Here is a 115,343-nt window from a genome sequence, read left to right as displayed (position 1 = left end):
GGCGATGATGGCCAAGTCGGTGGCCGCCATGTACCAGCTGTCGGCCTTGCCGCTGGAGGACGCCGGTCTGGTGGAGTTGGCGGTGGCTGAAATTGGCAACAATGTGGTGGAGCACGCCTATGGCAACCGCCCCGGCGGCAGTCTCGAGATTCGGTACCGGCAGTGGGCCGACGGCATTGAGATTGTGCTGGTGGACGAGGGCATCGCCATGCCGGAGGCTCAGCGCCAGCGGGTGACCGAGCCACAACTGCTGGAGCTGAACCCGGATGATCCCAGTACCTGGCTGACCAGCGGTCGGGGTCTGGGCATTGTCGGTCAGGTGATGGACAGCCAGAGCTACTCGCGGGAAGACCAACGTAACTATTTTCGCATGACCAAACAGGCATAAGGACGGCCGTTATGGGTTTTTATTTCGAAGGCTTCGAGGATCGAAAGCCGCCACCGCCGCTGCCCCACAGCCCGGCACGGGAACTGTTGTTTCAGCTGCTGGCGACCATCAACCTGACCCTTGGTGCCTGGTACATCTGGTGGCGCTGGACCGATTCCCTGAACTACGATGCGCTGTGGTTTGCCATTCCCCTGGTGGTGGCCGAAACCTGTGCCTACATCGGCCTGGTACTGTTCAGCATCAATCTGTGGCAGACCCGGGATTACCCGCGACGGCCGCCGCCAGAAACCATCAACGACTGCCTGGCGCAGCCGTTGGAGGAGGACAGGCCGCTGCACGTGGATCTGTTTTTCCCCTCCTACGATGAGGAGCCGGAACTGGTGCGGTTGTCGATACGCGATGCCAAGGCGGTGAGCTACCCCCATGGCATCGACATTCGCATCGCCATCCTCGATGACGGCAAGCGGCCGGCCATGGCCGCGATGGCGCAGGAGGAGGGGGTGGGGTACATCACCCGCGAAGACAATGTCGGCTTTAAGGCCGGCAATTTGCGCAACGCCATGGAGCAGACCAGTGGCGATTTCATCGTTATCTGTGATGCCGATACCCGCCCGTTTTCCACCATACTGGAACACACGCTGGGCTATTTCCGTGACCCCGATGTGGCCTGGGTACAGACGCCGCAATGGTTTTTTGATCTGCCCGAGGGCAAGCGGTTGCCGCAGTGGCTGCAGGCTCGATTGGGCACGCCGGGCCACTGGCTGGGGCGGCTGGCGGAACGGGTATACGGACCGGTGACCATAGGTCAGGATCCCTTCGTCAATGACCCGCAGATGTTCTACGACGTGATTCAGCGGCGGCGAAACTGGGCCAACGCCTCGTTTTGCTGCGGTGCCGGTTCCATCCACCGCCGCGAAGCGGTGATGGAGGCGGCTCTGAAATCGTACTCTGAGAACATCGACAAGCAGCGACGCCAGCAGGATCAGAAGATCAAGGCCCTGACCGGAGAACAGGAGTTGAATCCGCAGCTGCAGCAGATGATGGATACTCAGACCATTCTGGATACTGAGTTTACCCCCTATAAGTTTCATGTCTCTGAAGACATATACACCTCGGTGGTACTGCATTCTGACCCGGATCGAAATTGGAAGTCGGTGATGCATCCTCAGGTGGAATCCAAGATGCTGTCGCCCCAGGACCTGCAGACCTGGATGATTCAGCGGTTTAAGTACGCCGGCGGCACCCTGGACATTGCCAAAAACGACAACCCGCTGTTTCGCCCCGGTATGACCTTCAGGCAGCGGTTGATGTACGCCACCACGGTGTGGAGTTATCTCGGCGCGCTGTGGAACGTGGTGTTCCTGCTGTCACCCATCGTCTACCTGCTCACCGGTATTGCGCCAGTGTCGGCCTATTCTCAGTCGTTTTACCTGCATTTCATCCCGTTTATCGTGATGAATGAGCTGGCGACCATGGCGGCCACCTGGGGGCTGGCGGGCTTTAAGGGTAAAGCCAATTATCTGGCGTTTTTCCCGGTGAACCTGCGGGCGATCTGGACCGTGCTGCGCGGGCGGCAGATCAAGTTTCCCACCACCCCCAAGGAGCGGCAGGAGGGCAACTTTTTCCACCTGGTGTTGCCCCAGGCCGGGGTGATGGCACTGACCCTGCTGGCGTTGGTGCTGGGATGGCTGAATATGGAGTTTCAGTGGTACGGCGATCACTCCCTCAGCGGCATGATCGTCAATACCTTCTGGGGATTGAATAACGTGGTTGCCATGTCCGGCCTGGTGTTTGCCGCCTTCTGGCGACCGGATGTGGCGCCTGCGGAGGCGTCAGCGCCTTGAGGCCCTGAGGGGTGCTGGGATTGTTGCTAATGGATAATCGATAGGAGAAAGCAGGGATGGCTTTCAAACAAAATGTGCTTAATGCCCGCCACCACCTGGTGTTCCTGCTGGGATTGGGGTTGGCGTTTACTCTGGTCATGAGCCTGGAGCAGCAGGAGTTCAATAATGATCTGGTGGATAAACTGCACTTCTCCGCCACCATTCCTGATCCTCAGCCCCGGCCGCTTACCGTTCAGGAACGGCAGTGGGCCGAAACCGCCTGGCAGTACTTTGAAGCCAATACCCAGGCCGGTACCGGACTGGCTAACTCGGTGGACGGTTACCCCTCCACCACCATGTGGGACACCGCCTCCTACCTGATGGCCATCATCGCAGCCGAGCGGTTGCAGCTGATCTCCCGCCATCAGTTCAGTGGTCGTCTCAGCAAGCTCTTGTCCAGCCTGGGCAAGATGCCGCTGTTTGATGATGTGCTGCCCAATAAGGTGTACGACACCCGCTCACTGGCGATGGTGAACTATGACAACACTCCCAACCCCAGAGGCATTGGCTGGTCGGCCATCGACATCGGCCGGTTGCTGGTGCCGTTCAACATTTTGGTGTGGCAATACCCGGAATTTACCCCTCAAGTGCAGCAAGTACTCGGCCGCTGGAATCTGCAGCCGATGTTGCGGGACGGGGTGATGTTCGGCGCTCGGGTCACCAATGAGCTGACGGAGTTTGTTCAGGAGGGGCGCATCGGCTACGAGGAGTATGCCTCCAAGTCGCTGTCGTTGATGGGGCAGGATCTGTCTCAGGCCCTGAGGTACACCGACTTTCTGCAGATGGTGGAGATTGACGGGGTTCAGGTTCCTACCGATAAGCGCGACCCCCGTCGCTACAAGGCCCACAACTACGTGGTCAGCGAATCCTACATTTTAGATGGGTTGGAGTTTGGTTGGGACCGCATCTCCCATGAGTTTGCCTGGCGGGTCTATCAGGCCCAGAAGGCCCGTTTCGAGCGCACCGGCATCCTGACCGCCGTCAGCGAAGACAACATCGACCGTCCACCGTATTTTGTCTACAACACGGTGTTCTCCAGTGGCCAGCCCTGGCATGCCACCACCGATACCGGAGAGGATGCGTCTGAGTTTCGCAGCCTGTCCACCAAGGCCGCCTTTGGCTGGTATGCCCTGTATCAGGACGACTACAGCCAGCAGTTACTGAGCCAGGCCGCGCCGCTGACCAGCCCGGATCGGGGTTTCTACTCAGGGTGGTACGAACAGCTTCAGGAAACCAATACCGCCCTGACTGCCAACACCAATGGCATCGTGCTGGAGTCGTTGTTGTATATCCGTGAGGGCAAGCTGTTGAATGTGGGCCGGCAACAGGCGCTGGTGCAACTGGCGGTGCAGGAGGAATAGCATGCGAAATTGGCTGGTGGGAAGTGTGGTGGTGCTGTCGGCGTGCGCGAACCCCTTGTTGGAGGCGCCGAACGAGGCCATGGTGGCCACCGAGCCCGGTGACGGCATCGGCGTGGCACGCCCGGCGCCAGAGCCGCCGGAGGTGGCGGTGCCCGGACCTCGTCGTGGTCCGCTGACCGAACGGGAGATGGCCATGGCTCGAGTGGCCTGGCGCTATTTTGAAAACAATTATCAACCGTCTACCGGCCTAGTGAATGCGGTGGATGGCTACCCGTCAACCACTCTGTGGGATACCGCCTCCTACCTGGGGGGCATGGTGGTGGCCCGGGAGCTGGGGCTGATCGGGAAGCGCGAGTTTGATGACCGGATGGTGCGGATGGTTAAGACCCTCAACACCCTGGACCTCTATCGGGGGGAGGTGCCGAACAAGGCCTACAACACCCTGACTGCCGCCAAGGTGGATTACGGCAACAACCCGGGCGAGATTGGCTATTCGGCTCTGGACCTGGGGCGGTTTCTGATCTGGATGTGGATCATCAAGGAGCGCTACCCGGAACACGCTCCGGGCATCGATGCGGCCATATTGAGATGGAATTTCTGCAACGTCGTGGATGAGCACGGCACCATGTTCGGTGCCCTGGGTTCCGATGGTCAGCCGACCCAGTACCTGCAGGAGGGGCGACTGGGGTATGAGGAGTACGCCGCCAAGGGGTTTCAGCTGTGGGGGTTCTATACCGAGCGGGCCTCCAAACCCGAGCCTTACGATCTGATCAACGTCTATGGCATCGATATCCCCTATGACTCACGGGATCCCCGAGAGTTGTCGGCGCACAGCTATGTGGTGACCGAAAGTTACGCCCTGGATGGCATTGAATTCTCCTGGGATCACCCCTGGGATAAACAGACCGACAGCGAAGACTTCAGTCACCTGTGGATGGCCGATTTCGCCCAGAGGGTGTACGCGGTTCAGGAAGCCCGCTACCTGGATACCGGCATCATTACCGCCCGTACTGAGCACCAGCTGGATAAGGCGCCCTATTTTGTCTATGACACCGTCTACACCGACGGCTACAGCTGGAACACCATCTCTGAGAAGGGCGAATACATGCCCCAGTATGCGGCGGTGTCCATCAAGGGGGCCATTGGTCTGTGGGTGTTGTGGGATACCCCCTACACCGACGTTCTGTTTGAGCACATTGCCGATTTGTACAATCCGGAGAAGGGGTTTTATGAGGGAATCTATGAGAATGGCACCGGCCTTATTAACACCTATACCTCCAACAACAACGGTATTCTGCTGGAAGCCCTGGGCTACAAAGCCTTTGGCAAGCTGGCGGAGCCTCATCCTTGGCACCCACCCAGCCGTTGGGATGCCGAGCTGAATGATGAGTTTAGCCTGCATCTGGGCCAATGTTTGCCGTCTCGCCACAGCTGCAAGAGCTGCCGCCATTGCCCTGATTGCGGCTAGCCTGATTGGTGGCTGCGGGGTGGTGGTGCGGGGTGTGCAGGACTCCTACAATGGCCTGGCTAACTCCGACTGGTTCTGGCATGGTCGCCACGGTGATCTGACCGAGGAACAGCGTCAGTGGCTGGCTACGGCCTGGCGCTATGTGGCCAACAATACTCACCCGACCACCGGGTTGGTGGGGGCCATCGACGGCTATCCGGTGTTTACCATGGCCAACGTCGCCGAGTACCTGGCGGCACTGCATACGGCCAAGCAGTTTGAGCTGGTGGGCGCCAAAGAGTTCGATGAGCGGCTGTCACTGTTGCTGGATTTTCTTAACACCATGGCGTTGGTCGACGGCGTGCTGCCCAACCGCAGTTATCACACCGAGTCCGGACAGATGGTGGATGCGGCGGCTCAGCCAGGCATCGTTGGTTGGTCGGCCATCGATCTTGGTCGGCTGCTGATCTGGCTGAACTTGTATCGCCGTCACTACCCCAGTTTTGCCGAGTACATCGATAAGGTGGTACTGAGGTGGGATTTCTGCCGCTTGCTTGATGGCCGCGGCCAGCTGACCCGGGGCGAGTTCCGGGACGGAGGCTGGCTGCCGGTGCAGGAAGGGCGGCTGGGGTACGAGGAATACGCGGCCTACGGGTATTACCTGTGGGGCCAGATGCCGACCCTGGCCGACCGCTTTGAGCCCTATGAACGGCGCCAGTTCTACCAGGTGCCCCTGCTGGTTGATGGTCGTGATCCCAGGGTGGATCGGGTGATCGATCCGCTGTTACCGACCCCTTATTGGTACGCCGGCATGGAGTTTAACTGGGATCGTTGGGACCAGCTCGACGACGATGACGATACCGATTACGGTCGGCTGGACTTGGCCCGGCAGGCCCACAGCCTGTATCTGGTGCAGGAGCGGCGCTGGCGTCGCGATGCACTGTACACCGCTCGGGCCGAGCACATCCTCAGTGAGGCGCCCCATTTTGTTTATGACGCGGTCTTCGGCCTTGGCAGCCCGTTCCCAACCCTGGATGCCCAGGGACAGTTTCATAACGAGGCGGCGCTGGTGTCCACCAAGGCGGCGTTTATGATGTGGGTGCTGTGGGACACCGAGTACACCGATGCCCTGATGGGGGTAATGCGCCACCTGTACGACCCCGAGCGGGGCTGGTACGAGGGCCGCAAGGAGCGTACCGCGGGCTATGATCAGTCGCTGACCCTGGCCACCAATGCGGCGGTGCTGCAGTCGATGCTGTACAAGCAGCAGGGCAAGCTGTTTCGGGCGCCGCCACCGATGTCGAGACTGCAGCGGGTGCTGGGGGATGAGTTTATTCACCCTGGCCGTTGTCAGCCGGTGTTAGAATTTTCCTCTCGCTAACGGGTTCTTAATACCAGCCGTAGTTCAGCAGGGTGCCGGACAGCGGGGTGGCGGTGCGATTGGAGAGCATCAGCTGAGGGGTTGCCACCGGGCGTTGGTGATGCAGGAAGCCGGAGTCGGGCTGGTATTTACGCCAGGGATAAGACAGCTCCGTAAGCGGGATGTAAGCCCGGAACCGGTGCTGTTCGGCATCGGCATAGCCAAGCAGCCGCGCGCTGCGTTCAAAACCGTGAGCATCCACCAGGCCTATGAACAGGCCATCGTCCAGCGGTGTGGTCAACGCCAACTCCAGCCACAGTCCGCTGGCATTCGGCTGTCGCCGCAGCGGCAGTCGTTGTTGCTGCCATTGACTCAGGTCTATGGGGTGAGGGCCGCGATTATGGGTGAGCGGCACGGCCCCCTCGGGCAGGGTTAGGGTCAGCAGCGGCTGGCCGCCGTTGCGCTCGGTCAGGGTGGCCGGGCCGTGGAGGCCGGCAATGGGCAACGACAGGTGCAGGCGATCGCCGGCGCCGCTGAGGATCTGGCCCCGGTTGGTGGTCAGTTGCCAGTGCAGCCAGCGATTAAAGTTGAGGCTGAGGTGCTTTGGGCTCTGCCGCTGTGCCACGATGCGGGCGTCGTCCTGGCGCTGCGGCGCCATGGCCGCCAGGGTGGCGGCGGCGGATTTTGGTTTAAGTTCCCGGGTAAACAGGCCGAAATGGGGTTCGGATTCGGCAAACCAGCCCTGTTGTCCCGGGTCGTCTACGGCGGAAAACCAGTTGATGGAGAACAGGTTTTGTTGGCGAAGTGCGGGCAGAATCCGCGCCAGCTTTTCCAGTTCAACCTGTTGCCGCTGTTGCCAGCCAGGCTCCGAGGGCAGGGCGCTGTAGGCCAGCATAAAGGGTTTGTCGTGATCCTGCTTAAGCCGCTGGCTCAGGCGCAGGGTGCGCACCCAGGGGGACCAGTCCGGAGATTGATGGCTCAACTCGGTGTGGGGGGAGACCATCAGCATGGCGGCGGTAAAATCCCCCATGGCCAGCACCTGCTGCAGTTGCGGCGACGGTGGCTGTGCCACCGGATCCCAGTCGCCGAGAACCAGGGCCACCTGAATCTGCGGCGCCCGCTGGCGGATCAGGGCAAACGCCTCCTGCATTAATTGTGGCCAGCCGGGCCACTGTTCGATGCCGTTTTTGTTGAACTCTGGTTCCAGTAGCAGGTAGGCCTGCGGCAACTGCTGCAGCAAGGGGATAAGCCGGTTGCTGAGGGTCTCCAGGTAATCCTGACGGTGTTGCTCCACAAACTCAGGGCTTATTTCGTCACCGAAATACCAGAACGCGATGCTGGGGGTGTAGCCGGCGCGACTGGCGGCCCTGAGCAGATCCGGTTGCAGCCAGCTCCAGTCACTGTGGCGGCTGATCCACAGGGTCAATTGCTGCAGCGGTAACTGGCTCTTGGGCAGGTGATACCACAGTGGCCGGTAGTCCTGGCCAGAGCCAACCGGGTGGTCCAGACTGAGGCGGGCGCCGGCGCCCCAGATTACGCCGGTGTCGTCGAGGGCTGGAGCGGCGGCAGCGGCAGGCGACACCAATGCCAGTGCCGCGGCCAGCCGTTGCTGCCAGACCCTGTGCAGCAGTGAGTCACCGGGCAGCGTTCGCGGCAGTTGTTGCAGGGTTCGGGTTAACTGTTGCCGGGCCAATGCGGGTTGCTGCAGGTACAGCTGACAGATGGCGTAGCCCAGCCCCGCTTCCAGGGCGGTTTCGCTGTCCGGGTATCGGCGCATCAGCGCTTGGTAATGCTCTGCCGCCCGTTGTGGCTGATTGTGCCATTCCAGTTGCACCAGCGCTTGCTGCAGGGCCAGCCTCGGAGTGAGTGCCGAGTCGGGAAATTGGCTGAGGAAGACCTGACTGCGGCGCTGAAAGTGCTGAGGTTGCCCCTGTTCCAGCAGTCGCTGCAGCCGCAGGTATTGTCCCAGCGTTGGCTCGTGGCGATAGCGGCGAATCAGACCGTGGTAGTGACGGGCCTCGATGCGATGCACCGAGTCATGCTCCTGACTGAGATAGGCCGCAAACTGATCCAGGGCCTGTGACCAGTTGCCATCGGCGCTGCTTAACCTCGCCTGCAGATAGAGCCAGTCGCCGTGCAGTGGTCCCTGCTGTCTGAGCAGTTGAGCGGCGGTGGTGTCATCCCCCTGGTACAGCGCCATCAGCGCCCGGTGCTGGGCCGGTAAGGCTGAGGTGGCCGGAATCAGCATCAGGCTAAGGGACAGCAGAATCCACTTCATCACTGTTTTTTTGCTCCAGGGTCTCGAACCAGTTCAGGTTTATGCGGATGGCCTGCAGTTGCTGCTGCAGTCGCTGTCGATCCGCCTCGCCGGCGGCCTCACTGGCGGCTTCCAGTGCTTCCAGGTTGGTTTTAATGCCCCAGACCATCACCTGAAGTTTGCTGACGGCCTGGTTGATCTCGTCGGCCACCTCCTTGAGTTCATCGTCCTGGCGCAGGGAGAGTTGGGCCTGAAGATCGCCGTTGCCCACCCGCTGCAGGTGCGAGCGGATGGCCAGGGTGGGGCCGGCGATACGGCGACTGAGCCACAGGGCCGCCAGGCCGGCAAACAGGGTGTTGACCAGCAACAGTGGCACAGTCCAGACGGCGAGGGCCCAATGCAGGTTGGGCAGTTGCCGGCTGATTTCGGCTAGCTCATGGGGCAGCAGCTGAAACGCCAGCAGTTGTGCCAGCTCATTGAGGATGTGGTCGTAAAACAGGTAGAACTGCAGGGCGCTGATGAGGCAGAACAGCAGACACAGGACACCGATACGAACCGTGATGGTCCAGGGCAGCGGGCCAGCCAGACGAGAGTAGAGATTTCGTATCTGTCGTTTCATGTTGTTTCCTTTGACTATACTGATCGCGGGGAATCAAGGAGGAAGCCCACGATGCTAAAAATGCCCATTGTCGCTGTTTGCCTGGCCGCGCTGCTGTGTGGCTGCCAGTCGTTGCCGTTTTCCCATTCCGCCGGGGGGCAGCCCCAGGCCTCGACTACCGAGCGTCAGGCGTTGTGGCAGCGACTCCGGCATCAGCAGGCCGATTCCCTTGCCACCCAGCCTCGTTCGGCGGGTTGCAGCCACCATCGCTGCAATCACAGTCTGGACTGTCAGTGACTCGCAGCGGTGTCTGCCGGGTGTGGGCCGGGGCCATGCAGCAGTTGCCCGATCAGGCCAATGGCGGCGGCGTTGTAGTCGATGGCAAACTCGTTGACCGAATAGTCCCGGGCGTCGTCGACGTAACTGAGCATGCCCTGTCCTTTGGGAGCGATGCTGGCCTGACTGTCCTCATTGGGCCCTCCCACCATCATGCCCGGTGGTGAAACCTTAGCGGCCCTGGCCCAGATGTGATGCAGGTTACGCACCGGCCGGGCCCCAAGCCCGGTAACGAAACTCTGATTGAAAGGGTTAAGGCCCATCAGGTAATGCCATTGATGCCAGGCCAGCTGCCGGTAACGGCGATCGCCACTGAGGCTGGCGCACTGGGCCAGCAGGATTCCCTGTTCGGCCACCATCTTATTTGAGCCCCAGATGAAGCGCTGATTAGCAATACGAAACTCGCTGGCCTCGGCCTGGGTTTTCAGTTGCCGGCAGCGTTGCAGCAGGCGCTCACTGAGCAGGGCATGCAGGGGGGCGGCGCGGCTGCTGGCCAGCAGGTGGATCACCCCCATGACGCTGGGATCCTTCCACTCAAACAGGTCGATGGTGGTTGGCAGATGTTGACTGGCGTACTCCAGGTAGTCGGCCTGGCCGGTGGTCAGGAACAGTTCGGCGGCGGCCCAGAAACGATCGTCGCGATCGTGCTGCAACGACGGCTGTTGATCCCACTGGTTGTAGATATAGGGACCGGAACCGCCATCGTCCCCCGGGTGCCAGTCGATGCGTTGTTGTGGCTGGCTTTGCAGCCAGCGCCAGCCGGACTCGGCGGCGGCCAGGTAACGCTGTCCGAGCTCAGGCTGCGCCGGCATCAACTGGCGGGCCGCCTGAGCCAGTACCGCCGAGGCTTTGGCGCTGTCAGGAGTGGATACGCCATAGATGTATCTGGGCTGGCGATCCTGATGAGGCGGCACCAATTCAGGCCAGCTGGCGCCGCCTACCTTACGGTAGAAGGCGCCATCGATTCGTTGCATCTTCAGGAGCCAGTCCAGACCAATCTGCGCTTCTTGAATCAACGCCTGGGCCAGAAGGGGATCCCTCGATTCGGCTTGCTGACCGGCGTCCAGCAACCGTGCTGCGGTGATGGTGGTGGTGGCGAGGTATTTGCCGTAGTCACCGGCGTCGTACCAGCCACCGCTGGCGTCCAGGTAGTGCCCCTGTGGATGCAGATCGTCGTCATGGGCCAGGCGGCCATCCTGAAGATGGGCGGCTGGCCGGCGCAGGCCGGTGGCCGGATCCAGCAAGGGTTGGCCGGCGTGTTGATAGTGGAACGCCCGCAGCAGCAACATCAGGCTTTGCTTCTGACTGTCGAGGCCAATGGGAAACACCTCGGAGCGATGCTGTTCGTTCTCCAGCAGGTACCAGCCGGGCCCCAGGCCGATGGGCAATGACAACCAACCGTCGGCGGGCGGGGATAGGGTGGCGATGATGCCATCGCTGCTGGCGCTTTTCAGCAGCAGAGTCTGCCCGGGCGGGGCCTTGATCTGGCCCGGTTCAGCGGCCAGGTAGCCGCTTTGGTTCACCAGGATCTGGGCCGGCAGTTTCAGACTCAGCAGAGCCAGCAACATCAGTAGGGGTTTCATGGTTGTACCTCAAAAGTGAACTGACTGCTGGCCAGGTGGCGGCCGTGATCGTCATGCAGGGTCGCGCGGGCCAGGTAGCGGCCCGGTGTCAGCGGGCGGTTGGGAAATGGCGCCAGCGCCAACACGCTGTCTGGCTGGATATGCAGCTGCTGCTGGCGGTGGTCGACGACGACGTCGCCCTGGTGCAGCGTCAGGGTCAATTGGCTGCCGGGCAGGGTATACAGGTGGTCGTTGATGATCACCACCGGCAACGGCACCGGCTCATGACGGCTGAAACGATCGCGGTGGTGCATGATGCTGGGCAGCAGCGGCTGGTAGGCCTGCTTCAGCGCCTGGTATCCGGGCTTGGGGTTACGGCGATAGTCGACGATGCCCCAGTTCATGGAGGGCCAATGCTCCACAAACATAAACTGGAAAATGGCCCCCACCGGCTGGTATTTCTGGCGGCGGTAACTTTCGGCAGCAAAGCGGGTCAGGGTCTGTTGGTAGCGCTGGGTGTTGTCTATCAGGCTCAGGACGTTTGGCCCGGGGTCGATGCCCGCCAGCTCAAAGGTCTCATGGGGCTGGAAGTTGTGGTATTGCCACTGGCTCCAGTCATCGGGCAGTGCCGGCCAGTCGGCCGGTGCCTTCAGCAGTTGGTACAACACCGGCGCATCGGGCAGCGCCTGAGCGCCAAATTCGGTGATCAGCTTCTCCTTGGCCGGGGCGCCGTAATCGGTCCAGTGGCCGCTGTACCAGCCATACCAGGGGTGCTCTGCGGTGCGTGACAGGGCGAAGCTGGGCCGGTGCGGATCCAGTCGTCGCAGGCTTTGGTACAGGGCCAGGTCCAGCTGTTCATTCTGTTTGGGGTGGTAGTCCTGATAGCGGTAGCGCATCCAGTCGGCGTCCCAGGGCGGCTCATTGTGCGCCGACCAGGTGATGATGCTGGGATGGTGATGAAACTGGTTGACCATCTCGGCCAGCTGCCTCTGGGCATCGCGGTGGAAGGCGTCGCTGTCCTGGTAGCCCCATTGCAGGGGAAAGTCCTGCCACACCAGCATGCCCATGCGATTGGCCAGATCGTAGAACCGTTGTGGCAGCAGGTGGGCGTGGACCCGGACCACGTTGATGTGGGCCTGCTGCATCAGTTGCAGATCCTGCAGCAGCAGCGACTCATTGGCCTGAGACAGGAACTGATGGGCGATGTAGTTGGTGCCGCGCAGAAACAGCGGTTGGCCATTAACGCTCCAGCGTCCCAGTTGGCCGTCGTAGTCGATGCTGCGAAAGCCGACGGTCTGTTGGCTGTGAAGCAGGGTCTGGCCGTCGCTGATAAATCGAGCCTGCAATCGGTACAGATTCGGTGCGCCCCGTTCCCTAGGCCACCACAGTGGCCGCTTGGCCTCGGGGATCAACAGGGTTACCTGGCCGTCGCCAGCGGGCAGTTGCCCCGGTTGGCGCCAGGTTTCTGCCTGGCCTTGAAAGTTAACCGGAGTCAGGCTCAGTTGCCATTCGCCCAGATGCTGCTGCTCACTGACGTAGCTCAATTGCCACTGGCCCCGGCTGAGGTCGGCGTCGATCTGGCTGTGCCAACGCTGGCTGTTGAGACGCACCTCCCCCTGGGGCTGCAGCCATACCCGACCCCAGATGCCACCGGTGTTGCGCTCCTGACCGCGATCGCTCCAGGCGCCTCCGGCGCGGGTGTCATGGTGGCCCAATACGCCTTTGATCAGAGTCTTATGCAGCGACCAGGAGTCGCCCTGCTGGGATTCCAGCGGACTGTCTACCCGCACCGCCAGCAGATTGGCGCCGGGTTTCAGCTCAGTGTCGACGTCAAAGTAGAAGGCCCCGAAGTAGCCGCGGTGTTGCCCCAGATACTGGCCGTTGAGCCAGATCTCGGCCTGGTAGTCTACGCCCTCAAACCAGAGCCGCTGACCGGCCGATTGGGATTGAGGCTGCCATTGAAAACGGGTTCGGTACCAGTGCGCCCCCTGGGTATCGAAGCCCTGGCTACTCCAGTTGCCTGGCACCCGAATCTCGGGCCAGTGGCTGTCATCGAATTCCGGCTGTGCCGGCGCGGCATCGACGGCGACCTGGGGTTGAAACCGCCAGTGGCCGTTGAGGCTCTGGGATTCGGCCGGAAGGCGGGGTGACGATTGGCACCCCAGCAGCAGGGCCGCCATCCATAGCAGGCAGAGTGTTGCGTAGGGCATTCCTTTCCCATTGGCTGTCTGGTTTGAAAAACACAGGGCTTTTCAAAAGCCTAGTTCAGGGATTGGTGGCTGGCAAACCGGAAGGTGGTGCTGGGGCAAAACAAAAGGGACCCGAAGGTCCCTTGTGGATATTGCTGAATTACTCGGTGGCTGTCGGACGCCACCACCAGTGGTAGAAGCGCTTCAGTACCCGTTTGAAATCATCCAGTATCAGGTACAGGCAGGGCACCAGGATCAGGGTAACGGTGGTGGAGAACAGAATGCCGAAGGCCAGAGAGGTGGCCATGGGAATGACGATCTGGGCCTGCAGGCTCTTCTCGAAGAACACGATGGGCGCCAGTCCCAGGAAGGTGGTCAGCGAAGTCAGGGTGATGGCCCTGAATCGCTGGGTGCCCGCCTGGATCACCGCATCCCGCACTCGTATGCCGGCCTTTCTGGCCTGGTTGACGAAGTCCACCATGATCAATGAGTCATTCACCACCACCCCGGCCAGGGCGATGATGCCGCACAGGCTCAGGACGTTCAGGCTCAGACCCAGCACGTAGTGGCCGATGGCAGCACCGATCATGCCAAAGGGGATCACCGACATGATGATCAGTGGTTGGCTGTAGGAGCGCAGTGGAATCGCCATCAGGGCGAAGATCACAAACAGGGCCAGTACCGCCCCTTGCCCCAGACTCACCAGGGCATCGCTCTCTTCGGCGCTGGCCCCGTCCAGTTCGGTATCGACGCCGGGGTAGCGTTTCAGCAGCTCCGGCATGAACTGGTCGCTGACCTCCTGGGTGACCTTGCCGGGCTCGACAATGGCTTTGTCGGCACGGGCGGTCACGGTAATGGCGCGGCGGCCGTCGGTGCGGGTAATGGCACTGTAGCTTTCCGCCAGTTCGACCCGAGCAACGGCGGAGAACGGCACTTCGACGCCGGCCGGGGTGCGAATGCGCATGTTCTCCAGGTGGCCGAGGCTACGGCGTTCGCTCTCCGGATAGCGCACCATCACCTTGACCTCCTCCTTTTCCCGCAGCATGCGCTGGGCTTCGTAGCCATAGAAGCCGTAGCGTACTTGGCGGGCCAGGTCGGACAGGGTCAGCCCCAGGGATTCGGCCTCGGGCTTAATGGCCAGCCTCAGCTCCTGACTGCCGGAGGAGTAGTTATCGTTGATGTCGCTCAGGCCCTCGTAACTGCCCAGGTGCCGTTTCAGCTCGGCGGCGGCGGCGGCCATCTGTTCCATGTCTTTGCCTTCCAGGCGGAAGGCGATGTCGGCGCCGGCGCCGCCGGTGGATCCTTCGATGTCGATGGACTTGACCCCTGGCAGGTCACCGATGGCGTCGCGCCACTGGTTGCTGATCTGCACCGTATCCAGTACCCGGTCTTCGCCCTTGGTCAACTCGATGAAGAAGGAGCCGGAACTGCGGCTGTCCAGATCCGCCAGCACGTGTTTGACCATGGTCTGGCCGTACTCCTGCTCCCACTGCGCTTCCAGGTTCGACAGTTGCTGCTCCATGTGCTGCAGGGTAATCAAGGTGCTGTTTTCCGAAGTGCCCTGCTCCATGGTCAGGTTAACCTGAATGAAGTCGGAGGGGATGTCCGGGAAGAACACGAATCGAATGTGGCCGGCGGCCATCATGGCGATCACCAGAATCAGGCCGCTGACAAAGCCGGTGAACACGGTGTAACGGCGGTTGAGGCAACGCTCCAGCATCGGCTTGTAGCTGTGTTCGATGTGATGACGAATCCACAGGTTAAAGGCGTGCTGGCGTTTGCCCAGCCAGCCCAGTTGCTGTTTTTTCTTCAGCTTGGTGTGCACCAGGTGCGCCGGCAGGATCCACTTGGACTCCACCAACGAGAAGGCCAGACACAGGATCACCACCCAACCGATGGTTTTCCAGATCACCCCAAAGGGGCCGGGCACCAGCAGCATGGGCACGAAGGCGGCGATGGTGGTCAGTACCCCGAAGGTGGCGGGCATGGCGACCCGCTTGGCCCCGGCAATGACGTTGTCGGTGGTGTGGCCGTGACGTTCAATTTCGCTGTAGGCGGACTCGCCAATGACGATGGCGTCGTCGACCACGATCCCCAGCACCAGGATGAAGGCAAACAGGCTCAGCAGGTTGATGCTCATCCCCAGGGGCGGCATCAGGAACAGGGCGCCGAGGAAGCACACCGGCAGGCCCATCATCACCCAGAACGCCACTTTCAGTTCCAGGAACAGTGCCAGGATGATGAACACCAGCAGGGCGCCCATGGCCATGTTTTCCAGCATCATGTTGAGGCGCCCTTCCAGGTAGAAGGTGACGTCGCCCCAGTGCTCGATCTCGATGCTGGCGGGCAGTTCCTGCTTGAGCTCGTCGACCTTGTCCCGCACCTGCTCGGAGATGGTCAGGGCGTTTTGATCGCCGACACTCTTGATGGAAACGAACACCGAAGGTTTGCCGTTGAAGCGGGTGTAGCGCAGGCCTTCGACAAACTCATCCTTGATGTAGGCTACGTCCGACAGCATCACCCGAGTGCCGTCGCTGCGGGTTAGCACCAGAGTCTGGGCGAAGTCTTCGTCGGTGTAGGCCTGGCCTTTGGTGCGCAGCAGAATGTCGCCGTCCTGAGCGCGAATGGCGCCACCGGGAAGGTCGATGGAGCTGCGCTGTACCGCCTGAGCCACCTGCTCAAAGGTGAGGCCGTACTCCCTGAGTTTGTTTTCCGAGACTTCGATGCTGATCTCATAGTCGGGGGCACCGACGATGTCGGCGCGGCTGACCGAGGGCAGGTTGGTCATCTCATCGCGTATGGTCTTGGCCAGTTCTTTGAGCTCGGTCAGAGGGGCGTCGCCGTAGATGGACAACCAGATGACATCCTGCTCCGGGCGGATGCGATACACCTCCGGCTTTTCGATACTTTCGGGGAAGGTGGAGATGGTGTCGATGCGCAGCTTGACCTCATCCAACACCTCGGCGGGATCCGCTTCGTCTTCCACCTCAATGGTGACGCTGCCGGAGGAGTCGGAGGCGACCGAGGTGACTTTCTTGATCCCCTGAACGTCCTTGATCGCTTCCTCGATCTTAATGGTGATGCCCTCTTCAATCTCCTGCGGAGCACCGCCGGGGTAGCCGACCGAGACCCTGAGCAGGTTGAGCTCAAAGCGAGGGAACACCTCTTTGTTGATGGTGAAAGTGGCGATGATGCCGCCGATCAACAGGCCAAACATCAACAGGTTCGCCGCAACACTGTTGCGGGCGAACCAGGCGATGATGCCGTTGCGAGTATCGATATCACTCATTGGCATTGGCCTCCGCACTCAGGCTGCCGCCGACGTTGGAGGCGGGCTCCGGTTCACCGAGAATCTTCACTTCGCTGCCGTCCTGGAACGAGTTGAGGGCGGTCAGAGAGATGCGCTCGCCTTTTTTGAGGCTGTCGCGAATGTAGACGGAGTTGAGATCGGTATGGACCACATCCACCGGGCGACGCTCCAGCAGATTGTTGTCGTCGATCACCATCACCGCACCGTTGCGGACGCTGTGGCGAGGCAGACGGACGATGTTGTCCAGGGTGCGGCCTTCGATCTCGGCGTTGACGAAGCTGCCGAACTTCAGCGGCCCGGCAGCCAGTCGGCCCTCTTTGTTGTAGGGGTCGCGCAACTCGGCCACCAGGTAGATCATGCGGCTCTGCTCATCGATCACCTGCTCGGAACGCACCAGGTGAGCCTGCCACTGCACCGGGCCGGTGGCACTGGCCTGGGTCAGGGTGACCGGGCTGTCCGGGTTGTCAGGGTGGTTAATGAACTGCAGCTGATCGGCGGCCAGGGGCAGACGCACTTCGGCGACGTCGGTGCCCAGCACTTCGCCCATCATCACGCCCAGGCTGACGTACTGCCCGAGATCGACGTTACGGCTTTTGATCAGTCCATCCAGAGGCGCTCGAATCACGGTGCGCTCCAGGTTGCGCTGGGCGCGGGCCAGGGCGGCTTCGGCGGAGCGCAGCTTGGCCTGTTCCTGAGCCAGTTGCGGTTTACGCAATCCCAGCTCCGGTGGAATGCCGGTGGTGACGCCCTTCCACTCCTGCTCGGCCACTTTTCCGCGGGCAATTTCCTCTTCGAGAACCGCTTTGGCCTGGGCCAGGTTGGCCTGGGCCTGCATCAGGTCAGCCTGGTAATCGGCGGGCTCGATGCGGGCCAGGATCTGCCCCTGGGTCACTTCGCCACCGGCGATGAAGCTGGGATCCAGCGCCACTACCCGGCCGCTGACCTCAGCCACAAGCTGAGTCTGATGACGAGGCTGGACCACGCCGTAGGACTTCATCTTCAGGGTGATGTTGTCGCTGCGAATCTCACTGACTTCAATGATCGGCAGGATCTTGCGCTGCTCTTTGACCTCAGGTTGAGTTTTGGTAGCGAAGATCACTGCCAGCCCGACAAACAGCGCTGCAAGGATGATGATAATAGGCAATAATCGTCGAGTCCAAACCGACATAGTCGCGTTCCTTTGTCATAATTTTACGTTATGGTGCCACAGGTTAACAAAATGTTGTCTCCCGAGTCAGAGATATTTGTAAGTGAGTTTTTTTATTCGGTAAGGGGAATGCTTACCTTTGTAATCCAAGGTGTTAACCATGTCTGATGCCGATGTTATTGAAGGGTTCTTAGACCACTTATGGGCCGAGAAGGGCCTGTCCGACAATACCCTGAATGCCTACCGCAGTGATCTGAATCGATTCCGGGAGTTTCTGCAGCACCGTTCCCTGGGGCTGCTGCAGGTGTCGGACGAACCGGTGCGCCAGTATCTGGCCCATCGCCAGCAGCAACAGGTGGCCAAGACCAGCACCGCCCGTAGCCTCAGCGCCCTGAGGCGTTTCTACGGTTACGCCCTGCGTCAGGGATTGTGCGATCGCGATCCCATGACCCGCATCAAGCAGCCCAAATTGAGCCGAACCCTGCCCGAGACCCTGAGTGAAGATCAGGTCAGTGCCCTGCTGGACGAGCCTGATCGTGACGACCCGCTGGAACTGCGTGATGCCGCCATGCTGGAACTGCTGTACGCCACCGGATTGCGGGTGTCGGAGCTGGTGGGGTTGCAGTTGGAGCAGGTGGGACTGCGCCAGGGGGTGGTGCGGGTGGTGGGCAAGGGCAGCAAAGAGCGGCTGGTGCCTCTGGGGGAAACTGCCCTGGAGCTGTTGCTGGCATACCTTAAGCTGGGCCGGCCGGTGATGCTGGCGGGGCGGGATTCCGACGTGCTGTTTCCCAGCAAGCGCGGCTTGCTGATGCAGCGCCAGACCTTCTGGCACCGGATTAAACTGTACGCCAGCCGCGCCGGGATTGACGTGTCCATCTCGCCGCACACCCTGCGCCATGCGTTTGCCACGCACCTGCTGAATCATGGCGCCGATCTGCGGGTGGTGCAGCTGTTATTGGGCCACAGTGACTTGTCGACCACCCAGATTTACACCCATGTGGCACAAGCAAGGTTACAAAAAATACATGAGCAACATCACCCTAGAGGGTGAATGAGGCTTGGCGAATCTATCCCCATACTGTAATTTCTGCTGACTAGGCCCGGTCTATACTGCTGTGGCATCAAGGAGTTTATAAACAATGAAAAAACAGATTTTTTCTCTGCTGGGTATGCTGGCACTGGTTGCGGGTACCGCCTCAGCGGGAGAAGCGGAAGTCAAAGCGGCGCTGGAGCAGAAGCTGGGCATGCCGGCAGAAGCGATTGCCCCGGCCCCCATCGCCGGACTGTATGAAGTGGTGACCCCTCAGGGACTGTTCTACGTCACCGAAGATGGCAGCAAGCTGATTCACGGCCAGGTGTACGATCTGAACAACAAAATGGCCAACCTGACCGAGCAGCGCATGGCCAGCGTCCGTAAGGAGTTGCTGGCGAAGGTGGCCGACACCGCCATCGAATTCAAATCTCCAAAAGAGAAGCACGTGGTGACGGTGTTTACCGATACCACCTGTGGCTATTGCCGTAAGCTGCACAACGAGATGCAGTCCTACCTGGATGCCGGCATTACCATTCGCTACCTGGCTTACCCCCGTGGCGGTGAGCGCAGTGGCGCCTGGAAGGAGATGGAGAAGCTGTGGTGTGCCAAGGACCCGAAAGCGGCCATGGGCGACGCCAAAGCCGGCAACAAGCTGCCGGCCGCCAACTGCGACAAGGCTTCGGCCATTGCCGAACATTACGCCCTGGGCAACACCTTCGGTGTCAACGGCACTCCGGCACTGGTGTTGGAAGACGGCACCCTGGTGCCCGGTTATCTGCCGGCAGAACGCTTGCAGATGCAGCTGAGTACCCGTTAAGCTGAGATACCCAGACCGAAGCGGGCCCAGGCCCGCTTTTTTATTGCCTCCATGCTGAGACTCCGGAACGTAGCGCCCCATGACTAAGATTGTTCGCCGCCCCACTGTCGATGACAGCCACCTGCCCGCCCACCTGCCCGATCTGCTGCGCCAGCTGTATGCCCGTCGTGGAGTGAGTGGCGGTCACGAACTGGAGCGGGAGCTGAAAGGGCTGTTGAATCCGGCCACCCTCAAAGGCACCGAGGCGGCGGCGACGCTGCTGGCGGAGGCCCTGCAGCGCCAGCAGGCGATTCTGGTGGTGGGGGACTTCGATGCCGATGGCGCCACTTCCAGTGCCCTGACGGTGATGGCGATGCGCATGATGGGGGCACAGAAGATCGATTACCTGGTGCCGAACCGGTTTGATTACGGCTATGGCCTCAGCCCGGAGCTGGTGGATCTGGCCGCCGGGATGCAGGCCGAGGTGCTGGTGACCGTGGACAACGGCATCTCCGCCCACGAAGGGGTCGATGCCGCCAAGGCCGCGGGCATGACGGTGATCGTGACCGACCACCACCTGCCGGGGGAGCGACTGCCAGACGCCGATGCCATCGTGAATCCCAGCCAGCCGGGTTGTGAGTTTGCTTCGAAGGCGATGGCCGGCGTGGGGGTGGCGTTCTACCTGATGCTGGCCCTGCGGGGACAGCTGCGACAGCGAGGCTGGTTCGAGCAACAGCAGCTTGCGGTGCCGAACATGGCGACCCTGCTGGATGTGGTGGCCCTGGGCACCGTTGCCGATGTGGTGCCGCTGGACGCCAACAACCGGCTGCTGGTGCAGCAGGGGATTCAACGGATTCGTGCCGGTCGTTGCCGCCCCGGCATCAGCGCTTTGCTGGAGGTGTCCGGTCGCAGTGCCGAGCGGCTGGTGGCCTCGGATCTGGGGTTTTCCGTTGGTCCCCGGCTCAATGCCGCCGGTCGCCTGGATGACATGTCACTGGGAATCGAGTGTCTGTTGGCAGACAACCTGGTGACCGCGCGGCAGCTGGCCAGCCGTCTCGATAGCCTCAATGCCGAGCGGCGTGAGATTGAGGCCGAGATGCAACAGGAGGCGGTGCAGGCGCTGGAGTCGTTGCAACTGCGGGACGACGACCTGCCCTGGGGGGTGGCGCTGTATCAGGCCGACTGGCATCAGGGGGTGATCGGCATCCTGGCGTCGCGCATCAAGGAGCGTTATCACCGGCCGGTGATCGCCTTTGCCGATGCCGGCAAGGGTGAATTAAAAGGTTCGGCTCGCTCCATTCCCGGTTTGCACATGCGCGACCTGCTGGAGCGCATTGATACCCTCAATCCGGGCATGATCCTCAAATTTGGCGGTCACGCCATGGCCGCCGGCCTGAGCCTGAAGGCGCAGAGCTACCCGGCGTTTGCCAAGGCCTACGACCAGGCCGTGCATGAATTGCTGGATGAGTCGCAGTTAACCGGCGAGCTGCTCAGCGACGGCGAACTGGCCGCCGCCAGCCTTAGCCTGGAGACCGCCCGGGTGCTGCGGGAAGCCGGCCCCTGGGGCCAGGCGTTTCCCGAGCCGCTGTTTGACGGTCAGTTCCGGCTGCTGGATCAGCGCCTGGTGGGGCACAAACACCTGAAGATGGTGGTGGAGACTGCCTGTGGCAGTCTGCAGCTGGATGCCATCGCCTTTAATGTCGACCTGAAGCAGTGGCCGAATGCCGCGGTGCAGTGGGTCGAGCTGGCGTACCGGCTCGACGTCAATCACTGGCGCGGCAACGACAGCGTTCAGCTGATGGTGGAGTTTATCGATCCTCGCTGAGTGAGCTGCGCCGTCGCTGGCTCAGCATCAGCATCACAATCAGCAGCAGCGGCCAGATGATCAGCAGTGACACCTGTTGGCCTGCCAGGGTGAAGCCCAGCAGGGCCAGGGTGGCGGTGAACAGCGCCAGGGGCAACTGGGTGCGGACGTGATCCACCGGGGTGCAGCCACTGGCGGTGGCACTGAGCACCGTGGTGTCGGAGATGGGCGAGCAGTGGTCGCCAAACACCGAGCCGGCCATGACTGCACTCAACGCCGCCAGCAGCAGTTCGGGCTGCAACTGGTGGGCGATGTCGGCGCCGATGGGAATCATCAGGGCAAACGTGCCCCAGCTGGAGCCGGTGGCGAAGGCGGTGACCGCACACAGCAGGAACATCCCCGGCAACAACAGCCCGGGGTGCAGGTGAGCGGCAGCCCAGGTTGCCATCACCTTGCCGGTACCCAGGTCGCCAATGGCGCGGCCAATCATCCAGGTAAACATCAATATTGCCAGCGCCACCGCGACGCTACGCAGGCCATGGCCGGCATTGACCAGCAGGGTTGGCCATGACTGCTTGCGCCGACGCAATAACCCCAGTGCCAGGGCGACCGCCAGCAGACAGGCGTTGCGCATGGCGCCGCCGATGTCGGCATTGGCCAGCCATTGCAGCAGGTCACTGCCATCACTGCGCTGGGCGCCGGAGACAACAGCCAGGAGCAGGCTGCCGAAAATCAACACCGCCACCGGCAGTCCCAGTAACCAGGGGGAGCCTTCTGGCGCCGCTTCGACGGAGCTGGTAACCGGTGCCGGCAACGGACCGCGAAAGCCCAGGTTGGTCCAGGCGACAATCAGTGCCAGCATCAGGGTGCCGATGGCATAGAAATTAAAGCTGGCGATGGTCACAAATGCCGCCAGCGGCGGCACCGTCAGGAAGCTGATGCTGGCCAGCAGGGTCATGACGTAGGGGCCCCAGCTGGAAAATGGCAGGATCGAGCACAGCGGCGAGGCGGTGCTGTCCACCAGGTAAGCCAGCTGAGTATTGCGAATGCGGTAGCGTTCACTCAACGGCCGGCTGACGTTGCCGTTGGCCAGGCAGCTGAAGATGCCGTCGATGAACACCAGCCATCCCAGCAGCACCACGGCCAGTCTGGCCTGGCGCCGAGAGCGAATGCGGGGGAACAGCCAGTCGGCAAAGGTGGCCACCGCGCCGCTGCGGGCCAGCAGTTGCGTCAGCACCCCCAGCAGCGCAATGGTGGCGATGACGTCCAGATGCCAGCGTTGCCACTGGCCGTCGGCATACAGCTGGCCGATGAAGTTATGGCCCAGGTACTGCAGCGGTCCACTGAGGCTGCCCCAGTGCAGAATCAGCGCGGCCAGCAGCAGGCCGCTGCCCAGTGCCAGCAGAGTACGGCGCAGCAGCAGTGCCATGGAGATGGTCAGCAGCACCGGCATCAGGCTTAAAAGTTCTTTGGATATCATTGCGTTGTTGGCCGTCCTTTGGAGTGTTGCCATCATGCCCCAAGGGTTAAGGCAATTGCCAGCGCCGGCTGGCTTTTTCACCCATTCACTATGAGCTGTCCCGGTTGCGATTGGGATGGCGGCTGACCGGGATAAAAACTGCTCAATTCCTTTGGCCCGATAGGTGCAGTGGCGCTGACTTTCGGTTAAAATTGCCGGTTTGCATAGTGTCATCAATCTGTAGGACGGAAATGTTCGAAATTAATCCGGTTCAAAACAAGATTAAGGAGTTGTCTGAGCGGACAAATCTCCTTAGGGGGTACCTTTGACTATGACGCCAAGAAAGAGCGTCTAGAAGAGGTCAATGCCGAGCTGGAGCAGCCAGATGTGTGGAACGAACCTGAGCGCGCTCAGGCATTGGGCCGCGAACGGGGTGCTCTGGAAGAGGTGGTGAAAACCATCGATGATCTGGACCAGGGTCTGGAAGATGTGGCTGAGCTACTGGAGCTGGCGGTGGAAGAGGAAGATGAAGACAGCTTCCTGGAGACCCAGTCCGAGCTCGAGGAGCTGGAAGCGCGTCTGGCCAAGCTGGAGTTCCGCCGCATGTTCTCCGGGCCACAGGATGGCAGCGATGCCTACCTGGATCTGCAGGCCGGTTCCGGCGGTACCGAAGCCCAGGACTGGTGCAACATGCTGCTGCGCATGTACCTGCGCTGGGGGGAGGCCAAGGGCTTTAAGACCGAGATTTTCGAACTGTCCGAAGGGGATGTGGCCGGCATTAAGAGTGCCACCATCAAGTTCAGTGGCGAGTACGCCTATGGCTGGCTGCGCACCGAAACCGGCGTGCATCGCCTGGTTCGCAAGTCGCCGTTTGATTCCGGCGGTCGTCGTCATACCTCCTTCTCGTCGGCGTTTGCCTACCCGGAAGTCGACGACAACATCAACATCGACATCAACCCGGCTGAGTTGCGCATCGACGTATACCGGGCATCCGGTGCCGGTGGTCAGCACGTGAACACCACCGAATCGGCGGTGCGGATTACTCACCTGCCGACCAATACCGTGGTGCAGTGCCAGAACGAACGTTCTCAGCACAAAAACAAAGATCAGGCGATGAAGCAGTTGAAAGCCAAGCTCTATGAGCTGGAGCTGCAGAGCCAGAACGCGGAGAAGCAGGCAGCGGAAGACGCCAAGTCCGACATCGGCTGGGGCAGCCAGATTCGCTCCTACGTATTGGATGACTCGCGCATCAAGGATCTGCGCACCGGGGTGGAAAACCGCAATACCCAGCAGGTACTGGATGGCGATCTGGATCGCTTTATCGAAGCCAGCCTGAAATCCGGCCTATAAGATTGAGTAGAGAAAATGACTGAACAGGTTCAAGACGAAAACAAGTTGATTGCCGAACGTCGTGCCAAACTGGCTACGATTCGTGAAAATTGCCCTGCCAATGGCCACCCCAACAGCTGGCGCCCAGAGCACAAGGCTTCCGAGCTGCAGGCTCAGTTTGGTCACAAGACCAAACCCGAGCTGGAAGAGGAAGGCCACATCGTTTCCATCGCCGGTCGCATCATGGCCAAGCGTGGTCCTTTCCTGGCCATTCAGGACGTCAGCGGTCGCATCCAGGGGTACGCCTCCAAAGAGGTGCAGAAAGAGCTGAAGGCCATCGGTGGCCTGGACATTGGTGACATCATCGGCATCAAAGGCCAGCTGCACCTGTCCGGCAAGGGTGACCTGTATGTGGACATGGGTGAGTACCAGCTGCTGACCAAGGCGCTGCGTCCGTTGCCAGAGAAGTTCCACGGCCTGACCGACCAGGAGCAACGCTATCGCCAGCGTTACGTGGATCTGATCGTCAACGAAGAGTCCCGCAACGCCTTCGTGATCCGTTCCAAGCTGGTGGCGGCCATTCGTCGTTTCATGGAGTCCAAGCAGTTCATGGAAGTGGAAACGCCGATGATGCAGCTGATTCCTGGTGGTGCTACCGCCCGGCCATTCATTACTCATCATAATGCCCTGGACCAGGAGATGTTCCTGCGTATCGCGCCGGAGCTGTACCTGAAGCGTCTGGTGGTGGGCGGCTTTGATCGGGTGTTTGAGATTAACCGTAACTTCCGTAACGAAGGCCTGTCTCCTCGTCACAACCCCGAGTTCACCATGATGGAGTTCTACATGGCGTACGCGGATTACAACGATCTGATGGATCTGACCGAGGAGATGCTGCACGCCGTTGCGGTTGAGGTGCTGGGTGCCAGCTCCATGCCGTACGGTGATGAAACCGTCGAGTTCGGTGGTACCTATGCCCGCATGAGCATGCTGGATGCCATCAAGCACTACAACCCGGATCACGCCGACATTCAGGCGCTGACGTACGAGTTGGTACAGGATCGCGACCACATGGCGGCCATTGCCAAGTCGGTCAACGTCGAGGTAGAGACGTTCTGGACCTGTGGTCAGTTGCTGGAGGAGATCTTCGGTGAGACCGCCGAGCCTCAGCTGATTCAGCCCACTTTCATTACCGAGTACCCGGCCGACATCTCGCCGCTGGCCCGTCGCAATGACGATAACCCATTCATTACCGACCGCTTCGAATTCTTCATCGGTGGCCGCGAAGTGGCCAACGGCTTCTCCGAGCTTAACGACGCCGAAGATCAGGATGCTCGCTTCAAGGCTCAGGTGGACGCTAAGGACGCCGGCGATGACGAGGCGATGTACTACGACGCCGACTACATTACCGCACTGGAGCATGGTTTGCCGCCGACAGCCGGCCAGGGCATCGGCATCGACCGTCTGGCGATGCTGTTCACCAACACCCACACCATCCGCGATGTGATTCTGTTCCCGGCGATGCGACCTCAGTCCAACGGCTAAGGATTTCGCACAGCGACAAAAACCGGGCACTCTGCCCGGTTTTTTTATCTATGCTGATGGGTGAATAATTCGGCAGTCACCACCGTCAGTCGCCCTGAGCTCTGCCGATGTTGACAATGTTTCCAAGTTGTTACTGCCTTATCTGCGGCCAAGTCTGGCCCAGGCCGACGATCTCACTGTTAAATCAGCCTAAAGCCAGTTAAAAAACAAGGTGATGGGATTTATGCGCAGTGTGCCTCTGAGTGCACTTGTCATTTTGTGATCTCGATCACCTAGTGAGTTATGCTGGCTGAATCCGGTACGTTGGCGGATGAAACTGGGGTTTTGCCGGTTTTGCGCTGGATGTTTTCTCTGAACTTGCCTTTGTAATTGGATAAATCAACTGTTAACGAGCTGGCAACCGCTGCCATTTCGCTGGTAGGGGGCGTATGATGCGATGCCAACAGTGACGGTACCAGGGAAAGGCACCGTGACAACGAGCAGGACGCCGGCGGCAGTATCGGAAATCATCATGCAATCACACTCGCTCTCCAAACGCATCTTTACCGGCCTGTTCAGTGGCCTGGTTCTCGGCGCCCTGATTCAGTTCGTGCTTAGTGACGTCGACTTTTTCCAGCAGACCCTGGTGGGGCTGGCCAGCATGGGGGGGCAACTGTTCGTAAACCTCATCATGCTGCTGGTGGTGCCGCTGGTCTTTTTCTCCATCGTCAGTGGCGTGTGTGAATTGCCGGATATCAAGGCCTTTGGCCGTCTCGGCAGCAAGACCTTTGGCCTTTACATCCTCAATACTCTGGTGGCCATCAGCGCTGCGGTGGCAATTGCGCTGCTGTTCGAACCGGGCGCCGGGGCCAACCTGGTGGCCATGGGCACTGCCGAGATCAAGGCCACCGAGTTGCCAAACATCACCGATCTGATTCTCAACATCGTCCCTCGCAACCCCATCGACGCGTTTGCTTCCGGCAACATGCTGCAGGTGATCTTTATGGCACTGCTGCTGGGGGCTGGCATCAAGAAGCTGGGTCAGGAGGTAGAGGGGGTGGCCCGAGCGTTCGCCACCGGCAATAAGATCATGATGACCCTGATCACCATGGTGATGAGCCTGGCCCCTTATGGGGTGTTCTGCCTGATGCTGAAGCTTGGCGCGACCCTGGAGGCGGAGACCTTCCTGTCGGTGATGGGCTACCTGGGGCTGATTCTGTCGTTGCTGTTGTTCTGGCTGTTTGTGGTGTACCCGACCGTGGTGGGGATGACCACCGACATGAGTGCCTCGGAGTTCCGTCGTAAGACCCAGGAGCAGGTGCTGTTTTCCTTTTCTACCGCCAGCTCCAACGCCACCATTCCGGTGACCATGCGTACCCTGATCGATAAGATCGGCGTCAGCCGGGCCACCGCTGGCTTTGGTGTGCCCCTGGGGGCGACCATGAACATGAGCGGCGTGTCCATTTACATCACCATCGCGGCCTTTTTCCTGGGCAACGCCTATGGCGCTCCCATCACCATGGAGCAGTTACCGTCGCTGGTGACCGCCTGTTTCTTGCTGTCTGTGGGCGCCGGCGGCGTTCCCGGTGGTGGCATGGTGATGATTGGGGTGTTGATCCACCAGATGGGTCTGCCGGTGGAAGCCTTTGCCCTGGTGGCGGCGCTGGATCGGGTCATCGACATGGTGCTGACCTCCACCAATGTGGTGGGCGATACCGCCGTGGTGACCATAGTCGATAAGACTGAACCGGCGACGGAGGCCGAGGTTCAGCCACAAGCCAGCCCTCAACATTCGGCCTGATTTTGGTTCGAGCCCGATTAAAGACCCCGCCAGTGCGGGGTTTTTCTTTATGGGGAGTCTGTTATGCTGGTCAATAATGCGGCGCAATCAGGGGCAATGGAATGAGCGTTTGGGTTAATGGAACCGTAGTAGAGCGTATTGATTGGAATGACAAACTGTTCACTCTCAAGGTGGAGGCGGACACCGATCCCTTCGTTGCCGGCCAGTTTACCAAGCTGGGGCTGGAGCAAGAGGGGGAGCGGGTGCAGCGAGCCTACTCCTACGTCAATGCCCCATCCCAGCAGCAGCTGGAGTTTCTGGCGGTGGCGGTGGAAGAGGGCAGTTTGTCGCCGCGACTGCAGGATTTGCACCCGGGTGACCAGCTGATGGTGGCCAAGCGAGCCACCGGCTTCATGGTGCTGGATGAAGTGCCGGCGGGCCGCGACATGTGGATGCTGGCCACCGGCACCGCGGTAGGCCCGTTTCTGTCGATGCTGAGGTGCGACGATACCTGGGAGCAGTTTGAGACGTTTAACCTAGTGTACGCGGTGCGCGAACTCAGAGACATGGCCTACCTGGAGGAGATTCGGGCACTGCAAGCCGCCCGCCCGGAGCAGTTTCGGTTTGTGCCTGTGGTCAGCCGCGAGAGCATCGATGGCATGCTGCAGGGACGGATTCCGGAGTTGATCACCCAGGGTAAGATTCAGGACTACGCCGATACCCCTATCACCCCGTCTCGAAGCCAAGTCATGATTTGCGGCAACCCGGACATGATTCGCGATACCGTGGCGGTACTGGAAGGGATGAAGCTGCGGAAGAACCTGCGCCGGACCCCGGGGCAGATCACCATGGAAAAATACTGGTAACGGCCGCTGCGCCTTAAGTGGTGGCCGGAGGTGAGTGTGATGATGCTGTATTACTCCGATGCCTCCCCCTTTGCCCGCCTGGCACGAGTGGTGGCGCGGGAGCTGGCGATGGAAGGCGTTAACGAGATCCGCTGGAGCCCGTTTGACGACGAAACTCGCCTGCACAACCCATTGGGAAAGATCCCTTTCCTGATCATTCGTGATCGTCAGGTGCTGTTTGACAGCGACGTTATCTGTCGCTACTTCGACTCCGAGTGGGGCAATCAGACCCTGTTCCTGCCATTGGCCCATCACTGGGGCCGCCAGTCAATGAATGCACTGTTGCAGGGGCTGCTGGAGACGGCGGTGGCACTGCGGATTGAGCACAGCCGCGAAGATGAAGGCAGTGCGTCGCCATTCTGGAATCAGCGCCACCGGGATACCCTTCATCAGGGGCTCACGGTCCTGGCGTCACAGCTGTCGTTGTTGCCGGAAGAGTGGTCGATTCTGGACATTAAGTTGGTGTGCCTGCTGGAGTACCTGGATTTTCGTCATCCCGGCCTGGGCTGGCGCAAACACCACCCTCGACTCAAGACCTGGCTGGAGTCGGTAAAGGATCGACCCAGCCTGATCGCCACCCGGCCGCATTAGCGGCAAGGATCAAAAAAGCGGCCCGAAGGCCGCCCGAATGAGACTGGAGTATCACTCAGTTCTGGTAGTTATTGCCGACGTCCGGTTCCCGGTTGCTGGCCTGCGGCACGTGACACTGGGTGCAGTTGTAGAAGCGGTTGTCCAGGTTGCCGTCGCCCAGGTAGTGACTGGGGTCGATGGCGGTGGTCTTCATCCGCTCGGCCTTTGCCGGCGCGTGGCAGCTGACGCAGCCGTTGCGCTTCAGGTTGATGGGGTAGCTGGCCTTGTGCGGTATCAGCGGTGGCTGATGCGCCATGGTCCGCTCGATGGACTTGCCCTTTTTCGGATACTGGGCCGCCGCCTCCGGCGCACCCTGTTCGGCCACCGGGGTGGCGCCGCGCAGGGAGTGAGTGACGGCGTCGTCCGCGGCTCTGGTCGCGAAGGCCAGGGTCAGTGTGCTCACCAGGGTGGTGATGATAATGGCTGTTTTCATTGTGCTTCCCCTTACGCCTTAACCACTTTAACCGGACATTTCTTGAAATCGGTCTCTTTCGAGAGCGGGTCGGTGGCGTCCAGCAGCAGTTTATTGACCAACTGACGGGCGTCGAAGAACGGCATAAACACCAGTCCCTGAGGCGGCTTATTGCGGCCCTTGGTTTCGACCCGGGTGCGCACTTCGCCCCGTGGGCTGGAAACCACCACTTCGTCGCCCTGTTTCACGCCCCGTTGCTTGGCATCCTGAGGGTGCATGTAGATCTTGGCGTGAGGATAGGCCTTATCCAGCTCGGCCACCCGCTTGGTCATGGTGCCGGTGTGCCAGTGTTCCAGTACTCGCCCGGTGGACAGCCACAGGTCGTACTCTTGGTTCGGCTCCTCCACCGGTGGCTCGTACGGCGAGGCGATGATCAGCGCCTTGCCGTCCGGCTTACCGTAGAAGTCGAAGTCGGAGCCCTTCTTGGCGTACGGGTCCATGCCCTCTTTAAAGCGCCATTTGGTTTCCTGGCCATCGATCACCGGCCAGCGTTTACCGCGAACCTGATGATAGACGTCGAACTGATCCAGATCGTGCTTGTGGCCACGGCCAAAGTCGGCGTACTCCTCAAACAGGCCTTTCTGCACGTAGTAGCCGAAGTCGTCGGATTCATCGTTGTAGCGGCCTTTGCACTCGGAGCGCGGGTATTTGTCGACCACGCCGTTGGCGAACAGCACCTGGTACAGGGTTTTGCCGCGGTATTCCGGTTTTTGCATCAGCAGTTCATCGCCCCAGACCTCTTCCACCTTGAAGCGCTTGGAGAACTCCATGATCTGCCACAGATCCGATTTGGCACCGGGCTGGGGTTTAACCATCTGGTGCCAGAACTGGGTCCGGCGCTCGGCGTTACCGGTGGCGCCCTCTTTCTCCACCCACATGGCGGTGGGCAGCACCAGATCCGCCACCATGGCAGTGACCGTTGGGTAGGGGTCGGATACGATGATGAAGTTGTCCGGGTTAAGGTAGCCTGGCAGGGCTTCCTCGTTGGTGTTGGGGCCCGCCTGCATGTTGTTGGTGCACAGGGTCCAGTAGACGTTCATCTTGCTGTCTTTGAGCATGCGGTTGTGCAGGACGGCGTGGTAGCCCGGCTTGGCCGGGATGGTGCCAGCTGGCAGTTGCCACTTGCTTTCGGCGATGGCGCGGTGCTTGTCGTTCATCACCACCATGTCGGCGGGCAGACGATGGGCGAAGGTGCCCACTTCCCGGGCGGTGCCACAGGCGGATGGCTGGCCAGTGAGGGAGAACGGGCTGTTGCCGGGCTCGGAGATCTTGCCGGTCAGCAGGTGCAGGTTGTAGATGGAGTTGTTGGCCCAGACGCCGCGTACGTGCTGGTTGATGCCCATGCACCACAGGCTCATCACCTTGGTGTTTGGATCGGCGTAGACCTTGGCCAGTTGCTCCAGATTCTCCTTGGGCACGCCGGACATTTGATGGGCGTACTCCAGGGTGTAGCTGGAGACGTATTTGGCGTAGTCGTCAAAGCTGATCCCCTTCATCTTGCCGTTGCCGGGGTTCTTGGCTTTTTTCTCCAGCGGGTGCTCAGGCCGCAGGCCATAGCCGATGTCCGGAGTGGCTTCGGCAAACTTGGTGTGCTTGTTGACGAAGTCGGTATTCACCGCTTTGTTTTGAATGATGTAGTTGGCAATGTAGTTGAGGATCACCAAGTCTGATTGCGGCTTCATCACCATTTTGTTGTCCGCCAGTTCGAAACAGCGGTTTTCATAGGTCGACAGCACGTGCACGCTGGTGCCTGGATTGGACAGGCGACGGTCAGACATGCGTGACCACAAAATGGGGTGCATTTCGGCGGCGTTGGAGCCCCACAGGATGAAGGCATCGGCGTGTTCGATGTCGTCGTAGCAGCCCATGGGCTCGTCGATACCAAAGGCGCGCAGGAAGCCGACGACCGCAGAGGCCATACAGTGGCGGGCATTGGGGTCGATGTTGTTGGAGCGGAAGCCGGCCTTCATCAGTTTGGCGGCGGCGTAGCCTTCCCAGACAGTCCACTGACCGGATCCGAACATGCCCACCGAGGTTGGGCCTTTGGCCTTCAGGGCGGTTTTCCATTTATCGGCCATCACATCAAATGCCTGATCCCAGTTGATGGGCGTCAGTTCACCGGATTTGTCGAACTTGCCATTTTTCATGCGCAGCAGCGGTTGGCTCAGACGATCCTCTCCGTACATGATCTTGGGCAGGAAGTAGCCCTTGATGCAGGTCAGGCCCTTGTTGACCGGGCTTTCCTGATCGCCCTGAGAGGCCACGACGCGGCCATTCTTGGTGCCCACCATGACCGAGCAGCCGACGCCACAGAAGCGACACGCGGCTTTCTCCCACTTGATCTCCTGGTTGGCTTCGGTAGCGGCTTCGACCACCTTGACCGGCAGGGTGGCGCCGACGGCGGTGGCGGCGGCAACGGCGGCGTTGGCCTTTAGAAATTTACGACGGCTGATGCTCATGCAGTGTCCTCGTCTTCGAACTGTTCGACTTGGTGATAGGCCAGGGCTGATGAGATGACGCCCTGAAGTTGATTGATGGTCTCGATGCCGTTGAGCACCGCCTGGCGGCTGTCGCCCTCCAGGGTGACGACCAGCTTGTGGTCGTCGGTGGTCGCCACCAGATCGGCGCCGGCCACCTCAGCAATCTGCTGCTGCAGTTGCTGTTGATGGGTAGGGTTGGCGTGAACCGCCAGACTGACTACGTGGTATTCCTGACTCATGGCTCGTTCCAAAAGCGGGTTTAAAATCAGTATGGTTTTGCGACCGTCACAGCCAAATACCCCCTTAGTAATAACGGGCAAAATGGCCGATCTCGGTCACTGTATCCGGCCTATTTTGTAAATGACTTGAATTGGTTTTGATCGGCTTGATACTGAAAACCAATGGTTTTTAACCTAGACTCAATCTGTTGCCGGGACAGTCCCAGGTCGTCTTCCAGGGCGGCCAGGTCGTCGCAGTCGTGCCGCAGCCGTTCATTGACGATGCCCAGCAAGATGTTGGCATCCAGTCGTTCCGGGTGGTCAATTTCCATGGGACCTCCGCTGGTTTATGGCCCGGTTGGACTTAACTATAGACCAAGTTTCTGAGGATGATTCAGCGCTGGGGATGATCGGGAAATGATCAGCAGAATCAGAAATCTATTTTGCAAAATCAGCTCTTTAAAACCCAAGAGCGTCAGGGCACTATGACTTAGGGAAGCGCAAAGGAATGAGAAGCCGATGAGAACACTAGCCTGGTTGTTGCCACTGCTGAGCCTGTCCCTGCCCTGTTGGGCTCAGGACTACGGGCCTCTGGTTGTGAAGGCCCAGTCGCCACTGCAAGCGCAGAACTACACGCCGATGCTGCGCAGCGGCGAGGTGCTGGAGACCGGCACGGTGGAGTGGCTGGTGAACGGCACTATCGCCAGTGTCTGGGCCGAAACCCCGGACTACGTCATGGATTACTATCATAACGAAGTCAATGTTGGGGTGCGGTTTGCGCCCATCGAACGGTGGGAGTTTGAACTCAACTACCAGTATCGTTTCGCCGCCAACAATGGCCTCGACAGCGTTACCGAGAAGTTTCATGACTTTTTTGGCCTCGGGCAAAATGGCCGCGATGACGTGCCGAAACACCGTTTCTACATCGAAGCGCCCGGTGTATTGCTGGAGGATTTTAAGGGAGAGACCCTCAACAATGCGATAAGTGGCTACGCCGGCTATCAACTTTACCGTGATGGCCCTCAGGCGCTGTCGGCGGGGATCGGTCTATTCTATAACTACGTGGCGTCGGGACCGTTTGAGGTGAGCTCGTTTGAGCAGGTGCTGCAGCTGAATTATCGTTACGATGCCGGCGGCAACCATGGGTTTTATGCCACCGTGGGCACCGCCCACAGCAGCAACGCCGAAACCTCTGGCGGACTGGAGCTCAGTGACTGGGCCTGGATGCTGGCGGGCAGTTACCAGTATCGGTTCAACCCCAGACACAGCCTGCTGCTGGAGTACCACGCCTACAGCGGTGAAACCAAAGAGGTGGATGCACTGGACGAAATCTCCCATGAATTTCTGTTGGGGTATCGTTACCACCTGACTAGTGGCGCCATCGAATTCACCATGATTGAGAACGTGTTCAATATGGACAACAGCACCGACATCGCCTTTTCTCTGGGCTACCGCCATCGGCTCTGAAACCCTTGGTGTGTCTTAGAAACCACAACGCCGGCAATCGCCGGCGTTGTGCTGTGTTGGGGCTGGAGCTCAGCTGTCGCCAAACAGCGGGTAGGGGCGAGGTTGCAGTGTCAGTTCGACCTCCCCTAAACGCAGACGCGTGTCCGCCTCAATCTCTTTGGCCAATATGGTGGTCAGCCACAGCTGGCCGTCCACCAGTGCCTGGTTCAATACCACGCCGGCCCGGCGCCAGTTGTCACCGATGGCCATCTGCAGTTCGCTGTCATCAGGCAGCGCCTGCGCCGGCCCCATGGCGACGTACATGGCGCGCTTATTGCCACCGCGGAAATGCATGCGCGCGATGGTTTCCTGGCCGATGTAGCAGCCCTTGTCGTATTGAATGCCGCCGACGGCGTCCAGGTTAAGCATCTGCGGCACCAGTTCGCCGCTGTGCTCCTGGGTCAGCATTGGCCAGGCCTGGGCCACTTCGTGGCGTTGCCAATGAGACAGGTCAGCGGCATCCAGGTTGGCCAGGGCATCGGGCAATGCACCGACAATCAGGGCGCTGTGGCTGTCTCTGAGCAGCTGAGTGTCGCCAAGACGGCGCAGAGTGTCATTGCCCGGGAACAGAGCATCGGCCTGGGCCAGGGCATCGTTACCCAGCAGCCCGTGCAGTGGCAACTGGTCGCTGATGTCGCTCAGTTCCACCTTATTGAACACGGCGTACTTCTGCATCTGCGGCAGATCCACCGTAATCAGGTCCCGCGGCATGATCAGCAGTACCTCGGCATCCCGTTTGAAGATGCGAAAGCTGGCCAGCAGCTTGCCTTTGGGATCGCAGTGGCCGCCCCAGCTCCAGTGGGTGGGCTCCAGCTGGTTCATGTTGCAGGTCAGCTGACCCTGAAGGAATGCGGTGGTGTCATCACCAGTCAAACGGACAATACCCAGGTGGGTAAGGGGAATAAGCTGCGCCATGGCGAGTCCTACAATAGGGATACGGTTATGGCGGTTAAGTTTAAGTGATGGCGGGCGGGAAAAAAACCACGCTAAGTCCCCATTTTGCAAAGGGACTTAGCGTGGGGATGGTGTTAGTGGAGAATGCGGGCGCGAATGGTACCGTCGATGGCGTCCAGTTGTTCTAAGGCATCGTCGGCATGCTGGGTCGCCACGTCCATGACCACGTAGCCCAGATCGCCTTTGGTTTGCAGGAACTGCGCCAGAATGTTGATCTCCTTGGCGGCAAATGCCTGGTTGATCTGATTCAGGATGCCGGGCACGTTACGGTGGATGTGCAGCAGGCGGCTGGCGCCGGTGTGCTCGGGCAGAGACACTTCCGGGAAGTTGACCGCCGACAGGGTCGAGCCGTTGTCGGAGTATTTGGCCATCTTGGCCGCCACTTCGATGCCGATGTTTTCCTGGGCTTCCTGGGTGGAGCCGCCCACATGGGGAGTCAGGATGACGTTGTCGAACTCTCGCAGTGGCGTCAGCAGCTCTTCATCATTGGACTTGGGCTCCACCGGGAACACGTCGATGGCGGCGCCACGAATGCGCTTGCTGGACAGGGCGGCGCACAAGGCCGGAATGTCGACTACGGTGCCCCGTGAGGCGTTGATCAGGATGCTGCCCTGGCGCATGTGTGCCAGGGTGTCGGCGTTGATCATATCCTTGGTGGAACGGGTTTCAGGTACGTGCAGGCTGACGATGTCGGCCTGGCTCAGCAACTGCGGCAGCGACGGCATCTGCCGGGCGTTGCCCAGCGGCAGCTTGTTTTCGATGTCGTAGAACATCACCTGCATGCCGAGGCTCTCCGCCAGCACCCCCAATTGGGTACCGATATGGCCGTAGCCGACGATGCCGAGGATTTTGCCCCGGGCTTCAAAGCTGCCGCTGGCGCTCTTAAGCCAGCCGCCTCGGTGGGCGAGGGCGTTCTTTTCAGGAATGCCCCGCAGCAGCAACAGGATCTCACCCAGCACCAACTCGGCAACCGAGCGGGTGTTGGAGAAGGGGGCGTTGAACACCGGGATGCCGCGACGGGCAGCGGCTTCCAGGTTGACCTGGTTGGTACCGATACAGAAACAGCCAATGGCCACCAGTTTCGACGCGCCGTTGATGACCTTTTCCGTTAGCTGAGTTCTCGATCGAATGCCGATAAAGTGCACATCCTGGGTGCGCTCAATCAGCTCCTCTTCGCTCAGCGAGGTTTTCAGGACATCGACGTTATCGTAACCGGCCAGCTTAAAGCTCTCGATGGCTCGGGGATGAACGCCTTCCAGCAGTAGAATTTTGATTTTACTTTTGTCGAGGGAGTAGTGGTTCATGGTTCTGCTTCCATACAGCGAAAGTCACGATGGCTTGGAGTCCGCGGGCGTGCTGCTGTGAATAGTTATGCCAAAAATGCGGATTCCACTACCTTACCCTAAATCCTTTTTCTATGAACAGCGTATTTGCTGGTTATACTAAGGTTCAATTATTTTATTGCATAAATAGATAGTGTTAATGACTGCTACCCTGTCCCGAATTGTCTGGGCCGCGATATTTTCCGCGGTACTCATCTGGTCTGCCATCGAACCGAAAGACACCTTTACCTGGTTCCTTGAGGTGCTGCCAGCCTTGATCGGTGCCGCCATCCTGCTGGCGACGCTCAAGCGCTTCCCCTTAACACCGCTGGCGTACCAACTGGTGTTGGTGCATTGCATCATTCTGATGGTCGGCGGCCACTACACCTACGCCGAGGTGCCGCTGTTCGACACCATCAGCGACTGGTTCGGCTGGCAGCGCAACAACTACGATAAGGTCGGCCACCTGGCACAGGGCTTTATCCCTGCGATGTTGGCTCGGGAAATATTTGTTCGTAATCAAGTGGTTAAGATGGGAGGCTGGTTGTTCTTCCAGTGTGTCTGTTTTGCCCTGGCGCTGTCGGCTTTCTATGAGCTGATCGAGTGGTGGGTGGCTGTGGGGACCGGTGAATCGGCGGAGGCCTTCCTCGGGACTCAGGGCTATCAGTGGGACACCCAGTCCGACATGATGTGGGCCATGTGTGGGGCGATTCTGGCGCAGTTACTGCTGGCCGGGCGCCACGATGCCCAGATGGCGGCCCTGAAGTCCTAGTGGCTTAGATCTGGTGTCCTGGCTTGGCCAGGGCATTCCAGAATATCGCCATGGCCGCCTGCTGGTGAGCGGGATCCTCTCTGAGCTGAGGGTGATCGATGAAGTAGGCGGCACTGGTCATAAACAGGGTATGGCACACCTCCATCATCAGGTCGTCGGGATAGTCGGCGGTCACGCCCTCCCTCCTGCCCATCTGCAGCAACTCCAACACAAAGCCCAGGGTCTCGAACTTGGCGGTTTTGCGGGCCTCGGCTGTCAAAAACGGCGACTGGTAATAGGCCAGCAAAAAGCGAATCTTATCCGGGTGCGTCAGTGCCCAGTTCATGGCGCCCTGCCAGATGGCCGAGGCCATCTCCAGGGTTCGAGCCTCGGCGTTCAGTGGCGGCAGAGTATCGGCCATCTGCTGCTTGATCTGCAGGTACAGGGCCGAGATCAGCTCCTGTTTGTTGGCAAAGTGGTGAAACAGGGTGCCGGTGGCGACTCCGGCGGCCTTGGCAATCTTGGCCGTGGCCGCGCCCTCCAACCCCTGTTGCACAAACAACACCAATGCGGCATCCAGAATTTGTTGACGTTTCGACGCGCTCACCCCGTCTCCTTAACGTAGGAAAAGTTTAAAAATCAGAGTTTGAATCCACTTGCCATAGGGCGGGTGCATCAGAATGCCGGAGCTGAACTTACCCTGGGTCAATACCGTTTTGGCCTTGGAGAAGGTCTTGAAGCCCTCGATGCCGTGGTAATGACCCATGCCAGACGGGCCGATGCCGCCAAAGGGGGCGTCGTCTGCCGCGACGTGGAACAGGGCGTCGTTGATGCACATGCCGCCGGCGTGGGTTTCACTGATGACCTTTTGCTGCAGCACTTTATCATAACTGAGCAAGTACAGCGCCAATGGGCGAGGGCGGTGACGAATGTAATCCAGGGCGTCGTCGATGCTGTCGTAGGGGATCACCGGCAGCAACGGGCCGAAGATCTCCTCCTGCAACACCGTCATCTCTTCGGTGGTGTTCAGCAGCAGGTGGGTGGTGAGGCGCTGGCGGCTGTCATCGCGGTGCTGACCTTCGGCGCAGGGAATGGCGGTGGCGCCTTTGGCGGTGGCGTCCTCCAGCAGTCCCAACAGGCGTTGATACTGACGGTCGTTGATGACCGAGCCGTAGTCGCGGCTGTGGACCCCTTTGGGGTACATCAAGGAGAAGTTTTTCTGATAGCTGCTGACAAAGTCGTCCAGTTTGTCGCGGGGTACCAGCACGTAGTCCGGCGCGACACAGATCTGGCCGGCATTGAGGCATTTGCCGTAGCTCATGCGTTCGACGGCGTTGTCGATGTCGACGTCCGGGCCGACAATGACCGGCGACTTGCCTCCCAGCTCCAGGGTGACCGGGGTCAGGTTATCGGCGGCGGCGTGCATGACGTGGCGGCCGATGTTGGTGGAGCCGGTAAACAGCAGGTGATCGAACGGCAGTGAGGTGAACTGCGCCGCCAGCTTGGCATCGCCTTCGATGCAGGCCACTTCGTCGTGGTCAAAGGCGCTGGCCAGCATCTGCACCAGCACGGCGTTGGTGTGGGGAGTGAATTCGGACAGCTTTACCATCGCCCGGTTGCCGGCGGCAATGGCGGTGATCAGCGGCCCCAGTGACAGCATTACCGGAAAGTTCCATGGCACCACGATACCCACTACGCCCAAGGGCTGATAATGCACCTCGACCTTGGCCGGCGACAGCAGTAAGCCGGCGTGACGGCGCTCGGGGCGGGCCCATTTTTTTAGCCGCTTGCAGCTGTACTTGATGTTCATGATGCAGGGCAGAATGTCGGAGATCAGGGTGTCCTGGGTACTGCGGCCGTCGTAATCCTGATTCAGGGCTTCACAGAGGCGATCCTTATGGGCGAGTAGGGCGGCCTTGAGCCGTTGCAGGCTGTGGATTCGAGCCTCTACCGAGGGCATGGGCATCTGCTGAAACGCCGCGCGCTGTTGGGCAAACCGATCCAGCATCCGTTGATGATCATCCGATACTTGATTGAGTTGTTGCTCGGTCATGGTGATTCCTCGATATATTGCTGGCCGACTGATTGGTCGGTCTAATCATCGTCCAAAAAAAGAGCGCCGTCAAGGCGCTCGGTTTGTTTGAGGTTAGATGCTGTTTTGCGGGTGCATCAATTGCTCTATCTCGGAGACGATTTTCACATCGTTCGGCTTGGTGGTCGGCGCCCAGTAATCCACCACCTGTCCCGCGGGATTCACCAGGTATTTGTAGAAGTTCCACTTTGGCGAACCGCCCTGGCGAGCCAGCTCCTTGAAGATGGGATCGGCGCTGCTGCCACGAACGGAGATGGGCGACAACATGGTAAAGCTGACGCCGTAGTTGCGGTAGCAGACCTCGGCGGTCTTGGCTTCGTCATCCTCTTCCTGAAAGAAGTCATCGGAGGGAAAGCCTATGACCACCAGGCCCTGATCGGCGTATTGTTTGTGCAGCGATTCCAGCTGTTTAAACTGGGGAGTGTAGCCGCAGTTGCTGGCGGTATTGACGATAAGTACCGGCTTGCCGGCGGTCAGGTCACACAGGTTGACCATCTCCTTGTCGTGCAGGCGGCGTTTATTGACGTTGAGCCAGTCCGGACAGCTGGCGGCGGTAACACTGAAGCTGGCAAGCAAAGCCAGGGTACAAACTAGGGTGCGCATCGCAATCTTCCTTGTAGACCTGAAAACGGGATTCCATAACCGTTTACGGTGAGGGGGTGGCAGCCGATCACCCAGAAGGTGACCGGCTCGAGCTTACTTGATGGTCTTGACCCCTTCCGGAGTGCCCAGCAGCAGCACGTCGGCGCCGCGGTCGGCAAACAGACCGTTGGTCACCACGCCGACGATGGCATTCAGCTGGGTTTCCAGCTTGGCCGGCTCCATGATCTTCATGTTGTACACATCGAGAATGATGTTGCCGTTGTCGGTGATGACGCCTTCGCGGTACACAGGGTCACCGCCCAGCTTAACGATCTCGCGGGCGACGTAGCTGCGGGCCATGGGAATCACTTCCACCGGCAGAGGGAAGTCGCCAAGAATGTCCACTTGTTTGCTGCCATCGGCGATGCAGACGAAGGTTTTGGCCACGGCGGCCACGATCTTCTCCCGGGTCAGGGCGGCGCCGCCGCCCTTGATCATTGCCATGTGCGGATTGATCTCATCGGCGCCATCCACATAGACCGACAGTTCATCGACGCTGTTGAGGTCAAACACCGGAATGCCGAGGGCTTTCATCTTGGCGGTGGAGGCTTCGGAGCTGGACACCGCACCTTCGATGCTGGATTTTTTGGTGGCCAGGGCATCAATGAAGTGGTTGACGGTTGAGCCGGTGCCTACGCCGACAATGCTGCCATCTTCTACGTATTCAAGTGCGGCCCAGCCAGCGGCCTTTTTCATTTCGTCTTGTGTCATGGGGCAATCTCCAGGAAGTTTGCCCGAATTATAGTTCCCTTAGGGCACAGAGATAAATAGATGTCTGACAGACAAAGGGGAATTGAGGTGGAAACTTGTGGTTGTGGCTGCAAATGGCGGGGGTTGGGGTGAGCCTTCTTATCGGGGCCGCAGGGAGGAGCGGCCCCGATGGGGTCAGGTTTTAGGCGTCAACCAGACGACCTTGCTGCTTGATGGCGATCTTTTTCGGTTTCATCGCTTCCGGAATCTCCTGCACCAGATCCACGTGCAGCAGGCCGTGTTCCATATTGGCGTTGCTGACCTGTACGTGGTCGGCCAGCTTGAAGCGGCGCTTAAAGTTGCGCTCGGCAATGCCTTGGTGCAGGAAGTGGCGGCTCTGTTCGGTTTTGGCCTTGGTACCATCGATGCGTAGGGTATCTCCCTCGACTTCAATGGCCAGTTCATGATCGGCAAATCCGGCCACGGCCATGGTGATTCGGTAGTGGTTTTCCTCTACCAATTCAATGTTATATGGGGGGTAGCCATTCTGGTTTTCACTGCGCTGGGCTTCGTCCATTAACTTGGCGAAACGCTCGAAACCGATGGCGGATTTGTACAGGGGGGCAAGATCAAAACTACGCATAATGTGTGTCCTCAATTGAGCAACAAATAGAAAGTATCGGTACCTTGGACTGGCCTCCATTGAGCACCAGCCCGGTACACTTACTAGATGGGGTTGGGGAAACGGCTTTCAAGCCCTGGCACACATTTTTTTAGTTGGCGGCCTCGGCATTGGCTGGATTGAGACGGCTTATTGCGCTAAGAAGCTGTTGTTTTTCAAATGGTTTTGGTACGTAGTAGTCCATTCCAGCGTCGTAGCAGGCACGAACGTCGTCATCGAGGACGCTGGCGGTTAGGGCGATGATGGGCACGCGGCGGCGCTTGTGCCCCTCCTCGATCTGACGAATCTGCCGGGTGGCCTCGAACCCGTCCATTATCGGCATCATGCAATCCATCAGAATGATGTCAAATTCCCGCTCTAGCACCAAGTCGGTGGCGATCTGGCCATTTTCGGCGACGGTGACCTGGTAACCGGCTTTTTTCAGGATGATTTCTGCCACCCGTTGGTTGGTCTTATTGTCTTCCACCAGCAGCAGTTGATTGTGGGCATCGTGGCTGTGCCTGGCGTACCCTGGGGCGTCGCTGGCCCGCCGTTTCGGAGTGCGTGTGTGGGGGATGGGCTGCTTGACCTGACTCAGCAGCTTCAGCAGGTTTTTGGCCAGCCGCTCGCCGCGGACCGGGGTCATCAGCATCTGGGTCGGGGCGTTGATCTGTCCCAGAGTGAGTCCGGATGACAGATCGTTGAGTACCAATACCGGCAGTGGCTGGTGGCTCAGGGTCAGCAGTTGGTTGAGATCATTCAAGCCGTCGCTCAGGCTGGAGTAACGTACCATCATCAGATCAAACTGGTGATGGTCGTGGTCCCTCAGCAGGGTTTCAGCATCCTGCAGGCGACTGGCGTAGTTGACGCTCATGTGCCAGGCGTTGAGTTCGCGGGTGTAGCGTTTGGCCGAGTTCAGGTTGGTGTCGAGCAGCAGCACTTTGGTGCCCTTTAAGTTGCTGCCATACCCATCCGGACTGGCATTGATTTCGGCGCAAATTCGAACGCTGAAACAGCTGCCCTCCCCCTTGGTGCTGGAGACCACGATGTCGCCGCCCATCAGTTCGGTGAGCTGGCGGCAGATGCTCAGCCCCAGGCCGGTGCCGCCAAACTGGCGGGTGGTCGAGCCGTCCTCCTGCTTAAAGGGGTGAAAGATGTCCTCCAGTTTGTCGGCGTCGACGCCGATGCCGGTGTCGCTGACCGACATGGTCAGCATCACCATGTTGTCGGCTTGCCGCTGGCCCTGACAAGACAGCAGTACCTCGCCGTCGTTGGTGAACTTGACGGCATTGGAGAGCAGGTTCAGTAGCACCTGTCGCAGTCGGTGGCCGTCGATCATCACGTGAGACGGCAAATCCGGTGGGAAATCCACATCGAACTGAATCTGTTTCTCCATTGCCTTGGGGGCGATGACGCTGGCGACTTCATAGAACAGCTCGCTGAGCTTGGTCTTGATGGGGGAGATCACCAGGCTGCCGGCTTCGATCTTGGACAGATCCAACACGTCGTTGATGATCGACTGCAGCGCCCGCGAGGAGTTTTGAATGGTGTTGAGGTACTCGATCTGCTCGCCGTCCATGCTGGTGGAACTGAGGATGTCGGTCATGCCGATGATGCCGTTCAGCGGGGTTCGAATTTCGTGCGACATGTTGGCCAGGAAGATGCTTTTGGCGTGGTTGGCCTGCTCGGCCTCTTCCTTGGCCTGAATCAGGCTGGCTTCGAAGCTGCCTCGCTCCTGAATCAGCCGGTTGAGGGTGGCGCCGAGGCGGGTCAGTTCGTCGTTGCCCGGCAGTTGAATGCGGGTGCCATAGTCGCGGCTCTCCTCGACGGTTTTCATGGTGGTGCCGATCACCTCGATGCCGCGGTTAAGGTGCCGGGACAGGCGCATCGCCATTAAAATCAGCAACACCATCATCGACACCAAAATGGTGAGATTGATGATGAAATTCTGTTGTCTGTGCGCGTAGGCCGAGGCCGCCGTGGCGGCGATGTCCTGGCGTACCGAGTTCAGCACTCGGCTGAGCAGTTCCATGCGGTTGTCGGTGGCGCTGTGGTCGCTGCTGTCGCTAAAGTCCCCGCTCAGCAATCGCTGCTTGAGGGCGTTGCCCGAGGTGAACGCCGCTTCGGTGAAGGTATCCAACAGCAGGTTGATCTGGGCCTCGGTGGCGTAGACGGTCAGGTATTTGTCCAGAACCGACTGTTGCAACAAGGACAGCTCAACCAGCCGGGCCTGCATCAGCGGGTGCAGGTGTTGCTGTTGCAGGGCATCATTGACGATCACCTGCTCCTGGCGGGCATACTCCTGCATAAACAGCAGTTGGTTATAGGCTTGAATGCCTTCGCGGACGATGCGGCTTTCTACGTCGACCGGCAGGGATTCCACCAGCCGCAGGCTGCCCATCTGCCAGTCGTTGACCAGCGTCAGCCATTCCCAGATGGTATCCCGCCCCTGAGCCGGGTCCGGCAGGCTGCCGATCAACATCTCCAGCTCTTCGAGGTGCAGGGACAAATCGCCACTGCTGGTTTCAAACAGGGTGCTGAAGGCGGGGTCGCCGAGTCGGGTTCTGGCCAGTTGGGCGTCGGACAACAGGGTGGCCATGTGGGTGACCGAAGGAGCCAGAATCAGCTGCTGACGCAATTGATCCATGGTGCACATGCCCAGTTGAAAATCGGAGATCAGCTGATAGCGCTCGTCAATCTGCTTTAAGTCCTGCAGCTCTTGGTATTGCCACAGTAGGTAACGGCCAAAGATGATGGAGCAGAACAGCACCGGTATGGCCACCAACAGGCGGATTTTCGCACGCAAAGACAGACTGACGGCCATGAGCATCCCTTCTCAAGCAGCAAAAGTCGAAGAACTTTCTATACTGTTAGCTAAAGCCTAGCAACTAATCTCAATTTTGCTGCTCAAGGATGGGCGTTGATGAAAACACCTTGGACAATTGGTGGCCGGAGGCTGCTGCTTGTATTGGCACTGATGTGGCCAGGCGTTGGCCTGTGTGGCGATTATGTGCTGATCACCCTCAATGATGCCATGCCCGCCATCAGCGAAAGCAAGGCCAAAATGTTGTACTTGGGCAAGCTGAGATCCATCGAGGCCTTTGGTAAGGTGGAATTGGTGGACTGGCCCGAGGGCAGCCTGGAAAAACAGACCTTCTACAAATCCTTTCTGAATAAATCCATCCCCCAGATCAACAGCCGCCGGGCGCGGATGGCGTTTTCTGGCAAGGGGCAGCCACCAGACGCCATCAGGGAGGCGTCCTCCGAAGCCATCTTACAGTGGCTGTCTGACCACCCAAGAGGCATCGCCTATGTGGATCGGCAACAGGTGCCCCAGGGGGCGCGGATTATTCTCGATATCGAACAGGGAGTGGGTCGATGAGAGCAGCAAACGTTGTGTTGATGATGGCCTTGGGACTGGTTGCCGGACCGGCCTGGGCGGGCATCGCCTTATGGGATGATTACCTGGTGCTGTCGGGATTTGCCTCGGTGTCGGCGGCCAAGAGCGACAACGCCACGCCGCTGTACATTCACCGTCGCTTCGATGATGACTGGTGCTTCGATTGTGACACCACGGTGGGGTTGCAGCTGGACTCTCAGCTCAGTGACTCGTGGCGGGCGTCGGCACAGGTGGTGAAACGGCCGCAGGATACGTTTTCCGATCCTCAGTTTGAGTGGGGCTATCTGGGCTGGCAGTTGACCGACAATCTTGAGGCTCGAGGTGGCCGGTTGCGACTGCCGCTGTTTGTGGCCTCGGAGTACTACTACGTGGGCAACGCTTACCCCTGGGCTCGGCCCCCCATCGACGTGTACGGCACCATGCTGGGGATCACCGCCTTTAATGGCATCGACCTGTTGTACAACTACAGCCTCGGCGATGAACTGCAGCTGCAGCTGCATCCTTTTTATGGCGGTCATAACCATGAGAATGTGGATTTCGGGCCGTCGACACTGGAGATCGAAACCGAGGTGCAGGCCGGCATCAACCTCAAGCTGCACGGCGCTCGGTTCCTGCTCAATTTCACCTACTTTTATGCCGATTTTGAGGTGGGGGGTGATCCCGACACGCTGGATGTGTTCTCCCTCGGTGGTCGCTATGAGTTTGATCAGTGGGAGCTGTGGGCCGAGTTTGAGCGCGACAAACTGCAGCATGCCGCTTACGTGGCCGCTGCCTGGCACCTGGAGTTGTGGCAGCCTTATGTGATGGTATCCCAGGCCTGGAAGCGGCTGGAGTCCACCAGTTACATTGCCGGTGTCCGCTATAACTGGTTGCCGAATCTGTCGGTCAACCTGGAGTACCAGTTGGCGGATGCCCGCAATGGCAGCAGTGGCCAGTTTACTCTGCCGCCCCAGGTGATGGGGGAGTCGAGCGAGGCCAACCTGGTGACCCTGATGCTGAGTTATAACTTCTGAACTAACGCCCTGGCTGACACTGCAGCCACTGCGCAGGCGTGGCGATGGCGTCGATGTCGATGTCCCAGGGTTGCGGCGGCAGCGAGATAACCTGCTGGCATTGATGGGCGATGCCAATCAGGTGGCGGGGACGGTTTGGCCCGGCCAGAAAGCGATCGTAGAAACCGCCGCCCATTCCTAACCGGTGTCCCTGTGCATCGAATCCCACCAGCGGCATCAGCATGACCTCCAGCTGATGTTTCAACACCAGTTCGCTTTGGTTCCAGTAGGGCTCGGCGATGCCAAAATGATTGGGTTTGAGTCGAGTGTCGGGGGCGTAGCGCTGAAACAGCATTCGCTCCCGGCAAAACGGGTGCATCACCGGCAGTGCCAGGGTTTTCCCCTGTTGCCATAACTTTTGGGTCAGAAGCTGCAGATCGGGTTCGCCGTCCTGGGGCAGGTACAGGGCGATAACCTGGGCGTGTTGAATCTGTGGCTGCTGACTCAGTCGCTGGCACAGTTGCTCCGCGGCGAGCCGCTGCTGGGATTGAGTCAGGGCCCTGCGGGCCTGGCGCAGCTGTTTCCTGAGCGTCTGTCGGGGATCGGTACAAGTCATGATTCAGGGATCGATGGAATCGAGGGTGAGGTTACCCTACCGCAAAACCGGAGCAGGAAGAAGGCGAGTACCGAGAGATGGTGCTCCCCGTTGATGCCGCTGTAAGGTGTAAGCCCGTGAACCGTAGGTTCAGGGCGGAATCGCTGTCATCACCGTAGGCTTCTCGGTACGTGCCGAGCCTGCACAATAGCAACAAGCAGTGACCCCTTGGATCTTAAGCATCGGCCAGGGACATAACCTACTGGCGAACATCACAGGGAGCTCAGTATCTGTAGAGCATTCTAGCTGGCGGTACCTGAATCCAGCCTTAGCCGCCGAGTGGACGGAGATGGCGGACGCCGATTGTGGCAGAGGCACCATTGCACTTAGCCTGTGCAATTATTTGAAGCCGCATGGGCGTGAGTTTCCCCGTAGATGCCGCTGTCAGGCGTAAGCCCATGAACCGTAGGTTCAGGGCGGAATCGCTGTCATCACCGTAGGCTTCTCGGTACGTGCCGAGCCTGCACAATAGCAACGAGCAGTGACCCCTTGGTTTGTAAGCATCGGCCAGGGACATAACCTACTGGCGAACACCACAGGGAGCTCAATAAGTGTAGAGCCAAAACCCTTACGGCGCCTTAACCCTACGTCTTCAGTCTATTGTGGCTCGGAGTCGGACTCAACCGATTTCGGTCGCTCCTTTGCGCGATCGCACAAAGCCTGTGCAATTGTTTTCTCAAGTGCTTGAATTCGCTTCGATGTTAGTTGTTGCTGTTCATCGGCACGGGTCTGGTAGGCGAGCAATTCATGGGTCAGGTTCAGGGCCGCCATTACCGCCAGCTGATCGATGGTCAGCAGGGCGTTGCGTTGTTTCAGCTCCATGAAACGACGATTCAGCAGTTGGCTGACGTGTTGAAGGGTGGCCTCTTCTCCCGGTGGGCAGGCGATGGTGTATACCCGTTCAAGTAACGTAATTTCAATGGTGTTGGAGCTCATTCTGGTTCCCGGTAACCTGGCTGGTTGCCGACTGTATATCGGCGTGACGAATTGTTCAATGCCGAAGGCGTGTCATGGGCTCAATGGCATTGATATTGCTAGATTAGCACAGATAGTGGCGGCTGCGTGGATTGTGGAATCCGGTTTCTGCCCAGTGGCATGGTCATGGCGTCGGGCGGCGGCGGGGACTGACGTGGATTCGGCGACGATCTCGGCCTGGCGGTAAGGGCGAAGATATGGAGCGTTGCAGTTGCCCGTGATAGCATGAGCTCACTTCTAATGCGGGAATTAAACTCATGAAATGTAACTCACCTTTGTTGATGAATAAGCTGGAAGCGGCGCTGAACAAGTCAGACCTGACTATGTTGCCCAGTGAGTTCCACGGCCTGATGACGGGCCTGGTCTGTGGCGGCATTCGCCTGGACAAGCGAGGGTGGCAGAAGAGTTTCCTGGAGCTGGCCAATGACGGCCAGCCATTCAGCGGCGAACTTGAGCAGGTGATGAAAGACGTTTATCGCTGCATCGATAACGGCTTGTCCGAAGATCCGGAAGTGCCGTTCCAGCCACTGCTGCCCGATGAAGACGAAGCCCTGTCGGAGCGGCTGGAAGCATTGATTGAGTGGATTCAGAGCTTCTTCCTTGGGTTGGCCCGGCTGCAGCCGTCCTTCAATACCGTTAAGGGGGAGTTGGGCGAGATGCTGGGTGACTTGCGTGAAATCACTCAGGTCGAGTTTGACGTCGAAGACAACCAGGAGAATGCCGAGGGCTTTTCGGTGTTGGTGGATCACGTCGTCGATACCTGCTGGAAATGCCTGCTGGAGTTCGGCACCCTGCCCGGTGATAAAACCCTGCATTGATAACGACAACTATGGAATAGGAATTCAGGCCCATGGAAATCAAGGATTTCGTTGCTCATCGGCAACAGTTGCTTCAGGCCCTACCTCAAGGCAGCGTGGCGTTGCTGTTTGCGGCCCAAGAGCGCACTCGCTCTAACGACACCGAGTATCACTTTCGCCAGAACAGCGACTTTTTCTATCTGACTGGCTTCAATGAGCCGGATGCGGTGTTGATGTTGCGTCCGGGCCAGAGTCCGGAGTCGGTGCTGTTTGTTCGTCCCACCGACAAGATGGCGGAGATCTGGCACGGTCGGCGCCTCGGCGTCGATGCCGCTCCCGGAGAACTGGCGGTGGATCAAGCCTATGACATCGGTCAGTTGGCGGAGTTGCTGCCGGATCTGGTTAATGGCAGTGACACTCTGGGCTACTTGCCGGGACAGTGTGCCCGCGGTGACGCCGTGGTGGCCGAGTTGCTGACGACGCTGCGCGGCGGTAGCCGGCGCGGTCTCAAATCGCCGTCGCAGATGCTGGATCTGCGTCCGCAATTGCACGAGATGCGTCTGCATAAGTCGGAGGCGGAAGTGGCGGTGATGGCCCAGGCCGGTGAGATCAGTGCCAAGGCGCATATTCGGGCGATGCAGTCCTGCCGTCCCGGCATGTTCGAATACCAACTGGAGGCGGAAATCGCCCATCACTGCGCCATGTTGGGGGCCCGTTTTATGGCCTACAACACCATTGTTGGCAGTGGCGACAACGCCTGCATTTTGCATTACACCGAAAATGAAGCCCCCATGGGCGACGGTGAGCTGGTGTTGATCGATGCCGGCTGCGAGTATCAGGGCTATGCGGCCGACATTACCCGAACTTTCCCCGCCAATGGCCGTTTCAGCGACGACCAGAAAGCGCTGTACAGCCTGGTGCTGGAAGCGGAGAAAGCCGCGATCGAGATGATCAAGCCCGGGGTCTCCATCAAGGAGGCTAACCACAGGGTGTTGCAGATCATGGTGGGTGGCCTGGTGGCGCTGGGGATCATGGAGGGCGACGTCGATACCCTGATCGCCGACGAAGCCTACAAAGCGTATTACATGCATGGCCTGGGCCATTGGATTGGCATCGATGTTCATGATGTGGGTGACTACCACAGTCCGGATCGCAGCCGTCCGCTGGAGCCGGGTATGGTACTGACCATTGAGCCGGGTCTGTACATTGGCCCCGATGCCGAAGTCGATCCCCGCTGGCGAGGCATCGGCATTCGAGTGGAAGACGATGTACTGGTGACCGAGGACGGTCATCGAGTGTTGACCGCTTCGGTGGCCAAAGAGATTGACGAGATTGAGGCCATCATGGCCATGTAAAGGCTGCGGCGGTCGTTGGCCGCCGTGGACGCACTCTACGGACAGTATGTGATGCAACAGGTTGATATTGCAATTGTGGGTGGCGGCATGGCCGGCACGACGCTGGCGTTGGCTCTGGCGCAGCAGGAGTTCAGCCCTGCCGGCGAGGCGCCGCGTCGCTGGCGGGTGGCACTGATTGAAGCCAGGCCAGTCAGTGACACTGACCACCCGGGTTTCGACAGCCGCGCCATTGCCCTGGCCCACGGGTCGGTGCAGCACTACCAGCAACTGGGGCTGTGGCCCTTGCTGGCCGGTGGCGCGGCGGCCATCGACCGCATTCATGTCAGCGATCGTGGTCACTGGGGCCAGGTACGGATGAGCGCCGCCGAACAGGGGGTGGATGCCCTCGGTCAGGTGGTGGAGCTGGAGCGGGTGGGGCCGGTGCTGCACCGGGCGTTGGCCGACACCGAGGTGCAGCTGTATTGTCCGGATCAGCTGGCGTCGATGAGCCAGCATCGGGACTACTGCGAACTGAGTCTGACCTCGGGCCAGACTCTGAAGGCGGGGCTGGTGGTGGCCGCCGACGGTGGCACATCACGGGTTCGCCAGCATCTGAACTTGCCACTGCAGCGCAGCGACTATGAGCAGGTGGCGGTGATCGCCAACGTGCGCATGGCCAACGTTGGTTCGACCGCGTTTGAGCGCTTTACCGATGAAGGCCCGCTGGCGCTGCTGCCCATGAGCGACGGCCGTTACTCGCTGGTGTGGGTGCGCAACCAGCCGCAGGCTGAGCGCATTTTTCAGCTGAGTGATGCGGCCTTTGCCGCCGAGTTGCAGCGTGCCTTTGGTTTCCGGCTGGGAGCGGTGGAGCAGGTGGGCAAACGCGCCAGCTACCCACTGGCCCTGCAGCGGGTCAGCAAGCCGGTGCATCACCGGGTCGTGCTTATCGGCAACGCCGCGCAAACTCTTCACCCCATCGCCGGCCAGGGCTTCAACCTGGGCCTGCGCGATGTCATGACCCTGTCTCAACGACTGCAGCTGAGCCTGCAGCAGCAAGCGGATCCCGGCGCCTTCTCGGTACTGGATGACTACTGGTGCGCCCGTCAGGCCGACGTGGAACGTACCGTCAGCCTCACCAATGGCCTGGTGAAGCTGTTCTCTAACAACAACCCTGTGCTGCAGGTGGGTCGCAATCTGGGGCTGATGGCCATGGATTGGATGCCTACCCTGGCGCAGGGACTGGTGTCCCAGACCATGGGGCAAGGTTCGTCAGTAAGGAAAGCACAATGGTAATGGCTCAGTCGGTACAGGTCGCAATTGTCGGGGGAGGCATGGTGGGCATGGCCACGGCGCTGGGGTTGGCTCGAGCCGGTATTTCGGTGGCGGTGATCGACCGCGCCAAGCCGGAGGCGGCCAGCGGCCCCTATGACGTTCGGGTTAGCGCCATCAACCGTGCCAGCGAGTTGTATCTGCGCCGGCTCGGCGCCTGGCAGCGAATGCCGGCGCAGCGGTTGTCGGCCTACACCGGCATGAAGGTGTGGGACAAAGACAGCATCGGCAACATCGAGTTTGATGCCGCCGATTACCAGCAGCCGGATCTGGGCCACATCATCGAAAACCGGGTGATTGCCCATGCCCTGTGGCAGCAGGCGGAGCACGACGCCAACATCAGTTGCTTCTTCGGTGCGCCGCAGTCGGTGGCCTTTGGTGAGCACGAGGCCTGGATCACTCTGGCGGATGGCGGCATGCTCAGTGCCCGGCTGTTGGTGGCCGCCGACGGCGCCAACTCCTGGTTGCGACAGCAACTCAATGTCCCCCTGAGCTTCCGCGACTACGGTCACCATGGTCTGGTGGCCACGGTACAGTGCAGCCGCCCTCATGAAGGCATCGCCCGCCAGGTGTTCCTGCCACAGGGACCGCTGGCGTTGTTGCCGTTGCCGAATCCCAACCAGTGTTCCATCGTCTGGTCTCTGCCGCCGGAGCAGGCACAGGAGTTGATCGAATGCGATGCCGAGGCATTTTGTCAGCGCATCACCCTGGCCAGTGAGGCGGCACTGGGTAAGGTGGAGGTGGTCAGTGATCGTCTCGCCATTCCGCTGACCATGCGTTATGCCCGCGACTTTGTGTTGCCACGGCTGGCGCTGGTGGGCGACGCCGCCCACACCATTCACCCGCTGGCGGGGCAGGGCGTCAACCTGGGGCTGGCCGACAGTGAGCATTTGGTGAGCGTGATCAACGACGCCGCCGCCAAAGGACGCGATATTGGAGACCTGAAGTTGCTGCAGCGCTACGCTCGGCCCCGCAAGGCGGCGGCTCAGGAGATGATCGCCGCCATGTCCGGATTCAAGTGGCTGTTCGCAGGACAAGATCCTGTTAAAAAGGGCGTTCGCGATATTGGATTGGCGCTGGTTAACCGAATTCCTGGATTAAAGCGGAAGTTTATTGAGCAAGCCCTAGGGGTTGCCACCACCAACTTACGGTGAAATTGTATACAAACCAGAAGGGTTGGGTATAATGCGCCCAACCCCTAAAATAGACCCTGATCACAAAAGGGCAAAAAGCCAGACAAGGAACACAGATGGCGAATCAAACCGTACTCTACGCTAAGCACCTGGAGTCCAATGCCAAGATGGTGGATTTCCACGGTTGGGAGATGCCGATCAACTACGGCTCCCAGGTTGAAGAACATCATCAGGTACGCACCGACGCCGGCATGTTTGATGTGTCCCACATGACCGTGGTCGACATCACCGGTGACCAGGCTAAACCCTTCCTGCGTAAACTGCTGGCCAACGATGTGGCCAAACTGACGGTGGCGGGCAAGGCCCTTTATGGCGGCATGCTCAACGACCAGGGTGGGGTCATCGACGATCTCATTACCTATTATCTGAGCGACACCCATTACCGAATGGTGGTGAACTCCGCCACCCGGGAAAAAGATCTGGAGTGGATCGGTCGTCAGGCGGCCGACTTCGAGGTGACGGTGTCTGAGCTGCCGGACTTGGCGATGATCGCCGTGCAGGGTCCGAAGGCCATCGAACGCACCGCTTTGGTATTGTCTGCCGAACAACAGGCGATGGTGGCGGGGATGAAGCCCTTCTTTGGCGTACAGGCCGGCGATCTTTTCCTGGCGACTACCGGTTACACCGGCGAGGCGGGTTACGAGATCATGGTTCCTTCAGCGCAGGCGGCGGATCTGTGGGAACAACTGCTGCAGGCTGGCGTCAAACCCGCAGGCCTGGGTGCCAGAGACACACTGCGACTGGAAGCGGGCATGAACCTGTATGGTCAGGACATGGACGAAAGCGTAAATCCACTGGCGGCCAATATGGGTTGGACGGTGGCCTGGGAACCCCAGGAACGTGATTTTATTGGCCGTGATGCCCTGGCGGGCATCAAGGCTCAGGGAACCGATAAGCTGGTTGGCCTGGTGATGACCGACAAGGGGGTGCTTCGCAGCGGCCTTAAGGTGTTCTTTACCGATGCCGACGGCGTTGAGCAGCAGGGGATCATTACCTCTGGCAGTTTCTCTCCGACTCTGGGGTACTCCATCGCCATGGCGCGGGTGCCTCGCAGTGTCGGTGAACAGGTCGAAGTGGAGATGCGTAAAAAGCGGGTAACGGTTCGCGTGATCAAGCCCAGCTTCGTACGTAATGGAAAACAAGCGTTTTAAGACACATTGATGGGGAAACACAACAATGAGCAATATTCCATCTGAACTCAAGTACACGAACTCCCACGAGTGGGTGCGTGCTGAGGGCGACAACGAGTACACCATCGGCATTACCGAGCACGCTCAGGAGCTGCTGGGTGACATGGTGTTTGTGGACCTGCCGGATGTGGGTGACGACGTGAATGCCGGTGAAGACTGTGCCGTGGCAGAGTCGGTAAAAGCGGCGTCCGACGTCTACTCGCCATTGACCGGTGAAGTGGTGGCCATTAACGAAGAGCTGGAAGACGCCCCCGAGCAGGTCAACAGCGATCCGTTTGGCGACGGTTGGTTGTTCCGGGTGAAAATCACCGACGAGTCTGAGCTGGCCGGTCTGCTGGACGCAGAAGCCTACCAGACCGTGATCGACGACGAATAAACAACAATAAAAAAAGCCCCCGCAGAGGGGCTTTTGTCTTCTTATCTGTGCCGCGACCCTACCACGCTGGCAGAACAAGGATTTTGGATAATGAGCGAGCAGCAGTCTCTGTCCCATCTGTTTAACGGGGACGAATTTCTCCCCCGTCATATCGGCCCCACCGACACCCAGCGCCATGAGATGCTGGCGGCCATCGGTGCTGACAACCTGGAGCACCTGACCGCCCAGATTGTCCCGGAAGGGATTCGCCTGCCTGGCCTGATGGGCATTGGTGAGCCACAGCGCGAAGTGGACGCGCTGGCGACCCTCAAAGGTTTTGCCGAACAGAACCAGGTGTACACCTCCTACATCGGCATGGGTTACTACAACACCCACGTGCCGTACGTGATTCAACGCAACGTGTTGGAAAACCCGGGCTGGTACACCGCCTACACCCCATATCAACCGGAAATTGCTCAGGGTCGCCTGGAAGCGATCCTGAATTTCCAGCAGCTGACCATGGACCTGACCGGCCTGGATCTGGCGTCCGCCTCGCTGCTGGATGAGGGCACCGCCGCCGCCGAAGCCATGGCGCTGGCCAAACGGGTGTCGAAGAATAAGAAGTGCAACCTGTTCTACATCGCCGACAACGTGTTCCCGCAAACCATCGATGTGGTGGTGACCCGGGCCAAGCACCTGGGCATCGAGGTGCTGGTAGGCCCGGCGGCGAATGCGGCAGAGCACGACATCTTCGGGGTGCTGCTGCAGTACCCGGATCGCCATGGCCAGGTCACCGACTTCAGCCAACTGGCGGCGGACGTGAAAGCCAACAAAGGCATCGTCTGTGTGGCCTCGGATCTGCTGGCGCTGGTGAAACTGACCGCCCCGGCCAAGCTGGGGGCCGATGTGGTGCTGGGCAGTGCCCAGCGCTTCGGGGTGCCGATGGGCTATGGCGGCCCGCACGCCGCTTTTTTTGCCACCCGTGACGCCTACAAGCGTTCCATGCCGGGTCGCATCATCGGCGTCTCCAAAGACAGCCGCGGCAAGCCGGCCTTGCGGATGGCGATGCAGACTCGAGAACAGCACATTCGTCGTGAGAAGGCCAACTCCAACATCTGTACCGCTCAGGTGCTGCTGGCCAACATGGCTTCCTTCTATGCCGTGTATCATGGCCCCGACGGCTTGAAGCGCATTGCCGAGCGGACCCACCGTTTGACCACGGTGCTGGCCCATGGCCTCAAACAGGTCGGCGTGTCGCTGATTAATGACAACTGGTTCGATACTCTGAGCTTTGAGGTTGACGATGCCGAGGCCTTGTTGGCCCGCGCCGATGCCGCTCGTATCAACCTGCGCCACGACGGTGAAGGCCGTTTCGGTGTCAGCCTGGATGAGACCACCACTACGGCGGCACTGCAGGTGTTGTACGCGGTGATCACCGGCAACGACACCAAGCTGGACGCTGACGCCATCGACGCCGAGACGGCCACGCCGTTGTCGCCACAGCTGGTGCGGGTGGATGAAATTCTGTCCCATGAGGTGTTTAACGCCTACCACAGCGAAACCGAGATGCTGCGATACATTCGTCGCCTCGAGGGCAAGGATCTGGCCCTGAACCACAGCATGATCTCGCTGGGCTCCTGCACCATGAAACTGAACGCCACCGCCGAGATGCTGCCCATCAGCTGGCCGGAGTTTGCCAACCTGCATCCCTTCTGCCCGCAAACACAGGCCAAGGGCTACCGCGCCATGGTGGATACCCTGGCGGACTGGCTGGTGAAGGTGACCGGTTACGACGCCATGTGCATGCAACCTAACTCCGGCGCCTCCGGTGAATACGCCGGCCTGCTGGCGATCAAGGAGTATCAGGAGTCTCTGGGTCAGAGCCATCGTGACATCTGCCTGATCCCCAGCTCTGCCCACGGAACCAACCCGGCATCGGCGATGCTGGCCAGCCTGAAAGTGGTGGTGGTGGCGTGCGACAGCAAGGGCAACGTCGATATGGACGATCTCAAGGCCAAGGCCGAAGAGCATGCCGAGCGGCTGTCCTGCATCATGATCACCTACCCTTCTACCCATGGGGTGTACGAGGAGACGGTGCGCGAGATCTGCGACATCATTCACCACCACGGTGGCCAGGTGTACCTGGACGGCGCCAACATGAACGCCCAGGTGGGCATTACCGCTCCCGGCTTCATCGGCGCCGACGTGTCGCACCTGAACCTGCACAAGACCTTTGCCATTCCCCACGGTGGCGGTGGCCCAGGCATGGGCCCCATCGGTGTGAAAGCGCACCTGGCCCCCTTTGTGGCCGGTCATAGCATTGTCAAAACCGGGCTGGTGTCTCAGGATAACGGTGCGGTCAGTTCGGCCCAGTACGGCTCGGCCAGCATTCTGGCCATCAGCTGGATGTACATCGCCATGCTGGGGGATCGCGGCCTGGCAGAATCCACCCAGGTGGCGATGTTGTCCGGTAACTACCTGGCCAACAAACTGGGCGAGCACTATCCGGTGCTGTATACCGGTCGCAACGATCGGGTGGCCCATGAGTGCATCATCGACCTGAGGCCGCTGAAAGAGGCCAGTGGTGTAACCGAGATGGACGTGGCCAAGCGATTGATGGACTACGGCTTCCACGCGCCGACCATGAGTTTCCCGGTGGCGGGGACTCTGATGGTAGAGCCGACCGAGTCGGAGTCCAAGGTGGAGCTGGATCGTTTTGTCGAAGCGATGGTCAGCATTCGCAATGAGATCGACAAGGTGCAGTCCGGAGCGTGGCCGGCGGACAACAACCCGCTGCGCAACGCACCCCATACTCAGGCCGACATCATGGACCCGGGGTTCGATGACCGACCTTACAGTCGTGAGCTGGCGGCTTTCCCGACCCAGGCCACCCGCGACAATAAGTTCTGGCCGACGGTGAATCGCATCGACGACGTGTTCGGTGATCGCAACCTGTTCTGTGCCTGTGTGCCCATCGACGCTTATCAAGACTAGAGGCGTCGATTCACAGACGGCGTATAAAGCGAGCCTGCGGGCTCGCTTTTTTTGTGCCTGCCGACACAACTGCGGTGATGGCCATGGAGAGATGGGGCGGGATTTCGCTACTATGAAACCGATTCCGATCGGGGAGCTGGGATAACCATGAACAAGCACGGCAAATACGATGCCTATCAGATGATCATCTTCGATGCGCTGGCGTCGACGGGCAGCTTTACGCTGGCAGCAGAGCGGCTGGAAGTGTCGATCTCTCACGTCAGCAAGCAGGTCAAGGATCTCGAGCAGCGCCTGGGAGTGAAGCTGGTTAAGGTCACGCCCCGGCAGTTGACGTTGACCCGTGAAGGGGCGTTGTTTGCCGAGTCTTGTCAGCGAATGATCGCGGTGATGGATCAGGCCACCGAACAGGTGCTTGACTCAAAAGAGGCGATTGCCGGCGGGGTGCGCATTGCCATGTCCCACTCGTTGGGGGCCCGTTATATGGTGCCTATTGCCCAGGCGCTGCAGGCGCGCTATCCGGGACTGGCGCTGGAGGTGACTCTGGGGGATTGCCGCGTCGATATGCTGGAGGACGACGTGGATCTGTGGTTTACCACCAGCAAGCAGATCAGTCCTGGCTACATCGCCCAGCGCTTGTACGATGTGGACTTTGTGTTGCTGGCGTCCACGGCCTATCTGCAGCGTCATGGTGCGCCCAGCCATCCAGACCAGCTGAGTCAGCACAACTGCATCATTTATCGCAGCAAGACCCGGGACTATCACAACTGGTCGTTTTGCCGCGACGGCCAACACCTGGATGTGGCGGTGTCGGGGAACTTTGTCATCGACAGTGCCGAAACGGTGCTGGATGCGGTGAGTTCGGGCCTGGGCATCGGCTACATCGCCGATTACCTGTTGCCCAAACATGCCGGGGCCGAGCCACTGGTGCCACTGCTCAAGGAGTGGCGCACCGACCTGACCATGCCGGTGTACGCGGTCTACCCGTCCCGCAAGGCACTGCCGAAGCGCTTCAAGGTGGTGATCGAGGCGGTCAGGGAATCTCTGAATCACCCGCCAGGCCGTTGAGGCAAGTCGAGTGTAAGCGGGAGCCTGAGGGCTCCTTTTTTGTTGTTTCTCAGCAGGAAAAACAGCTTTTCCATCTGGCTCTGTGTGGCCCTGGTGACCGACGCTAAGATGAAGCCGTTGATTCGCCGGCGAGGAGGGTTCCTCCTCGACCAAGGAGACCGCACAGAGGTCGTCAGATGACCAAGAGGGCTGTTATGACTGTTGTAAACAAAGATGAAAAAACCAAGGGCATTCGTCAGTACCACATCGGTATGGTTGACGGTGACGTGGCCGAGTATGTGCTGCTGCCGGGTGACCCCTTCCGTACCGATATCATTGCCAAATACCTGGACGATGCCGAGTTGGTGGCTCACAAGCGCGAGCACAAAACCTACACCGGCTTCTATAAGGGGGTTCGCATCTCTGTGACCTCCACCGGCATGGGCTGCCCCTCTACCGCCATCGCGGCGGAGGAGCTGGCCAACATCGGGGCCAAGGTCTTTATCCGTCTGGGCAGTTGTGCGGCCCTTCAGGATGAGATCGACATCGGCGATCTGGTGGTGACTACCGGCGCGATGAAAAATGAAGGCACCTCCAAATTCTACGTACCGGATAACTTCCCGGCCATCGCCGATCTGGAGGTGACCTCGGAGCTGATCTCGGTGGCCAAGGAGTACTGCACCGATAAAAGCGCCAAGGTGCACTGGGGCATCACCTCTACCGACGACTCTTTCTATGGTGAAAGTCCGGAGTGGATTCAGAAATTGATCGATCTGGGGCTGAAAAACATCGAGATGGAATCCTCGGCGCTGTTTACCGTCTGTCATCGACGCGGCCTTAGAGGCGCAACCATCTGTGCGGCGGCGGCCAATCATAAGCGCGGAGAAAACCTGTGGGGTAAGCGCAACCTGCCGCTGGAGGAGGGGATCGAGCTGGAGACCCAGATCGCATTGGAAACCCTGTATCGCCTGCATCAGGGTGGCTTGACGCTGTAATGACTTAGGAGTGCGTTGTCCGGGGCTTGTGCGGCCTTGAGGCAACCCGCTCTCTCCCGCAATTAAGGAGACCCAGTATGAGTGTTGAGTTGATGGGCTACCTGGGATCGGCGCTGATCACCGTGTCACTGCTTTCGGCCAACGTGTACTTCCTGCGGACCTTTAACTCGCTGGGGTGTTTGATCATGGCCGGATACGGGCTGGCCATCGAGGCCTATCCGGTGACCTTGATGAACGGCGCCTGTGTGCTGATCAATCTGGCGCAGATGCTCAAGGCTCGCCGCCATCACCGGCGCTGATGGCGACTTAGGGTTAGAACTCCCGGTTCATTTGTATCAGACAATTGAGCAGCGCCTGCTGCTGTGTCGTATCCAGCCCGGAGGTAATTTGCTGGGTCAGGTCATGATGAAGCGCGTCGTGATTTTGGTATATCTGCTGACCTTTTTCGGTGAGCTCCACCAGAATAGAGCGACGATCCGTGTCGTGGGGTCGTCGCCTAACCAGGTCCGCTTTTACCATGTTATCGACCTGTACCGTCATGGTGCCGGTGGTGACTGACATCTTCATGGCCAGCTCTTTCATCCGCATCGCTCCGTGAATCCCCAGCAGTTCTACGGCGTGGACATGGGCCAAAGTGACGCCAATCTCCTTGACCACGCTGTGTTCCCATGAGGAGAGCTTTTCGTAAAATTCGATAATGGCATGATTGAGTTGGTCAAGATGGGGCATTGAATCTCTCTGCTGTTTAATTAAAACAGGTAGCTGGAGTAGAGAGTGTACACACCGAACCCGATAGTCAACACCCCCACGCTGCGCATAATGGCGGGTTCAATCCAAGGCTTTTGTAATTTTCGCATGGCGCTGGTGGCTCGAAAGATGGCAAAAATCACCGCGGCCATGCTGATGCCAGTACCCACGGCGTAGATGAAAAATACCGCCACGGAGTTGGCGGTGTTGGCAGCGGTCAGGGAGTAGGAGTACATCATGGCAACCGTGGGGCAGGGGACGATCATGTTGACGAAGCCGATGGATGCCAGTCCAAATGCGGTGGCCTTTTTCAAACTCTTGGGTTTGCCATGGCTGTGGCAATGCCCGTGGTCATGGCTGTGCCCATGACAATGTCCATGGTCATGGCTGTGCCCATGACAATGTCCATGGTCATGGTCGTGGTCATGAGAATGCAGCAAATGGGGGCGCCAGAGTAGGATGGCCCCTAGGGCAATGATGATGATAGCGGTGACAATATCAGTGATATGAAGCACTTGTTCCGGCAGCCCGGAGGACAATAAACCCAGAGCCAAACCAATGGCCAGGCAGCCCAGAGTCGTGCCCACAATGAAGGCAGCGGTCAGGTTGGAGACGTGTTTGCCATCCTTGCTGCCGGCGACGAAGGGAGCCAGTACTAACCAAGAGTGACCGCAGGGGTTAACTCCATGCACCAGGCCAAGCACCAGACTGGATTGCAGCGCGACGTAAAACAGGGTGTCGAATTCCATTAGAAAACCTACTTTGTTTGAATTTCAAAGTAATGTAATGTCAAATTGTTTGAGTATCAAGATAAATGTGCTCGCCGCAGCCAAGGGCTGGCGAAGTCAAACCCTGGGTGTCGGCGCTGGAGGGGACTGGGGGGGAATATCGAACCGGGGTCGATAAGCGAGCCGCTTCTGGGCTAGAATGGCCGCCCCATCCTCAAGCCTCAATAAGAGTGTGAATGACTGAACTGGATCCGCGTTACCGCATCATGCGCGCCGCCGATGACGCGCACTTTCACACTTGCTTCTATTGCGGCTGCATCGCCACCGACTCGGATTTCGCGCCGCCCCGCGACCATTGGTATGCCTTTGCGGATCATCAGCAGGCCGCCGATAACCTGCAGGTGCCGGCCTGCAAGGAGTGCCTGACTCTGCTGAAAGGCTGCACCATGGGATTGCTGCTGCAGCGCCGGGATGTGGTGCAGGCCAAGTTGGCCAACAAATATAAGCAGGCCATTAATGTCTATCTGCGCTGGAATCAGGATGAGGTGGCCCAGCTGGATCGTTCACTCAGTCACAGCATTGCCGCCGGCCTGACTCTGGGTGAAGAGGCCCATCGTCGCAGCCAATACCCTGGCTATGCCTACGAGTTGGAAGGCAGCCGTATCGAAGTGACTCAGCTTCAGCCACAACCGGTGCGGGTGTTTGGAGAGCGTTTCGATAGCCTCAAGGCCGCGCTGGTGTACGCCAGCCGTACTTACGGCATCAAGCAGGGGCAACTGGCCGAAGCGCTGGCTAAGCACAACCACAACCTGGATGCGGCGATTCTGGCGTTTCAGCAGCAGCAGAAACAGCAATTGTCGGAGCGGGAGCTCAACCGTCATTGTGCCGCTTTTGCCAAACAGCATGGTCAGTCCCGTCGTTATGTGGTCAATGCGGTGCACCGCTACCTGGATCGGGACGAGACTCTGACGGTGGCCGAGGCACTGGATAAGCTGTATCAGGAGCGAATTCAGCATTTTCTGAAATCACCCTGAGTCAGCGTTAGCCATTGTGGCTGCGTTAAGCCGCCCTTTTTGTCGCCGGCATGCGGATGAGCGTCTATGTGGCTATCCGCCCGTTGCGGATTTCAGCCGAATTTCCCACCGTTCAAGTCGCTTGATGTAAGCGTTTGTCAGGGCGTTTGTCAGCCTGTGTCAGCGCCCTGCAGAGGTGGCCCAGGATCACATTTTTGCTGCCCCCATTTCTCCTAACCTTGCGCCTTTGTTTTTCGTGTCGCGCAAGCTAAGGGGTAAAAGTGTCCATCAGAGAACGAGTGGAGAATCAAAAAGCGTTGTTGTCGCTCTCGCGGTCACTGAACCGAAAACACCGGGGGCTGAAACGCCGGTTTCGGGTCGCTTCGACCCTGGTCTGGAGTAACCTGCATGCGCGGGACATCGCCCGGGTTACCCGGGTTCTGGATGCCGAGTGTCTGAAACCGGTGTTGCAGATTAACCCCAGAGTCGTGCGCAAGCCGTTTCGCCCCTATGTGTGCATCGGCTGGGGCAAAGAGCGTCGTATCGACGAGATCAATGGTCACCACCAGTGTCTGCTGCAGCGCTTTGGTTCTCGCGTAGAAGCGATCTATACCGGTCATGGCATCAAGCTACTGGAGGTTCAAGATAACGAGGAGCAGCCCTATGAGGTCTATCTGGATCAGGGGCTGAACAAGGAGGGTGGCCTGGGACTGAGCCTGAAAAACAGCTTGGGGCAACGGGTGTTCACCATCAGTTTCAGCCTGTCCGAACGCGATGGCGGTGTCATGTACATCGGGGCCGTTCAGGGGCCCACCAACCGGGTTGAGAATCGTGAGCAGGTGATTCGGGCATTGACCAAGGGAATGCACGGTCTAAGACCCAAATCGCTGGTGGTCGAGCTGGCGTTGATGCTGGCGCGGCAACTGGGGCTGGCGAAGGTGTACGCGGTGACCAACAAGGGGCATATCTACCAGTCTCCTCGCTACATTGGCCGCAAGCGCAATGCGGTGCGATTTGATTACGACGCTCAGTGGCTGGAACACAGCGGCGAGCCGGTGAATGAGCACTTCTTTCAACTGCCGCTGATGCCGGTACGAAAGGACACCGCCACTTTGAAACGCAGCAAGCGGCGGTTGTACACCAAACGCTATGAGTGGCTGGATGGCCTGGAGCAGCAGTTTGCCCAGCAACTGCATGAGGTGACACTGCATTGACAAATCGGCCCAGGCGCCGACTCTGGTGAGATTCAAAAAAGGCCGCCGTGTGCGGCCTTTTGGGTATGTGAGTGCTTACTCTTCTGTGGCGTTGAGGTAGTCCAGCGCGGCACAGACCGCCGCCACTTGTGCCTGATTGCACTGCTCGGCAGTGGCTGAGGGGCTGTCCGGGTACACCTCGGTGGTAGTGACAAACGGGGCATCACTGAGTCCGGCGCACAGGCCCAGCTTCTTGGTGGGGTAGTTGATCACCCCCGGTTGTTGCAGGGGGGAACCGATGATGTTGCCCTGATCATCGGCGGGGGCGATGTGGGTTACCTGGCGTACCGCGGCGATCATGGCCGCCTGAAACTCGGGCTCGGGCTTGTCGCTGTCCCCCACCAGGTAGAAGCCATCGGGAATGATCCCTTGCACGTATTCGAGCCCATCCCGTGCCGCCAGGGCCGGACGAAACTCCAACTCATCGGTGTCGGTGGTTTCATGGAGATCGATGTGGGCCAGCAATTCGACCTGTAACGACTCAATCAACCGCATCAACGCCGCCGACTCCTGGGCCGGACTGTTTGGGTAGAAGGAACGGTTGGGATCGACCGCATTCGGGTTCCAGCGATTGATGGTTTCATAGCCCCAAGGGCTGATGCACGGAGCAATGATCAGGTTGAAGCGGTCTTGGTAGTCCTGTACCCGCTCGCGAGCAAACGTCAGGGCGCCATGGACACCGCTGGATTCATAGCCATGAACGCCGCCGCTGATAAGGACCGTGGGCTTGTCCTGATGCCAACCTGGGCTTTTCAGGGCCAGCAGCGGGTAGCGTTCTGGATCGTACGACAGGGCTCCGTATTGCAGCAGTTCGAACCGATCGGCCAGGGCCCGAATGGCATTGACCACCTCACTCTGATAACTGCGCTGAATCCGGGTGCTGGCCCGCCAGGCTGCCTTTTCGGCGTCGTTCCACGGGGTGTGGAGCCGCCCAATGGGGTAGGGGCGAGAGTCGATCATGGTTCCCTCTTATGAGTCGGTTGCTTGGCCGACCAGTATAGGCGGGATTGTGCTGGCAGAATACCGCCGCTAGTAAAGGGACTGATCTGGCTGCCTCTGTCGGCGGATTCAGTGGGTCATTGGGGTAAAGGGAGCCCACCGGGGTTCAGTTGCCTCGGTGGGGGAGCATCTAACCGGCCTGACCAAGGGAGTGGAGAATGTGCTGCTCCAGGCTCTTTTGTAACCAGATGGGGGTGGAAACCCGTCCATCCTGATCGTGCTTGAGCCACAGGTAGATGGTCTTTGGGGTCTTAAAGCTGACCAACTCTTCAAACTGGCGCGAGCTCAGTTGAATTGCCTGGATGCCTTTCAGGTCGCGGAAGAAACTGGCGCAAGAACTGAAGGCCAGCAGTGACACGGCGTCAGACTCCAGCAGCGAGTTGGACATGGCCGCCATGTCCGAGGCGATGGAGTCCAGTTTGAAGGGGATGCCCTTGCGCTTACAGTAGAACTTCATCGGCGACTGGCTGTTGGGGTAACAGGAGTTGCCATAGAGGATATGGGGGTAGCTGGCGATCTGCTCCAGGCTGGGGTTGTCCCAGATAGGGTGGCCTTCACGGGCCACCAGGTAGACCTTCTTTGGGGTGGCAATGGCCTTGGACAGGATCCCTTCTCGCTCGGCCGGAGTGAAACTGATCACCGCATCGGCGCGGTTGGAAGCCAGTTCATCCAGGGTGGAGTCATTGAACAGCTTCAGATGAATGCTGTGAGGATCGTTGTTGCTATCGGCGGCGCAGCGCACGCTGTGGATAAGGTTGATGGCCAACTGCGGTGGCGTGATGATGTGCAGGTTATTGTGCTGATCCATCTCCTTGTAGTGACCGATGGCGGCGATCTCTTCGGATTCGCCTAATAACCGGCTGAGGATCGGGTACAGGTTGTCTGCCAGTGGAGTGGGTTCAAAACCGTGCTGCCGACGTATGAACAGCTGATCGGAAAAGGACTGCCTCAGCGCATTGAGACTGCGGCTGATTTTCGATGGTGGCACATCCAGAATGCCGGCCACGGCGATGGAGTTACCGTGTTGGTACACCAGACAGAAGGCGCGAATAACAAACAGGTTGATGTCTTTCAATTTGTCGATATTGACGCTGGTCATGGGTAGTCCTTGGATTCAATCGGCGGCAGCACCACGGAGTTAATGATGAATTGCTCGATGCAGGACAGCAGCCATTCCGGCATCTGCTGTTGCCTTGGGTGGCTGAGCAGGTAATAGTTCGGCACGCCCATGCGCTGGTGCAGCAGGTCAAATTGATCCTGAGGCAGGCGGCGGATGCTGATGTCACTGAGACGATCCATAAATTCGGCGGCGTATTTCTGACCGATAAAGGTCAGCCCACGACTGGTTTCCAGTTGATCAGCCAGTTCGGTGAGGCCACTGACTTTGGTTTCAATATTCAGATGGCGGCCGATGTCGTTGGCGTACACTTCCAGGGGATCAATGCGGTCGTTAAACGCAGGGCAGTCGGTGACAATAAACGGATAATCAATGATCTCTTTTAATTGAGGTTGAATACTGCGCTGCCAGATGGGGTGTTGATGATTACCGACCACAAATAACGCATTGCCTTCGGTAATAAACTGACTGCGCACACCTTCAGCGGTAGAACTCTCGAAACTGATGGCAACATCAATATCCCCATGCTGAATTTCAGAATCAATATGATGAGTGATCGGTTTCACATTAAAAGTAAAATGCTGATTATTCTCATTTGCGCTTGCCTGAAGATACTGTGCCAGTTTAATACACAGGCCAGTAGGGCAGGCGATAACGATCTCTTGTTTCAGGCGATTATTCTCTTCTTGACCGAGGCTGCATGCCTGACCAGCCAACTCCAGCACCCGCTTCATCTCGGGATAGATGCGGGTGGCCATTTCGCTGGGTTCAAAGCCGTACTGTTTGCGATGGAACAGAGGATCGTCCAACGCATGACGTAAGCTATTTAAACAGCGGCTTATTTTAGATGCAGGTACATTCAGTGTCTGAGCCACACTTAGGGAATTAAGTGACTCGTATACAAGTACGAAGACCTGAAAAGAGAAAATGTTGATGTCTCGTAATTTGTCCATCGCCCGGGCTCGCCCTACTTTTTATCGCACTATACGTTATCGAGTGAATCAGGTGTCTGACTGGAATCACAGAACTAGCAAGAATTAATGCAGCAAGTTTATTGTTATTCACTCGAAAACGACTAGGCCGTAGCGATATATACAATTTTATTGATAGTAGTGTCACTTATTCTAATATTTTTGTCGCTTTATAAGTCAGCAATGTAAGCAGTTGAGGCTTTCTCGAACTGCATTAATATCCATTCTACCTCAAATACTCAGACAGAATTGCTGAAAACCGGTTTCATAAATGCAGCCTGTGAAACTGTCTCGCATATTCCAAAGCTGCATCGGTATTACATCATACATTTTGATAACAATTGCGCAATCAGTCAGTTGTGCTGCCTGCTGGTTGTTTTTCAGTGTTTCTGCGTGCTCATCACTGTTTTCTAATACAGTGACTCTGGTCAAATTCAGGGTTTAGCCACTTCAAATAGTATTTCTCCCAGCCACTTAGAGGGCGAATTCCATTTTTGGAGAAATGATGATGAGAATGACAAGAAAAGCACCGTTGGCGTTACTGATTGCATCGGCTTTGATGATGGCCGGTTGCAGCGATGGTGACGATGGCAAGGATGGCGCTCCGGGACAGCCTGGAGATCCGGGCCAGCCAGGAGAGCCGGGTTTGCCTGCAGGCAGCTTTGCCGACACCATTGAATCTGCCGCAGAGATGACCATTACCCTGTTGCCCGAAAACCTGGCCATTACCGCCGGGCAACCGTTTTCGGTCGCGTTTAGCGTGACTGGAAAAAATGCCAAAGGGGAAGACGTGCCTTTCCTTGGCATGGACAAGGTAGCGCTGTATGTGATGAATCAACAGGCCAACGACGCCGGTGGCGCGCCCAAGCAGTGGGTCAACCACGTGATGGCCAATGAGGCCGGTTCTTACATGTATTGCACCCCGGAAGGAAAAACTCTGTCACGGCTTGGTGAAGAGGTGGATGCCTGTACTCTGGTGGAAGATGAGGCCAACCCGGGCACTTACACCGGAACCTGGAGCCACGAAGGGGCGGCGCCGGTGATTCTGGCCTCTGCCAGTGCCGACGATCTGCACCGGGTATTCATGAGAGCCTTCAACGTGGTCAATGCCGCCGGTGCCGGCATCGCCGATAAGATCTTCTCGTCACCGCTGGATTACATTCCGGCCACCGGCGAGTTGGCTCAGTCTGACAAGGACACCGTCAGCAACGCCGCCTGCATTCAGTGCCACGGCGAGCAGGATGGTCGCATTGCCAACATCGAAGCCCACCACAACTATCAGAAAGTGGAAAACTGCGTTGCCTGCCACAACCCGGCTCTGAGCGGTGGCCAGAATGATCCCGCCATTGGTTGGAATGCTGACTTTGGTCCCATGGTGCACACCATCCACGGTGGCCATAAGATCCACTCCCTGCTGGGCAAGGAGTTGACCGGTGAAGCCCATGAGATGTTCGGTGAAATCGGATTCCCGTCCGAGCTGAACGAATGTACCGTGTGTCACGATGGCGAGCCAAGCTGGCAGACCAATGTTTACGCCGAAGCCTGCCAGGCCTGTCATATTGACTTCAGAAATGACGACTCGCTGGCGGTGCCCCATGCCGGCATTGACGCCGCGGCGTGCAGTGGTTGTCACACCACCGAATGGATGAGCAGTGCCCATAATGTCGGCGACCGTACCAAGGCGACGGCATCCATTGCCGCCCAGGTCGTCAACGTGGTCTACAGCGAAAACAGCGAAGCGGTGGACGTGGATGGCACCATCGAGATGCAGGACAAGCTGACCGTGACCCTGGCGGTTCAGCAAGATGGCAGCGATGTCGCCGATGGTTTCGATTTTGGCCCTTATGCCAAGTACTCCACCCTGATGGTGGGCAGCGTGGTGGCCGACGGTACCGTCACCAAGAATACCGATGTTGATTTTGCCGGGGCCGCCGCCGCTGCCGGTGAAGTGGAAGCGTCGGCCATTGGCAACCTGAACCTGGATGGGCAAAGCCTGTACCTGGCTTCGCGCTTGTCACTGTGCAGCAAAGACGGTGCCCTGATTGAGTGCTACGAAGGTGGTGATGACACCAAGCCTCAGTATGAAGTGGGTTATGTGGCGGTAACCATGGATACCGCTTACTGGAACCTGGCCAACGCCGATGGCAGCGATGCCCTGGTGTCCCGTTTCAGCCAGCCGGAACGGATTACTGCCGACGAAGCCAAGTGCAACAACTGTCACGATACCCTGGCCAACGCCAAGCACTACGGAAACCTCAAGTTTGACCAGTGCATGAACTGCCACAATGAAACCTGGGGTGGCTCCTACCACGCCGCAGTTGAGTACAAGTCCGACGATGTGGATGCCGATGGCAATCCGGTGTTTAAGACCATCGATGGCCTGAGCTACCACACTCGCGACCTGTTTGCCGTGGCCCACCGTTTCCACACCGGTTTGTGGGACGACAACCGCGGCTTCCCGGCCATTCACCTGGACAGCAGCATGGCGACTCAGGGCTATCCGGATCAGGCCAACAGCTGTGTGGCCTGTCACAAGGATGACACCGCCCTGTTTGCCGCCGACGGTGGTTTGGCGTCCGGCAAACGCGCACTGGGTGTGGATCTGAACTTTGATGGCGTCAATGACGGTTACCTGTCGCCTGTCGCCGAAGCGTGCCGAACCTGTCACGCCCACTCCAGCCCAGCGGCGCTGGCGCACTTCAAGAGTAACGGCTCTTACGTAGAGGGTGAGCCTTCTACCAGCGCGGATCTGCCGGTTGAGTCCTGTGGGACTTGTCACGCCGAAGGCAAGACCTACGGTATTGACGTGATGCACGCCGGTGGTGCTCACTAAGACGTTGCATTTCCCTGCAACTGAGTAAAGCGCCTTCGGGCGCTTTTTTTGTGTCTCAGTGGCGGCCGAGCAGCTGCGCGAACGACTCGCTGAAGCGACTGCGGGGGCCGGTACTGGATTGTTCGATGATCATCACCGCCAGGGCGTGTTGCTGGGCGATGGTCAGGGCGCGTTCCGCGTCCAGCACCATCAGGGCCGTGGCGTAGGCATCGGCAATGGCGCAGCTGGGGTGGATGACCGTCACCGACAGGGTATTGCTCAGGCTGGGGTAGCCGCTGCGGGGATCGATAATGTGTCCTAGGCGTACCCCGTTGTTCTCTATGAAGTTGACGTAGTTGCCCGAGGTGGCCATCGACAAATTCTTCAGAGGTACGATCTGCTGCAATGCCAGGCTCAGCTTTTCTGGCCGGGTAACGGCAATCTGCCAGTCACGGCCGGGCTCTGGCTGGCCCCGGGTTTTGATTTCGCCGCCAATCTCCACCAAGTAGTGGTCAATGCCCAGTTGATCCAGCACCAGGGCGACCCGATCGACGCCATAGCCCTTGGCAACGGCAGACGGGTTAAAAGCCAGGCCGGCAATCAGCTTGGTCAGGGTGCGCTGCTGCAGCGTAAACCCCTCCATGCCGGTGTGGCTGCGGGCGCGCTCTAACTGGCCCCGATTCTTATGATTGAGATCCCGGGGCCGATGGCCAAATCCCCAAAACTCGATCACCGGTCCCAGAGTGATGTCCAGGGCACCGTCGGTATTGGTACTGATCCGGTTGGCGATGGCAACCACGCTGGCCAGATCCTTCGAGACTGCAATCGGTTGTCCGATGGGAGCCTGATTCACCCGGCTGATCTCCGAGTCGGGTCGAAACACCGACAAGCCGGCATTGATTTGCTGCAGCTGTTGTTGAACGGCCATCAGTACCTGGGATGGGCTGTGCTCGGGCGCGTGTTGCCGCCACTGGATGGTGTAAGTGGTGCCCATGGTGTCTCCGGCAATGTGACGCATCTGCGGGGCGGCAGAGGAGGTCAGGCTGAGCAGTGCCAGTAGAGCGCAGACGGCGGGAAGAAGCTTCATGGTGGGGTTCCTGAAACGAAAAAGGCCAGCCTCGGGGGCCGGCCTTGTCGGGTGAGTAAAAAACCGGGGTTAGTTGGCGGCAGCCTGCTGACCGGCAAGGCGGCCAAACACGGTAATGTCGGTGATGGCGTTGCCACCCAGGCGGTTGGAGCCATGGGTCATGCCGGTGACCTCACCGGCGGCAAACAGGCCCTCAATGGGTTGACCGTTGTCGGCGATGACCCGGGTGTGGGTGTCGGTGACCAGGCCACCCATGGTGTGGTGTACCGATGGCTTGGCAACCAGCATGTAGAACGGAGGTTGCAGCAGCGTCTTCAGGCCTCCACGGTGGTTAAACTCCTGGTCTTTGCCCTGTTTGGCAAACTGATTGACCCGGCCTACCTGGGCCATCAGCGCTTGCTTGTCGATGCCAAACTTGTCGGCCAACTCTTCGATGCTGTCGGCTTTGTACATGTAGCCTTTGCGGTTCAGTTCTTCGAACTCATCTTTGTGTACCCCCACCACTTTGGCGGCTTGTTCGATTTCATTGCCCCACAGTACATACGCCTGCTGGTTGGTCTGGGCCAGAATGGCACGGCTGATGACGTCACGACGCTCCAACTCTTCCACAAAGCGTTTGCCTTCCTTGTTTACCAGCAGGGCGCCAAAGAAGCGGGAGTCGGCGATCAGCGAGATCACACCGGTGTCCACGTGGCAGATGGGGTAGGTTTGAATCGAGGACATGTTGTGGGTCTTGGCGTGCAGCTTTTCCGCCATCACGATGCCGTCACCGGTGATGCCGCGGGCGTTGGTGGTGCCATAGCGGTTATCCAGTTCGGGGACGTAGCGGGTACGCATCTCGACGTTGGCGCCAAATCCACCGGTCGCCAGCACCACACCTTTGCTGGCGAAGTAGCTGATGGTCTTGCCATTTTTCTCGGCTTCCACGCCAATAACCCGGCCATTCTGATCCTGAATCAGGGCCTTGGCTGTGGTACGGGTATGGATGGGGATCTGCAGCTCATCGGTTTTGGCCATGAACTTGCTGATCCACTCGGCACCGGTGTGGTTTTTCGGGATCAAGGCGCGTTTGACACTGTGACCACCAAACTGGAACAGTTGATCTTTATAGAAGTCGACGTGGATGTAATCCCGCAGCCACTCGGCTGCCGGCAGAGCCTGTTCTGCCAGAATCTGAACCATCTCGGGATCGCCCAGGTAGTCACCGCCCTTGAGGGTGTCTTTGACGAACAGTTCGATGCTGTCTTCGATCCCTTTCTGTTTCTGAACCCAGTTGCCTGGGACGTTCATCTGACCACCGGTGATCAGGCTGTTGCCGCCGACGGTCGGCATCTTCTCGATGATGACCACATTGGCCCCGGCGTTTTTGGCAGTGATGGCGGCGCTGAATCCGGCGCCCCCGGAGCCGACAACCACCACATCGAACTGTTGCTCGGTGGCGACGTCTGCCTGCTTCTTGGATTTGGCGGCCCCGGCAATCAGGGTGACACCGGCGGCGTCCAGGGAGTTGTCTACCGCTTCCTTAAAGGCGCCACTGGTGATGGTGGCGCCACTGATGCCGTCTACCTCGGTGCTGTTGCTGGCGATCATGGCGTCTTTCATCTCGGTGAAGACCGAGGCGGCAAGCACCTTGTTTTCGTTCTGTTTCAGAACCTGGATGTCCACCAGTTGGCCATCTTTGACCTCGGTTTTTACCTGGATTTCGCCATGTTTGCCAAAGGCCTTGCCTTCGCTGGTGACGCTGGGGTTGTCAACCTGGCTGCTGCAGCCGACGACCAGGGCCAGGATGGCGCTGGAGATAAGGGTTTTCTTTAACACAGGGATTCTCTCTCTTTAAAAACTCATGCCGATGGCGATGCCGTACTCGATGCCGTCGTTGGGGGTGGCGCCCCAGCTGTCGAACTGGGTCAGGTGCAGCTTGGTGTACAAGGACTCGGTCAGGTTGGTTTTCAGGGTGGTGATGAGCTGATGACCGTAGCTGTCGTAGCCCAGAGTCTGCTTGTGTTCGTCATCGCGGCCGAATTGACCTTCGTAGTTCACGGTGAGGCTGTGTTTCAGGCCTGCGAGGGCGAAGGGGTAGCGGGCGTTGATGACGGCGGCACCACCACTGAGGCCATCGAAGCTGGCATTGGTGGGGCTAAAAGAGGCGGCGGAATAGTTAATACCGATACCGGCGTTAATAAACAGACCATTAAATTTTTGATTGGTAGTCAGACCTAAATACAGGTTGTCTTCCATAACGGTGCGATTTGAAGACAGGAAGTTTTGCATCCACAGGTTGTGATTGCTGCTGCCAATCTGTTTATCGACAATGGCCAGAGATTTTACCGTTAATTTGCCGTCGGCACCGTGTTGAGCGTCCTTAACTTCGCCGGGATTCTCCAGTTTTACATAAGCAAACAGTGTGCCCCAATCGGCTTTGTTAAAGTGGCTCAGTTTTAAGAAAGGTTGGTTGTAGGCGCCGGCGTTGTCGTCTCGGGTATCCGATGTATAGGCTTTGTAGCCCAGGTCCAGAGAGGTGGCTGACATGGCGGGAGCCACCAGCAATGCTGACAGTGCTGCGATTAACTTGGTGTTCATCCGAGGGATTCCTAGCTGAAAATTCCTGGTCAGAATACCGGGTTGAAAATAATGGACTGGGAGATGCTTCCGGGACTGGGTTGTCGGTGATTAAAGTGTGTGGAATAAGGCAGTGAATGAAATCATTTTTACCTGTGGTGTTGGGTTTTGTGAGCTCGTTTAAATAAACCTGTGGAACTTGACTGGTTTGGCTTTTTATTGATTTGGTGCCTTTGTGAAATTAACGTCAAAATAATATTTTTCAATTTTTTATTCAACTAAATAATCGCAGTTGTCGATTGTTTATAGGCCACCAGCAACGAAAACGGCGCCCAAAGGGCGCCGGTGTGCATTCGATTGAATTAACCTCAGGGCAGCGTCAGTGAGGCTCGAAAGCGGTTGTCGCTGGTGTCGATCTCAAACTGCCATTCCAGTTGCGTGGTCAGACGCTTGACCAGCATCAATCCCAGGCCGAAGCCACTGTGGTTATTGTTGGCCATGGGGTTGCTGATAACGATGCATTTGCCCCGCTGTTGGATGTCGATGCCATCGGCGCCGTGTTCCAGGCTGTTTCGAATCAGGTTGTTGAGCACGATGGACAGGGGCTCTTTCAGTGTGGTCAGTCGGGTGGCGTCACCATTAAGGTTGACTGCAACGCTGCTGCCCTGGGCGTGTTGCTGGTCTTCGACAACCTGACTCAGCATCTGGCTCAGGTGCACCGGTGACGGGTCCATGGAACTGCAGTCCGGATCCATCATCCACAGCAGGGTTTCGGTGATCGACTTCATCTGGGCGGTGGCTTGGCGAGCGTGCAGTGTCGGTCCGCTCAATTGACCTTGCTGCAGGGTCAGAATATCGAATGAGGATTGGCAGATGGCGATGGGGGTACGCAGTTCGTGGCTGGCAAAGCGCAGAAAACTCAGTTCCCGCTGTTGCGCCTGTTTCAGTTGCCGTATCGAGCCCTCGAGGGCGTCAACGATGGACTGCAGTTCGGCGTAGCACTGCTTGGGGAACTGCAGTGGCAGCATTTTTTGCCAGTCGTGTTGCTTGATGGCCTGGCTGATCTGGTGCACCGGGGTGATGACTTGACTCTGCATATAAAACGCCAGGCTGGCGACCACGCCGAAGGTCATGACGATCAGCAGCAAAATGGCGGTCATGTTTTTAGGGGCAAACACCAGGTCGTGAGTGGCATTGTAGTGCAGCCAGACGTAGTAGGGACGTTGGTCCTGGCCCTGATACAGCATCAGGGCATCGATGAAGGGGCCATCGACGTGTTGGTAGTGGATGGACTGCGGCTGTTTGGGCGGAACAAAGTCGCTGATGGCACGTACCTGCCTGGGAACCGATTGCCAACGGTCAAACACCTGAATGTTTTCGGTAACAAAGGCTTTTCCGCTGCTTCTGAACAACTGCTCGGCGGCCTGACCGGCGTTATTCATGGTGATTTCATGCATCGAAAACATGCCGGTGCACATCATGCATAGGGGGATGATGCTGTTGATGGCCAGGGTGATGGCAAGGAACGCCAGACCGTAGCCCTGATAGACCCGCTTGAGGCTGAGTTTAGGTTTCATCGCGACTTACCTTGAGACATAAGCCGACGCCGCGCAGGGTGTGGATCAGTTTGCTGTCGAAAGGCCTGTCGACCACTTTCCTGAGCAGGTGCAGGTGGCTGCGCAGGCTGTCACTGTCCGGTGGCGTGTCGGGCCACAGCATACGCTCAATCTCTTCTCGCTCCACCGCTTCCGGGCTACGCCTGGCCAGCAGCGACAGGATCTGCCAGCCGGTTTTCGATAGCGCCAGTGGTTGCTGCTGGCGCCAGGCCTGATGACTGCCAAAGTCGATTTCAAGGTCGCCCAGCGTGAGCACCTTGGGCGCCGGCCGGCGCTCGGCGATCACTCTCAGGCGGGCTACCAACTCCGGCAGGGCGAAGGGCTTCACCAGGTAGTCATCGGCGCCGACCTCAAAGCCTTTGAGTCGGTCGTTGAGATTGCCTCTGGCAGTCAGCATGATGATTGGGGTCGGCAGGCACTGGGCTTTCCACTGCTGGCAGGCCATAACGCCGTCACCGTCGGGCAGATTCAGGTCCAGTATCAGGGCATCGTAGTGGCGCTGGAACAGCAATTCGCCCCCCTGGTGCAGGGTGCTGGCGTAATCGCAGTCGATGCCGTTGAGCTCAAGAAAGTGAACAATATTCTTCGCTAACAGGCGGTTGTCTTCGACCAGGAGGACGAGCATGATTCAGATAATCTCCAGTTGGTGGGCGATGTGGATCAGGTTGGCACGATTGCTGGCAGCCAGTTTTTTTCTCATCGCTTCGAGGTGGTACTCCACCCCTCTTACCGTCAGGTGCAGCTGTTCGGCAATCTGGTGGTTGTGCAGTCCCCGCGCGGTCAGGGCCAGGACTCCGAGCGCCGTGGAGGTGAAGACTCGGCCCTGACGGTAGGGGTTGAATCGCTCTCGTCCAAGCTGGAATAGCTTCATTTGGGCGATCTCCAGAGTACTGCCTAGCTGCTCAGTGTCGATGCTGTTGTCGCTGAGCAGGGTAAAGCGTCCCGCCCAGGAGTGGCAGTCGGTCTGAAGCAACGGCCAGCTTAATACCTGGTGAATACCATGACTGTGAAACAGGCGGCCGGCCTTGGTGGTGTCCGGATCCAGACCATAGCAATAGGGCTGTTGCAGCTGCAAGGCGGCGGCAAAGTTGGGATCCGATGTCGCGACCCGGCTCACGTAGTGCTGGTGCAGCTGGCGGATCTTTGGCGATGAACACAGCACCCCTTGAGCCCGTCGCAGGGTGTGGGGGGTAAACAGGTTGCTGCGGCAGTTACTGTGATAATTGTCGTAGGCGCAAAGGGCGACTCCCTGAAACCAGAATCCCTGAATGCCGTGGTGGAAGATGTTCGGCTTGATGGTATCCAGTATCTGCTGCCATGGGGGCAAAGACCCCGCTACCCGGGAGGGGAGCTGTGCGAGAGAGGTGTTCATCGACCGATCCGAATGCCTGTTGTGGGAGAGGGAATACCCGGACTGTACTCAGGAGGGTCGCTGGCGGTAAAGGCCTTTGGCACCGATCTTCAGGGTGCACAACAAAAGCGCAATTTCATTATTTCAAATGCAGTATTTTGACGTGATTTTGATGTCCTGCGAGTTAAAATCGTAGCGGCCTATGGGTGACGGCCGCGAGCTTACACCGTGGCGGCACGGCTGGGCAGCCTGTTACTCAGTCGTTCACTGAAAGTGGGGGCTGGCTCCGGCCGTCCGTACAAATACCCCTGCAGCAGGGTGCAGGATTTCTCCCTAAGCAGTCGTGACTCGGCCTGGGTTTCGACTCCCTCGGCGACAACCTTCAGATTTCCCTGGCTGGCCAGTGACAGAATCATATCGACGATAGCGGCGTTGTCGGCCACGGTGTCGATACCCGAGACAAAGGCCCGATCGATCTTCAGGGTGTCGATGGGCAAGCGCTGTAGGTAGGACAGGGAGGAGTAGCCGGTGCCGAAGTCGTCCAGGGCAATGGTGACGCCGGTCGCCTTGAGTTGTTGCATGGTCTCGACCACGCGTTGCGGATCGGCGGCGGCCACCTCTTCGGTGATCTCCAGTTCCAACAGGCGGGCGTCGATGCCGTGGCGTGCCAGGCAGTCGGACACGGTCTGGGGAAAGGCTGGATCCGCAAATTGCTGAGCCGAGACGTTTACCGCCAGCGGGTAGAGCGGCCGATCCTCCGCTTTCCATTGAGCTTGCTGGCGGCAGGCTTCATTCAATACCCAGTTACCCAGAGCCACAATCAGTCCGCTTTGCTCGGCGACGGGAATAAACTCGGCGGGCGAAATGGTTTTGCCGTTGTGGTGCCAGCGAATCAGCGCCTCGGCCCCAGCGATTTTCAGGGTTTTGGCGTGAATTTTAACCTGATAGAACAGCTCAAATTCATGGTTGCGAATGGCGTGTCGAAGGGCGGCCTCGGTGGCCAGCCATTGCTGGGTTCGCTCGGTCAGTTCGCGGTCGTAGAAACGGTAGCTTTGGTTGCTGCCGCTGAGACTGTGAATGGCGGCATCGGCGTTGCGCATCAGTTGATCGCTGTCGTTGCTGTCCTGAGGGTAGCGGGTAATGCCGATCTTGCCGCTCAGGTTCAACAGCCGTTGCTGCACATACAGCGGTTCGTCCGCCAGTTGGGCCAGCTTGGTAGCCAGTTCGCTGAGTTCACGGGCCTGATGGCTGTGATGGACGGTCACTGCCCAACTGTCTTCACCGAAGCGGTACAGCTTGGTGGTGCAACCACTGTTGCTAAGGCGTCGCTGAATCCATTGGCTGACGGCAATCAGAACCTCGCCGCCAAAGCTGTGACCATAGGTGCCGGTGAGCAAGGCATAGCGCTCCAGCCGCAGCAGAATCAAGGCGCCAGCGTCGGTGTGTTGCAGGTTATCAGACAGATCCTGGGTCAGGGTTCGACGGTTGGGTAGCCCGGTAAGGGAGTCGTAAAATGCAAAACGGAACAGTTGATCGCGGTCTTTGAGCCGTAAATACAAGGTCATCAAGACAAAGGCCGATACTGCCAGTATGGCGATGCTGAAGCCGACCAGCAGACGTGACAATTTGTTGACTTCAGACAGGGCGGCTTCGCTGTCGTTCATGGTGGCCATGCGGATCTTCGTCTGCCATTGATTCAATTGCTCATGGGCAGTGTCGACCACCTGTTGTGCATCGGACAGGGTCTGACGGAGTTTATCCCAATCCCTGGGGCCGCTCATCTGGGTGTCAAACTGGGCCGCATGAAGGTTGAATTGAGTAATGCTCTGACGCAGAACGGTGGCGTCACGGGCGGTGATGCCGAGATCTTGCAGGTGGGCAATGCCGCGGTTAATGCTCAGATTGAGCTCGCGGGATCGAGAGAGATAAGGGGGCCGATCGGTGGTGGCATAGTAGAGGTATAACTGATTCACCTGTTGACTCAATGCCGCCTGTAGCACGCCGATGGCCTCCATCTCCGGAATGTGGCGCTGGACCATCTGCTCGGAGTCTTCCTGAACCATGAAACCGGTTCTGACGCTGACCCAACTCATAGCCGCGACCATCAGTGCCACCACCAAGAATACGGCAAACAACCAGGTGGCGGTGCGTTTTGAGCCGGGCCGGGCTGCGATCATGGCGGTGTGGTTCATGGCAGATGAATTTCATTGCAAACAGAACTCGGCAGTGTAGCAAAGTTGGCTGGCTTTTTGTCCATCCATATGAAAAACGGGCATTTAAAACGCTTCTTTGCTGGAGCCCAAGGCGGGGCTGGGGGAACCTGTGCTATCCCTCGTAGGCTCGCTTGAAGGCGGCAGGGGTTTTGCCGGTGTGGCGTTTGAAGTACTTGATGAAGTGAGTGGTGTCCTCAAACCCCAGTTCAAAGGCAGCCTGCTGGACCGAGCAGCCTCCCAAAGTCAGTTTGCGTTTGATCTCGAGGATAATGCGGAAATCGATCAACTGTTTGGCGGTGTGGCCGCAGCAAACTTTGCAAAGCTGGTTCAGGGATTTATAGCTGGTATGCAAGAGTTGGGCGTACTGGCTTGCCTCCCGGCTTTCGGTGAAGTGGTTATCGACCAGGCGCAGAAATTCGCCAAAACGGTTTTTTTGTTGTTCGCTGAGGTGAGCGAGATGGCGGTCTCGTTGTTTGGCTAGCTTGATCAATAAGGCCGAGAACAGCAGTTGCACAATGACGCTGCTATCCGCCCCCTCAGTTAAGGCGGTCTTCATCTCATTCAATAGCGCTCGACTGGTCTCCTTTAACCCCGGACAGAGGTGAAGAATGGGAAAAGCACTCAGGCTTTGGTGGACCGGTACAAAATAGGAGGTGCGAATATTGGCGGAGGCGGCTGAGAAAAACTCTGGTGTCAGAATGAGCAGCTTACCCTTGGGCCTGTCTTGTTGATCAAACGCGTGTATCTGCCCTTTGTTGACAAAGATGATGCTGTTGGATTGATAGGGGTACGAATGACAATCAATGGAGTGTTGACCTTTCCCCTGTTCCAAAAAAATGAAACAGAAATAGCTGACGCGGTGCGGCTCGTAGGGATGGACTCCCTGCTGGCTTAAGTTGTCGAGGAACTGCGTTAAGTCCAGTATGTCGATGCCAATCTTATCCAATAGTGGACTGCCGTAGCTGATGTTAGGAATGTCGTCGAATTTGTCCATTGGTTGGCCTTGTTACTGAAGGGTGGCAAAGAGCTCTCTGCCAACACTAAGGCATTGGCTATCGATGACTAAATTGGCATCGACACTCGAAGCCGATGCCTCCACGAAGCCTCTGATTTAAAGATGAACTGGTTTCATTCTAACAGCTCGCTCCTCGAAGTTCTGTTTCTGGCAGCCTCACCACCCCGACTATCGTGACTCTGCTAACTCAGCCTGGCGCCATCGACCGGTTCGGGCTTGGACTGCGCCTTGCTGTTTTCAGTGGTGACGGTGCCGGGGTTCTCAAGCGGTTCGATCTGGAACCGTGGTGAGTACCGTTGTACAGGAGGAAAAATACTGCTGGAGTCGCCTGGGAAACAGGTCGGCAACGGTCTGAAAATTGCCGTTAACATACCGGGTGAAGGGAGTGTGATCGGGGTAGGCTTTGGAGCTGTGACCCAGGGCGAACCGAGGCCGCAGTGTGGGGGCAAATGGGGCTGGTGGGCCGGTTCAGGAGGGGATGATGTGCAATGGAGGCTGACTTGAGCCTCATTGCCACTACAATGAAGGCAGGACTTCGATAGGGGATAAGCCATGGAATTGCACTGGATTTGGGAGTGGGTAGGGTACGCGGCCTCCATCGTGGTCGCGGTGTCGCTGATGATGGCAGACATTAAAAAGCTACGCTGGTGGAATCTGCTGGGAGCGGCGCTGTTTGTCCTTTATGGCTGGGCCATCGGTGCCTACCCGGTAATGTTGGTGAATGCCTTTATTGTGGTGATTGATATCTACTACCTGGTGAAGCTCTATCGCCATGAAGCGGAGGAGGCCAGCTGAGCCTCAATCCCCTTGCTCTCGCTTAAAGGCCGCCGGGGTTTTGCCTGTGTGGCGTTTGAAGTACTTGATAAAATGGGTGATGTCTTCAAACCCTACTTCAAAGGCGGTGTCCTGAACCGAGAGACCGTCCATGGTCAGTTTGCGCTTAATCTCGAGGATGATGCGAAAATCGATCAGCTGTTTGGCGGTGTGTCCGCAGCAGGTTTTACAGAGTTGGTTCAGATATTTGTAACTGCTGTGCATCATCTGGGCGTATTGGCTCGCCTCGCGGACCTCGGTGAACTGTTCATCCACCAGGCGCAGGAATTCTCCGTAACGCGCCTTCTGCTGTTCACTGAGGTGGGCCAGGTGGCCCTGCCGCAGCTTGGTCAACTTCAGCAACATGGCTGACAGCAGCAACTGTACGATGACGCCGCTGTCCGGCCCTTCCTTGATCGCGCGTGTCATTTCGCTCAGCATCGCCCTGGTGCTCTCGTTGAGGTCGTCAGAGAGAGGCAATATCGGGAAGGCGCTCAGGGTTTGATGCGCTGGTACAAAATAGGAGGTGCGGATGTTGGCGGCGCCAGCGGCGAAGAACTCCCGGGTCATTAGTACCAGCGTGCCTTTGATTTTGTTGTCCCTGTTGAAGGTATGGATTTGGTATTTATTAAGAAATATCACGCAGCCAGATTCATAAGGGTAGGAGTGAAAATCGATAGGGTGTTGCCCCTCGCCCTGCTCGACAAAAATGAGGCAGAAATGGCTGACCCGATGAGGTTGGTAAGGGTTGGCGCCCTGATCACAGATATCCTGAACAAAGGTTTCCAGATCCAGTATGTCCATACCAGCCTTACGAAGCTGAGGGCTGTCGTAGGTGATTTGGGGAATGTTGTCGATTTTATCCATCTATCAGGCTTCTCAAGGGAGGCAGCTCAACTGGCTGGGTTTAGGCATTGAGGATTGGTGTTGAAAAAAGAGGTGTCAGCTTAAACCGCTGACACTTCTTAAAACTGAGTACCTTAGAGGTGTACTCGTTTTACTTTAGCGGCCGTTAGCGTCTTTATCGGTGCATTGGCCGCAATGGGTTCATCATTATTTCCCTACAGTAGGTAACAGGGCGGCACGCTTGGCTTATCGCCGCTGCGAACCAGGCCGTGTCCATGTAAAAGTAATGGTGAACTCGGCATTGAAACAGGTCGAAACAGGCCTGAAAATTGCCGTTAAAGTACCGTGCGACGGGAATGTGATCGCCGCCATCTGGAAACGGTGACATGGATCTTAAAAACGCCTCTTTGAGCGTCAAAAGAGTGCCTGCCGGGCGCGTGTTTAAAAATAGTCATTCGAATGGGGGGCATCAAAGCCGGGGTTCGAGGCGGTCTTTTGCCCCGTGTCGGGGGGACCGAGGCTGTCCAACACGGCCATGGGGAAACAACAAAGCCGGCATCAGTTCGGTGCCGGCTTTAGGCTTTCGGTTACCCGCTGGTGGACGTTACTTGTGGATCTTGCCTATCTGAGCGGCTCTAGCGTCGTAGTCTTCGGCATGACAGCCTTGACAGGCGTCGGAAGGTCGCAGCCACGGCTGGCTGTAAACGCCGTCCTCTGAGTAGTGGTAGCTATCGTCAGAGGGGGCAGAGATATCGATCTTGAACAGATGTGACCGGGAGGGCATATGACAGTTTCTGCAATCTGTGCTGCTGTGAATCATAGCGGCCATGCCATTCCCTCCCTCGGCGTTGGCAAACTCCATCTGGTGACAATCGGTACACTCTCTTTTCAAGCCGCCTTCGTGGCCGGGTTTGTCCCTGAAGTGGGTAGACATATGGCTTTCGTGGCAGGTACTGCAGTGCATGTTTTGCTTCTTGCCTTCGGCCACGCCGGTATCCGGGTTATAGCCCATAATCGCATCACCAGCGATACGACCTCCAAGCCCCCCCAGGCCCGCTGTGCCTTTAGGGATCAGGCCTCCGACGGCGTCACCGCCAAACTTTTCGGTGTAATGGGTTAGATATTCTGGGTAGGTCTTATCGCCTTTTTTAGTATGGCATTCGGCACAGGCAACCGCTTGGCCGAAGGCCTGGTCCTCGGCCTTCATATCCGCCGCGGTACGAGGTTCGGCCAGGCGGGTTATGTTGTTGCTGGATGGGGATTTGATGTGGTCGCTGCCCGCACCGTGACAGGATTCACACTGGACGCCGGTCTGGTCGAAGGTCCCCAGAATACCCTCCAGGCCATCCTGGTGATGGTTGTTTCTATTGTCCCCCTCCGCGGAGGTGAAGTCCTTCCAGCCGGTGGTATGGCAACGACCACAGTGATAGGGTCTGACTTCGGGGCCCAGGTTTTCTCCAAATGACCATATATCAGAGATATAGCCATCTCCGTCGAGCTTGCCGATCACCTTTTCACCAGTGATTATGTAGCCATCCAGACCCACCCACTGAACTGCTTGCTTGTAGCCACCAATCACGTAAGCAACCTCTTCATAGCTGGTGGGAGCACCACCCGGGTTGATCACGCCATCTATCATCTCCAAGGCGCCGGCGATGTTGGTGAAGGGGTACTCGGGCATCTGGCCATCGACCACCTTAGCCAACTTAAAGGGGTGGCCGGATGTCAGGAAGCTTTCTTTGTCGTTGTGACAGCTCAGGCAGGTCTGGGTGCCCACATAACTCAGTTGCTCCGCTGGCTCGGTTGCGATTGTGACGGTGACGGTGGATCTCGCCTCACCGCCCCGGCCATCGCTAATCTCGTAGGCCAACTTGGCCTCGCCGGTTTTTTCCGGTTCAAACAGAAGTTTGTTGTCCTCAATGGAGACTCTGCCGTTTCCCGTTACCAGGTCAACCCGGTCCAGGGTCAGGGGATCGCCATCGGCATCACTGTCGTTGGCCAGGACGTCGATGATCACCTGGCTGCCAACGGTGGCCTCGGCGGTGTCGGCAGTGGCTATCGGGGCCGCGTTCTTCTGCGGAGGAGGCGGTGCAACCGAGTTGTTGTCGCTGTCGCTGCCGCAGGCGGTCAGCAGGCTGAGCAGGGCAGTGGCTGCCAGCGTTTTCATCGGCGCATTGAGCGTATTGGGTTTCATCATCATTATTTCCTTTCAGTAGCTAACACAGTGGTGCGCCCGGCTCCAAGGGAGCGGGTGCACCAGGTTTTGCACCGGGGAAAATAGTGGCTGGAGCTGCCGATGAAACAGGTCAGTAAAGGCTGAAAAGTTGCCGTTACCGTACCTTGCTGTCGAAAGTGTGACTGCGCCCAGAAGAATTGGGGAGTAGGGCTCTAGATTTTTTCTGTATCAATATCAAGTAATTGCCTAGTGATGGCGTTAAGCGCTGATTGGCCTTAACGGTTCTTCAGCATTCGTTGTCCCGCTTAAAGGCCGCCGGGGTCTGGCCAGTCAGGCGTTTGAAATACTTGTTCATGTAACTGATGTCTTCGAAGCTAAGGTCCGACGCGATCTCCTGGGAAGATAACCCATCCATGACCAGCTTGCGCTTTATCTCCAGAATGGTACGAAAGTCGATCAGTTGTTTGGCGGTGCGGCCACAGCATGTTTTGCATAATTGATTCAACGTCTTGTAACTGGTGTGCATCAGGTCGGCATAGTGACTGGCCTCCCTGGCTTCGGGGAAGCACTGCTCCACCAAAGTTAGAAACAGGTCGAATCGCTCCTTCTGATGTTCACTGAGGTGGCTTAGGTGGCTTTGTCGTCGCCGACCCAGTTTGATCAACAGCGAAGAGATCAGCAGTTGTACGACCACGTCATCATCGGCGCCCTCATGCTGGGCCTTTCTGACTTCCGTTAGTAGCGCCTTGCAGCTGTCTTTCAGGTCGTCGTTCAGGGGCAGTACCGGTGATGCGGCCATGCTCTGGTGAAAGGGGGCGAAGTACGAGGTGCGAATATTGGAGGCACTGTCGGAGAAAAAGGCGGTGGTGATGTTGATCATCTTTCCTTTGGGACGATCGGCGCTATCGAAGGCATGTACTTGATTGGGATTGACGAAAATGACGCTGCCCGACCGATAGGGGTAGCGATGAAAGTCGATCAGGTGTTCTCCCTCGCCCTCATCGATGAACAGGAAGCAAAAATAGCTGACGCGGTGCGGTTGGTAGGGGTTGAAGTGGTAGTCATTGAGCCGGCCGCGGAAGCGTTCAAGATCCAGCACTTCGATGCCAGATTCTTCCTGCGAAGGTGCACGGTAGCAGATGTTAGGAATAGGGGCGCTGCTGTCCACAAGAACTCCGGTGACTGTTGTTGGTGTAATGATGACAGGTTTGAGGGGAAGTGCCATAGGCGGTAAAAATCAGCCAGCGACGCGCTGTCGCTGGCTGGCAGGGGTTACAGGTGAATCTTGCCTATGCGAGTGGCACGTTCATCATAGTCATCCTCGTGACAACCGGAGCAGCTGTCATAGGCACGAAGCCATGGTTTCACGTAATCGCCGTCCGCCGAGAAGTGCCTTGGATCGTTCTTGGCGCCGTCGAGATCGATCTTGAACATGTGGGAATTCCCCGGCATGTGGCAATCGGTACACTTGGCGGTGAATTCGTGGGCGGCGGAAGCGATGTCACTGCCGGCAGCGTTGGCGAACTCCTTGGTGTGACAATCGTTACAGTCGCGCGCCATGGCGCCTTCGTGGCCTGGCTTATCCTGATTGACTTTGGATTTATGCGGGTTATGACAAGTCGAGCAGGTGAAGCCCTTCTTTTTACCCATGGCGATGCCGGTGTCAGGATCGGTGCCCAGGAGTTCGGTCGCAGCTTGACGACCACCTCGGCCGTCCCGGCGGCCTTCGGGGCCGAAACCGGTCATCACCTTCAGGCGTGCCTCTAGGCTGTCGCCGCCAAACTCCTGGTTGTGGGGGGACACGTAGTCTGGGTAGCGTCGCACGGCATCATCAGTGCTATGACACTCGGCGCAGGCGATGGGCTTACCGAAGCCCATGTCCTGTGCCAGGTAGTCGTTGGTGGAGCGGGGCTCGGCAATCTTGACGATGTTGTGCTTCGACGGGCTCTGGATGTGGGCCCTGCCAGCGCCGTGGCAGGCTTCGCACTGGATCCCGGTCAGGGCAAAGGTGCCGCCCATGCCTGGCATGTCGTCCTGGCGGTTCAGGTTGCGGTGATCGCCACTGCCTTCGGTGTAGTCTTTCCAGCCGGTGGTGTGACAGCGACCGCAATAATCGAAGCCATGGGAGTCAGGTGCATCATTGGCACTATAAGGAAACGCATAGGGCACCTGGCCGCCTTTGGGGGCGATGCCGACACCCGCCTTATCGCCGGACAGGATATAGCCGTTGTTATCGATAAACATGGCACTGCGCATATAGCCGCCGATGACGTAGCTGATGTCTGCCCAGCTGCTGGGGGTGCCCAGGGTGTTGTCCACATCCAACAGATCCAGAGCCCCTGAAATCGAGGTGAAGGGGTAGATGGGTTCCTGATCACCCTCAACCTTGGTGAGCTTAAAGTTGTGGCCGGTTTCCAGGTAGGTTTTTTTATCGGTGTGACAGGAAAGGCAGGCCTGGGATCCCACATAGGAGAGTTCCTGGGCGCTGACCACCACGGTGACCGTGGATTCCGCCTGGCCGCCATTACCATCGGAGATGGCGTAGCTGAGGATAGTGGTGCCCACCTCAACCGGGTCAAACAGTACCTGATTGTTGTGGATGGAGGCGGTACCCAGCCCCTTGAGGAGGATCACCGTCTCCAGGGTCAAGGGGTCGCCATCGGCATCGGTGTCGTTGGCCAGGGCATCAATAAGGGTCTTGCTGCCCATGGTGGCACTGGCTTCCACCGGGTTGGCGACCGGTGCGGTGTTACCCGGTTCGGAAGGGGTGTTGCTGTCGCTGTCGCTGCCGCAGGCGCTCAGTAGACTGAGCAGAATGGCGGCGGAGAGGGTTTTTAAGGGCAAACTGAGCCCGCTGAGTTTCATCATCATCATTTCCCTGTAGTAGGTGACACAGTCGGCGCACGGGTATGGGATAGTCCCCGAAGCGCATTAAGTTGTGCACCAGTGAAAGTAATGCTGAATCCCGGTTCAAAATAGGTAAGAAAAGTCCGGAAACTGGCGATTTTTGTACCTGATTCACAGACTGTGATCCGGGACTGTGACTAAGCACAGCAATGACAATGATTCGGTAAGTTGTGATGGATTGGGGTTATTGTTCAACAGGTTGATGCTGAAAATGACCATGACTCAGAAAGAGATGGGTTTGTCTGGCGACCTCGGCGGACAGCAGCATGCTGGTGTGGCTAACCGGTAGCACAATGTGATCACTCATGCCGTCGATTCGAGTCTCATCGACGGTGACGGTGCCGTCATTGGGGGTGTTACTGAGGTTAGTCAACAGCTTGCCCATGCCGATGCCAGCGTCTCCGGCAAGACTGCCCAAGGGCGTGTCGGCATTGTAATCTCGCCGTTCCGTCGGTAGCAGGCCGTGTTCATGGGCATTGCCCAGCAGTCCCAGCAGATTCCACTTCTGCAGTTGCCGGGTCACCGTGGCGCCTTGATGAGGAGACCCCAGGGTAACCAAGCGGGAGCCCGGGGGCAGCGGATGCTGCTCGGCGTACTGGCGAATCAGCACGCCTCCGAGGCTGTGCCCCAGCAGGTACATGGGCTGACCGGGGCGCCGTCGCCGGTCCAGGCGCCGAAACAGCACGTCCGGGTCGATGGCCAGGCTGTTGTAACTGAAACCGTCCACCTGCCAACCCTGATTACGCATCAGGGCGGCGAGGGGACGCATTATGGTGTGGTGCATGTAGAGCCCATGAAGCATCACCAGCTGCATTGGCTTCTCCCTAACCGATGTCTCAGATGATCAGGGTACGCTAGTTCTTGCGTTTTTGGATCATGCTCAGGGTTTCATTCTTAGGCTTGTTGCCATAGAAGTTGTTGTAGTTGAGCAGGTCGATCTGATTCACGCCGGTGACCGGACAGCGACGCTCTTTCTTCATGGTGGCGCTGCCTTTGATGCGTTTGGCGTTGGCGTCAAAACAGTGTGAGGCCGAGATATTGACCCCGGCTGCCGGACCTGGGTTACCGCCGCCACCGCCGCCGGTGGCCAGTGCTGTGGAGCTGAAGAACAGGGTAACCAGAGTAAACAGTAACGTTTTCATGATGGATCTCCGTTTTTTGTGCTCATCACTCAGAGTAGACCGGTTGATACGCGTTTTTGTCACAGCTGGATTGTTTTTTTGTAATCGATAAAAACGAACACCAATATCCAATCTAATCATTTTTATATTTTAGGAATGGCATCCATAATTGATTTTAACGATTGAGGAGGGGGTTATGTGGCACGGCCTCTATGAGTGGATTGAATGGCGCTATGGCGCAAAGGAGCAACACCATGACACAGCATCTGACCGCACAAAACGGCGCACCCATCGCCGATGACCAAAACAGCCTGACAGCAGGACGACGTGGCCCGGTTGGCCTTCAGGATTGGCACTTAATTGAAAAATTGGCGCATTTCAACCGTGAGCGGATCCCTGAGCGGGTGGTTCACGCCAAGGGCAGTGGCGCCTATGGCACCTTTACTTTGACCCAGGATCTGTCCCGTTACACCCTGGCGGAGCACTTCAATGAGGTGGGCAAACAGACCGAGGTGGTGGTGCGTTTCTCCACCGTTGGCGGTGAAGCTGGCAGTGCCGATGCCGAGCGGGACCCTCGAGGTTTTGCGGTGCGTTTCTATACTGAAAACGGTAACCATGACATCGTTGGTAACAATACTCCGGTATTTTTCCTGCGAGACGGCATCAAGTTTCCGGACTTTATTCACACCCAGAAACGCAACCCCATTACCAACCTCAAAGACCCCCAGGCGATGTGGGACTTTTGGTCGCTGAATCCGGAGGCGCTGCATCAGGTCACCATCTTGATGTCAGATCGTGGTATTCCACTAAATTATCGCCATATGAATGGCTACGGTTCTCACACCTTTTCCCTGTGGAACAAACAGGGGGAGCGGTTCTGGGTGAAGTTCCACTTCAAGACCCAGCAGGGAATCAAAAACCTCTCCAATGCCGAAGCGGATAAACTAAAGGGCATTGACCCGGATCATGCCCAGCGGGATCTGTACGGGGCCATTGCCGATGGGCAGGCGCCCAAGTGGACGCTGTATCTGCAGATCATGCCGGAGAAGGACGCCGACAGCTATGGCATCAACCCGTTTGATTTGACCAAGGTCTGGCCTCACAGCGATTACCCGCTGATTGAAGCCGGAGTGCTGGAGCTGAACCGCAATCCGAAAAACTACTTCAATGAGATTGAGCAAGCGGCCTTCGCTCCCTCTAACCTGGTGCCCGGAGTCGGCGCGTCGCCGGACAAGATGCTGCAGGCGCGCCTGTTTGCCTACGCCGATGCCCAGCGCTATCGCATCGGCGGTAACTACAACCAGTTGCCGGTGAACTGTCCCCATGCGGCTCAGCCGAACCATTACCAGCGCGCCGGCGCGATGGCCGGTGGCGGTTGCCCTTACCACGGTGCCCAGCAGGAGTCTGGCGTGAATTACGGTCCCAATACTCAGCAGGGGCCGGAGCAACAGCCGCAGTATGCCGAGCCGCCGCTGGCGGTGGACGGCAACCTGGACCGTTTTGATCGCTTCGAGGAGGAAAACGTCGAGCAGGCCGGCAACCTGTACCGCCTGATGAGCGACGCTCAGCGTCAGTCCCTGGCCGACACCATTGCCGCCACCTTGTCTCAGGTGACTGCACCGGTGCAGCAAAGAATGCTGGCGCAGTTTGCCGATGCCGATGCCGACTACGGCCGGCGGGTGGCCCAGGCCATCGACGCGGTGCGAGGCGAGTAACCGCTTAGGGGGGAGCAATCCCTGTCATCCTGAAGCTGGAAAAATGTGAGCCGGGTCTCTTGTTTCGCCAAGGTGGACGCTGTTAGTCTTCTTGGGTTGCGGGAGACCCGCCATTTGTTTTCAGGTAGAGATGATGTCATTAACCATCACTTTTATCGCTCGATTTTGCCAGCCTCAATGGCAGGGAGAGCGGTAACATAGATCGCTAACCACGCCATTGGGGCTAATTGAACCGACACCAACCGGGTCGGGATTCAATTGGCAAGGTGGTGTGTGCAACCTGACGCAGTCCTTCCTCTTTTCTCCCTGACCCGTTGTAACTTCAAATTTTTACACCGGGAAGACCATTTTGAATAGCAAGCTTTTAGGCGCAACACTGATCGTTGCTGGCACCAGTATTGGCGCTGGTATGTTGGCGCTACCCATCGCCGTATCCCACATCGGATTCTGGCCTGCCATGGCACTGATGGTTCTGATCTGGGGACTGTCTGGTTACACCGCGCTGTTGCTGACCGAAGCCAACCTTAGGGTGGGCTGCGGCCTGAATTTCCACGGTATGGCCGGCAAAGCGCTGGGGCCCTGGGGACAGCTGATCTGCTCCGCCAGCTTCCTGGCTCTGCTGTACGCCTTAACGGCTGCCTACCTGACCGGCGGCGCCTCACTGGTGATGCTGAAAGCACAATCTCTGTTGTCACTGCCGCTGGACAGTACCCCGGCGACCTTGATCTTTGCCTGTACTTTGGGATTGGTGGCCGCCTTTGGGGTTAAATATGTGGATCTGTTAACCCGTGGCCTGTTCAGTCTGAAGATGGTGGCGCTGGTGATTCTGGTGGCGATGCTGCTGCCTCAGAGTGAGCCGGCGAACCTGGCCCTGAATCTGCAGGCCACCCTGGGCAACAGTCACTACCTGATTGCGGCGCTGCCACTGATCTTCACCTCGTTCGGTTTCCATGTCTGCATTCCGCCGTTGGTGAAGTACCTCAATGGCGATGTCGGCCAACTTAGAAAAGCATTCCTGCTGGGCAGTGCGCTGCCGCTGCTGTGCTACAGCCTGTGGTTGTTGTCGGTGTTCGGTCCGATGGGCGTGTCGCAACTGCAAACCCTGGCCGAGGGTGACAGCCTGGCCAACCTGGTGACGGCCATGACTCAGATCACCGGCTCCGGTCGGGTCGGCACCCTGGTAACCCTGTTTGCGGACCTGGCGCTGGTGACCTCTTTCATCGGCGTGACCTTGAGTTTGTTTGAGTATCTGGCGGAACTGCGTGGCCGTCGCAATGGCAAAGTCAGTACCTGGTTGATCACCTTTGTGCCGCCACTGACTCTGGCCCTGGCGATGCCGGAAGGGTTCATCGCGGTGTTGGGGTTTGCGGCGATTCCACTGGCGGTGCTGATCGTGTTCCTGCCGGTGGCGATGGCCATCAAGCTGCGTCAGCCCGGCCAGGGTGGCTATCAGGTCAGAGGGGGCAAGCCGGCGCTGGCGTTGGTGACCGTAATGGGGGCAGTGATTGTGGCGGCGCAACTGGCCTGACGGCGCCCGATACCAGGACGTTAGTCACAAAAACCTTGCCAGATGAACAGCCTGACGGCGAAATTGCATCATGATGTTACGGTGAGGTTATGCCCTTCGCTGGCTTGTGATACAGTGACTTTGAACATAGAACAGCCGCCTTTTCAGGGCGGCTTTTCTAAACCCCCTAAGGAATCTCCGCTCACCTTTCCTCAGAGACGGAGTCTGAAAAGGATCATAACGATGAAATCTTGGTTAACTGCGGCCATGGTCGTATTGCCCCTGACGGCGATGGCCGATGAAGGGATGTGGCAGCCTTATCAAATTCCCGCTCTGGAAGACAAGCTGACGGAGATGGGCCTGGAAATTGACGCCAAGACCATGTCGGATTTGGGCGCCTTCCCAATGAACGCCATCATCAACTTTGGTGGCTGTACCGCCTCTTTTGTTTCTCCCGATGGCCTGGTGGTCACCAACCACCACTGTGGTTACGGTGCCATTCAGTACCACTCCACTCCGGAAGACAACATCCTGGAGAATGGCTTCCTGGCCAAGACCAAGGCGGAAGAGAAAGAGCCAGTTCCCGGTTACAAAATCTGGGCGACTGAGTCGATGGTGGACGTGACCGACAAGGTACTGGCCGGTACCCAGGGCGCCGATAATGGCGAGGCGTATTACAGCACCATCGAAACCAACACCAAGGCGCTGGTTGCCGAGTGTGAGGTGAGCAAGGATTACCGCTGTGACGTGTATAACTTTCACCGTGGTGCCCAGTACTTCCTGATCAAGGAGCTGGAGATTCGCGACGTGCGCCTGGTGTACACCCCTTCCATGTCCGTGGGTAAGTACGGTGGCGACATCGATAACTGGATGTGGCCCCGCCATACCGGCGATTTCTCATTCTTCCGTGCCTATGTTGGTAAAGACGGTCGTCCGGCGGATTACAGTGAAGACAACGTGCCGTTCCAGCCGGAGCGGTTCCTGAAGGTTTCCGCCAAGGGTGTCGAGAACGGCGATTTCGTGATGGTGGCCGGTTATCCGGGGCGCACCAACCGTTATCGCACCGCCGAAGAGGTTCAGACCTACTTCGAAGCCATTTACCCCAAGTCTAAGGTGGCTCGGGAAGCGATCATCGATCTGATCAAGTCCACCTCTGCCGATGGCAGTGATGCACGGATCAAGTATGAGAGCACCCTGGCCAGCCTGGCCAACTATGCCAAGAACTTCCAGTCAATGATCGAAGGCTACGCCAAGACCGGCATCCTGGCCAAGAAGCAGGGTGAAGAGAAGGCGCTACTGGACTGGATCAACAGCGACAGCAAGCGGGCCAAGCAGTATGGCGATGTGATTAATCAGCTCAACGCCTTGATCGAAGAGGATCACGCTCACCTGGATCGTGACATTATTCTTGGCTACCTGCGTTACAACCAGATGACCAGCATTGCTGCCCGCCTGTACCGTCTGTCTCAGGAGAAGCAGAAGCCGGATCTGGAGCGCGAGCCAGGCTATCAGGAGCGCGACTGGGACGGCATCGAGGCCGCCATGCAGCGGGTCGACCGTCGTTACGACGTTGAGGTGGATAAGGCGATTCTGGCGCTGCAACTGGGCCAGTATGCTCAATTGCCCGCCTCTGAGCACCTGGAAGATCTGGATCGGGTGTTTGGCCTGTCCGGTAAGTTTGACGCCGAAGCGCTCGGCAGCAAACTGGACGCCATGTACGCCACCACCGATCTGGGCAAGGTGGATACCCGTCTGGCGTGGCTGAACAAGACGCCGGCAGAGTTCCAGGCCAGCAACGACCCCTTCATTCGCTACGCGGTGGCGACCTATGACGCCAAGATGAAGCGTGAAAAGCAGGCCAAGGATCTGTCCGGTCGGCTGCTGCAGGTGCGTCCCGACTACATGGGCGCGATCATCGCCTACAACGAGAGCCTAGGACTGCCGGTGTACGCCGATGCCAACTCCAGCCTGCGTTTGACCTTTGGTAGCGTGGTGCCGTACTCGCCACAGGATGGCTTGGTGGCGGTGCCGTTCACCACTCTGGAAGGCTTGGCGGCCAAGGCCACCGACGAGGCACCGTTCGATGCCTCTGCCAAGCAGTTGCAGCTGATCAAGGATAAGGTCTACGGCCCTTACAAGCAGGAATCTCTGGGTAGCGTGCCGGTGAACTTCCTGTCCAACCTGGATTCCACTGGCGGCAACTCCGGCTCCCCGACCATGAACGGCCGTGGTGAGTTGGTGGGGCTGCTGTTTGATGGGGTGTACGAATCCATCACCGCCGACTGGAGTTACAACAACGAACTGAGTCGTTCCATCCACGTCGACAGCCGTTACATGCTGTGGGTGATGAAGTACCTCGACGGTGCCGATAACCTGTTGGCTGAAATGGAAGTGGTGAAGTAATCATTTCGATGCAGTGTTGAACCTAGCCTCGCAATGCGGGGCTTTTTTCGGCGGTTGGCGTGGTTGTGGTTGCGTTCAGGCCATCGAATTGCATAAGCTAAGCCTCTGATGCGGCTATCGTATAGTGGTATTACCCAAGCTTCCCAAGCTTGTGAGACGGGTTCGATTCCCGTTAGCCGCTCCACAGACATAAAAAAACCGACTCTCCGGAGTCGGTTTTTTATTGCGTGGCTGCCACAGCGCCGAGCCATTATTGGTGCGATTCCAGCACATAGTTTTCCAGGCACCGTTGCAGCCAGGGGGGAGTGGCCAGCCTCCCTTGAGCGTCCTGTTTCAGCCATAGGTAGGTGCTGGGTGGGCTAAAATGATCCAGCACCTGCTTGTCTTGCTGATAGCCCATCTTCTGAGTCCTGAGCCCCTTAAATTGCTTCAGGTAGTCCACGGCAGAGCGAATGCCGATGATGATAAAGCCCTGGCTGTTGAGCAGCAGCTGGGCGGCGCAGCCAAGATCCGGTACCGTCGCAAGTTCATCCAGATGGGTTCCCTGAGAGCGGGCATAGCAGGCCAGCGGCGACTGGTTGTCCGGGAAGGGCAGGGAAGCCAGCTTGACCAGTGGGTAGTTCAGCAGCTGGTCTGGACAAGGGTGGTCCCAAATTGGGTGGCCTTCTCTGGCCACCAGATAGCCGGATCGGATCTGAATGACTTTTTTACTCAGGATCCTCTCCCTGTTTGCCGGTTCAAAGGCGATCACCGCATCCACGTCATTGCCGCTCAGGCGGTTGATGGCGTCCCGGTTCCAGTAATCCATTTTCAGAGTCAGCTTGACCTGGTGCCGCTCGGCGGCGCTCTGCAATGCCAGTGGCAGTGACATGGCCAGTTGCGGCACCGTGGTGATGGCCAGGCTTACCGAACTCCCATCCTGTAGCGCATCGCCGGTATCACAGGCTTCTTCACACAGCATGACCAGTTGTCGCAGCATTGGGTAGAGGTCGTGGCCAACCTCTGTGGGCTGCATGCCTCCAGACTGCCGGGTTAACAGCGGGTCATCAAACACCAGTCTCAGTGTCTTCAGGTTACGATTGAGTTTGGAGGTGGTGATGCCCAGCTGCTCGGCCAATGGCGCGATGCCGCTGCCATTGTACAGGTGGCAAAACAGCTCCAGGCTGAACAAGCTGAGCTTGTGCAATGGTTCTGACTGGCGGAGCGGGTAAGGGCTGTTTTGGTACAACTGCTGCATCCGCTTGAGCACCGGATAGAGCTGCTCGGCGACCTGGCTTCGTTCAAACCCGGCTTGGCGGCGGATAAACAGCGGGTCACCAAGGGCATCTCGTAAGGCGTTGAGGCCGCGGCTGATGGCGGCGGGGGTAGTGGCCAAACTCTGGGCCGACTCTTTGGCATTGAGACGCTCATACACCTCAATAAAAACCGTCAATTGGAAGAGGGTACAGTGGCGTAACTTTTTCACATTCCATACCTCCTGATAACACTTAGGGGGCTAATTTAATGGCAATGACTGTGATTGGCGATGGCCCGAAAGCAGAAAAGTGATCTTTTATCGACGGCTCTGGTCGATTTCGTGATCCCGCCCCGAAACCGGTGCCGTCAGGCTGTCAAAAACCAGTATTGCCAAAATCGACATTCGATAATTCATTTTGCGGCATTTGGCTATTACTCCGGCTTGGTTGGCGCTCATGGCGGTTTTGGCTCTCACCATGCCTCTTGTTGGTTTAAGTCTCCAAAAGTGACCACTGCGGCAGTCTTAAGGGCTGTCCTGTTGCGACGGGGGCGGGGTGACCTTGGTCAAGGTTGGTGACCGTTAGGCTCAATACCATGGCTGCGACCACGGAGATGATGGTCTAACGGAGAATGATAATGATGAAAACACCGAAGGCACCTTTGGCGCTGTTGATCGCTTCTGCCCTGTTGTTGGGCGGTTGTGGGGATGGAGACGATGGTAAGGATGGTCAGCCCGGCAGCCCGGGCCAGCCAGGGGATCCCGGGGATCCGGGCAGTGTTGGCCTGCATATCGATATGGCCCAAGAAGCCATAGCCCAGATAACAGGGGCAATGTACCGCGACGGCATCATCAGCGTCGAGTTTGAATTGACCAATTCACAGGGGGTTGGCCTGTTTGGTCTGGATGGCCACAACCCCTTCCACGACTTCCGCTTCTCGGTGGCCCAGTTGGCGGTGGATGGCAATCTCAAGCAGTGGCAGTCGCTGCTGAATGAGACCACCAATGATGCCGGGACCACCTTTGAGCAGGGCTTTGAAAAGCTGCAGGACTGTCCGGATTGCCTGCAGGATAATCGGGATGGCAGCTACCGCTACACCTTCCACACCGATCTGCTGCAGTGGCAGGATCCCGCCGGTGTGACCTTCGAGCCAGCACTGACCCAGAGGTTGGCCATCGAGATGCAGTTTGAGTACGACTCTGGCCATGAACTGGCCGAGAACGCCCAATATGACTGGATTCCCGCCAGTGGCACTCAGCAAGGGCTGGAGACCCGACAACTGGTGTCGATGGAGAGTTGCTATACCTGTCACCAGCCGGACAGCCTCAAGGCCCACGGTGGACGACGCCTGGACCTGGAGAACTGCCAGTCCTGTCATAACGGCATCGTCTCTGATCCCGAAGGGGTATCGGTGGAGCTGGGGCACATGGTCCACGCCATCCATATGGGGCCCAGCCGTCAAGGTAAGGACCAACAGGGTGATGTCGTACCGATGCCCTATACGGTTTCGGGCTATCACGGCGCTCACGCCTTCGATTACCCGGCTTTCCCCACCAAACCCTTTATGGATTGTACCGTTTGTCACGTCGAGGATGGCTCTCTGGCCGACGTGGATCTTTGGTTAAAAGACGCCAATGCCAACGCCTGTATTGGCTGTCATACCGACAGCCCGGTGCAGCATAACTCGGCCAAGAACCCGGAGTTGACCTGTACCGATTGCCACAGTGGTGTGGATCACCGTCAACATGGTGCCCCCTATGACGCGGCTGCAGGCTACCGGGTAACGGTCTCCAACATTCAAGTTAACGCAGAAAACCTGTTGGAGTTTGATGTTCAGGTGACTGACTCAGAAGGGGGGCTGGTGACCATCGACCAGGTCTACCAGCAGGGGTACTCCAACCCCTACATGGTGGTGAGCTGGGATGTGGACAAGGACTACCCCGAGCAGTCGGTGACCCTGGAAGGCGCCGACTTCAGCGAGGGCACGACCTATGAGCACCGCCGTTTCAGTCTTAAAGGCGATGGCTCTACCACCTATGCCAATGGCACCTTCCACGTCACCACCGAAAAGGTGAAACGAGGCATGACCTATACCCTGGATCTGCCCGCGGATATCAACCAGAGAACCCTGGAGATCCTGCCTGTGGTGAAGGTGTGTTTCGAGGACAACAGCCCGGTGCGGACCGATTGCACCAGTGCAGGCGCTTATCCTGCCTATGTGCAGAGTGAGCCTGTGCGCACCATTCTGGGGCAGGCAGGCGCCGAAGTGCCACAGCGTCGGGCCATTATCGATGAAGCCAGTTGCTTTGGCTGTCATTCCAAGGAGTTCTACCACGATTCCAACGGAGTGAACTGCATCGCTTGCCACACCAACGACAAGAAACTGGTCGATGTCGAGGTGGATCATCAACCCACAGGTTACCTGAAGTCTTCCAGCTTTATGTACAAGGCCCACAAGGCCGAGGGCCATGATAATGGCCATGGTGGCAGTGGCACCCTGCTCAAGACCGATTGCATGACCTGTCACTCAGCGGAGCAGGGCTGGAATGGTCTGGATTATGGTTTCGAGTTGGGACGTAATGCCGGCGCCGCGCTGGTTGTGCCCAGCACCGTCACTGAGAAGGACGTGGCCGAGACCTGGTACGCCTCTGCGGACGTGGGCGCCTGCATGAGTTGCCACCAGAAGTACCTGTCCGATGCGGCCCTGTCTCATATGGTCAGCAACGGCGGCTATTTCGGTGACGACAAGGCTCAGGCCCAGGCAGCCCAGGAAGCCTGTGCCGTGTGCCATACCCCTGAGAAGGTGATGGCCCATCATGGCCACAAACTCTAAGTATCATCATTACTTGCAGTGACCCAAAGCGCCCGTCAGGGCGCTTTTTTTATAAAAAAAGGGCCGCTAGAAAGCGGCCCTTTTCACCATCTATCTTAGTAATGCCAGGGGAACTCAGAGAAGTCCTGGTCGCGCTTTTCCAGGAAGGCATCACGCCCTTCCTGGGCTTCGGCAGTGCCATAGGCCAGTCGAGTGGCTTCGCCGGCAAACAGTTGCTGGCCCACCAGGCCGTCGTCAGGCAGGTTGAAGCCGTATTTGAGCATGCGCATGGCGGTAGGGGACTTGGAGTTGATCTCCCGGGCCCAGCGCAGTGCTTCGGTTTCCAGCTCGGCGTGCGCTACCGAGCGGTTGACCATGCCCATATCAAAGGCTTCGTCGGCGCTGTAGTTGAAGCCGCAAAAGAAGATCTCTCGTGCCCGCTTCTGGCCGATCATCTTGGCCAGGTAGGCGGAGCCGTAGCCGGAGTCAAAACTGGCCACGTCCGGATCGGTCTGCTTAAAGACCGCATGCTCCTTGGAGGCCAGAGTCAGATCGCACACCACGTGCAGACTGTGGCCGCCGCCGACGGCCCAGCCGGGAACGACCGCAATCACTACTTTAGGCATAAAGCGGATCAACCGTTGTACTTCCAGAATGTGCAGACGGCCCATGCGAGCCACGTCGGCCTTGCCAGCCTCCTCGCCTTCGTACTTGTAGCCATCTTTGCCGCGAATGCGCTGATCACCACCGGAGGAGAACGCCCACTGGCCTTTGGCTGAAGGGCCGTTGCCGGTCAGCAGCACACAACCGACATCAGACCATTGGCGGGCATGATCCAGAGCGACATAGAGCTCATCAACGGTTTTGGGACGAAAAGCGTTGAGGCAGTCGGCGCGATCGATGGCGATCCGTACCGTGCCCTGATCTTTGGCTCTGTGGTAGGTGATGTCTTCGAAGTTAAAGCCTTCGACCTGTTCCCATAGGGAGGGGTCAAAGATATCGGAAACCGCGTTGCTCATGGAGATACCCTTCTGATTTATCTGGGCCAAAGGCTAGGCGGAAAGCCCATTGAGGTCAATGGCGGAAGTGAGGAGTATGGTCAGGCTGTGACCTTATTCCTGTGGTAATGCGTTGATAAGGGCCTGCAGCAGTGGCAGATCGGCCGCGGCCAGGGTGGTGGTGTCCACGTCTTCGGGGGCGAGCCACTGCCATTGATCATGGCTGCCGGTGAGACGGATGGGTTGTGGCTGCCAGGGGCACAGAAATCCATGCAGGCGCACGCCTTTACTGCCGTAGTGATGTTCGTTGCAGCCGAGGCTGGGGCCAACGGTCAGGGTAATGGTCAGTTCTTCCATCAGCTCTCTGGCCAGCGCTTGCTGCAGGGTTTCTCCCGGCTCCTGCTTGCCGCCGGGAAACTCCCATAAGCCCCCTTGACTGCTGTCGGGGTGACGCCGGGTCAGCAGGAGTTTGTGACCGTCAAAGATCAGAGCACAGGCAACATCGAGCATTGAGGGAACCTTATTCGAATGGGGCGGGTCAACAAAAGCAGCCTCAGTTTGGTAGTATTCAATCAGGAATTCAATAACCTTCCTAACAAGAAGGCATCGAGTAAGGAGAGCTCAACTCATGAACCGGGATAGGGATCTCAGCCGCCCCTGGCTGAAAGCCTGGATAGCGTGCCTGTATCTGCCGTTAGGCATTCAGATGATGTTTTGGTTAATGGCCCTCGGGGCGGTGGATTTCAGCTTGCCGTCGACGTTGGCGGAACTGCCCCGGATGCTGCTGCGCTATTACGTGTCGGTGACCGTGTTGCTGTATCCGGCGTTTTTCCTCTATGGCTTGTTTTATTCGCTGCATCAGAATCGGTGTGGATGGCCGGCATGGAAGGTGATGGTGGCCAGTCTGATCCCGTTTCTCAGCGCCGCCCCGTATGTGCTGGTGATCGAGGTCGGTGGTTATTTTTCCGGTCAGTAGGGAGAGTGAGATCACAGTGTGAAGCTGACAACCTCCTGCAGCGATTCCAGCATCCGAGCTGGATCACACTGTTGGTGTTGCCCCTGTGCAGCGGCTCAGGTGGCGGTTTAGACTGCGGCAAAGCGTACTTCATTAAGGTGTCATGATGCAGCCGACCACTGCCACCGTTGTCAGTGCACAGCGGGTCAATCAGGACGTGTACCACGTCCGCCTTCAGCCGCAACAGCCGATGTCAGCTACTGCGGGCCAATATGTTGAGATCTGTCTGGATAACGGTTGGTGTGTCCCCTATTCCATGGCCAACTGCCCGCTACCTGATGGCGAGCTGGAGTTGTACATTCAACACTTTGCCGATGGTGCGGCCTGCCATCAGGTGATTGAAACCCTGACCAGTCGCCGCGAGGTACCGATTCTGGTGGATGGTCAGGTGAGCTACCAGCCCCATTGGGACAATGATCCCCTGGTGGTGCTGGCGGCGGGCTGTGGAATCAGTCAGTCGCGCAGCCTGATCGAGGCCCGCCTGGCCTCCGGTTCGGCGCAGCCGGTGTATCTGTGCTGGGGCGGCCGGGACGAGCAGGAGTTGTTTGAGCTGCCGCTGCTGGAGCACTGGCTGATGGATCCAAGGTTTATGGCGGATCTGACCCTGGAGCAACCGCCACAGGGTTGGAGCAACAGTCAAGGTTATGTGGTGGATGTGGCCCTGAAGCGATTGGCGTGGATGACCCCGCTGGAGCGTCGTCGTGCCAAGGTGGTGATGACCGGCTCGCCGACCATGGTCGACGCCACCATCGCGCGCATGGAGCAGGCCGGTTTCTGCCGTGCCAATCTGTTGGCCGATCAGGACTTCTACCAGCCCCGTACCCTTAACGCCTGACCCCCTCCCTACATCAACGCCTCTCCAGAGGGGCGTTGATGCTCATTTTTGTGCCAAAAATCAGTGAACGTGCCACACTTTATAACATTGGTGCAGGCTGAGGATCCGTCTGGTTTTCCCCGAGAGGGGGGATCAGTGCGGATCTTTTTTCGCTGAATTTGCTGATTCAGTGCCTGAGATTTTGTTGTTGTCGTAAGGCTGGTTAATGACCCTGAAGCGTCTGGCGTTGCTGCTGTCCATGGTGTTGGTGTTGGTGCTGGTGGCCAGTTATTGGTTGCTGCGGGCGCTGGTGATCATTCCGATGCTGGAACGGGAAGTGGCGGCACTGCAGTGGCATGAAACCCTGACGGTACAGCAGTGGTTGACTCAGCAGCAGATGGTGGTGACCGAACTGGCCGCCTCTCCCGGTTATCGTGACTGGGCGTCTCTGGCGCTGGCGGGGCAACCGGCGCCACTGACTTTCAGTCGCGGTGAGGAGGTGGCGCTGCTGTATCAGCCGGATTTGTCACTGGCCGGATTCAGCGCCCGTGAGCCGATGGTGGCGGAGCAGTTTCCCCTGCTGGCGGCGGGGGCGCCTTATGTGCGGGCCCGATTGATGCCGGCGATGTTGCCGGAGACCGCCATGGAGCGCACCGGGCTGCTGCGTTCCGGTAACCAGTTGTACAGCTTCAGTGCCTCTACCGTGTGTGCCGGCCAGGGCCAGGGATGCAGCAAGGGCTATCTGCTGCTGCTGAAACCTCTGCCCAGAGCGGAGATGACACAGCTGTTCGATCGCCTGGGGATTCGGGTTGAGGTTCGGGCGGCCACCATCGACGATCAGGCTTTGCCCCGCCTGTTTGAGATTAACGGCTTCGAGGAGCCGCTACCGGTTCGCAATCTGCTGTTAAACGATGCGCTGTCTCGCGGCGGCTGGGTGATCACCATCGAGCACGCCGCCATGGTCAACCGAGGGGTAGAGAAGCGCGAGTGGATCGCTTTTGGATTGCTACTGGTGTTGTTACCTGCAACCAACTTCTTGTTATGGCGCGTGTTTGTCACTCCCATCGAGTTTGGCAGTGCTCAGTTGCGGCAGATGGAGCGGGAACAGCACTACCGTAAGCTGCCGGTAAAGTTGTATGTGAAGGAGTTTCGACACCTGTTGAATGCCTTCAATGGCTTGATTACCCGGGTTGAAAAGCAGCGTCAGCAGTTACAAGACCTCAGCCAGACCGATGCCCTGACGGGACTGGCCAACCGCCGTGGTCTGGATTACTTCTGTGAGCGCGAATGGCGCCGATTGTGCCGGGCTCGTTACGGTGGTGCCGTGTTGATGTTGGATATCGACGATTTTAAAGCCTACAACGATGAGTTTGGCCATCAGGCCGGTGACGAGTGCCTGATGACGGTGGCTCGAGAGATTAAACGAATGGCCCGGCGAGGCGAGGACATTGCCTGCCGTTACGGTGGTGAGGAGTTTTGCATCATTTATGTGGAGATACAGGCCGATACCATGGAGAAGCTGGCGGAGTCGCTGCGCCACCATGTGGAAGCGTTGAATAAAAGCACCGCCATGATTAAGCGCCATCTGACCGCCAGTATTGGCGTGGCCCTGGTGGATCCCGGCGTCGATCTAGGCAAACAGTTCAACAATTTTGAGCAGTTGATTCGCATTGCCGATCAGCAACTCTACCTGGCGAAACAACAGGGGAAAAATCGGGTCAAATTATGGCGCATGCGCGCGGAAACACCGCAGGATCAGCAAGCCTGATCCTGCGGGCCGACTCAGAGACGGGTGGCGCTGCGACAGGCTGAGGTTGGCTTGACGAAATGCGCAAAGCGCATACGGTAGCCGCAGCTGAGATCCTGCTGAGCCTGATCGATGCAGACCACACCGGGTTGATGATCGAGAAACTGCTCCTGATTGAAGCTGATCAGATCGTAGCTGTCCGGTTGCAGGGTACTGAGCAGATGACCCAATACCTGTTGGGCCTGCTGTTGAGGCAGGTTGGTTTCAAAGCTGACGTAGGAGCTGTTCTCCTGCGGGGTGATGTGCATGGTGGCGTAGCGGTCGCCGTTGATGGCGTTCATGGAGTAGCCAAAGGGCTCAAACAGGAAGTCGCCCACTTCAAACCCCGGCAGCAGCTGCGACCAGTTCAGCCGTTGGCGAATCCCTTCCAGACTCTGATTGTTGCTGCGCAGGTAGGCGGCGGCATCGCCATTGATGTGATACATCAGCAGTTCGACGGTGGCATCGTCCTGAGGTGGCTCAAATGGGCGATCCAGGTGGTAGACGTAGTTGTGGTGACCATCCAGATAGCCGAGTTGGTAGCAGCAACCGTCCAGGTGCCGATCCAGGGCCTGCAGGTCTTGCTCGAAAGAGCTTTTCTGCAGGTGAGACTGGTACTCGTTCTTGCGCTGGTAACTGAGCATGGCCAACTGCTGCTTGGGAAAGCGATCCAGAAAACTGATGACCGCATCCACCAGCGTGGTGGTGCCGCAGGTGAGCATCAGGAAGCGATCGTCCCAGACAAACAGGCTCGATTCACTGAGCAGGTAGGCATCACAGTGGTCGTTATGCACCGACGACAGAATGGTGGCGTTGGCTTTGGCAACGATCTGGTGCCAGAACGGCTGTTCCAGCTGTCGCAAAGAAGGTTGACCGGGTTGGAGAACCACCTCGATTTTCTTTTCAGAACCTTCAAAAAATTGCATTGCGTGTCTTACTCCTGTTGAAGGACTGCTCGGTCAATGGGAGCAGTGAAGTCGGATTAGCAGAAGGCTTCTGCCTCCCCTCAACAAGTTTGGTGCTCCTGTGTGAGTCTGAATCAAACCGGTCACTCTCGGTTGTGTCAGACGGAGCCACCTCCCCATCTTTCCTGTTCACTCCCCCGATCGCGATGGCGATAAAGACCCTGACCGCGGGAGTGCCTATGCCCAAAGGGCAATGGGGCCGGATTATACACAAATTTCCAGTGTGGCTCATGGCCCTGACCTAGACTTAACAGACGTTGTTAGCCGACGCGCTGTCGTCATTGTGTCATCGGGCGGTCATGAAAACCGCATATTGATTATCGAGGTTAGCGGAGCGTCGGTCAAAGTGCGAAATCGGCCGTGGGCATTGGGCCGAGTCTGGGGGGAGTGAGGATGAGAGAGTGGATGGGACGGGTGATGGGGGTATTGCTGCTGCCGGCCTTTTCGGTATCGGCTGAAGCCCAGTTGCTGCTGACGGAGCAGCGCTGTAGTGACGGTCAGTGCCGGTTGGTGTGGCAGTACGATGGTCAGTGGCAGGCCTCTGGGGAGTCGTTGCTGGCGCTGTATCAAGAGGCGGAGCGCTACGGAAATGGCGCCGTACAGATTCGGGAGGATCTGGCCTCTCGAACTTTGATTGTTACCGTGGATCAGTTACACCCAACTCAGGTAAAGCAACATAACCCGGCGGGTCTGGCTTGCGCGACGCCAGCCTGTGAACCTTGAGCCTTCTAGGCGACAGGCTGCTCCCATGCGGTGCTGCGATCGACGATGAACTCCCTGAGCCAGCGGTGTGCCGGATCCCGGGACAGGTGCTCGGGCCAACCCAAGAGATTACTCAGCGGCGCCATTTTCAAAGGCAGTGGCAATTGCACCAGGTTGTGGGTGGAACAGACCCGGTCGGCAAAACTGCGGGTACAGGTAAACGCCAGCTCACTGTGCTGGCACAGCAGGGCGGCCGAGTAGAAGTCTGAGGTGCGCATGGCCGCGTCCAGGTGGTGGCCGGTTTCCGCCAGTACCTGATCCAGCAGCCAGGAGTCACTGCCTTCACACTCAATTTTCAGGTGCGTCAGGCCGACGTACTGCTCCAAATCCCAGGGTTGTTTCAATACCGGGTGCTGCTGGTGCACCAGGCAGACGTGATCATCTTGATTAAGCTCAATGCTCTCCAGCTGCTTTGGCAGGCTGGAGACGTGAAACGGGTGAGGCGAGCGGGTGTCGTTGTCCCTGGGAAAGATCGCCAGATCCACTTCGCCCCTGCAGAGTTTATCCAGACCCACCGAGTCCCAGGTTTTGGTTTCCAGCATGATTCCCGGCGCTTCGCTCATCAGGGGGCCGAGGAAGCGTGGCAGCAGGGTGGCGAAGCAGGTCTCGGTCATCGCCAGTCGAAATCGTCGCTGACTGGTACTGGGATCGAATCCCTGGGGTTCCAGGATGTCGTCGGCCATTGCCAGCCATTGTCGAATCCTCGGCTCCAGTGAGCGGGCCCTCGGAGTCGGAGTGAGCCCCTTGGGGTGGCGAACGAACAGGGGATCACCGAGTTGCTGTCGCAATCTCGACAACTGCTTACTGACGGCGGACTGAGTCAGACACAGTTTTTCGGCGGTGCGGGAGACGCTGAGCTCCTCCATCAGGGTCAGCAAAATTCTGAGCAGGTTCAGATCGGTATGGCGCAGCATGATATTCCTTTTGGGACTATCCAGTTAGGATTATTCGTCATTTTAATTCATATCCAGCAAGCCTTACAATAGTGACCATCATCAAGTAGGAGTTTGCATGCGTTTAAGAAATCCATTGCCGCTGTTTATGATGATGGTGTTGTTTTCACCATTGGCCATAGACATCTTTTTACCCGCGATACCAGAGATGGCCGAGGCGCTGTCGGTGCCTGTTGCCTGGGTGCAACAGAGTCTGCCGATGTTTATGCTGGCGTTTGGGGCCGGACAGTTGGTCGCCGGTCCGCTGGCGGATCGCTATGGCCGTCGTCCGGTGGCGTTGGTGGGAACCCTGCTGTACGTGGCGACGTCGGCCATGGCGGCGCTGGCAACGGATTATTCGATGTTGATGCTGTCGCGACTGGGACAGGGGTTTGCTGCCTGTGCCTTGTCGGTGGCCGCCTTTGCCGGTGTTCGCGATCACTTCGGTGCTGAACGGTCCAAGCCGATGTTCAGCTACCTCAACGGGGTGATCTGCATCGTTCCGGCGGCGGCACCGCTGTTGGGTGGATTGTTGACTCATTGGTGGGGCTGGGCCTCCAACTTCTGGTTTATGGCCGGTTACGGTGCTCTGGTGAGCTTGCTGCTGTGGTTGATGTTACCGGAGACCCGTCCCGCAGAAACGCGCTCAGAAGGCCGTTTGCTGTCTCTGAGCCGATATATGAGCGTGGTGTCGGTGCCGACGTTCCGTTTCTATGCGGTGCTGGCAATGCTGGGGATGGCGATGATCATCGGCTATGTGTCGCAGTCGCCTACCCGCCTGATGGTGGAGTTGGGGCTGGATTCCCGCAGCTACGCCATCTGGTTTGGCTGTAACGCCGTGGTCAACATTGTTGCCGCCTTTACCGCACCGAAAATGGTCGGCATCGTCGGCCAGAAGCGGTCGTTGTGGTTGGGCGTCATCCTGATGGCGGCGGCCGGTGTGGTCGAATACAGCCTGCGAGAGTCGATGCAGCCTCTGGCCTTCATGGGGCCGGTGTTCGTCGCCAGCATCGCGTTCTCGTTCCTGATTGCCATCTGTGCCGGCAGTGCGCTGGCTCCCTTTGGCGACCGTGCCGGTACCGCGTCGGCGCTGCTGGGCCTGTTTCAGATGACCGGGGCGGCGATCGTGGTCGGCGTCTTTGGTGCCAGCGGCCTGACGGCGGTGGAGCAGCTGTCGCTGATGATGGCACTGCCCCTGGCCTGGGTGCTGGTGTGCAGGGTAACCCGAGGCCGCGAGATGATGCGGCCCGCTTCGGCACAGGCCTAAAAAAAAAACGGCGCCCTTCGGGCGCCGTTTTTGTAGCGTGGAAACGTCGCTGTTAGCGAGACTTCACGTACGGGGTGCCGACGGCTTTCGGGGCCACGGAGCGGCCGATAAAGCCAGCCAGCAGCAGCACGGTCAGGATGTAAGGCAGGACCTCGATGGCCTGTACCGGCACTTCGCCAATGCCTGGCAGAGACACACCCTGCAGGCGGATGGCAACGGCATCCAGGAAGCCAAACAGCAGACAACCGAACATCACGGTGACCGGGCGCCACTTACCGAAGATCAGTGCTGCCAGGGCGATAAAGCCTTTACCGGCACTCATGTTCGGTACGAAACCGGCGTTCTGTCCGGTGGACAGGTAGGCACCGGCGATACCACACAGGATACCGGCGATGATCAGGGCGCGGTAACGCAACCAGGCCACGGAAATACCGGCGGTGTCGACCGCGTGCGGGTTTTCACCCACCGCCCGCAGGCGCAAACCAAAGCGGGTGCGATACAGGATCCACCAGCACACGGGCACCAGGGCAAAGGCACCGTACACCAACAGGTTATGGCCGGACAGCAGGGTCGAGTAGATGCCGCCAATCACTGGGACGTCGGCCAGGGCATCGGCAAACGGGAAGTGAATGGGGTTGAAGCGCTGATCGTCGGTCAGGGTTGGAGTCTGGCCACCGAGTCCGAACCAGTAGCGGCCCAGGGTGATGGTCAGGCCGGCAGCCAGAATGTTGATGGCCACACCGGAAACCACCTGATCACCGTTGTGGGTGATGGAAGCAAAGGCGTGAATCATCGACATGCACACGGCAACAAATATCGCGGCCAGCAGTCCCAGCCAGACACTGCCGGTGACCGAGGCGGTGGCTGCCGCCGCAAAGGCCGCGGACAGCATCTTGCCTTCCAGGGCAATGTTAACCACACCGCTTCGCTCGGAGAACATGCCGGCCATGGCGGCCAGAAGCAATGGCGTGGATACCCGCAGGGTGGCGTCCAGAATCAGAATGATATTCTCAAACATGGTTATGCCTCCGCCTGAGCTTTGGGGGTGATCATGGCAAAGCCTTTCTCCAGGTACGGCTTGAGCATGTACTCAAGGGCACCACAGAACAGAATTACCAGCGCCTGTACCACGACCACGATGTTGCGATCCAGTTCCGGGAATTCAAACGCCAACTCGGCGCCACCTTGGAACAACAAACCAAACAGGATGGAAGCCAGGATGATGCCCACCGGGTGGCCACGTCCCATCAGGGCAACGGCGATACCGGTGAAGCCGTAGCCGGCGACGAAGTCCAGCTTCAGCTGACCGCTGTAGCCCTGCACTTCATTGATGCCCACCAGGCCAGCCAGGGCGCCGGAGATCAGCATGACGATCACCGTCAGCTTCTTGGGATCGATGCCGCCATACCGGGCTGCGGTCGGGTTGCTGCCCAGGGCTCGAATGGCGAAGCCCCAGCGGGTGTGCCAAAGCAGAACCCACAGGAATACGCCGGCCAGCAGGGCGATAATGAATGACAGGTTCAGGGGAGAGGCTTCAAACTCGATGCCAAACCATCCGAGAATCTCATGCATAAACGGCAACTGCGCGCTCTGCTCGAAGATCCGTGATACCGGTGCCATCTGACCATCCAGCTTGAGCACGTTGACCATCAGGTACACCATCAGCGACGAGGCGATGAAGTTGAACATGATGGTGGTGATCACGATGTGGGAGCCACGGTAGGCCTGCAGGTAAGCCGGAATCAGGGCCCACAGGGCACCAAACAGCATACTGGCAATCATGGTGATGGGTAGCAGGGCCCAGAACGGCAGGCTGGCATCCAGGGCCAGACAGGCGAGACCCACGCCCAGACCACCGATGTACGCCTGACCTTCACCGCCGATGTTAAACAGGCCGGCGGAGAACGCCAGTGCCACACACAGGCCGGTAAAGATGAAGTTGGTGGCGTAGAACAGGGTATAGCCGATACCCTCTTCGTAACCCAGGGCGCCGTACAGCATCACTTCAGCGGCTTCGACAGGGTCGATGCCGATGAACAGGAACACCAGGGCGGAAACGGCAAATGCCATTGTTACGTTCAGCAGCGGCATCAGGCCTACGTTGGCCCATGCCGGCATTTTGGAGTCGCTCACGCTGCATCTCCTTCGGCCTTATCGGCCTGTTTCAGTTCATCAGGGATGACGTTAGCCATCATCATGCCCAGAATCCGTTCGTTGGCTTTGTCGGCGGCCACTTCGCCTACAACCTGGCCGTCAAACATCACGATGATGCGGTCGGACAGGGACAGTACTTCATCCAGCTCAACGGAGACCAACAAGACCCCTTTGCCTTCGTCGCGCAGCTCGATGAGCCGCTTGTGGATGAATTCGATGGCGCCGATATCCACGCCTCGGGTAGGTTGACCCACCAGCAGCACGTCTGGGTTCTGGTCGACTTCACGGGCGATGATCAGCTTTTGCTGGTTACCACCGGAGAACAAAGAGCTTCGCAGATTCGGGTTGCGCGGACGCACGTCCCATTCGTCCATCAGGCGGCTGCACTCGGATTCAATGACCTTGGTTTTGGTCAGAACAGCGCCGTTGTACTTTTTCTGCTCGTGATAGCCCAACAGGGCGGATTCTTTGGCGGTAAATGGCTTCACCAGACCCATGGCGAGGCGATCTTCCGGTACGTGGGCCACACCCAGTTCGCGAACCGCTTTGGGATCGCTGGGGTGTTGGGCATCGATGACGGTGGAACCAATGGTGACCTGGCCACTGGTGGGTGTCATCAGGCCGCTAAGCACTTCCATCAGCTCAGACTGGCCGTTGCCGGAGACGCCGGCAATGCCGACCACTTCGCCGGCCTTGAGGTCGATGTTGACCTTCTTCAGCAGTTCTACACCACGATCGTCGACCACCGTCAGGTCTTCGGTCTTGAGCAGAGTCTGCTTGGGCTTGGCGGTTTCCTTGTCCACTTTCAGGCGAACCTTGCGGCCTACCATCAATTCTGCCAGCTCTTCCTTGTTGGTCTCTTTAGTGACCACATGCGAGACCATAGCCCCCTGGCGCATGACCGAGACATTGTCGGTGGCGGCCAGGATTTCCCTCAGTTTATGGGTGATCAACAGTACCGTGACCCCCTGGTCGCGCAGGGCGTCCAGAATTCGGAACAGGTGATCGGTTTCCTGAGGGGTCAGAACCCCGGTGGGTTCATCCAGAATCAGAATGCGGGCGCCACGATACAGTGCTTTCAGAATTTCCACCCGCTGTTGCAGGCCTACGGGAAGGTCTTCGACAACCGCATCGAGAGGCACATCCAGTTGATATTCTTTGGCGAGACGCGCCAATTCTTTACGGGCTTTGGTCAGGCTCCCTGCCAATAAAGCACCTTCCTCGGCGCCCAGAACGACGTTTTCCAATACCGTGAAATTGTCCACCAACATGAAGTGCTGGTGCACCATGCCGATGCCGGCGGCGATGGCCAGCCGCGAGGTTTTGATTTCACACTTTTTACCGTCCACCAGGATGTCACCTTTATCGGCTTCATAGAAACCGTAAATGATGTTCATCAGGGTGGATTTGCCGGCGCCGTTTTCGCCGATGATGCCGTGGATAGTCCCCGCGGGGACCTGCAGGTCGATGTGATCGTTGGCGTGTACTGCGCCAAAACGTTTATCGATGCCACGCAGTTCCAGGGCGAACGGTTTTTCAGTTCGGTCTGACATAGCAGAGTTCTCTTTGCGATCTGGCTGAGATGCAGGGAGGGGAAACCCAGGGGCGCAGCCCCTGGGCTTGGAGCAGTAACTTAGTAGTTACAGGTGTTGTCGCTCATGTAGTCATGAACAACAATGTCACCGGACTTGATCTTGTCGGAGATGGCAGTCAGTTGCTTTTCCATCTCTGGGGTAACCAAGGAGCGGTTGTAGTCATCCAGTGCCCAGTCAACGCCGTTTTCTTTCAGGCCGTTGGCGTGGATACCCGGTTCCCACTTGCCGTTCTGGTAGTCTTCGAACATGGTGTAAGTGGCCAGACCGACGCGCTTAACCATGGAGGTCAGCATCACACCTGGGTGCAGGTAGTTCTGGTTGGAGTCAACACCGATGGCGAACTTGCCTTCGTCTTTCGCGGCTTGGTAAACACCTACGCCAGTACCGCCGGCAGCGGCGAAGACAACGTCAGCACCCTTGGTGAACTGAGACTTGGCCAGTTCGGAACCACGGGCTGGATCGTTCCAGGCAGCAACGGTAGAACCGGTCATGTTCTGGAAGACTTCGGCGTCTTTGCTGACGAACTTGGCACCCTGCTCATAACCACAAGCGAACTTGCGGATCAGAGGGATGTCCATGCCACCGACGAAGCCCAGTTTTTTGGTTTCAGACTTCATGGCTGCCAGGGCGCCAACCAGGAACGAGCCTTCGTGCTCTTTAAACACGATGGACTTCACGTTTGGCAGGTCTACTACAGAATCGATGATTACAAATTCGGTTTCTGGGTACTTCTTGGCGACCTTTTCCAGGGCGGTGCCGTACATGAAACCTACAACGACGATGGGGGTGAAGCCACGCTTTGCCAGGCGCTCCAGACCCTGTTCGCGCTGGGCGTCGTTGGCAGGTTCGAACTCACGGATCTTCAGGCCTTTGTCGTTGTTGAATTTGGTTACACCATTTTCAAATACGGCTTGGTTGAAGGATTTGTCGTACTTACCAGTGACGTCATAGGCAACAGCGGGCTTAAAGTCCACAGCGCCGGCGACAAAGGAGGTCAGAGCCAGAGTTACTGCCGCGGCAGTAGAGGCAATTGCTTTCATCATCAAGTCCTCGCGAATTGTAGTAATTTTCTTTTAGCAACTTTCAGTCATAAAAGTTGATGTGACAGGCTTATAACGTCCCCACCCATGCTTCAAGCAGCGTGTTTAACTTAGCTTGGCTTGTGTGACTTGGGTCACGTTATTTTTGGCTTTCGTTCGAAAAGTGGTCGATTTGGCGAGATTTTTGGTTTGAAAGTGACTGACGGAAAAAACGCCATTCGTGGTAATATTACGAAAAAAGCCACTGAATAGGTTGGGTGAACGGGATTTTTGCCAGTTGTGTTAGCGACAGTTTTGAGAGTTTAAAACGAAGTTCTGCTTTTTTGAGTCGCCGCTAAGTTGAATTTGAGCACAAACTCAACTCAACGGCTAAATAGGGTTCACTGGCTGGTTGCTGGGTGACCGAACAAGCGTCGACTCCAATCCGCAACCTGTTCGTTTTCCAACCATTTTATGGCGTGATTTTGCCACACCTGTGTCAATTTGGGATGATCTGCCAGGCGCTGTAACTGTTCCGGTTGGCGTTGCTGGCCATAGAGAATCTCCATGCAGCGTGCCACGCTCAGGCCACGCTCATCCTGATGCACCCGCTGCAAGTGGTCACCCGGCCTGATTTCGCCCGGAGTGATGACTCGGAAAAACCAACCGCTGCGCCCGGTCAGTTGCACTAACATCGCCAGTTGGCTGTAGTCAAAGCGGGTATTGATTTTATGGCAGGGGCAGCGCGGTTCGCTGACCTCCAGTAACACCTCGCCTATTCGAAAGCGGTCACCGATGCAGACGTTACGTTCGGTCCAGCCGGTTTCCGACAGGTTTTCGCCAAAGGCGCCGCCGCGAAACGGGGTCGGGCTGGGCGTCAGCGCCAGTGATTGCCACATCTGTTCCCAGAACGGGTAGTGCTCGGCCGGGTAGTAATGCAGGGCGCGATCGCTGCCGCCATGGAAGCGGGGATCGGCCACCTCATCTTCGGTCAACCCCAGAGGGGAGCAGTATTGTGGCAGGCTGATTGCGGTTTTATGGATGGCGCTGGTTTCGGAGCCGAAGGCGGCGCTTTTGCCGCTGTAGAGGGTGACGGACATGGGCACAACTCCCTTTAAGATAATGAAGCGGAAAGGAGATAAAAAAAGGCGCCATCAGGCGCCCATTTGTTGCTGACTCAGCTTAGTGCTCTTCCAGGCCGATATCCTGCTTTTCCTGAGACGGGATGCCCAGCAGCTCCACCTCAAACACCAGGGCGGCGTTGCCAGGAATGGAGGCGCCAGCACCGCGCTCGCCGTAGGCCAGCTCGGACGGGATGTACAGCTCATACTTGGAGCCAACGTTCATCAGCTGCAGGCCTTCGGTCCAGCCTTTGATCACGCCGTTCAGTGGGAAGCTGATGGACTCACCACGCTTGTAGGAGGAGTCAAACTCGGTGCCGTCGATCAGGGTTCCTCGGTAGTGAACCTCAACGGTGTCAGTGGCGGCAGGCTTGGTGCCGTCCCCTTCGGTGAGGACTTTGTATTGCAGGCCGGATTCGGTGACCTTAACGCCTTCCTTTTTGGCGTTCTCAGCCAGGAAGGCTTCGCCTTCGGCTTTGGCTGTCTGGGCTTCTGCGGCTTCTTTTTCCTGAGCGACCTTGGCGATGCGGGCGTCAAACGCTTGCAGGGTTTCGGCCAGCTGCTCTTCGGTCATCTTGCTGTTGCCTTCCAGACCGGCTTTGATGCCTTCCAGAACGGTGGCGTTATCGATGACGATATCCAGCTCTTTCAACTGGTCGAAGCTTTGAGCCAGGTTGGCCGCAAAAGAGGCGCCCAAAGCGTAGGCGGTCTTTTGGTCTTCGTTGGCCCACTGTTGGGACTCGGCGGCTGCCGGCGCGGCGTCAGCTTTTACTTGTTCGGTTTTTGCTTGCTCCTGGCAACCTGCCAGAGCCACGGCCGCACTAACCAGGCCGATCTTAAATAGAGTACGCATTGGATTCTCCGGAAAAATGTCCCATCTACTATTAGGGCTCAGCCTTGATTATGCAAGGGTTGTTAAGGAAATCAGCACATAAGACAGAAAATTTGCCTGCGGGTTCCCACTCAAAAAATAATATTTGTGGGTACAATACCGGATTATTCTGAACTGAAACTGGATGCCCGAATCATGGCTCTAAAAGCGACGGTGTTTAAAGCCCACGTCGAACTGGCGGATATGGACCGCCATCAATACCTGAATCAGAGTTTGACCCTGGCCCGTCATCCCTCTGAAACCGATGGTCGTTTGATGGTGAGACTGCTTGCATGGTGCCTGTACGCCGAGGAGCGGCTGGAGTTCACCAAGGGCTTGTGCGCCGATGACGAGCCTGAGCTGTGGCTGAAAAACGACGCCGGTGAGATTGAGTTGTGGATTGAACTGGGGCAGCCGGATGAAAAACGGCTGAAAAAGGCCTGCGGCCGTGCCAGGCAAGTGGTGCTGTTTAACTATGGTGAACGCTCGGCCAAGGTGTGGTGGCAGCAAAACCAGGCCAACCTCAGCCGCCTGGACAACCTGAGTGTCTGGAGCCTGAGCGATGAGGACTTCAACGCACTGGCGGAGTTGGCCGGTCGCAACATTAAGCTGCAGGCCAATATTATGGATGGCCAATGCCTGTTGTCCACCGAGTCGGGCTCCATCAGTGTTGAGCCCGAATGCCGACAGAAGTCTCAGTAGGGCTTAGGAAGCCGGCTTAAATCGCTCCAGTGGCGCCAGCCACTGTTGCCACTGCTGGCGCTTTTCCTGAAGTTGTTGTTCCGATTCTAATACGCCCGGGTGGGCACCCCAGATGGGACCCGGCCAGGCATCATCTTGCTGAAAGCGGGCGACATGATGCAAGTGCAGCTGTTCAACCACGTTGCCCAGTGAGGCGACATTGATTTTGTCCGGTGACAGTCGCTGTTCCATCACGGTGGCAACGTTGCATGACTCTTTCATCAACTGTTGCTGGGCATCGACGCTCAGGTGATGAATTTCGCGGATGCCATTTTGTTTGGGAACCAGAATCAGCCAGGGATAACGGGCGTCCTTGGCCAGGCGAACCTGGCACAGGGGCAGTTCGCCCACCAGCACAGAGTCCTGTGCCAGTCTTTCATGCAGTTGGAACATCGTACTCTCCTAAAAATGAATCTGGCCCACTAAGCCAGCGGTGTCGCCGTCATAGTATGGACTGATGGCGACGTTGGGGTGGGGGCTAACCAGAAAATAGTTGAAGGCCATGCCGATGGCTGCCCCCGCTAACACATCCACCACTTCATGATTATCTGATTGAACGCGAGCGTAACCGGTGTAGCTGGCCAGCAGGTAGGCGGGCAGGCCGTAGTGCCAGCCATAACGGCGCTGCAGGAAGCCTGCGGCACTGAAGGTAATGGCGGCGTGGCCACTGGGAAAGGCATCGTTGTCTTCGCCGTTGGGACGCTCCTTGTCCACCAGGGCTTTGAGCCCGTAGGTGGTCAGGGTGGTGGCTCCCAGGCTATAGCCGAGCTGCCACAGACCGTCGGTATCGTCTTCGGCAAAGTAGGCGATGGAGGCCGCGGCGGCCGGCAAGGCCAGCTCCAGTACATCGCTGCTGGTTTCGGTAAATGAGGCGTGAGCCAGCTGACTGAGGGTCAGGGTAAAAGCGAGAATCCAGTGTTTCATACAAAAAAAGCTGCCGTCCTATAAAGGACGGCAGCTTATCAGACCCTGTGCATCAGCTAAAGAAAGCCGATGCTAAAACAGTGGCTTAATTATTGAAGTCACGCTGAGGGCGTTGACCGCGATGGCCGCCATCTCGACGCTGGCCACCGTCACGGTTGCCATCACGGCGACCACGGAAGTCACCGTCACGCCGTGGGCGACGTTCACCATCGCGATTGCCACGGAATTCACCTTCACGGCGAGGACGACGTTCGCCATCACGGTTACCACGGAACTCCCCATCACGGCGAGGGCGACGATCGCCATCACGCTCTGGGCGTGGTGGAATCTGCTCGTTGGTCACCTGGCCGTCAATCTGACGGTTGCGGATGCGAACCTTACGCAGATCGGTTTTGGCATAAGGAGGCATGTCGGCCGGCAGCTGCACCAGGGTGTGGCTGTCGAACAGGCGAATCTGACCAATCAGACGGCTTTCCATCTGCAGTTCATTGGCAATGGCACCGACGATGTCTTTAACCTGAGCACCGTGCTCTTTACCAACCGCCAGACGGTAGGTATCGAAGTTGATGTTCTCACGACGTGGACCACGCTCGCGACGCTCACCGCGATCCGGGCGATCGCCACGGTCACGACGCTCGAAACGAGGTTCTGGATCCGGCTTTGGCTTAAGCGGCTTCTTGCGCTGACGCTCGAACAGCAGGGCGGCGGCCAGGCTCAGGATGTCCTGCTCGGTCTTCTCTGCCATGTTGGTGAGCATCTCTTTCAGCTCGTTCAGGTCACGCTCTTCAACACACTTGACCAGCTCTTCCTGCAGACGGCCAACGCGGTGGCGTCCCAGTTCTTCGGCGCTGGGCAGGTCCATTGGAATGATGGTGCCCTTGGTCTGACGCTCGTAGTTGCGCAGCAGACGCATTTCACGTGGGCGGGCAAACAGAATCGCCTCGCCTTCGCGACCGGCACGACCGGTACGGCCGATACGGTGCACGTAGGACTCGGAGTCCATCGGCAGGTCGTAGTTCACAACGTGAGTGATGCGAGGCACATCCAGGCCACGGGCAACCACGTCGGTGGCGATCAGAATGGAGATCTTACCTTTATGCAGCTGGGCAACGGTGTGTTCACGTTGCTGCTGGCTCATGTCACCGTTCAGGGCCGCGGCACGGAAGCCAAGACCATTGAGGTGGGCGGCCAGATCAACGGTGTCGCCACGGGTACGGACGAACACGATCATGGCGTCATAAGGCAGGGTTTCAGCCAGACGCTCCAGGGCGGTCTGCTTGGAAACACCGGTCACCTTCCAGGCTTTCTGGGTGATGTTGGCCTTGGTATTTTCGTTAGAGGCAATCTTAACGTGCTTAGGATCTTTCAGGAATCGGTTGGCGATTCGACGGATCTGCTGAGGCATGGTGGCGGAGAACAGGGCCATTTGGGCGCTGTCGTCCAGGTGCTCCAGGATCCATTCGATGTCTTCCAGAAAGCCCATGTTGAGCATTTCGTCGGCTTCGTCCAGAACGCAGCATTTTACGTTTTCCAGATCGAGGCTACCGCGACGAATGTGGTCCATCAGGCGGCCAGGTGTGGCCACAACCACTTGAGCTCCGCGCTCAAGATCGCGCAATTGAGGACCGTAAGGCTGACCACCGTACAGGGTAGTCAGGCGCAAACCTTTCAGGTTTACGGCAAATTCTTCCAAAGATTTTGCTACCTGGATAGCCAGCTCACGAGTAGGAGCCAGAACCAGCATCTGCACATGGCGCTTGCTTGGGTCCAGACCTGCCAATGCAGGCAGACCGAATGCGGCGGTTTTACCGGTACCGGTTTGGGCTTCGCCCAGAATGTCGTTGCCTTCCAGCATGAAGGGGATGGCTTGCGCTTGAATAGGCGTAGGAGCGGTAAAGCCCAGGTCAGTTACGGCCGCAAGCAGAGGAGCCGGCAGGTTTAAGCCAGCAAAATCAATAGTGGTGTCAGACATGTATATCCAATCAGGTTGTCGCAGATGCGCTGCGATACAAAATAATGAGGCGTTAGCCCAACCAACAACCCATATAGCCGCCCTGGCCGGCAGACGTTGTTTGGCGCTAATTGCCTCCCAATAGGGAGAGTGATCCCGAGGGCGCGCATATTACTCTTACTGGAAGGAATTGCAAGTGTTTTGTTGAAAAAAACATCAGGCAAAGTTGACCGCCGCCCGAAAAATAGGCGAAAAGACTGAAACAGTTTCGCCCCTTGGTCACTTGTGCGGTTTTGTCTGCTGAGATCCGGCTCAGTTTTCCAGTGCGGCACTCTCTTTTGCCAACCCGGCAGCCAGGGCCGGACGGGCGGAGACTCTGGCCCGATAGTCATTCAGACGTTCAGAGAGTGGCAGCTTGAATCCCTTGGCCCAGTTGAGGGTGTGGGTAAGCAGGATGTCGGCGACGCTGAACTGATCGCCCAGCAGAAAGCCGTGTTCCGGTACGTTGGGCTCAATCTGCTGGCAGGCCTTGTCAAACTCCTAGGCTGCGGTGTCGATCACCGCGCTGACGCGTTTATCTTCCGGCAGGGCAAACTTATGTTTGCCTATGGTCCACAGCGGCTGCTCCAGTTCGCACAGGACAAAGATCATCAATTGGTGGTGCAGGGCGCTGGCATCGCTGCCGGGTTGAGGAAGCAGGCGGTCCTGACCATACTTTTGCGCCAGGTGCAGGCAGATGGCGCCAGACTCAATCAGGGTGAGATTGCCGTCGGTCACTGCCGGTACTTTACCGGCTGGGTTGATACCGAGAAACGCCTCTGACCGGTGGGTGCCCTGATAGAAGTCCACCAGCGAGTAGTCCCAATCCAGGCCCAGCTCTTCCAGTAGCCAGGAGATGCGCAGCGAGCGGGTGCGAGGGTAGCCATACAGGGTGATCATAAGGTGTCCTTTTCCTTCGAGTCTGGTGATGATTAACCTAAAGGCAAAGCACGGCGGCATCAAGGGGCATCGCTGAAGCGTTCACGGCCTCGCATCTTGAAGGGGAGGAAGGCGCGACCTGGGTAACCTCGCAGGCGGTGGCCCGAAGGGCAAGGTCATCGTACGGGGCCGCCCAGGCCAGGGACACGCAGCTGGCACAGCTGCTAAACGAAAAAAGCCCTGAACTTTCGTTGGGGCCGCCTAGGTCAGGGCTTCTTCAAATATGGTGCCTCGACCCGGCAACGAAGGGAGGGACGACCGAAGTAACATCGCTTGCGATGGCCCGAAGGGCAAGGTC

General features: G+C 58.1%; 96 protein-coding genes, 1 tRNA gene, 2 other RNA genes and 1 pseudogene (1 of these 100 only partly in view). 43 read left to right on the top strand and 57 right to left on the bottom strand.

The genetic code is table 11. The annotated features are described in order from the left end of the window. The 5 genes in view from H598_RS0118280 to H598_RS24920 are tightly spaced (at most 56 nt apart) and all read left to right on the top strand, a layout consistent with a single transcriptional unit that may run on beyond the window. Positions 1–388 carry the 3' portion of an ATP-binding protein gene (locus H598_RS0118280; RefSeq protein WP_028114292.1) on the top strand. The gene continues 47 nt to the left of window position 1, outside the view, so only the last 388 of its 435 coding nucleotides appear in the window; the start codon falls outside the window, past its left edge; its stop codon occupies positions 386–388. Between the two features lie 11 nt (positions 389–399). Further along, positions 400–2,232, top strand: a complete 1,833-nt coding sequence (locus H598_RS0118275) for a glycosyltransferase family 2 protein (protein WP_028114291.1) — start codon at positions 400–402, stop codon at positions 2,230–2,232. Positions 2,233–2,288: 56 nt separating this feature from the next. Continuing rightward, complete coding sequence (locus tag H598_RS24930; protein ID WP_051252854.1) at positions 2,289–3,632, top strand: DUF3131 domain-containing protein; 1,344 nt, start codon at positions 2,289–2,291, stop codon at positions 3,630–3,632. Position 3,633: 1 nt separating this feature from the next. Next, positions 3,634–5,100, top strand: a complete 1,467-nt coding sequence (locus H598_RS24925) for a DUF3131 domain-containing protein (RefSeq protein ID WP_051252853.1) — start codon at positions 3,634–3,636, stop codon at positions 5,098–5,100. Then, positions 5,015–6,460: a DUF3131 domain-containing protein gene (locus H598_RS24920; protein ID WP_084144529.1), complete on the top strand. Its 1,446-nt coding sequence runs from the start codon at positions 5,015–5,017 to the stop codon at positions 6,458–6,460. Before H598_RS24925 ends, H598_RS24920 begins: the two co-directional genes overlap by 86 nt. A 7-nt stretch (positions 6,461–6,467) precedes the next feature. Here H598_RS24920 and H598_RS0118255 read toward each other — a convergent pair whose 3' ends face one another. Further along, positions 6,468–8,720 (bottom strand): tetratricopeptide repeat protein, encoded by a 2,253-nt coding sequence (locus tag H598_RS0118255; protein WP_156897102.1) that lies wholly within the window; start codon positions 8,718–8,720, stop codon positions 6,468–6,470. Beyond that, positions 8,692–9,315, bottom strand: coding sequence for a HAMP domain-containing protein (locus tag H598_RS0118250; RefSeq protein WP_028114289.1), 624 nt, complete (start codon positions 9,313–9,315; stop codon positions 8,692–8,694). Before H598_RS0118250 ends, H598_RS0118255 begins: the two co-directional genes overlap by 29 nt. 51 nt (positions 9,316–9,366) lie before the next feature. On the opposite strand from H598_RS0118250, the gene H598_RS0118245 reads away from it, so the two are divergent. Continuing rightward, complete coding sequence (locus H598_RS0118245; RefSeq protein WP_156897101.1) at positions 9,367–9,591, top strand: hypothetical protein; 225 nt, start codon at positions 9,367–9,369, stop codon at positions 9,589–9,591. Here the strand turns inward: H598_RS0118245 and H598_RS24915 are convergent. The 4 genes from H598_RS24915 to H598_RS24910 form a co-directional block, all read right to left on the bottom strand. Continuing rightward, positions 9,585–11,213, bottom strand: a complete 1,629-nt coding sequence (locus H598_RS24915; RefSeq protein WP_051252851.1) for a glycoside hydrolase family 9 protein — start codon at positions 11,211–11,213, stop codon at positions 9,585–9,587. The two genes, H598_RS0118245 and H598_RS24915, sit on opposite strands and share 7 nt — an antisense overlap. Beyond that, positions 11,210–13,402, bottom strand: coding sequence for a glycoside hydrolase family 2 protein (locus H598_RS0118235; RefSeq protein WP_028114287.1), 2,193 nt, complete (start codon positions 13,400–13,402; stop codon positions 11,210–11,212). Before H598_RS0118235 ends, H598_RS24915 begins: the two co-directional genes overlap by 4 nt. Before the next feature lie 139 nt (positions 13,403–13,541). Then, a complete protein-coding gene (locus tag H598_RS0118230) occupies positions 13,542–16,661 on the bottom strand; it encodes an efflux RND transporter permease subunit (protein WP_028114286.1) in 3,120 nt (1,039 codons plus the stop codon). Between the two features lies 1 nt (position 16,662). Beyond that, positions 16,663–17,859 (bottom strand): efflux RND transporter periplasmic adaptor subunit, encoded by a 1,197-nt coding sequence (locus H598_RS24910; RefSeq protein ID WP_035416211.1) that lies wholly within the window; start codon positions 17,857–17,859, stop codon positions 16,663–16,665. A gap of 139 nt (positions 17,860–17,998) precedes the next feature. Between H598_RS24910 and xerD the strand changes: the two genes are divergently transcribed. The 3 genes from xerD to recJ all read left to right on the top strand — a co-directional run bounded on the left by xerD (position 17,999) and on the right by recJ (position 21,492). Beyond that, positions 17,999–18,889, top strand: coding sequence for a site-specific tyrosine recombinase XerD (gene xerD / locus H598_RS0118220; RefSeq protein ID WP_035416209.1), 891 nt, complete (start codon positions 17,999–18,001; stop codon positions 18,887–18,889). An 88-nt stretch (positions 18,890–18,977) separates the two neighbouring features. Next, positions 18,978–19,688 (top strand): bifunctional protein-disulfide isomerase/oxidoreductase DsbC, encoded by a 711-nt coding sequence (dsbC, locus tag H598_RS0118215; RefSeq protein ID WP_028114284.1) that lies wholly within the window; start codon positions 18,978–18,980, stop codon positions 19,686–19,688. A gap of 79 nt (positions 19,689–19,767) precedes the next feature. Next, the gene (gene recJ, locus H598_RS0118210; protein WP_028114283.1) at positions 19,768–21,492 is read left to right on the top strand and encodes a single-stranded-DNA-specific exonuclease RecJ; all 1,725 of its coding nucleotides are present in this window, start codon (positions 19,768–19,770) and stop codon (positions 21,490–21,492) included. Here the strand turns inward: recJ and H598_RS0118205 are convergent. Continuing rightward, positions 21,476–22,951 carry a Na+/H+ antiporter NhaC family protein gene (locus H598_RS0118205; protein ID WP_028114282.1) on the bottom strand — a complete coding sequence of 492 codons (1,476 nt, stop codon included), beginning with the start codon at positions 22,949–22,951 and terminating at the stop codon, positions 21,476–21,478. The genes recJ and H598_RS0118205 overlap by 17 nt on opposite strands. A gap of 230 nt (positions 22,952–23,181) precedes the next feature. On the opposite strand from H598_RS0118205, the gene prfB reads away from it, so the two are divergent. The 5 genes from prfB to H598_RS0118180 all read left to right on the top strand — a co-directional run bounded on the left by prfB (position 23,182) and on the right by H598_RS0118180 (position 29,056). Then, a protein-coding gene (prfB, locus tag H598_RS0118200; protein ID WP_143026609.1) for a peptide chain release factor 2 occupies positions 23,182–24,280 on the top strand; the annotation gives its coding sequence in 2 pieces (ribosomal slippage) (positions 23,182–23,256 and positions 23,258–24,280; 1,098 coding nt in all). 15 nt (positions 24,281–24,295) lie between these two features. Beyond that, positions 24,296–25,801 (top strand): lysine--tRNA ligase, encoded by a 1,506-nt coding sequence (lysS, locus tag H598_RS0118195; protein WP_028114280.1) that lies wholly within the window; start codon positions 24,296–24,298, stop codon positions 25,799–25,801. A gap of 511 nt (positions 25,802–26,312) precedes the next feature. Beyond that, a complete protein-coding gene (locus tag H598_RS0118190) occupies positions 26,313–27,581 on the top strand; it encodes a dicarboxylate/amino acid:cation symporter (protein WP_028114279.1) in 1,269 nt (422 codons plus the stop codon). Between the two features lie 101 nt (positions 27,582–27,682). Beyond that, the gene (locus H598_RS0118185; RefSeq protein WP_028114278.1) at positions 27,683–28,426 is read left to right on the top strand and encodes a ferredoxin--NADP reductase; all 744 of its coding nucleotides are present in this window, start codon (positions 27,683–27,685) and stop codon (positions 28,424–28,426) included. A gap of 39 nt (positions 28,427–28,465) precedes the next feature. Beyond that, positions 28,466–29,056 (top strand): glutathione S-transferase family protein, encoded by a 591-nt coding sequence (locus tag H598_RS0118180; RefSeq protein WP_028114277.1) that lies wholly within the window; start codon positions 28,466–28,468, stop codon positions 29,054–29,056. Between the two features lie 55 nt (positions 29,057–29,111). Here the strand turns inward: H598_RS0118180 and H598_RS0118175 are convergent, their stop codons facing one another. The 4 genes from H598_RS0118175 to H598_RS0118160 form a co-directional block, all read right to left on the bottom strand. Continuing rightward, a complete protein-coding gene (locus tag H598_RS0118175; RefSeq protein WP_028114276.1) occupies positions 29,112–29,528 on the bottom strand; it encodes a nitrate reductase cytochrome c-type subunit in 417 nt (138 codons plus the stop codon). Between the two features lie 11 nt (positions 29,529–29,539). Then, the gene (gene napA, locus H598_RS0118170; RefSeq protein ID WP_028114275.1) at positions 29,540–32,026 is read right to left on the bottom strand and encodes a nitrate reductase catalytic subunit NapA; all 2,487 of its coding nucleotides are present in this window, start codon (positions 32,024–32,026) and stop codon (positions 29,540–29,542) included. Beyond that, positions 32,023–32,286, bottom strand: coding sequence for a chaperone NapD (locus H598_RS0118165; protein ID WP_028114274.1), 264 nt, complete (start codon positions 32,284–32,286; stop codon positions 32,023–32,025). The genes napA and H598_RS0118165 overlap by 4 nt, the downstream gene beginning before the upstream one ends. A gap of 110 nt (positions 32,287–32,396) precedes the next feature. Next, positions 32,397–32,597 (bottom strand): DUF4250 domain-containing protein, encoded by a 201-nt coding sequence (locus H598_RS0118160; RefSeq protein ID WP_028114273.1) that lies wholly within the window; start codon positions 32,595–32,597, stop codon positions 32,397–32,399. Positions 32,598–32,784: 187 nt separating this feature from the next. On the opposite strand from H598_RS0118160, the gene H598_RS0118155 reads away from it, so the two are divergent. Continuing rightward, positions 32,785–33,732, top strand: a complete 948-nt coding sequence (locus tag H598_RS0118155; protein WP_028114272.1) for a DUF3187 family protein — start codon at positions 32,785–32,787, stop codon at positions 33,730–33,732. Between the two features lie 69 nt (positions 33,733–33,801). On the opposite strand, the gene ygfZ is transcribed toward H598_RS0118155, so the two are convergent. Both ygfZ and serA read right to left on the bottom strand, forming a co-directional pair. Continuing rightward, entirely contained in the window at positions 33,802–34,686 is an 885-nt protein-coding gene (ygfZ, locus tag H598_RS24905; protein ID WP_035416206.1) for a CAF17-like 4Fe-4S cluster assembly/insertion protein YgfZ, read from the bottom strand. Positions 34,687–34,799: 113 nt separating this feature from the next. Next, complete coding sequence (gene serA / locus H598_RS0118145) at positions 34,800–36,029, bottom strand: phosphoglycerate dehydrogenase (RefSeq protein WP_028114271.1); 1,230 nt, start codon at positions 36,027–36,029, stop codon at positions 34,800–34,802. 178 nt (positions 36,030–36,207) lie between these two features. Between serA and H598_RS0118140 the strand changes: the two genes are divergently transcribed. Further along, positions 36,208–36,819 (top strand): DUF2238 domain-containing protein, encoded by a 612-nt coding sequence (locus H598_RS0118140; protein WP_035416203.1) that lies wholly within the window; start codon positions 36,208–36,210, stop codon positions 36,817–36,819. A 4-nt stretch (positions 36,820–36,823) separates the two neighbouring features. Here H598_RS0118140 and H598_RS0118135 read toward each other — a convergent pair whose 3' ends face one another. From H598_RS0118135 to H598_RS0118110, 6 genes are all read right to left on the bottom strand, one after another. Then, complete coding sequence (locus H598_RS0118135) at positions 36,824–37,405, bottom strand: TetR/AcrR family transcriptional regulator (protein WP_028114269.1); 582 nt, start codon at positions 37,403–37,405, stop codon at positions 36,824–36,826. Positions 37,406–37,414: 9 nt separating this feature from the next. Further along, the gene (locus tag H598_RS0118130) at positions 37,415–38,851 is read right to left on the bottom strand and encodes a coniferyl aldehyde dehydrogenase (RefSeq protein WP_028114268.1); all 1,437 of its coding nucleotides are present in this window, start codon (positions 38,849–38,851) and stop codon (positions 37,415–37,417) included. 93 nt (positions 38,852–38,944) lie between these two features. Continuing rightward, positions 38,945–39,493, bottom strand: a complete 549-nt coding sequence (locus tag H598_RS0118125; RefSeq protein ID WP_051252849.1) for a glutathione peroxidase — start codon at positions 39,491–39,493, stop codon at positions 38,945–38,947. A 93-nt stretch (positions 39,494–39,586) separates the two neighbouring features. Further along, a complete protein-coding gene (gene rpiA / locus H598_RS0118120) occupies positions 39,587–40,243 on the bottom strand; it encodes a ribose-5-phosphate isomerase RpiA (protein WP_028114266.1) in 657 nt (218 codons plus the stop codon). Between the two features lie 181 nt (positions 40,244–40,424). Beyond that, positions 40,425–40,865 carry an Hsp20 family protein gene (locus tag H598_RS0118115; RefSeq protein WP_028114265.1) on the bottom strand — a complete coding sequence of 147 codons (441 nt, stop codon included), beginning with the start codon at positions 40,863–40,865 and terminating at the stop codon, positions 40,425–40,427. A 130-nt stretch (positions 40,866–40,995) separates the two neighbouring features. Then, entirely contained in the window at positions 40,996–43,707 is a 2,712-nt protein-coding gene (locus H598_RS0118110) for a hybrid sensor histidine kinase/response regulator (RefSeq protein ID WP_169629310.1), read from the bottom strand. 99 nt (positions 43,708–43,806) lie between these two features. Here H598_RS0118110 and H598_RS0118105 point away from each other — a divergent pair, with 99 nt between their 5' ends. After that, positions 43,807–44,265: a hypothetical protein gene (locus H598_RS0118105; protein WP_156897099.1), complete on the top strand. Its 459-nt coding sequence runs from the start codon at positions 43,807–43,809 to the stop codon at positions 44,263–44,265. Next, positions 44,262–45,296 (top strand): hypothetical protein, encoded by a 1,035-nt coding sequence (locus H598_RS0118100; protein ID WP_028114262.1) that lies wholly within the window; start codon positions 44,262–44,264, stop codon positions 45,294–45,296. The genes H598_RS0118105 and H598_RS0118100 overlap by 4 nt, the downstream gene beginning before the upstream one ends. A gap of 1 nt (position 45,297) precedes the next feature. Here the strand turns inward: H598_RS0118100 and H598_RS24900 are convergent, their stop codons facing one another. From H598_RS24900 to H598_RS0118090, 4 genes are all read right to left on the bottom strand, one after another. Further along, positions 45,298–45,891 carry a 5-formyltetrahydrofolate cyclo-ligase gene (locus tag H598_RS24900; RefSeq protein WP_035416198.1) on the bottom strand — a complete coding sequence of 198 codons (594 nt, stop codon included), beginning with the start codon at positions 45,889–45,891 and terminating at the stop codon, positions 45,298–45,300. An 80-nt stretch (positions 45,892–45,971) separates the two neighbouring features. After that, positions 45,972–46,154: non-coding RNA, 6S RNA (gene ssrS / locus H598_RS26160), on the bottom strand. A gap of 138 nt (positions 46,155–46,292) precedes the next feature. Then, positions 46,293–46,475, bottom strand: a non-coding RNA gene (gene ssrS / locus H598_RS26155) — 6S RNA. Between the two features lie 52 nt (positions 46,476–46,527). Continuing rightward, positions 46,528–46,866, bottom strand: coding sequence for a cell division protein ZapA (locus tag H598_RS0118090; protein WP_028114261.1), 339 nt, complete (start codon positions 46,864–46,866; stop codon positions 46,528–46,530). 296 nt (positions 46,867–47,162) lie between these two features. On the opposite strand from H598_RS0118090, the gene H598_RS0118085 reads away from it, so the two are divergent. The 10 genes from H598_RS0118085 (at position 47,163) to H598_RS0118040 (ending at position 58,435) form a co-directional block, all read left to right on the top strand. Continuing rightward, positions 47,163–47,723 carry a UPF0149 family protein gene (locus H598_RS0118085; RefSeq protein ID WP_028114260.1) on the top strand — a complete coding sequence of 187 codons (561 nt, stop codon included), beginning with the start codon at positions 47,163–47,165 and terminating at the stop codon, positions 47,721–47,723. A 32-nt stretch (positions 47,724–47,755) separates the two neighbouring features. Then, positions 47,756–49,057 carry a Xaa-Pro aminopeptidase gene (gene pepP, locus H598_RS0118080; protein ID WP_028114259.1) on the top strand — a complete coding sequence of 434 codons (1,302 nt, stop codon included), beginning with the start codon at positions 47,756–47,758 and terminating at the stop codon, positions 49,055–49,057. A gap of 51 nt (positions 49,058–49,108) precedes the next feature. Continuing rightward, on the top strand, positions 49,109–50,329 hold the full coding sequence (ubiH, locus tag H598_RS0118075) for a 2-octaprenyl-6-methoxyphenyl hydroxylase (protein ID WP_028114258.1): 1,221 nt from the start codon (positions 49,109–49,111) through the stop codon (positions 50,327–50,329). Next, complete coding sequence (locus H598_RS0118070; RefSeq protein ID WP_156897098.1) at positions 50,323–51,519, top strand: FAD-dependent oxidoreductase; 1,197 nt, start codon at positions 50,323–50,325, stop codon at positions 51,517–51,519. Before ubiH ends, H598_RS0118070 begins: the two co-directional genes overlap by 7 nt. A 95-nt stretch (positions 51,520–51,614) precedes the next feature. After that, the gene (gcvT, locus tag H598_RS0118065; RefSeq protein ID WP_028114256.1) at positions 51,615–52,709 is read left to right on the top strand and encodes a glycine cleavage system aminomethyltransferase GcvT; all 1,095 of its coding nucleotides are present in this window, start codon (positions 51,615–51,617) and stop codon (positions 52,707–52,709) included. A 25-nt stretch (positions 52,710–52,734) separates the two neighbouring features. Continuing rightward, a complete protein-coding gene (gene gcvH / locus H598_RS0118060) occupies positions 52,735–53,124 on the top strand; it encodes a glycine cleavage system protein GcvH (RefSeq protein WP_028114255.1) in 390 nt (129 codons plus the stop codon). A 90-nt stretch (positions 53,125–53,214) separates the two neighbouring features. Continuing rightward, positions 53,215–56,097: an aminomethyl-transferring glycine dehydrogenase gene (gene gcvP, locus H598_RS0118055; RefSeq protein ID WP_028114254.1), complete on the top strand. Its 2,883-nt coding sequence runs from the start codon at positions 53,215–53,217 to the stop codon at positions 56,095–56,097. Between the two features lie 147 nt (positions 56,098–56,244). Next, positions 56,245–57,162: a LysR family transcriptional regulator gene (locus tag H598_RS24890; RefSeq protein WP_035416194.1), complete on the top strand. Its 918-nt coding sequence runs from the start codon at positions 56,245–56,247 to the stop codon at positions 57,160–57,162. Between the two features lie 194 nt (positions 57,163–57,356). Continuing rightward, positions 57,357–58,136 (top strand): nucleoside phosphorylase, encoded by a 780-nt coding sequence (locus H598_RS24885; protein WP_028114253.1) that lies wholly within the window; start codon positions 57,357–57,359, stop codon positions 58,134–58,136. A 77-nt stretch (positions 58,137–58,213) separates the two neighbouring features. Continuing rightward, entirely contained in the window at positions 58,214–58,435 is a 222-nt protein-coding gene (locus tag H598_RS0118040) for a YgjV family protein (RefSeq protein ID WP_028114252.1), read from the top strand. A gap of 13 nt (positions 58,436–58,448) precedes the next feature. Here the strand turns inward: H598_RS0118040 and H598_RS0118035 are convergent, their stop codons facing one another. Continuing rightward, a complete protein-coding gene (locus H598_RS0118035; protein WP_028114251.1) occupies positions 58,449–58,865 on the bottom strand; it encodes a MarR family winged helix-turn-helix transcriptional regulator in 417 nt (138 codons plus the stop codon). A 20-nt stretch (positions 58,866–58,885) separates the two neighbouring features. Then, the gene (locus tag H598_RS0118030; protein ID WP_028114250.1) at positions 58,886–59,632 is read right to left on the bottom strand and encodes an urease accessory protein UreH domain-containing protein; all 747 of its coding nucleotides are present in this window, start codon (positions 59,630–59,632) and stop codon (positions 58,886–58,888) included. 215 nt (positions 59,633–59,847) lie between these two features. Here H598_RS0118030 and H598_RS0118025 point away from each other — a divergent pair, with 215 nt between their 5' ends. Further along, entirely contained in the window at positions 59,848–60,645 is a 798-nt protein-coding gene (locus H598_RS0118025) for a hypothetical protein (protein ID WP_028114249.1), read from the top strand. 260 nt (positions 60,646–60,905) lie between these two features. Next, positions 60,906–61,838 carry a VirK/YbjX family protein gene (locus H598_RS24880; protein WP_051252847.1) on the top strand — a complete coding sequence of 311 codons (933 nt, stop codon included), beginning with the start codon at positions 60,906–60,908 and terminating at the stop codon, positions 61,836–61,838. Between the two features lie 75 nt (positions 61,839–61,913). Here the strand turns inward: H598_RS24880 and H598_RS0118015 are convergent, their stop codons facing one another. The 3 genes from H598_RS0118015 to H598_RS0118005 all read right to left on the bottom strand — a co-directional run bounded on the left by H598_RS0118015 (position 61,914) and on the right by H598_RS0118005 (position 64,946). Then, positions 61,914–62,837 carry a M14 family metallopeptidase gene (locus H598_RS0118015; RefSeq protein ID WP_028114248.1) on the bottom strand — a complete coding sequence of 308 codons (924 nt, stop codon included), beginning with the start codon at positions 62,835–62,837 and terminating at the stop codon, positions 61,914–61,916. A gap of 169 nt (positions 62,838–63,006) precedes the next feature. Continuing rightward, complete coding sequence (locus tag H598_RS0118010; RefSeq protein WP_028114247.1) at positions 63,007–63,975, bottom strand: LysR family transcriptional regulator; 969 nt, start codon at positions 63,973–63,975, stop codon at positions 63,007–63,009. Next, positions 63,972–64,946 (bottom strand): LysR family transcriptional regulator, encoded by a 975-nt coding sequence (locus H598_RS0118005; protein WP_084144528.1) that lies wholly within the window; start codon positions 64,944–64,946, stop codon positions 63,972–63,974. Before H598_RS0118005 ends, H598_RS0118010 begins: the two co-directional genes overlap by 4 nt. A 532-nt stretch (positions 64,947–65,478) precedes the next feature. On the opposite strand from H598_RS0118005, the gene H598_RS0118000 reads away from it, so the two are divergent. After that, entirely contained in the window at positions 65,479–67,797 is a 2,319-nt protein-coding gene (locus tag H598_RS0118000) for an OmcA/MtrC family decaheme c-type cytochrome (RefSeq protein WP_245595619.1), read from the top strand. Between the two features lie 55 nt (positions 67,798–67,852). Here H598_RS0118000 and H598_RS0117995 read toward each other — a convergent pair whose 3' ends face one another. From H598_RS0117995 to H598_RS0117960, 8 genes are all read right to left on the bottom strand, one after another. Further along, complete coding sequence (locus tag H598_RS0117995) at positions 67,853–68,863, bottom strand: FAD:protein FMN transferase (RefSeq protein ID WP_028114244.1); 1,011 nt, start codon at positions 68,861–68,863, stop codon at positions 67,853–67,855. A gap of 69 nt (positions 68,864–68,932) precedes the next feature. Beyond that, on the bottom strand, positions 68,933–70,681 hold the full coding sequence (locus tag H598_RS0117990) for a flavocytochrome c (RefSeq protein ID WP_028114243.1): 1,749 nt from the start codon (positions 70,679–70,681) through the stop codon (positions 68,933–68,935). A gap of 15 nt (positions 70,682–70,696) precedes the next feature. Next, positions 70,697–71,443 carry an outer membrane protein OmpK gene (locus tag H598_RS0117985; protein WP_028114242.1) on the bottom strand — a complete coding sequence of 249 codons (747 nt, stop codon included), beginning with the start codon at positions 71,441–71,443 and terminating at the stop codon, positions 70,697–70,699. A 347-nt stretch (positions 71,444–71,790) separates the two neighbouring features. Beyond that, positions 71,791–72,999 carry a sensor histidine kinase gene (locus H598_RS0117980; RefSeq protein WP_028114241.1) on the bottom strand — a complete coding sequence of 403 codons (1,209 nt, stop codon included), beginning with the start codon at positions 72,997–72,999 and terminating at the stop codon, positions 71,791–71,793. After that, positions 72,989–73,663 carry a response regulator transcription factor gene (locus H598_RS0117975; RefSeq protein ID WP_028114240.1) on the bottom strand — a complete coding sequence of 225 codons (675 nt, stop codon included), beginning with the start codon at positions 73,661–73,663 and terminating at the stop codon, positions 72,989–72,991. Before H598_RS0117975 ends, H598_RS0117980 begins: the two co-directional genes overlap by 11 nt. A gap of 3 nt (positions 73,664–73,666) precedes the next feature. Then, positions 73,667–74,410: a helix-turn-helix transcriptional regulator gene (locus H598_RS0117970; RefSeq protein ID WP_028114239.1), complete on the bottom strand. Its 744-nt coding sequence runs from the start codon at positions 74,408–74,410 to the stop codon at positions 73,667–73,669. A 200-nt stretch (positions 74,411–74,610) separates the two neighbouring features. Further along, complete coding sequence (locus H598_RS24875) at positions 74,611–76,581, bottom strand: putative bifunctional diguanylate cyclase/phosphodiesterase (RefSeq protein ID WP_051252846.1); 1,971 nt, start codon at positions 76,579–76,581, stop codon at positions 74,611–74,613. Between the two features lie 133 nt (positions 76,582–76,714). Further along, positions 76,715–77,596, bottom strand: a complete 882-nt coding sequence (locus tag H598_RS0117960) for a helix-turn-helix domain-containing protein (RefSeq protein ID WP_028114238.1) — start codon at positions 77,594–77,596, stop codon at positions 76,715–76,717. Positions 77,597–78,169: 573 nt separating this feature from the next. On the opposite strand from H598_RS0117960, the gene H598_RS0117955 reads away from it, so the two are divergent. Then, the gene (locus H598_RS0117955; protein ID WP_028114237.1) at positions 78,170–78,412 is read left to right on the top strand and encodes a YgjV family protein; all 243 of its coding nucleotides are present in this window, start codon (positions 78,170–78,172) and stop codon (positions 78,410–78,412) included. A 3-nt stretch (positions 78,413–78,415) separates the two neighbouring features. On the opposite strand, the gene H598_RS0117950 is transcribed toward H598_RS0117955, so the two are convergent. From H598_RS0117950 to H598_RS0117925, 6 genes are all read right to left on the bottom strand, one after another. Continuing rightward, complete coding sequence (locus tag H598_RS0117950; protein ID WP_028114236.1) at positions 78,416–79,297, bottom strand: AraC family transcriptional regulator; 882 nt, start codon at positions 79,295–79,297, stop codon at positions 78,416–78,418. Between the two features lie 583 nt (positions 79,298–79,880). Continuing rightward, positions 79,881–81,476 carry an Ig-like domain-containing protein gene (locus H598_RS0117945; RefSeq protein WP_169629308.1) on the bottom strand — a complete coding sequence of 532 codons (1,596 nt, stop codon included), beginning with the start codon at positions 81,474–81,476 and terminating at the stop codon, positions 79,881–79,883. A gap of 262 nt (positions 81,477–81,738) precedes the next feature. Continuing rightward, positions 81,739–82,620 carry an AraC family transcriptional regulator gene (locus H598_RS0117940; RefSeq protein ID WP_051252845.1) on the bottom strand — a complete coding sequence of 294 codons (882 nt, stop codon included), beginning with the start codon at positions 82,618–82,620 and terminating at the stop codon, positions 81,739–81,741. 104 nt (positions 82,621–82,724) lie between these two features. Then, positions 82,725–84,320 (bottom strand): Ig-like domain-containing protein, encoded by a 1,596-nt coding sequence (locus H598_RS0117935; RefSeq protein ID WP_035416191.1) that lies wholly within the window; start codon positions 84,318–84,320, stop codon positions 82,725–82,727. A gap of 223 nt (positions 84,321–84,543) precedes the next feature. After that, a complete protein-coding gene (locus tag H598_RS0117930; protein ID WP_028114232.1) occupies positions 84,544–85,173 on the bottom strand; it encodes an esterase/lipase family protein in 630 nt (209 codons plus the stop codon). 40 nt (positions 85,174–85,213) lie between these two features. Next, on the bottom strand, positions 85,214–85,501 hold the full coding sequence (locus H598_RS0117925; protein ID WP_028114231.1) for a hypothetical protein: 288 nt from the start codon (positions 85,499–85,501) through the stop codon (positions 85,214–85,216). Positions 85,502–85,713: 212 nt separating this feature from the next. Here H598_RS0117925 and H598_RS0117920 point away from each other — a divergent pair, with 212 nt between their 5' ends. The 4 genes from H598_RS0117920 to H598_RS0117905 all read left to right on the top strand — a co-directional run bounded on the left by H598_RS0117920 (position 85,714) and on the right by H598_RS0117905 (position 91,289). Further along, a complete protein-coding gene (locus tag H598_RS0117920) occupies positions 85,714–87,195 on the top strand; it encodes a catalase (RefSeq protein ID WP_028114230.1) in 1,482 nt (493 codons plus the stop codon). Between the two features lie 349 nt (positions 87,196–87,544). Further along, the gene (locus H598_RS0117915; protein WP_028114229.1) at positions 87,545–88,723 is read left to right on the top strand and encodes an amino acid permease; all 1,179 of its coding nucleotides are present in this window, start codon (positions 87,545–87,547) and stop codon (positions 88,721–88,723) included. A 222-nt stretch (positions 88,724–88,945) separates the two neighbouring features. Further along, complete coding sequence (locus H598_RS0117910) at positions 88,946–91,105, top strand: S46 family peptidase (protein WP_028114228.1); 2,160 nt, start codon at positions 88,946–88,948, stop codon at positions 91,103–91,105. 110 nt (positions 91,106–91,215) lie between these two features. Further along, positions 91,216–91,289, top strand: a tRNA-Gly gene (locus H598_RS0117905). A 66-nt stretch (positions 91,290–91,355) separates the two neighbouring features. Here H598_RS0117905 and H598_RS0117900 read toward each other — a convergent pair. Then, complete coding sequence (locus H598_RS0117900) at positions 91,356–92,570, bottom strand: LysR family transcriptional regulator (protein WP_051252844.1); 1,215 nt, start codon at positions 92,568–92,570, stop codon at positions 91,356–91,358. A gap of 407 nt (positions 92,571–92,977) precedes the next feature. Between H598_RS0117900 and H598_RS0117895 the strand changes: the two genes are divergently transcribed. Beyond that, a complete protein-coding gene (locus H598_RS0117895) occupies positions 92,978–95,173 on the top strand; it encodes an OmcA/MtrC family decaheme c-type cytochrome (RefSeq protein WP_211227327.1) in 2,196 nt (731 codons plus the stop codon). A 95-nt stretch (positions 95,174–95,268) separates the two neighbouring features. On the opposite strand, the gene H598_RS0117890 is transcribed toward H598_RS0117895, so the two are convergent. Then, positions 95,269–96,171 carry a 1,4-dihydroxy-2-naphthoyl-CoA synthase gene (locus H598_RS0117890; RefSeq protein WP_028114225.1) on the bottom strand — a complete coding sequence of 301 codons (903 nt, stop codon included), beginning with the start codon at positions 96,169–96,171 and terminating at the stop codon, positions 95,269–95,271. A gap of 93 nt (positions 96,172–96,264) precedes the next feature. Continuing rightward, on the bottom strand, positions 96,265–96,660 hold the full coding sequence (locus H598_RS0117885; RefSeq protein ID WP_028114224.1) for a (deoxy)nucleoside triphosphate pyrophosphohydrolase: 396 nt from the start codon (positions 96,658–96,660) through the stop codon (positions 96,265–96,267). Between the two features lie 118 nt (positions 96,661–96,778). Here H598_RS0117885 and H598_RS0117880 point away from each other — a divergent pair, with 118 nt between their 5' ends. From H598_RS0117880 to H598_RS25760, 3 genes are all read left to right on the top strand, one after another. Continuing rightward, positions 96,779–97,126 carry a hypothetical protein gene (locus H598_RS0117880; protein ID WP_028114223.1) on the top strand — a complete coding sequence of 116 codons (348 nt, stop codon included), beginning with the start codon at positions 96,779–96,781 and terminating at the stop codon, positions 97,124–97,126. A gap of 145 nt (positions 97,127–97,271) precedes the next feature. Beyond that, positions 97,272–98,000, top strand: coding sequence for a ferredoxin reductase domain-containing protein (locus H598_RS0117875; RefSeq protein WP_028114222.1), 729 nt, complete (start codon positions 97,272–97,274; stop codon positions 97,998–98,000). 205 nt (positions 98,001–98,205) lie between these two features. After that, positions 98,206–99,747, top strand: coding sequence for a sensor domain-containing diguanylate cyclase (locus tag H598_RS25760; protein ID WP_051252843.1), 1,542 nt, complete (start codon positions 98,206–98,208; stop codon positions 99,745–99,747). A 14-nt stretch (positions 99,748–99,761) separates the two neighbouring features. On the opposite strand, the gene H598_RS0117865 is transcribed toward H598_RS25760, so the two are convergent. Next, complete coding sequence (locus H598_RS0117865) at positions 99,762–100,691, bottom strand: adenosylmethionine decarboxylase (protein WP_028114221.1); 930 nt, start codon at positions 100,689–100,691, stop codon at positions 99,762–99,764. Between the two features lie 432 nt (positions 100,692–101,123). Here H598_RS0117865 and H598_RS0117860 point away from each other — a divergent pair, with 432 nt between their 5' ends. Beyond that, positions 101,124–101,453: a hypothetical protein gene (locus tag H598_RS0117860; protein WP_156897096.1), complete on the top strand. Its 330-nt coding sequence runs from the start codon at positions 101,124–101,126 to the stop codon at positions 101,451–101,453. A 5-nt stretch (positions 101,454–101,458) separates the two neighbouring features. Here the strand turns inward: H598_RS0117860 and H598_RS0117855 are convergent, their stop codons facing one another. Next, positions 101,459–102,406 (bottom strand): LysR family transcriptional regulator, encoded by a 948-nt coding sequence (locus H598_RS0117855; protein WP_028114219.1) that lies wholly within the window; start codon positions 102,404–102,406, stop codon positions 101,459–101,461. Between the two features lie 97 nt (positions 102,407–102,503). Here H598_RS0117855 and H598_RS0117850 point away from each other — a divergent pair, with 97 nt between their 5' ends. Further along, positions 102,504–103,691 carry a multidrug effflux MFS transporter gene (locus H598_RS0117850; protein ID WP_035416189.1) on the top strand — a complete coding sequence of 396 codons (1,188 nt, stop codon included), beginning with the start codon at positions 102,504–102,506 and terminating at the stop codon, positions 103,689–103,691. Positions 103,692–103,743: 52 nt separating this feature from the next. Here H598_RS0117850 and H598_RS0117845 read toward each other — a convergent pair whose 3' ends face one another. The 6 genes from H598_RS0117845 to fkpA form a co-directional block, all read right to left on the bottom strand. After that, the gene (locus H598_RS0117845; protein WP_028114217.1) at positions 103,744–104,709 is read right to left on the bottom strand and encodes an ABC transporter permease; all 966 of its coding nucleotides are present in this window, start codon (positions 104,707–104,709) and stop codon (positions 103,744–103,746) included. A gap of 2 nt (positions 104,710–104,711) precedes the next feature. Next, on the bottom strand, positions 104,712–105,824 hold the full coding sequence (locus tag H598_RS0117840; RefSeq protein WP_028114216.1) for an ABC transporter permease: 1,113 nt from the start codon (positions 105,822–105,824) through the stop codon (positions 104,712–104,714). Then, the gene (locus H598_RS0117835; RefSeq protein WP_028114215.1) at positions 105,821–107,398 is read right to left on the bottom strand and encodes an ABC transporter ATP-binding protein; all 1,578 of its coding nucleotides are present in this window, start codon (positions 107,396–107,398) and stop codon (positions 105,821–105,823) included. The genes H598_RS0117840 and H598_RS0117835 overlap by 4 nt, the downstream gene beginning before the upstream one ends. An 80-nt stretch (positions 107,399–107,478) precedes the next feature. After that, complete coding sequence (locus tag H598_RS0117830) at positions 107,479–108,483, bottom strand: BMP family lipoprotein (protein WP_028114214.1); 1,005 nt, start codon at positions 108,481–108,483, stop codon at positions 107,479–107,481. 377 nt (positions 108,484–108,860) lie between these two features. Then, on the bottom strand, positions 108,861–109,559 hold the full coding sequence (locus H598_RS0117825) for an MOSC domain-containing protein (protein ID WP_028114213.1): 699 nt from the start codon (positions 109,557–109,559) through the stop codon (positions 108,861–108,863). An 82-nt stretch (positions 109,560–109,641) separates the two neighbouring features. After that, on the bottom strand, positions 109,642–110,433 hold the full coding sequence (fkpA, locus tag H598_RS0117820; RefSeq protein WP_028114212.1) for an FKBP-type peptidyl-prolyl cis-trans isomerase: 792 nt from the start codon (positions 110,431–110,433) through the stop codon (positions 109,642–109,644). A gap of 174 nt (positions 110,434–110,607) precedes the next feature. On the opposite strand from fkpA, the gene H598_RS0117815 reads away from it, so the two are divergent. Beyond that, entirely contained in the window at positions 110,608–111,153 is a 546-nt protein-coding gene (locus H598_RS0117815) for a YaeQ family protein (protein ID WP_028114211.1), read from the top strand. A 3-nt stretch (positions 111,154–111,156) separates the two neighbouring features. Here the strand turns inward: H598_RS0117815 and H598_RS0117810 are convergent, their stop codons facing one another. From H598_RS0117810 to H598_RS24855, 4 genes and pseudogenes are all read right to left on the bottom strand, one after another. Beyond that, the gene (locus tag H598_RS0117810) at positions 111,157–111,585 is read right to left on the bottom strand and encodes an HIT domain-containing protein (RefSeq protein ID WP_028114210.1); all 429 of its coding nucleotides are present in this window, start codon (positions 111,583–111,585) and stop codon (positions 111,157–111,159) included. A gap of 9 nt (positions 111,586–111,594) precedes the next feature. Continuing rightward, positions 111,595–112,116: a phosphatase PAP2 family protein gene (locus H598_RS24865; RefSeq protein WP_051252842.1), complete on the bottom strand. Its 522-nt coding sequence runs from the start codon at positions 112,114–112,116 to the stop codon at positions 111,595–111,597. An 85-nt stretch (positions 112,117–112,201) separates the two neighbouring features. Continuing rightward, positions 112,202–114,088, bottom strand: coding sequence for a DEAD/DEAH box helicase (locus H598_RS24860; RefSeq protein WP_035416187.1), 1,887 nt, complete (start codon positions 114,086–114,088; stop codon positions 112,202–112,204). Positions 114,089–114,379: 291 nt separating this feature from the next. Then, positions 114,380–115,006: pseudogene (locus tag H598_RS24855) on the bottom strand (glutathione S-transferase family protein). Positions 115,007–115,343 lie beyond the last annotated feature (337 nt).

The sequence above is a fragment of the Ferrimonas kyonanensis DSM 18153 genome, from assembly GCF_000425405.1.
Lineage (GTDB): Bacteria > Pseudomonadota > Gammaproteobacteria > Enterobacterales > Shewanellaceae > Ferrimonas > Ferrimonas kyonanensis.
The sequence above is the reverse complement of the archived record's forward strand: the minus strand, read 5'-3'. Positions and strand labels throughout refer to the sequence as shown.

What these genes read in the sequence shown, in the direction of transcription:
- recJ (WP_028114283.1), top strand. Translation starts at nt 19,768, where the DNA reads ATGACTAAGATTGTTCGCCGCCCCACTGTCGATGACAGCCACCTGCCC.
- H598_RS0118160 (WP_028114273.1), bottom strand. Translation starts at nt 32,597, where the DNA reads ATGGAAATTGACCACCCGGAACGACTGGATGCCAACATCTTGCTGGGC.
- H598_RS0117895 (WP_211227327.1), top strand. Translation starts at nt 92,978, where the DNA reads ATGATGAAAACACCGAAGGCACCTTTGGCGCTGTTGATCGCTTCTGCC.
- H598_RS0118155 (WP_028114272.1), top strand. Translation starts at nt 32,785, where the DNA reads ATGAGAACACTAGCCTGGTTGTTGCCACTGCTGAGCCTGTCCCTGCCC.
- H598_RS0117995 (WP_028114244.1), bottom strand. Translation starts at nt 68,863, where the DNA reads ATGAAGCTTCTTCCCGCCGTCTGCGCTCTACTGGCACTGCTCAGCCTG.
- H598_RS0118005 (WP_084144528.1), bottom strand. Translation starts at nt 64,946, where the DNA reads ATGGACAAATTACGAGACATCAACATTTTCTCTTTTCAGGTCTTCGTA.
- H598_RS0117875 (WP_028114222.1), top strand. Translation starts at nt 97,272, where the DNA reads ATGCAGCCGACCACTGCCACCGTTGTCAGTGCACAGCGGGTCAATCAG.
- H598_RS0118035 (WP_028114251.1), bottom strand. Translation starts at nt 58,865, where the DNA reads ATGCCCCATCTTGACCAACTCAATCATGCCATTATCGAATTTTACGAA.
- H598_RS24915 (WP_051252851.1), bottom strand. Translation starts at nt 11,213, where the DNA reads ATGAAACCCCTACTGATGTTGCTGGCTCTGCTGAGTCTGAAACTGCCG.
- H598_RS0118250 (WP_028114289.1), bottom strand. Translation starts at nt 9,315, where the DNA reads ATGAAACGACAGATACGAAATCTCTACTCTCGTCTGGCTGGCCCGCTG.
- H598_RS24865 (WP_051252842.1), bottom strand. Translation starts at nt 112,116, where the DNA reads ATGAAACACTGGATTCTCGCTTTTACCCTGACCCTCAGTCAGCTGGCT.
- H598_RS0117845 (WP_028114217.1), bottom strand. Translation starts at nt 104,709, where the DNA reads ATGTTTGAGAATATCATTCTGATTCTGGACGCCACCCTGCGGGTATCC.
- H598_RS0117860 (WP_156897096.1), top strand. Translation starts at nt 101,124, where the DNA reads ATGAGAGAGTGGATGGGACGGGTGATGGGGGTATTGCTGCTGCCGGCC.
- H598_RS0118180 (WP_028114277.1), top strand. Translation starts at nt 28,466, where the DNA reads ATGATGCTGTATTACTCCGATGCCTCCCCCTTTGCCCGCCTGGCACGA.
- H598_RS0118185 (WP_028114278.1), top strand. Translation starts at nt 27,683, where the DNA reads ATGAGCGTTTGGGTTAATGGAACCGTAGTAGAGCGTATTGATTGGAAT.
- gcvP (WP_028114254.1), top strand. Translation starts at nt 53,215, where the DNA reads ATGAGCGAGCAGCAGTCTCTGTCCCATCTGTTTAACGGGGACGAATTT.
- H598_RS24860 (WP_035416187.1), bottom strand. Translation starts at nt 114,088, where the DNA reads ATGTCTGACACCACTATTGATTTTGCTGGCTTAAACCTGCCGGCTCCT.
- rpiA (WP_028114266.1), bottom strand. Translation starts at nt 40,243, where the DNA reads ATGACACAAGACGAAATGAAAAAGGCCGCTGGCTGGGCCGCACTTGAA.
- H598_RS0117830 (WP_028114214.1), bottom strand. Translation starts at nt 108,483, where the DNA reads ATGATGAAAGCAATTGCCTCTACTGCCGCGGCAGTAACTCTGGCTCTG.
- H598_RS0117945 (WP_169629308.1), bottom strand. Translation starts at nt 81,476, where the DNA reads ATGATGATGAAACCCAATACGCTCAATGCGCCGATGAAAACGCTGGCA.
- H598_RS0118085 (WP_028114260.1), top strand. Translation starts at nt 47,163, where the DNA reads ATGAAATGTAACTCACCTTTGTTGATGAATAAGCTGGAAGCGGCGCTG.
- fkpA (WP_028114212.1), bottom strand. Translation starts at nt 110,433, where the DNA reads ATGCGTACTCTATTTAAGATCGGCCTGGTTAGTGCGGCCGTGGCTCTG.
- H598_RS0117815 (WP_028114211.1), top strand. Translation starts at nt 110,608, where the DNA reads ATGGCTCTAAAAGCGACGGTGTTTAAAGCCCACGTCGAACTGGCGGAT.
- H598_RS0117935 (WP_035416191.1), bottom strand. Translation starts at nt 84,320, where the DNA reads ATGATGAAACTCAGCGGGCTCAGTTTGCCCTTAAAAACCCTCTCCGCC.
- H598_RS0118030 (WP_028114250.1), bottom strand. Translation starts at nt 59,632, where the DNA reads ATGGAATTCGACACCCTGTTTTACGTCGCGCTGCAATCCAGTCTGGTG.
- H598_RS0117975 (WP_028114240.1), bottom strand. Translation starts at nt 73,663, where the DNA reads ATGCTCGTCCTCCTGGTCGAAGACAACCGCCTGTTAGCGAAGAATATT.
- H598_RS0117960 (WP_028114238.1), bottom strand. Translation starts at nt 77,596, where the DNA reads ATGGACAAATTCGACGACATTCCTAACATCAGCTACGGCAGTCCACTA.
- H598_RS0118100 (WP_028114262.1), top strand. Translation starts at nt 44,262, where the DNA reads ATGAGAGCAGCAAACGTTGTGTTGATGATGGCCTTGGGACTGGTTGCC.
- H598_RS0118235 (WP_028114287.1), bottom strand. Translation starts at nt 13,402, where the DNA reads ATGCCCTACGCAACACTCTGCCTGCTATGGATGGCGGCCCTGCTGCTG.
- H598_RS24920 (WP_084144529.1), top strand. Translation starts at nt 5,015, where the DNA reads ATGATGAGTTTAGCCTGCATCTGGGCCAATGTTTGCCGTCTCGCCACA.
- xerD (WP_035416209.1), top strand. Translation starts at nt 17,999, where the DNA reads ATGTCTGATGCCGATGTTATTGAAGGGTTCTTAGACCACTTATGGGCC.
- H598_RS0118115 (WP_028114265.1), bottom strand. Translation starts at nt 40,865, where the DNA reads ATGCGTAGTTTTGATCTTGCCCCCCTGTACAAATCCGCCATCGGTTTC.
- H598_RS0118015 (WP_028114248.1), bottom strand. Translation starts at nt 62,837, where the DNA reads ATGATCGACTCTCGCCCCTACCCCATTGGGCGGCTCCACACCCCGTGG.
- H598_RS0117825 (WP_028114213.1), bottom strand. Translation starts at nt 109,559, where the DNA reads ATGTCCGTCACCCTCTACAGCGGCAAAAGCGCCGCCTTCGGCTCCGAA.
- serA (WP_028114271.1), bottom strand. Translation starts at nt 36,029, where the DNA reads ATGAACCACTACTCCCTCGACAAAAGTAAAATCAAAATTCTACTGCTG.
- H598_RS0118245 (WP_156897101.1), top strand. Translation starts at nt 9,367, where the DNA reads ATGCTAAAAATGCCCATTGTCGCTGTTTGCCTGGCCGCGCTGCTGTGT.
- H598_RS25760 (WP_051252843.1), top strand. Translation starts at nt 98,206, where the DNA reads ATGACCCTGAAGCGTCTGGCGTTGCTGCTGTCCATGGTGTTGGTGTTG.
- H598_RS0117835 (WP_028114215.1), bottom strand. Translation starts at nt 107,398, where the DNA reads ATGTCAGACCGAACTGAAAAACCGTTCGCCCTGGAACTGCGTGGCATC.
- H598_RS24885 (WP_028114253.1), top strand. Translation starts at nt 57,357, where the DNA reads ATGACTGTTGTAAACAAAGATGAAAAAACCAAGGGCATTCGTCAGTAC.
- H598_RS0117925 (WP_028114231.1), bottom strand. Translation starts at nt 85,501, where the DNA reads ATGAAAACGTTACTGTTTACTCTGGTTACCCTGTTCTTCAGCTCCACA.
- H598_RS0118070 (WP_156897098.1), top strand. Translation starts at nt 50,323, where the DNA reads ATGGTAATGGCTCAGTCGGTACAGGTCGCAATTGTCGGGGGAGGCATG.
- H598_RS0117880 (WP_028114223.1), top strand. Translation starts at nt 96,779, where the DNA reads ATGAACCGGGATAGGGATCTCAGCCGCCCCTGGCTGAAAGCCTGGATA.
- H598_RS0118130 (WP_028114268.1), bottom strand. Translation starts at nt 38,851, where the DNA reads ATGACCGAGCAACAACTCAATCAAGTATCGGATGATCATCAACGGATG.
- H598_RS0117885 (WP_028114224.1), bottom strand. Translation starts at nt 96,660, where the DNA reads ATGCTCGATGTTGCCTGTGCTCTGATCTTTGACGGTCACAAACTCCTG.
- pepP (WP_028114259.1), top strand. Translation starts at nt 47,756, where the DNA reads ATGGAAATCAAGGATTTCGTTGCTCATCGGCAACAGTTGCTTCAGGCC.
- H598_RS0118140 (WP_035416203.1), top strand. Translation starts at nt 36,208, where the DNA reads ATGACTGCTACCCTGTCCCGAATTGTCTGGGCCGCGATATTTTCCGCG.
- H598_RS0118040 (WP_028114252.1), top strand. Translation starts at nt 58,214, where the DNA reads ATGAGTGTTGAGTTGATGGGCTACCTGGGATCGGCGCTGATCACCGTG.
- H598_RS0117970 (WP_028114239.1), bottom strand. Translation starts at nt 74,410, where the DNA reads ATGAACACCTCTCTCGCACAGCTCCCCTCCCGGGTAGCGGGGTCTTTG.
- H598_RS0117865 (WP_028114221.1), bottom strand. Translation starts at nt 100,691, where the DNA reads ATGCAATTTTTTGAAGGTTCTGAAAAGAAAATCGAGGTGGTTCTCCAA.
- H598_RS24925 (WP_051252853.1), top strand. Translation starts at nt 3,634, where the DNA reads ATGCGAAATTGGCTGGTGGGAAGTGTGGTGGTGCTGTCGGCGTGCGCG.
- ygfZ (WP_035416206.1), bottom strand. Translation starts at nt 34,686, where the DNA reads ATGGCGCAGCTTATTCCCCTTACCCACCTGGGTATTGTCCGTTTGACT.
- gcvH (WP_028114255.1), top strand. Translation starts at nt 52,735, where the DNA reads ATGAGCAATATTCCATCTGAACTCAAGTACACGAACTCCCACGAGTGG.
- H598_RS0118205 (WP_028114282.1), bottom strand. Translation starts at nt 22,951, where the DNA reads ATGATATCCAAAGAACTTTTAAGCCTGATGCCGGTGCTGCTGACCATC.
- H598_RS0117930 (WP_028114232.1), bottom strand. Translation starts at nt 85,173, where the DNA reads ATGCAGCTGGTGATGCTTCATGGGCTCTACATGCACCACACCATAATG.
- lysS (WP_028114280.1), top strand. Translation starts at nt 24,296, where the DNA reads ATGACTGAACAGGTTCAAGACGAAAACAAGTTGATTGCCGAACGTCGT.
- dsbC (WP_028114284.1), top strand. Translation starts at nt 18,978, where the DNA reads ATGAAAAAACAGATTTTTTCTCTGCTGGGTATGCTGGCACTGGTTGCG.
- napA (WP_028114275.1), bottom strand. Translation starts at nt 32,026, where the DNA reads ATGAGCATCAGCCGTCGTAAATTTCTAAAGGCCAACGCCGCCGTTGCC.
- H598_RS0118010 (WP_028114247.1), bottom strand. Translation starts at nt 63,975, where the DNA reads ATGACCAGCGTCAATATCGACAAATTGAAAGACATCAACCTGTTTGTT.
- H598_RS0117910 (WP_028114228.1), top strand. Translation starts at nt 88,946, where the DNA reads ATGAAATCTTGGTTAACTGCGGCCATGGTCGTATTGCCCCTGACGGCG.
- H598_RS0118165 (WP_028114274.1), bottom strand. Translation starts at nt 32,286, where the DNA reads ATGAGTCAGGAATACCACGTAGTCAGTCTGGCGGTTCACGCCAACCCT.
- ubiH (WP_028114258.1), top strand. Translation starts at nt 49,109, where the DNA reads ATGCAACAGGTTGATATTGCAATTGTGGGTGGCGGCATGGCCGGCACG.
- H598_RS24875 (WP_051252846.1), bottom strand. Translation starts at nt 76,581, where the DNA reads ATGAACCACACCGCCATGATCGCAGCCCGGCCCGGCTCAAAACGCACC.
- H598_RS0118110 (WP_169629310.1), bottom strand. Translation starts at nt 43,707, where the DNA reads ATGGCCGTCAGTCTGTCTTTGCGTGCGAAAATCCGCCTGTTGGTGGCC.
- H598_RS24910 (WP_035416211.1), bottom strand. Translation starts at nt 17,859, where the DNA reads ATGTCGGTTTGGACTCGACGATTATTGCCTATTATCATCATCCTTGCA.
- H598_RS0118175 (WP_028114276.1), bottom strand. Translation starts at nt 29,528, where the DNA reads ATGAAAACAGCCATTATCATCACCACCCTGGTGAGCACACTGACCCTG.
- gcvT (WP_028114256.1), top strand. Translation starts at nt 51,615, where the DNA reads ATGGCGAATCAAACCGTACTCTACGCTAAGCACCTGGAGTCCAATGCC.
- H598_RS0118090 (WP_028114261.1), bottom strand. Translation starts at nt 46,866, where the DNA reads ATGAGCTCCAACACCATTGAAATTACGTTACTTGAACGGGTATACACC.
- H598_RS0117980 (WP_028114241.1), bottom strand. Translation starts at nt 72,999, where the DNA reads ATGAAACCTAAACTCAGCCTCAAGCGGGTCTATCAGGGCTACGGTCTG.
- H598_RS0117810 (WP_028114210.1), bottom strand. Translation starts at nt 111,585, where the DNA reads ATGTTCCAACTGCATGAAAGACTGGCACAGGACTCTGTGCTGGTGGGC.
- H598_RS24890 (WP_035416194.1), top strand. Translation starts at nt 56,245, where the DNA reads ATGAACAAGCACGGCAAATACGATGCCTATCAGATGATCATCTTCGAT.
- H598_RS0118000 (WP_245595619.1), top strand. Translation starts at nt 65,479, where the DNA reads ATGACAAGAAAAGCACCGTTGGCGTTACTGATTGCATCGGCTTTGATG.
- H598_RS24900 (WP_035416198.1), bottom strand. Translation starts at nt 45,891, where the DNA reads ATGACTTGTACCGATCCCCGACAGACGCTCAGGAAACAGCTGCGCCAG.
- H598_RS0118275 (WP_028114291.1), top strand. Translation starts at nt 400, where the DNA reads ATGGGTTTTTATTTCGAAGGCTTCGAGGATCGAAAGCCGCCACCGCCG.
- H598_RS0117985 (WP_028114242.1), bottom strand. Translation starts at nt 71,443, where the DNA reads ATGAACACCAAGTTAATCGCAGCACTGTCAGCATTGCTGGTGGCTCCC.
- H598_RS0117950 (WP_028114236.1), bottom strand. Translation starts at nt 79,297, where the DNA reads ATGGATAAAATCGACAACATTCCCCAAATCACCTACGACAGCCCTCAG.
- H598_RS0118105 (WP_156897099.1), top strand. Translation starts at nt 43,807, where the DNA reads ATGAAAACACCTTGGACAATTGGTGGCCGGAGGCTGCTGCTTGTATTG.
- H598_RS0118125 (WP_051252849.1), bottom strand. Translation starts at nt 39,493, where the DNA reads ATGCGCACCCTAGTTTGTACCCTGGCTTTGCTTGCCAGCTTCAGTGTT.
- H598_RS0117955 (WP_028114237.1), top strand. Translation starts at nt 78,170, where the DNA reads ATGGAATTGCACTGGATTTGGGAGTGGGTAGGGTACGCGGCCTCCATC.
- H598_RS0117890 (WP_028114225.1), bottom strand. Translation starts at nt 96,171, where the DNA reads ATGAGCAACGCGGTTTCCGATATCTTTGACCCCTCCCTATGGGAACAG.
- H598_RS0117855 (WP_028114219.1), bottom strand. Translation starts at nt 102,406, where the DNA reads ATGCTGCGCCATACCGATCTGAACCTGCTCAGAATTTTGCTGACCCTG.
- H598_RS0117850 (WP_035416189.1), top strand. Translation starts at nt 102,504, where the DNA reads ATGCGTTTAAGAAATCCATTGCCGCTGTTTATGATGATGGTGTTGTTT.
- H598_RS0118025 (WP_028114249.1), top strand. Translation starts at nt 59,848, where the DNA reads ATGACTGAACTGGATCCGCGTTACCGCATCATGCGCGCCGCCGATGAC.
- H598_RS24930 (WP_051252854.1), top strand. Translation starts at nt 2,289, where the DNA reads ATGGCTTTCAAACAAAATGTGCTTAATGCCCGCCACCACCTGGTGTTC.
- H598_RS0118190 (WP_028114279.1), top strand. Translation starts at nt 26,313, where the DNA reads ATGCAATCACACTCGCTCTCCAAACGCATCTTTACCGGCCTGTTCAGT.
- H598_RS0117920 (WP_028114230.1), top strand. Translation starts at nt 85,714, where the DNA reads ATGGCGCAAAGGAGCAACACCATGACACAGCATCTGACCGCACAAAAC.